We start from the raw sequence: 115343 nt of genomic DNA, 5'->3' as shown, positions 1-115343 counted from the left end.
GGCGCACAGTTGGCGTTGGCCAATAAGGAGTCCCTGATCGCCGGGGGCAATTTGGTTATTTCTAGGGCCTCACATGGTCAGATTGTTCCCGTTGATTCGGAGCATTCGGCAATGGCTCAGTGCTTGGCTGCATCTATGGGCCGCAGGCTTGATCATCTTGTATTGACCGCTAGTGGTGGCCCGTTCCGTGGGTGGTCTGCGACCGAGCTGGAGTCGATCACGGTGGAGCAGGCGCTGAAGCATCCGACGTGGTCGATGGGGCAAATGAATACCTTGAACTCTGCCACCCTGGTTAATAAGGGCTTGGAGTTCATCGAGGCGTGTTATCTGTTTGGTTTGCGCCCCGATCAGATCGAGGTGGTTGTCAATCCTCAGTCGATCGTTCACTCGATGGCGACGTTCGAGGATGGCTGCACCATGGCGCAGGCTAGTGACCCCTCGATGAAGCTCCCCATTGCGTTGGGTCTTAACTGGCCGGCGTCGCTTCCTGGGGCTCAGGCTGGTTTGGATTTCTCCCGTCCGCAGCAGTGGACGTTTGAGCCTGTTGATGACGCCGTGTTCCCTGCGGTTGATTTGGCGCGTGCGGCTGCGCGTGCGGGCGGTATGGTTCCTGCGGTCTACAACGCGTCGAATGAGGAGGCCGTGGCGGCCTTCATCGATGGCCGCATTAGTTTTCCCAGGATTTCGGCAACGATTGAGCAGGTTATGGGGAGGTTGGGTTCCTACACTGAGAGTCCTACTTGTGTGGAAGATGTGCTTGTGGTCGAGGCTGATGCCCGCCGGGTTGCGCATGAAGTCATTGCTGGGTTTGTAGCTTAACTGGGAGCCCGTGTAGTGGGTTGGTCGTGGAGAGGTTGACTGTGCTGTCGTATTTGTTGGGCGTTGTGATTTTCGCGGTGGGTATTGGTGCGACCATCGGGTTGCACGAGTTTGGTCACATGCGCACGGCTGTTGGGTGTGGCATGAAGGTCCGCCGTTTCTACGTTGGTTTTGGCCCAACCCTGGTGAAGTGGAGGGGGAAAACCAGCGGCACCGAGTACGGTTTCAAGCTGTTTCCTTTGGGTGGTTTTTGCGATATTGCGGGGATGGTTCCGGAGGAGGACCTGACTCCTGCGGAGCAGCGCGTGGCTATGTATCGCAAGCCGTGGTGGCAGCAGGTGTGGGTGTTGTTGGGTGGGGTGTTGATGAACCTTGTGCTGGGAACGCTGATTATTTATTTGGTGGCGGTGTTTGCTGGGTTGCCGAATCCTGATGCGGATTATTCCGCTCGAGTGGGGCAGGTTCAGTGCGTCGATGTGGACGCGGGGGAGTCTGCGTGTCCGGCGAAGGATGCTGGCTTGAGGCCCGGCGACGTCATTGTTGCTGTGGATGGTTCTGAGACGCCGACGTTCGCGGATGTTCGTCAGGCGTTGATGCAGCGTCCGGGGCAGGAGGTGGCGCTGCGGGTTGATCGCGTTGGCGACGTGATGGATGTTGACGTCGCGGTGGCTTCCGTCGAGCGTGAAACTACGGATGGTCGCAAGGTTGACGTGGGCGTCATTGGTGTGACATCTGCACCTGTGGTTGATGCTGTTAAACGTTATGGCCCGGTGGAGGCGGTTCCGCGCACGGGTGTGATGGCTTGGGACATGATGGGGGCGACGTTTAAAGGCTTGGCGGCGTTTCCTGCGAAGCTGCCCGGTGTTGCGAAGTCGATTGTTGGTGGCGAACGAGACCAGGAATCCCCGATGAGTGTTGTGGGGGCCAGCCGCATTGGCGGGGAGTTGGCGGAGCGTGCGCAGTGGTCGATTTTCGCGATGATGCTGGCGAGCCTGAACTTCTTCCTCGCGGTGTTTAACCTTGTGCCGCTGCCGCCTTTGGACGGTGGGCGCATCGCCGTGGTGTTGTACCAGGCGGTTCGTGACTGGGCCCGTCGTGTGCGCGGTTTGGCACCGTTGGGGCCTGTGGATTACCGCAAGGTGATGCCGGTGACGATTGCGGCGGCGTCTGTACTGATCGCGGTGGGTGTATTGACGATCGTGGCGGATGTGGTCAACCCGATCCGGCTTTTCGGCTAGTATTACTAGCGGTTTCTTTACCCGTCTCTACTAGGAGCATCTTCTTTGTCTACTCCGATTGGTCTTGGTCTTCCCGAGGCACCTCTTCCTACTCTTGCACCACGCCGTAAGACCCGCCAGCTGAAGGTAGGTTCTGTGGGGGTGGGGTCGGATTCTCCTATTTCGGTGCAGTCCATGACGACGACGAAGACCCACGACGTCAACGCGACGCTGCAGCAGATTGCGCAGTTGACCGCGTCGGGTTGCGACATTGTGCGCGTGGCGTGCCCGAAGACTATTGACGCCGAGGCCTTGCCCCAGATCGCTAAGAAGTCTCCGATTCCGGTGATCGCGGATATTCACTTCCAACCGAAGTACATTTTTGCAGCTATTGATGCTGGTTGTGCTGCGGTGCGCGTCAATCCCGGCAACATTAAGGAATTTGATGGCCGCGTGAAGGAGGTTGCGAAGGCTGCGGGAGACGCTGGTATTCCGATCCGTATCGGTGTCAATGCTGGTTCTTTGGATAAGCGTCTGCTGGAAAAGTACGGCAAGGCCACGCCGGAGGCTTTGGTTGAGTCTGCGTTGTGGGAGGCCAGCTTGTTTGAAGAGCATGGCTTTGGGGACATCAAGATTTCGGTGAAGCACAATGACCCGGTGGTGATGGTTGAGGCTTATCGCCAGTTGGCTGCCCAGTGCGATTATCCACTGCACTTGGGTGTGACGGAGGCTGGCCCTGCCTTCCAGGGCACGATTAAGTCGGCGGTTGCTTTCGGTGCGCTGTTGTCTGAGGGTATTGGTGACACTATTCGTGTGTCTCTCTCGGCGGACCCGAAGGAAGAAGTCAAGGTTGGCGACCAGATTTTGCAGTCGCTGAACTTGCGTCCTCGTAAGTTGGAGATTGTTTCTTGCCCCTCCTGTGGCCGCGCGCAGGTGGACGTGTACACCTTGGCGGAGGAAGTTACCGCAGGGCTGGAGGGTATGGAGGTGCCGTTGCGCGTCGCCGTGATGGGCTGCGTGGTTAATGGGCCGGGTGAGGCCCGCGACGCAGACCTGGGTGTTGCGTCTGGTAATGGCAAGGGCCAGATTTTCGTCAAGGGCGAGGTCATTAAGACCGTTCCGGAGTCTCAGATTGTGGAGACCTTGATCGAAGAGGCCATGAAGATCGCTGAGACCATGGAGCCTGTTGAGGGCTTGGGTGGTCCCCAGGTGAAGATCACGAATTAAGATGCGTAGGCTGCTTGCCGCCGTGATGGCGTGTGTGATGGTGGTGTCGGTGGCGTGTACACCGAAGCCGAAGTCTGCTGATCCGGTGGTGGAGCAGTTTTTTGCGTTGATTGCCGCGCGCGATTTCGATGCGGCGGGAGCGTTAACGGATAAGCCGGAGGAGGCCACGGCGATTATTCGTTCCTCTTTCGAGGATCTGCAGGCTGAGGCTTTTAATTCTTCTATTAATGACGTCGTGGTCACGAATTCCGGTTCGGATGGGACACATGTTGCATCCTCGGAGGCGGATTTTTCGGTTGTGTGGTCTCTGCCGAGGGACAGGGAGTTTTCTTATGACTCTCGCATGGTGTTGACCCGTGGGGACGGCAAGTGGGTGATTCGTTGGCAGCCGAGTGTGTTGTATCCGCGTCTGGGGGCAGGCCAGCATTTGCAGCTGCGGGCTATTAACGCTCCGAAGGCGAGCGTGGTTAGCTCCGATGGGGCGGCGATTATCCAGCCGGGTACACAGTTTCGTGTTCTGGTGGACAAGGACAAGGTCACTAGCGTGGCTGGTACTGCCACCCGGATCTCCCAAGCCTTGGAGACCGCAGATATTCATGTGCCTGCAGCGGAGCTCGCGGCGTCATTATCGGACGCTAAAGGCGTGTACTCAGCGGCGGTTGTTCCATCGGATGCCGCGGCGGCTGTGCGTGATGCGCTCGGTGATATGCCGGGCGTGCGGTTGAACGAAGAAGCCGCGATGGTCAATGTTGATCCGACGTTCGCGCCGGAGATCATGGCGCGTGTCGGCGGACTTGTTGGTGAGGAGCTGGAAGGCGCCAACGGGTGGGAAATTGTCGCGGTTAATGCCAACAATGCTGTGATCGAGACCCTGGATAGTCACGACCCGCAGCCTGCGCCGGCGGTGAAGGTCAGTTTGAACCACGCGATCCAATTGGCGGCTCAGGAGGCAGTGGATCTTCGCCCTGAGATGAAGGCGATGATGGTGGCGATCAGACCGTCGACCGGTGAGATTTTGGCTGTGGCGCAGACAAAGAAGGCCGACGAGGACGGAGACATTGCCTTAAATGGCCAGTTCCCGCCTGGTTCGACGTTTAAGATGATTACTGCTGCGGCCGGCATTGCGGATAAAGGCCTGAGCCCTGACAGCATTGTCCCGTGCCCCGGCACGATGAATATCGGCGGCCGTATCGTGACGAACTACAACGATTTTTCTCGCGGCAATGTTCCGATGGAGCAGGCGTTCGCGGCCTCGTGTAACACGACGTTTGCTGATATTTCTTCCGGCCTGCAGCCTGGCCAGTTGAAAGAGGTTGCCCAGCAATTTGGGTTGGGTTTGGACTATGACATTCCGGGGCTGACCACCATCACCGGTGATGTTCCGGAGGGGGAGGTCCTGTTGGATCGCACCGAGGCCGGTTATGGTCAGGGCCTGGATCTGGCCAGCCCGTTTGGTATGGCGTTGGTGGCGTCGACTGCTGCAGCAGGGCGCACACCGTTGCCGGTTTTAGTGGAGGGCAAGCCCACCGGCGTCAATAAGCAGGTTGATCCACCGAGCCCCGACGCAATTGAGGGTTTGCGCCGGATGATGCGTAGCGTGGTCACCTCCGGTACAGCCCGTGGTATGCGCGCCGGCGGTGAGGTGCACGGTAAGACCGGTGAGGCCGAGATCAACAGCGGGTCGCACGCGTGGTTTGCCGGCTACCGTGGTGACGTCGCGTTCGCTACGTTGATCCCGTTCGGTGGCGGGTCGGAGTCTGCCGTGATGTTAACGGACCACTTCTTGGTCAAGCTTGACGAGCTAGGGTACTAGCGCAGTATGTGGGGGTACTAAAGTGGTGGGCATGACTCGTTTGCTCACTCCTGGAACACCCACTCCGATTCGCACCGTCCCGAACCATATCGAGCGTCCGGAATACGTGTGGAAGGACACCGTGCAGGAGGCTATGGGGGAGCCGTTCGTACAAACCCCTGAGGTTATTGAGAAGATGCGTGAGGCCAGCAAGATTGCGGCCAACGCGTTGGCGGAGGCCGGTAAGGCTGTGGCGCCCGGGGTGACAACCGATGAGATTGACCGGGTTGCCCACGAGTACATGTGTGACCACGGTGCTTACCCCTCCACGCTTGGCTACCGCGATTTTCCCAAGTCGTGTTGTGTGAGCCTCAACGAGATTGTGTGCCATGGAATCCCGGATTCGACGGTGATTGAGGACGGCGACATCGTCAACATCGACGTCACTGCCTACAAAAATGGGGTCCACGGTGACACTAATGCGACCTTCTTGGCGGGCAATGTGTCCGAGGAACATCGCCTGTTGGTGGAGCGTACGAAGGAAGCCACGATGCGTGGTATTCGTGCGGCGAAGCCGGGCCGGGAGATCAACGTGATTGGGCGTGTGATCGAGGTTTATGCGAAGCGTTTTGGCTACAACGTGGTTCGTGATTTCACTGGTCATGGTATTGGCACTACGTTTCACAATGGTTTGGTGGTGATGCACTACGATGCGCCTGAATACACCGATATTCTCGAGCCGGGCATGACGCTGACTGTCGAGCCGATGATCAACCTCGGGGCGCTGCCGTATGACATTTGGGACGATGGTTGGACTGTCGCCAATCGTGACGGCAAGTTCACCGCGCAGTTCGAACACACCATCGTCATTACCGAGGATGGCAACGAGATTCTGACTCTGCCTGACGAGGCTTAACATGTCCGACGGTTCTATGGGAGCTCCTACGCAGGCTCCTCTGGGGGCGGCTGTGCTGATCGCCGGGACTACCTCGGACGCGGGTAAGTCCGTGGTGGTTGCGGGCCTGTGTCGGGCGTTGGCTCGGCGCGGGGTGAGGGTGGCGCCGTTCAAGGCACAGAACATGTCGAATAATTCGGCTGTGTGTCCGGATGGTGGGGAGATCGGGCGCGCGCAGGCTTTGCAAGCCGCTGCATGCGGGTTGGAACCGAGCGTGGATTTCAACCCGATTTTGCTCAAACCCGGATCGGATCGCACCAGCCAGTTGGTGGTGCGGGGTGTCGCGCGCGGCAATGTGAGTGCGAAGAGCTACGTGGAGCACCGGAGCCATTTGCGCGCGGCTGCTGCGGAATGCTTGCAGGACCTGCGGGGGCGTTTTGACGTCGTGGTCTGCGAGGGTGCGGGTTCACCCGCGGAGATCAACCTTCGAGAGACTGACGTGGCCAACATGGGGCTCGCGGAGGCCTGTGATCTGCCGGTGTACGTCGTGGGCGATATCGATCGTGGGGGAGTGTTGGCGCATTTGTTCGGCACGCATCAGATTCTTTCCGCCCAGGACCGCGCGCGCATCAAGGGGTTCGTGATTAATAAGTTCCGCGGTGACCAGTCGATCCTCGAGCCCGGCCTGGAGGAGCTTCAGCGTCTCACCGGAGTACCGACGGTGGCGGTGTTGCCGTTTATTCACGGCTTGTGGGTGGATGCGGAGGATTCGCTGCAGTCGGTAGTGGGCCAGGTTATCGGCCCGGGCTTGCCTGCGCGTGGCGGTAATCGTTTGACAGTTGCTGCGATCCGGCTTCCCCGGGTGTCCAACGCGACGGACATTGAAGCCTTGGCGTGCGAGCCGGGTGTGACTGTCCGATGGATTGATGACGCCGCGAGTGTTGCGGATGCAGATCTGCTTGTGCTACCGGGTTCCAAGGCCACGGTGAGTGATTTGGCATGGTTGAGGGATTCTGGCCTGGCTGATGCTGTAGCTCAGCGTGCTGCGGCGGGTGGACCGATCCTTGGTATTTGCGGTGGTTATCAGATGATGTGCCGCGAGATTGACGATCCTGTGGAAAGCAGCGAGGGCTTGGTTGAGGGCCTGGGTTTGTTCGACACAGATATCGCCTTCCACCCGGACAAGACGTTGATTCGTCACCCTGATGGGGCGTACGAGATCCACCACGGCCGCGTGGTGCGTTCTGGTGATCCAGGCTGGATTAAGACGCACGACAGCTCTGAGCTGCCGGAGGGCGCAACCTTCGAGGGGAATGCGAAGGGCTCGCTGCGCGGTACACACCGGCACGGCCACCTTGAGCATGATGCCAACCGGAAGGAGTTCCTGCGGTGGGTGGCAGATGTGCGGGGCAAGCAGTACGTGATTGATGAGGCGGCGAGTTTTCATGCGGAGCGGGAGCGCCAGCTAGATCTGATTGCCGACGTGATTGAGCAGCATTGGGACCTGGATGCATTGCTTGGAGAGCTGTAGTCTGGCGCTATCGATCAGGCTTGATCCCGGCTTCGAACATCAACTTCGGGCTTTGGTGTGTTTTGTCTGCCCCAGGGTCTATGGTTCTTTTGTTCCTGGTTTCCACAGCACGGCGATGGGGATGGCCGCCAGTAGGATAGTCGCGAACAGGGCTGTGAACTTGTAGTTGGGGAAGTATTGCGCGCCGATGACTTGGATCATGCCGGCGGTGGAGATCATGAGTGTCATGCCGGTGGTGCCTGCTACTTGTAGTGCGGAGCCGATGAAGCCGGTTTCTTCTTTGCTACATAGTTCCATGGGTTTCGCGGCCAGACGTGGATAGACGAACCCCATACCGGCGGCGGAAAGTCCCCAGCCTGCGGCAGCGACAATCCAGTTGAGTTCGATGCCCGCGGCAGCTAGAACGATCAGCCCGCCGGTCGCCATGAGGGCGATGCCGATCCGGATGACAGCAGGCGTGCTAAAGCGGCTACCCATCCGTGATTGAGCTGTGGAACCGAAGAACCACGTGAGCCCGCCGGCCGTGAGCCCCATGCCGGTTAGCGTGGGCCCCAAGTGGTAGGCCTGTGCGAGCATCAGCGGCAGGTAGATTTCGACGGCGAAAAACATGTCTAGCAGCCCACGGCTGAGGATCAGGCGCGGTAGGCCGGCTTGGCCACGCAGGGTATTGGCGGGAACGAGGGGCCGGACGCAGTAGAGCACGGCGGCAATTGCGGCGACGAACAGGATGAGTGACCACCCGACGGGCAGCTGGCTGACGAGGTTGAGGCACACCACTGCTGCAGTTAACAGTGCTGCTGCTGTCAGTGATTTGCCGGTGCTTCGCACCCGCGCGGGGCGGACTTCACTGGTGGCTACGGCGCCTGCTTGCTCAAGCTCGATGCGTTCCTTGAGGGCGGCTTGGTCCGCTTTTGTGTTGGTGTCGACATTGGCTAGGGATTTCGCCAGGAGCGTGACTGCACCGATCAGTACCCCTAGGGCGAGTAAGAACACCGAGTGCCAGCTGAAGGCTTCCGTGAGTATGCCGGCTATACCCGGTCCGACAAGGGAGGGCACTACCCAGGCGGCGGCAAAAGCGGCGAAGACTTTGGGTTTGAGGTGGCTGGGGTAGGCCTGGGCAATCACGGCGTAGACGACCACCATCACCGCGCCTATGCCCAACCCTTGGATGGCTCGAGCCACCACAAACCACCCCATGGAGGGAATCACTACGGCCATGACGAGGCCGAGGCCGAAGATGAACGCACCGAGCAGCATCGAGGTACGCACGCCTCGGGTGTCGGTGACTAAACCTGCGGCCACCATGCCGACGATGCCGAACGCCAGCGGGATAACGAACGTCAGCGAATATGCACTAGTGCCGCCGAGCTCAGCGGTGATTTGCGGCATCACTGCGGTTACGGCTGTTTGCTCGAAGGCACAGGTGAGGATGGCGCTGAGGAGCCCGAAGGTGGTGGGCAGGTATGCGCCTTTAAAAATTGATTCGCGTGGGGAGTTTAGTGGTGTGCTGGCGGTGGCGGTCATTCCTAGGTTTTAAAACTCCAGTCCGAGTAGTGCGTTTTCGATGAGCTCTGGCAGTGCGGGGTGGATCCAGTATTGTTTGGTTGCGACGTCGCGTACGTCCAGGTCGAATGCCATGACGGTGACGAGTTGCTGCACAAGGCTGGATGCTTGCGGGCCGATGATGTGCGCCCCGAGTAGTTTTCCGGTGTCGCGGTCTGCAATGAGCTTACAGAACCCGGTGGTGTCTTCCATAGCCCAGCCATAAGCCACGTCGCCGTAGTTTTGCACTTTGACGGTGATGTTGTGGCCGGCATCGAGGGCTTGCTGCTCGGTAAGTCCCACGGTGCCGATTTGGGGGTTGGAGAATACTGCGGCGGGCACGTTGTCGTGCGGCATTGGCTGTAGATCATCGGGGTGGAGGATGTTGTGTTTCACGGCCCGCATCTCGGCATTGGCGACGTGCTTGAGCTGGAAGGGGGAAGACACATCGCCCAGGGCCCACACGCCGTCGACGGTGGTGCGGCCGTATTCGTCGACTTTGATGCGTTTGCCGTCCATCTCGATTCCGGCGGTGTCGAGCTTCATTTGGTCACCGTTGGGGGTGCGGCCGGTGGCTGCCAGGAGCACTTCGCCTTCTGCGGTTGTTCCATCGGTAAGTTCTAGGGTGATGACGCCGTCAGCTTCGCGCACCGTCTCAATTTCCACACCGGTTTTCAGGTTATAGCGCTGCGCTGCGAGCTCGGTGAAGCGGTCAGAGATGTCTTTATCCATGTGACGCAGGAGGTTGCTGGAGCGGTTAACCACCGTGACGTCAACACCCAGGGAGCTGAAAACGTGGGCGAACTCGGCTGCGATAAAACCGCCACCAACAATGACCATGGTTTGGGGGAGCTCCGGCAGGCGGAGGATGTCTTCGTTGGTGTAATAGCGCACGCCGGAGTCAGCGATTTGCGGCAGAATCTGCGGGCGCGCACCGGTGGCGATCACGATGGTGGGGGCGGTGATGGTGACATCCTTGTCGCCGTCTTTGGTAGCTACGGTGTGTGGACTGGTGAAGCTTGCGTGGCCGTCGTAGACGTCGATGTTGGGGGTTTCGGGGCCGCGGCGGTATTGCTCGCCGCCGGAGGCGATCTGGTCGATGCGGTCATCGAATACTCGGCGGACGATGGAGGGCCAATCGACGCTGTTTAGTTGCGCGTCGAGACCATATTTGGACGCCGTGGTGATTGAGCGCGCGATGTCTGCAGGGTAGACGAACATCTTGGTGGGGATGCAACCGACGTTGAGGCATGTGCCGCCGAAGACCCCTTTTTCGACGATCGCGATCTTCTTGTCATCGAATTCGGGGCCGGGGATGGAGTTGCCGGAGCCGGTGCCGATGATGATGAGGTCGTACTGGATGGGGTTGGTGTCCTTGTCCTGTTCGGTGTTCATATCCATACCTTAACCAACGCGCTCTGAAGCGGCGTTGTTCCATCGCAGTACGGCAGGTTGCTGTGTGGCATCGCTACGGCGTCGTCGCGGGAAGTTGGGTCAGCCACTCGGCGGTGTCTGAGAATGCTTGGGCCCGTGGGGTTGGCTCAGACAAAAAGACGTCGTGTCGCGCACCTTCAATAACCCGCGTGGTGACGCTTCCTTCAGGACCTGCGAGAGCTGGGGCCCAGCGCGCAATATCGCGGACATCAAGCACGGAATCTGCGTGGTTCGTGGCTTCCGAATACGGCTTATTAATATGTGACGCACTTGAATGCAGAACGAGTGTGGGGATGTTCACCTCGCCGAGGCCAGCGCGAATCGCACGGTGGCCATCGAAGATTGCTGACAGCCAGCTCATCGACTTTTCTGGGCTTTTCACTGGTTTGAAACGGCGGTCGAAATCCCACACGCCGTTGAAATCTTTATGGATTGATTCCCCGTAGGCCGTGAGGTTGTCCGGTGGCATGGGCATATCGGGGCGAAGCTTCGCGATAAGGCCAATCGCTGGGTCGAGTGCACGCGCGATCGGTTTCGGAACCATCATGTCTAGCCAGGGAGAGTTGAGGATCATGCCCTCGATACCGGCGAGCCCTTGGCGCTGTGCGCGGCGGTGTAGCCATAGGGGAGTGATGAGTCCACCGGTGGAGTGCGCCATCACTATCACGCGGTCGTAGGCTCCGCCATCGTGTGCAAGCAGGTAGTCGGCGACGGCATCGAGTTCCACATCGTAGAAAGACAGGTCGGTGATGTGGTGCCATCGTTGCCCCGCACGCCACGAACGACCGCACTTCCTCAAATCAACGGCGTAAAAATCGTATCCGTGGTTGCCGAAAAATTCAGCGACATGTGTTTGAAAGAAGTAATCGGTCATCCCGTGGACGTACAACACCGCAGAGCGGGGGGAAGGCTGCGCATCCGGAGAAGTGGAGGTGTCGCTATCGTTTCCCCCCTGATGGAGGTGGCGAACCACCGTCGCCACAATGTCGGTCTCCCCGTCTGGATCGACACCTAGATCAATGGTGCAACGCTCGTAGCCCTCGCCCAACATGTCCGGTTCAAACCCACCTTCAAAAAGGGGTGTGACATGCGGGTGAGACGTGGAACCATAGCTGCGTCGTGCGGCAGGGGCGGCGTCATTAGAAAAAACAATGGGGGAGCGCATGGGGTTGAACATGGCTCTAGCTTAGGCGCAAAAACCCACATCCGGAGGAAGCTACGTGGCCCTAAAGCCCGAAAAACATCCCCCGGGGGCGTAAGCTATTTGTCTACAGCACGAGCATTTCTAGGAAGGAAGCATCAAGGCAGTGGCTACCACGCAAACACAAACAGCAGAGGTCGACGTCGCCCTCATCGGCGCCGGCATTATGAGCGCAACGCTCGGCGCCATGCTGAAGCAACTCGAGCCCACCTGGTCGCAGGTCGTTTTCGAACGTCTCGACGCACCCGCCGAAGAGTCCTCCTCCCCGTGGAACAACGCCGGTACCGGCCACTCCGCGCTCTGTGAGCTCAACTACACCCCGGAGGTTGCGGGCAAGGTTCAAACCGCCAAAGCAATCGCAGTCAACGAAAAGTTCCAGGTTGCACGCCAGTTCCTGGCAAATCAGCTGGAGCAAGGCGTTCTGTCTGACGCCCGGGACTTCATCAACCAGGTTCCCCACGTGTCCTTCGGCCACGGTGCTGACCAGGTCGAATACCTGAAGAAGCGCTATGAGGCGCTCAGCAAGCACCCCTTGTTCCCAGGCATGGAATACACCGAGGATCCCGACAAGTTCAGCGAGTTCCTTCCGCTGATGGGTAAGGGACGTGAGTTCTCTGAAGGCGTCGCTATATCCTGGACAGAGGTCGGTACCGACATCAACTACGGTGCGCTGACCAAGCAATTCCTCGCAGGTGCAGTAAAGTCCGGCACCGAGATCCGCTACGGCCACGAGGTCACCAACGTTAAGCCTCAGGGTTCCAAGTGGAAGATCACCACTAAGAACGTTCACACCGGTGACGTTTCCACCACCGTGGCTAACTTCGTCTTCATTGGCGCCGGCGGCATGGCTCTGCCCCTGCTGCAGAAGTCTGGTATCCCGGAGATTCGCGGCTACGGCGGATTCCCGGTCTCTGGCGAATGGCTGCGCTGCACCAACGAAGAAGTCATCAAGCAGCACCACGCAAAGGTGTACGGCAAGGCTTCTGTGGGTGCTCCTCCGATGTCCGTCCCGCACCTCGATACTCGCGTGATTGACGGCGAGACCGGCCTGCTGTTTGGTCCCTACGCTGGCTGGACTCCGAAGTTCCTCAAGCGCGGTTCCTGGTTCGACCTGCCGAAGTCCCTGCGCCCGACCAACGTGATGTCCATGCTGGCTGTGGGTGTCCAGGAAATGGACCTGACCAAGTACTTGGTTGAGGAGCTGTTGAAGGACCAGACCGCTCGCATGGAAAGCCTGCGTGAGTACTACCCGGAGGCTCGCGACGAGGACTGGGAGCTCGTCACCGCTGGCCAGCGTGTCCAGGTGATTAAGCCCATCGTTGGCCCCCGTTTCGGTTCACTGGAGTTCGGCACCGCGCTGATCAATAACACCGAAGGTACGATCGCTGGCCTGCTGGGTGCTTCCCCCGGAGCCTCCATTGCGCCTTACGCTATGCTCGAGGTGCTCGAACGCTGCTTCGGTCAGAAGATGGTGGAGTGGGGCCCGCGCATTAAGGAAATGGTTCCCTCCTACGGCGTAAAGCTTGCAACTGATCCGAAGTTGTTCAACGAGGTCTGGGAGTACACCCAGAAGACCCTCAAGCTGGAGAAGTAAGTGCAGTACCCTTTCACCGCGGTCGTCGGCCAGGAGCGCTTGCGTTTGGCGCTGATCTTGAACATGATCAACCCTGCTATTGGCGGGGTGGTCGTGCGTGGTGAGAAGGGCACGGCAAAAACAACGACAATCAGGGGCTTTGCCGATATTATTGACGGGCCCCTGGTTAATCTTCCTATCGGAGCCACCGAGGACCGTGTCGTCGGTTCGCTTGATATGGAAACCGTGCTGACCACAGGGCGGGCCGAGTACAAGCCTGGCCTGTTGGCTCAGGCGCACGGGGGGATTTTGTATGTTGACGAGGTCAATCTGCTCGCAGATCACCTAGTTGATGCGCTTCTTGACGCCGCGGCTACCGGCCAGGTCACCGTGGAACGTGACGGATTGTCTCACACTACCCCGGCACGTTTCGTCCTCGTGGGTTCGATGAATCCAGAGGAAGGGGAGTTGCGCCCTCAGCTACTTGATCGCTTCGGGCTGGCCGTGGATGTGGTGGCTTCGCGCGAAGTACCTGTGCGTGCAGAAATTATGCGCAGGCGCCTAGCTTTCGAAGCGGACCCGGCTGCCTTTGTTGCTCAGCATCGAGAAGAAGAAATTGCGTTGGCTGAGCAGCTTCAGGCTGCTCGTTCAACCGTTGGTGACGTGGTGCTCTCGGACGCAGCGCTGGAGCAGATTGCTAGCGTGTGTGCCGCTTTTGATGTCGATGGCATGCGCGCGGATCTTGTGATTGCCCGCGCCGCCACCGCCCATGCAGCATGGCGGGGAGCGACGCAGGTGGGGGAGGAAGACATCAAGGTTGCTGCCGAGTTGGCCCTACCGCACAGGCGTCGGCGTAACCCCTTCGATGAACCTGGCCTCGATCAGCAGCAGCTCGAAGATGCCTTGGAAGAAGCTCACAACAACAGCCCGTTGTCTGAGGATGATCAGCAGCCCGAACATTCTGACGGTGATGCTGAACTCCCCGATACTCCGCCGCAGCCTGATCAGCTCGATGAACCAACCGATTCCGATGATAGCGGGAAGGTAGGTCGCGCCGATTCGGGCGCCCCCTTTCGCCCCTAGGCTGTTGCGTTTTAACCGCTCGTCTTTACAACAAGACACCCCGCCGGGGCGCAGGTCCAAGGCATATTCTTCCAGCGGCGCTGATGTGCGCGCTATCGTCCACGGACGCGGGCTTAACCTGCAAGGCACTGTGATGGCGGCGGCAGAGCGCGGTGCCGGCTTCAAATTCATCCCCGGTGGACAGTTGGTCGACTTCCGCCCTGAAGATCTTCGAGGATCACTTCGTCGAGGTATGGAATCGAACCTCATCGTCTTTGTCGTGGATGCCTCTGGCTCGATGGCTGCACGCGATAGGCTGTCTGCGGTCTCGGGAGCCGTCGTATCGATGCTTCAAGACGCTTATCGCCGCCGTGATAAAGTTGCTGTTGTTTCGGTGCGCGGTGCACAGCCCGAGGTGTTGCTCCCACCCACGGGTTCCGTAGAGGTCGCCGTCAAGAGAATGGAGGGTGCACCTACGGGCGGCCGAACCCCCCTGGCAGAAGGTCTTGTAATGGCGCAGGACCTCATTGAACGTCAAGCACGAAAAGAGCCCTCTCGGAGGGCGATCATGGTGGTTCTCTCGGACGGACGCGCGACGGGGGCGGCGGGTATCAAAGGCGTGTGTCTGGCAGCCGAGGCCATTGCGCGACGGGGCTTGAGCGCGAATGTGGTCATCGATTGCGAACGCGGACGCGTACAGCTAGGACTTGCAAAGGAACTCGCTCAAGGCTTGGGTGCTGCGTGGGTACGGCTAGATGAATTGAACGCCGATACGGTCGCCAGCGTTATTGGCATTTAGCACATTTAAGCTGTGAGAAAAATCTCTACTATCCACATTTAAGGGGTAATAGTTCCCCGGGCGATTTGTTGTCATCCGGCTTACGCTGCTTGGATAACAAGGTACATAAACAGCCTATCTTCAAGGGACGTTCGATGGCCGACGTAGCACATACACCACAAATTCCAGAGCCTAAACGGAAAAAAGACAACACCCACTGGCTGTACATCGGGGTTATCGTCGCGGTTATCGCGGGTATAGCTTTTGGCCTTATCGCGCCAGAGACAGCGGCAGGTTTCAAGGTCGTTGGAACCATGTTCGTCAATCTGATCAAGATGATGATTTCACCGGTTATTTTCTGCACCATCGTGCTGGGAATCGGCTCGGTTCGCGCTGCAGCTTCGGTGGGTAAAGCCGGCGGCATGGCCTTGGGCTACTTCATCACCATGTCGACCTTCGCACTTGCGATCGGCTTGATCGTTGGCAACCTCATCGAGCCTGGCGACGGCCTCAATATTGAAGCGACAAAGACCGTCGGTGCGGATTTTGCAGCTAAGGCAGAACACGGCGGGGGCACCATCGGCTTCATCCAGTCGATCATCCCAGAAACTCTGTTTTCCTCGCTGATTTCCGGTTCTGTTTTGCAGACCTTGTTTGTAGCACTCTTGGTTGGTTTCGCAGTACAGAGCATGGGTAAAGCCGGCGAACCCATCCTAGGAGCGATCGCTCACCTGCAGAAGCTCGTGTTTAAGATTTTGGTGATGGTGCTGTGGCTCGCACCTATTGGCGCTTTCGGCGCGATTGCAGGTGTGGTTGGCGCAACCGGTATTGAAGCTGTTAAACAGCTCGCAATCTTGATGCTGGCCTTCTACATCACGTGTGTGATCTTCGTCTTTGGCGTCCTTGGGCTGGTGCTCAAGGTATTTGGCGGATTCAATATCTTCAAACTCGCGAAGTACCTGGGCCGCGAGTACCTTTTGATCGTTGCTACCAGTTCTTCCGAGTCGGCGTTGCCGAACCTTATGCGCAAAATGGAGCACGCAGGTGTTAGCAAGTCAACGGTCGGCATTGTTGTTCCCACCGGATACTCCTTCAACCTCGACGGCACTGCTATCTACCTCACCATGGCGGCCATCTTCATTTCTGACGCGATGAATCAGCCGATGAACATGAAAGAGCAGATTGGTCTGTTGCTCTTCATGATCATCGCATCCAAGGGAGCTGCAGGTGTCTCTGGTGCAGGCATCGCCACCTTGGCAGCTGGTCTGCAGTCGCACCGCCCAGAGCTTCTTGACGGTGTCGGCGTGATTGTTGGTATTGACCGATTTATGTCTGAGGCGCGTGCATTGACAAACTTCTCCGGCAATGCGGTTGCTACCTTGCTGGTTGGCAAGTGGACCCACACGATTGATACCGATCGCGTGCACAAGGTTCTTAATGGTGAGCTTCCGTACGTTGAGGCTGATGATGACAGCACCGTCGACCTGCACATGCCCACGGTGAACAACCCTGCGCACCGTGATCTGCAACCAACCCCGCAGGTAAATCTGGATAACTACAAGCAGTAACGCTGCGTCTGCACAAGCTAAAGCCCGGAATCCACACAGTGGGCTCCGGGCTTTAAGCTGCGGTGAGAACTTTTAAGGATTAATCCCAACCGGTGTTGACTCCCGTGCACAGATCATCGATTGGTCGCGGATTGGTGTTGTGAACTAACCCACTGACGAACTTCGGGGGCAGTCAATGACAACAACACAAGCAACGTCAAGCCGGTATCTCCGAAAGCTAACAAGCCCGGTGCGGGCGCCGAATACACAGAGACCAACTCGAAAACAGAGCTCAGCCCCACCACAATCAGTAGTAGAAGCCTGGAAAAACGATGAGCTTTAACCGTGTTCCACCACAGCACAAGCATGACGGCGCTAAACGCAGCTTCCGCAGCCAGCGACACAGTGGCCGATAATTCAGGCTCATTGGACAGCAGCAGGGTTATTAAGTCCACGACGGACAACATCACCTTCGCGGCAATGATCACCCCGGCGACGTTGAGGCCCTTAGGCGGTAATTCCTTGTCCATGGTTTGATCCGCTTGTGGTATCGCAAGGATAAGCATGTCGGTGTTTTGGCGTTGTGTGTGGTGGATTTCGCGCTGCGCAGCTCCACTTACATCGAGGATGGGCATATTACCGTCAGTATGGACGGCGTCTCCGCCCCCGTTTTTCGCGTGGAAAGCGGGTGTGAATCGAGGGAGTACTGAGACGCTTGTGTCGGGGTCGGCGTAGCGGATGGTGTTAATGATGTAGTCTCGTTCGGCGTCAATATTGGCATCGATTTTGTGAGTAACCTGCAAGGTCCAACTGGATAATCCCACCCGCACGTCATAGGTTCCGGCGGCCATCCAGTTCACGCTCTGACCTCCGGGTAGTTCCCAACCATCAGGGGTCTTCCAGAAGCGAACGTGATGGCGTTGAGATGCATTGCCGTCGACTTCTTGTTGGTAGGCGAAGTCATGCTTGTTTTCAAACAGGTAAAGGTCGGATACCGGGGCTTCTGGGTACGAGGTCTTCATTAGCGCTGATTTGATGATGCCCAACGACGTCCGAAGGGTGATTGGGTCGGCCTTAATCCATCCTGCGGACTGCATAGCGTGGTGAATGTCGTCTTCCGAACCAATGAGGGCGAGATTGACGGGGTCCCCCAGCAGGCCATCTCCTGTTTTAGTGCGGGCCATGAAGTAGTCCGGGAGGTAGAACGTTGTCAGTAGTTGGTGCAGTCGAGGTAGGGCGAGGTAGGTCAGCACTCCCCAAAATGCAATGAGCAGCACCACACCGTGCCAACTGAAGCTCAGCCCGGAGCTGAGAAGCAACCATGCAAAAGCAAAAGTTAGTGCCAGAGCTAGGACCACGAAGCTGCCATCGATAAGTGCATAGAGGCGGCCAGCTTGAGCTGGCCGCCTCTGGGGTCCTAGCTGATAGGTGGGTTGTACCTCCGGCACAGGGTATGCGCTTTGTGCTGGTGAGGAGTAAAGGCTCATACCTACCAGTATTGCCTATCGGCTGGGATACTCCATCACGGGAGTTTTAGGTGTTTTTGGTAATTGCGTAGTACTCAGGCAGTGACTTCCAGTTGAACTTCACGTTGTCGACATTGTTTGACCACCCACCGACAACGTTGGGGTACCACAACGGGATCGCAGGTAGATCTTGGAGCAGGATTTCCTGGCCTTCGTTGTAGAGCTTGTTGGATTCCTCCAGGGTCGGCTGTCCAGCCGCCTTCGTCATCAGTGCATCGAATTCCGGATTGTTGTAGTCGGAGTCATTAGATGAAGACGTCGATACGAAGTTTGGCACGAGGAAGTTACCTAGGCCGGGGTAGTCAGCGAACCAGCCAGTGCGGAAAGCGCCCTTGATCGTCTTGGACTTGATGTCGTTACGGTAGGATTTGAAATCTGGGTAGGGGCGGCCGACTGCCTCAATGCCAAGGTTGTTGCGAATCTGGTTGGCGACAGCATCAACCCACTCCTGGTGACCACCGTCGACATCATAGGCAATCTCAAGGGTGCCGTCGTACGGGCTGATAGCATCCGCCTGCGCCCACAGCTTCTTGGCTTCCTCCGGGTTGTACGTCAGTACCTCGTTGCCCTTGAGATTCGGGTCGTAACCGTCAATGACCGGGGAGGTGAAGTCCGTGGCCGGGGTACGGGTGCCGTAGAACAGCTTGTCTGTAATCGAATCGCGGTCAATCGACATCGACAGAGCCTTGCGACGCAGGCGGCCTTCCTCACCAGCGAAGTGGGCTTCACGTTCTGGCAAGCTCAGTTCTTGGTAGGTAGCAACTGGCTGGCTAACGCTGCGCCCAGGAAGCTCATCTTGGTAGTTAGCTAGTGAGCCAGTGGGAATAGCGTCGAGGACGTCGAGGTTGTCCGACAACAGGTCGGCATATGCGGCGTCCGGACGCGCATAGAAGCTAAACACCAAACCGTCATTCTTGGGCTTGCGGGGGCCGTCGTAGTTTTCGTTGGGCACCAAGGTGATTGATTGGGAGCCATCCCATGCTTCGAGTTTGTACGGTCCGTTGCCGTTGGGGTTACGGCCGAAAGCTTCCTCGTCGTCGTAGGCATCATCGGGCAGAGGGAAGAATGCGTTGTAGCCCAAGCGCGTGGGGAAGTCAGCCTCCGGTTGCTTAAGTGTGATGGTGAACGTACGGTCGTCAAGCACCTTCAGGCCGCTGAGCTCGGTTGCGTCCTCGGAGTAGCCTTCGATGGGCGCAAAGAAGCTTTCGGTCATCTGGTCGTTCGCGACTACGTGATTCCAGGCATCAACGAAGTTGCTGGCTTTAACTGGTGTGCCGTCGGCGAACTTCTGATCCGGCTTGATGGTGACCTTGTAGGTCTTGTCGCCCTCAAGGTCAATGGATTCGGCAAGCTCGTTGTGCACAATGCCGTCAGCGTCGTAGTACACCAGACCGGAGTACAACATGTCGACGATGCGACCACCGCCGTTTTCACTGGTATCGCCAGGAATTAGCAGGCGCTGTGGCTCGGTACCGTTGACGTAAACAATGGCGCTACCGCTGCTATCGCTACTGCAAGCGGCTAGTCCAAACGCGAGGGCGCCGGCAGCAAGTAGTGCTGCTGTCTTCTTGATGACGCCGCGGTGCGTGCGCGCCCGGCTGGGGGCGGGGTTGTGCATAGAGCGGGAACCTTTCTTCGATTGTTGTCAGAGGAGAGCACTCAGGGTGCGTTGTGACTCAGATTAGCTAATGTTGTGACATGGAGCATAATATCGGGGTAGTGGGGGTAGTGTTACTGCTGCGGCGGGGGTTTATAGCTTTTGCTACTGTCAACCAGGTGAGTGATGAGAGCGAAGTTCAGCAAGAAGAGCAGGAATGGTGGCAGGCCCCGGGCATGCCGTGGAAAGATAAGCCCGGCAAGGTAGATATCTGGTGCCTGTCTCTGTTCGGCATCGTCTTCGTTATCTCGCTGCTGCTACTACCGATCCGTGCGTGGGCGCTGGCAGATCAGGCACGGTACCCCTGGGGTGTTGCGCTGCTCGGCTCGAACACGCTTGTCACTGCCCTTGGCGTGGTCAACGGAGTTGGAGCCGCGTTGCCTTTTGTGTGGCCGATTCTGCTGGGCGGTATCGCGCGTATCAAGTTCCACGCCTTGTATTGGTGGGCGGGTTCGTTGTGGGGGCGCGGCTACTTGGATATGTATGCAGAGCAATCCAAGCGTGCTGCCCGCAACGTGGCGAAGGTGGAGCGTATCGCCAAGAAGATCGGCCCGTGGGGCTTCGCGTTGGCCTACCTTCCGATTCCGCTGCCGATTGGCCTGGTGGTGTTCATCCTCGCCGGCGCCGGGGGGATGAAGCTTCGCACCTTCCTGATTTTGGACTTCATCGCCGCGACCCTGTGGATGGTGCCGTTCTATTACCTTGGCCATAGCCTTGGCGAACCTGCCCAGGAAGTACTTGAGGTGTATGCGAAGTTCGCGAACTATGTGGTAATTGCCCTGATGGTCTTCGTTTTCGTGGGCATCTTCCGCAAGCAGTCGAAGCAGAAGTCCGCCTAGGGCTGTTATCAGCCTCGGCGAGTCACGGCGAGTCTGTGCTGTCGCCGGTGACGTGATCTAGACTCTGTAGACCATGCCCAAAGGAAAACTCGATCCAGCGTCCATCCCCGACGACGGCCTGACCACCCGCCAGCGCCGCATGCTGCCGATCACCGCAGTACATACGGGTCCGGGCAAGGGGAAGTCCACGGCGGCTTTTGGTATGGCCATGCGTGCGTGGAATCAGGGCATGAACGTGGGGGTTTTCCAGTTCGTGAAGTCTGCGAAGTGGAAGGTTGGGGAGGAAGCGGTCTTTAAGCGTCTCGGCCAGTTGCATGAGGACACCGGCGAGGGCGGTGCTGTTGAGTGGCACAAGATGGGGGAGGGTTGGTCGTGGGCCAAGAAGGCTGGTTCGGAGGAGGGCCATGCACGCGATGCTGCTGATGGCTGGGCTGAGATCAAGCGGCGATTGGCGGCCGAAACCCACGACTTTTATGTGCTCGACGAGTTCACCTACCCGATCAAATGGGGATGGATTGATATTGATGACGTCGCGGAGGTCCTGCGCACACGCCCCGGCAGGCAGCACGTGGTGATGACTGGTCGAGACGCCCACCCCAAGCTCATTGAGGTCGCGGACTTGGTCACGGAGATGACCAAGATTAAGCACCCGATGGATGTGGGGCGCAAAGGTCAAAAGGGTATTGAGTGGTAGGAACGTGTTAGCTCCTTCCACCCCTCGAGCAGTCCCGGGTGTCGTGATCGCGGCTCCTGCATCGGGCACTGGCAAAACCACTATTGCTACTGGGTTGATCGCCGCCTTGTCACGCCGCATGGAGGTCGCACCCTTTAAGGTCGGCCCTGATTACATCGACCCTGGTTACCACGGTGTTGCTGCGGGTAGGCCCGGCCGCAATTTGGATTCCGTCATGTGCGGTGAACAGCTCATCGGACCGCTGTATGCTCATGGATCAAAGGGGTGCGATATTTCGGTAGTGGAGGGCGTGATGGGGCTTTTCGACGGCCGCATCGCCCTGGGAGCGGATCCGACGTGCGCGCCTGGTTCCACTGCTCAGGTTGCCCAGTTGCTGGATATGCCAGTGATTTTGGTGGTCGATGTGCGTGGAATGAGCCAGTCCGCCGGCGCCTTGGTGCGTGGTTTTTGCGCCGCCGAAGGCATACGGATCGCCGGTGTCATTCTCAATCGTGCCGGTACTGATAGGCATGACCAAGTGTGTCGGGAAGCAATTGAAGCTGTTGGCGTTCCGGTGGTGGGTTCTGTTTCCCGTATGAATGTGGACGTGCCCAGCCGCCATTTGGGTTTGGTCACAGCCGCGGAAAACAGTGAGACCCTCGACGTCATTACCCGAATGGCCGACCTTGTGGAAGCCCACGTCGACTTGGATGCTGTTGTTGCCTTGGCGCGCTGTGGCTATCAGGGCCAGGCGTGGGATCCTGCAGCTGCCATCTCAGAGAGTGATGACGCCGCGCCTGCTGGATCTGTCGGCCCCAGGCCAGCTGCCAGTGGCAAACGCGTTGCTGTGGCCGGTGGGCCGGCGTTTACCTTCGCTTATGCGGAGCATCGGGAATTGTTGCGCGCTGCCGGTGCCACAGTGGTCGATTTTGATCCGCTGAATGACCCGCTGCCGGAGTGCGATGGGTTGATAATCCCTGGTGGCTTCCCGGAAGAGCACGTGGAGCAACTAGCTGGGCGCGCAGATCTTCGTGAAGATATTCGTGCGTTGGCTGCCTCGGGCGCGCCGATACATGGCGAGTGCGCTGGTTTGCTGTGGCTGCTCGAAACCTTGGACGCCCACCCCATGCTTGGGTTGATCCCCACGCACGCGGCAATGGGGCGCCGGCTTACCCTGGGCTACCGGGAGGCTGTGGCTTTAAGTGACAACCTGTTGTACCGGACAGGGGAGCGGGTAACAGGACACGAGTTCCACCACACAGCCCTCACCAGTGAGCAAGCGGAAGGTTTCGGCCCAGCCTGGGGATGGAAGGGCTGGCATGGGCCCAAGCAAGAGGGTTTTGTTGCCGGCAACATTCACGCCAGTTATCTGCATGTGCACCCGGCGTCGGCGCCGCAGGCGGTGTCAAGGTTCGTGCAAGCGATGTAATACTAGTCGTTGGCCGCCTGCGATCGCCCTATTCTGACCGCTTGAACTGACTGGAGGAGTCTTGTCTGGTACTGACCTTGAAGGTTCACTTATACTCCTTCTTTTTTTATCTGGCGTTAACATTCCCATTGGTTGGGATCTTTTCTGCGGTCGCGAACATCGGGTCGCTCTACAGTCAGGAAGGCGCGAAAAGGGCCCCTTTGCTCGGGTTCGGTTTAGTCGAATTTTGCGTAGCTGGCGCCCACCAAAAGACACACCCGCGAACAACCCCATCGGTCCCATTGGGCACCACTTAGGCTAGGCGCTAGGATTTACACCCATGAGCTCCACCCCAAGCGCACCCACCCCACCCGTCAGCCTCATCGGTGGAGGCCCCGGCGCTTGGGACCTGATCACCGTACGAGGCATGCACCGACTGCAGGCAGCGGACGTTATCATCGCCGACCATCTAGGGCCCACGGCTGAACTCGACAAACTATGCGACGTGGCCACAAAAACCATCATCGACGCATCCAAACTGCCCTACGGAAAACAAGTCGCCCAGGAAAAAATCAACGCCCACATCGTTGATAACGCCCGGGCTGGTCGCACCGTAGCCAGGCTCAAAGGGGGAGACCCCTACGTATTCGGCCGCGGATTCGAGGAACTCCAAGCATGCGCTGCCGAAGGCATCGCCGTCGAGGTCATCCCCGGTGTTACCTCAGCCATCTCAGTTCCCGCACTGTTCGGCATCCCGGTGAGCATGCGCGGCGTCGTCCATAATTTCACCGTTATCTCCGGCCATCTGCCCCCGGGGCACCCACAATCCCTGAACAATTGGGAAGCGCTAGCAACAACCGGGGGCACGCTCGCGATCATCATGGGCGTGAAAAACGGCTCCGCCATCGCCGACGCACTGATCGGCCACGGCATGGATCCGAACACTCCTGCAGCCGTGATCCAAGAAGGCTCCACAGACGGTGAACGCGGAGTGCGGACCACCTTGAGCCAGCTCGGGCGCTCAATTGCCGACAATCACATCGCACCACCGGCGGTCATCATTATTGGTGACGTCGCGGGGCTCGAGGCCTCAGGCGGCGCAGGTGGATAAGCGAACGCCCCGTACCTTCGGCATTCCCAACGCCAGGGGGTCTCTCGGATGGGCACTCGCAGTCTTGAGCGCCCTGCAACTGATGGTTGTGTTGGACGGCACCGTCGTCAACCTCGCACTGGCCCGCATCCAGGTCGAACTCGGCCTAAACGACAACCTGCGATCTTGGGTAGTCACAAGCTACGCCCTGGCATACGGCGGTCTACTGCTACTTGGCGGCAGACTAGGTGACGTCTTCGGTCGGAAGAGGGCCTTCCTCACCGGCGTCGGGCTATTCACCGTGGCCTCGCTGGCTTGTGGTTTGGCCACAATACCAGGTGTGCTGCTCGTTGCCCGAGTTATTCAAGGCATCGGCGCGGCGGTCGCCTCACCGACCGCAATGGCACTCATCGTCGTGACTTTTCCCCCAGGAAAACCCCGAAACAAAGCCTTCTCAGTGTTCGCAATGATGACAGGCCTCGGCTCGGTACTAGGACTGGTCATCGGAGGCGCCTTAACCGAAGCGAGCTGGCGCTGGATCTTCTTGATAAACGTGCCCATCGGCGCGTTCATCCTCTTCGCCGGTGTCGCAGTACTTACAGCAACACCCACACATGAACGCCTGAGCCTTGACGTGCGCGGCGCAATACTCGCGACGTCAGCATCCACACTGCTCGTTTTCGGCCTTGCAACAGCAGGCAGCGGACTCAGCCCCATCATCATCATCGCCCTGTTCGCAGGGGCCCTGGTGCTTGTGTGGTTCTTCCAAACCCAACGCGTGGCAACCAACCCCGTGCTCCCGTTGGGAATGTTCCGGCACCGTTCCCGCGCAGCCGTCTTCGTCTGCCTCATCCTCGCAGGCGCACTACTGATGGCCATGACCGTTCAAGTGGCACTTTTCGTCCAGGAAGTTCTCGGATATGGGCCCCTGCGTGCCGGCCTGGCGTTTATCCCCTTTGCTTTCGCATTGGGCACAGGCTCTGCCATCGCCTCAAAACTGGCTGAAAGCGTCGCCCCACGATGGATTGCCGCAGCCGGTGGACTCATCCTCGTCGGTGGCTTCATCTTCGGATCCGGTCTAGACGAGCACACCCGCTACTGGCCCGACCTACTCATGCCGATCCTCGTCATCGGTATCGGCGTCGGGATCGTGCTCATCCCACTTACCCTGTCCGTGGTGGCGGGCGCACGCCCCCAAACCGTTGGGCCCCTGACCGCCACATCCCTGGTGTCCCAAACCCTCGGCGGCCCACTAGGACTCGCAGCGGTGACAGCCGCCGCCGAAATGAAAACACGCAGCATCCTGGGCCCAGCATTCGACAGCATCAACCGCGAGGCCCTCACCCAGGCACAAAAAGCGGCACTCGGAGCAGGCTATACCAACTCGTTGCTCATCTGCGCCGTGCTCGCAGCAGCCATCGTGCTCATTTCCATCACCCTCGTGCGCTTCACCCCTGCAGACATCGCTGAGGGTAAAAAGGCCGAAAAAGCCGCCCAATCAGCACCCGCTGAAGACTAACGATCAACCACCATCGTCAACAGCTGGCCATCAATGCGCACCTCAAAGCCGGCGGCGGCAGCAACCCCCGCGACGTCATCAAGCGTGTTGACCTCTTGCTCATGTAAGGCCAACGCCCGCGCCAATTCGCCCTTGTAGTGCTTGTTGAAGTGGCTGACAACCTTGCCCTCGGTTGTCTCCACCCGCACCGTCGCGGCCCCCTTGACCGGACCAAGTGACTGGTAGGCGCCAGAACGCATATCCAACAACAGGCCTTGCTCATGCTCAGGTTCGAGCGCCTGCGTGATCGCCTTGCCCCACCAGGCTTTCATCGTCTTGCCACCCAACTTCGTGCCACCAGACAAGCGGTAATGCGGGATAGGATCAGCCGCACCCACTACGCCAAACAGGGCGGAACCAATCGCCAGGCGGCTCAAGCACTGTTCAGGTAATGACGCCGCGTCCAAAGCGTCGTACAACACGCCCGTGTAGCGCGAAATCGCCGGCATCGTGGGGGAATCAAACAGCTCACGGTTGGCTTCGACTTCCGCAGTGTTTTTGACCTTCAGCATCGCCAACGCCTCGTCCATGTCCGTGCAGGCAGAAACCAGCGCCTCAGCCGCCTCACGGCGGGTGGTATTCAAGCTGGGAAAACTCAAACGGTTCATGTCGAGGGGGCCAAGGGACGCGTCCCCGCCGAAAGCTTTGGTCTCCGAAGGAGGTAACACAATCAACATACGGGTAGCATAGCTACACATGATTACTCGCATGTCCACCCTGTTCCTGCGCACCCTGCGTGAAGACCCAGCCGACGCCGAAGTACCCAGCCACAAGCTGCTGGTTCGAGCCGGTTACATCCGTCGTGTCGCCCCCGGCGTCTACAGCTGGCTACCACTAGGCCTCAAGGTGCTCAAGAACATTGAAAACGTTGTGCGGGAAGAAATGAACGCCATCGGTGGACAAGAAATCTCGCTGCCCGCGCTGCTCCCACGCGACGCCTACGAAGTTACCGGGCGCTGGACAGAATACGGCGACGCACTGTTCCGCCTGAAGGACCGCAAGGGTGCCGACTACCTGCTCGGTCCCACCCACGAGGAAATGTTTACCAGCCTGGTCAAAGACATGTACTCCTCCTACAAGGACCTTCCGGCGATTTTGTACCAGATCCAGACGAAATACCGCGACGAGGAGCGCCCGCGCGCCGGCATTCTGCGTGGCCGCGAGTTCGTCATGAAGGATTCTTACTCCTTCGACATGAGCGACGACGGACTGGACGCGGCGTACCAGAAGCACCGCCGCGCCTACCAGAATGTCTTCGACCGCCTCGGCGTGGAATACGCCATCTGTGCGGCAACCTCCGGCGCCATGGGCGGCTCTGCATCAGAAGAGTTTCTCGCGGTATCGCCCAACGGCGAGGACACCTTCGTGCGCGCAACCGACGGTGATTACGCCGCCAACGTCGAAGCCGTTATCACGCAGCCCGGCCAGACACGCCCCATCGAAGGCCAACCCGCGTCCGTCGAGCACGACACCCCCAACGCCGAGACCATCGCAGCACTGGTGGAGTGGGCTCGTGGCGCAGGAATTACCGTTGACGGCCGCGAGGTCACCGCAGCCGACACGCTGAAGTGCGTCGTCGTGAAGGTCACCAAGCCCGGTGAAGAACCGAAGTTGATGGGCATCCTCGTGCCCGGCGACCGCGAGGTCGACTTCAAGCGCCTCGAGGCTTCCCTGGAACCCGCAACCGTCGAGATGGCGGTAGAGGAAGACTTCAAAAACAACCCCTTCCTCGTCAAAGGCTACGTGGGCCCCAAAGCCCTCGCAGCTAATGACGTCGCGGTTTTCGCCGACCCACGTGTTGTTGAAGGCACCGCGTGGATCACCGGCGCCGACGCCCCGCAGCGTCACGCAGTCAACATGGTGTGCGGCCGTGACTTCACCCCAGACGGGTTTATCGAGGCAGCGGAAATCCACGAAGGCGATCCGGCACCCGAAGGGCAAGGCACGCTCACCCTCGCCCGAGGCATCGAAATCGGGCACATCTTCCAGCTCGGGCGCAAATACACCGAAGCCTTCGACGTTCAGTTCCTCGACGAATCCGGTAAGCGTTCCGTTCCCACCATGGGCTCCTATGGCATCGGCGTCTCCCGACTCATCGCCGTGCTAGCCGAACAGCGCCACGACGACAAGGGCCTAAACTGGCCAATGGAGGTAGCCCCCTTCAAGGTGCACGTCGTCTGCGCAAACAAGGACGAGGCAGCCGCAGCCGCCGCCGAAGAACTCGCGAAGGCACTCGATGAGGCAGGGATAGAGGTGCTCCTCGATGATCGTCCCAAGGTCAGCCCCGGCGTGAAGTTCAAAGATGCCGAGCTGCTGGGCATGCCCCTGGTTGCAATCCTCGGACGCGGCTTCGCAGACGGCACCATCGAAATTCGGGAACGCGGCGGCGAGACCCGTGAGGTACCCGCAGCTGAAGCCCTCGACATTCTGCGAAAAGCTGTAGCTCAGGCCTAAAACCCAAGCGTGAAGCGCCTGGCCGACGCTCGGTCAGGGTCTACACGCTGCTGGCAAGCTCCATGTGACGCACAGCAGCTGCCCCAGCAAATTTCATACAGGCGGCCCTCCACCCGGGGGTCGTCGCCAACGACGCCGTATGCAGCCACAACTGCTCGGCGTCTTTTTCAATGCTCGTCGCGACATCCACCGCCGAAGCTGCATCGGACACAGCCGGCACATCGTAAGCCAGGGGGGCGGCAGAGCCATCGCTCAGCAAAGCGCTCAACATAGCCACCATGTCCTGGTGTGCAGCGATAGACTCCGCTACCTCACGCGAGGCATCACCATTAACGACAGGCTGCAAGGATTCCAATGCAAACAGCGCAGAATACTGCCAAGCAAGAGTCGACGCGGCGTCATCACTTTCACTAGACCCCGCACCCGGAACACCATCCGGTCGAATATCCGTGGATAGCTTAATACCCCCGACATCAATTGGTTGCGCAGGTTCTGCTGTAGCTGACAGGTGCACGCGCGGAACCTCCACACCATCTCCAGCGGCAACCAGAACCAGCTCCGTGTAATCCCCGGCAATAAGCCCCATCGACGACTCTGGAAGAGCAGCGACCACCCCCGTAAGCTCACTGGCGCGATCCCGGGCGACTTCGCCCGCAGAGCCCTCCACCTTCACGCCGGGGGCACTTTCGCCCTGTTCACCAACACTATCGACCGTTACATCGCAGCTAGGCGGAACCACCTTCTGCGCATCATCGCCCTCGCCATGCAGCTCATACCCGCACAGGCGACGAACCTCATCAACCAAGTCGGACCCCTGCTGCTGACGCAATGCCGAAAAATCAGGATCGGACGCGGAAAAAGCCACCGCATCCGCCAAGGCAGTGTGAGCCAGCAACATCAACGTAGGGTCCGGAACAGGCTCCGGGGCGAAGGAACACCCAGGTAAAACGATGAGGCCCCCCGCAACCGCAGCCAAGAGACGCGCAGGCTTAAGCCCCCATGCCGGACGATCAAATGACACACGCTGCGCTAAAGATGGGGGAGTAGCTATCACCACGCCATCATAAACCGAACAAGCCCTCAGCCCACTGCGCCCGGGTGTGCAATAATTCACCCCATGGCTTTTCCACAAGCAGATACGCTTGCACCCATCGTTGAAAAAATCGCAGAACAACACCACCTTGACGTCGAAACCCTCGCCGTCAAACCCGCTGGAGCAAAAACCAGGGTCCTCATCGCTGTCGACGGAGACACCCGGCCAGACCTTGATCTGTTGGAGATAGTTTCCAAGCAGATCTCCGAAGCTTTTGACGCCGCGGAAGATCGCGGGGAACTACGCTTCGGCAACCAGGAATACGCCCTCGAAGTCTCCACCCCAGGTGTAGACCTGCCCCTGACCCTTGCCCGCCACTGGCGCCGCAACCAGGGACGCATCGCAGTAGTCGTAGTAGAGGGCAAGAAGCAGCGCTTCCGGATCGGTGCACTCAACGATGCTGAAGACGCCGTGATGGCCATTGAAACCAAAGGCAAAACTCTCACCAGCTCACCTCGCCCACTTGCAGAGGTCAGTGGGGCAACCGTGGATGTGGAGTTTAAACAACCACCTGCCGCAGAACTAGAACTGGCACAAGCGCCTTTTGAAGATTAAAGTGGCTGCCCGAGCCCTCATCGCGATGTGCTCAACCTCCGCAGCTCACGAAACAACCACACTGCGGAACACAACTACACAACCTGCATAAGGAAAAACAAGTGAACATTGACGTCCACGCACTAGAAACAATTGAGAAGGAACGCGGTATCCCGGTTCGCGAGCTTCTCGACACTATCTCCCGAGCACTGCTCCAGGCTTACCTCGAAGACCGCGACGACTCCAAGACTTCGCGCGCTCGCGTGGTCATCGACAAATACACTGGTGACGTCGCCGTCATGGTACAGGAATTCGATGAAGACGGCGTACCAGGCCCGGAAGAAGACGACACCCCCGTCAACTTCGCCCGTGTCGGGGCCCAGGCCGTCCGTGAAGCTATCGTGGGGCGCCTCCGCGAAGCCGAAACCAATCAGCGCCTTGGCGAGTACGCAGGCTACGAAGGCACCGTCGTCAGTGGTGTCGTCCAACGTGACGCCCACGCCAACGAGCGCGGTATCGTCGTAGTCAACCTTGGGACAGAACTCGACGGTCAAGACGGCCTGCTGCTTCCCGCCGAACAAATCCCAGGCGAAAAGCTCGAGCACGGCGATCGTGTCAAGGTATACGTCGTCAGCGTGGGTCGAGCCCACCGCGGACTTGCGATCAACCTATCCCGCACTCACCCGGAGCTTATCCGGAAACTCTTCGAACTCGAAGTTCCCGAGGTTGCGCAGGGTGCAGTCGAGATCGTGTCGATCGCTCGTGAAGCGGGCAACCGCACGAAGATTGCGGTCCGCTCAACCGTCAAGGGACTCAACGCAAAGGGCGCCTGCATTGGTCCCCGTGGGCAGCGCGTCGGCAACATTATGCGTGAGCTCGCCGGCGAAAAACTGGACATTATTGACTTTGACGAAGACGGCGCGCGCTTCGTTGGCAACGCCTTGTCGCCGTCAAAGATTGTCCGAGTCGACGTCATCAGTGAGCAGTCCCAGTTTGCTCGTGTCACCGTGCCGGATTACCAACTGTCATTGGCCATCGGCAAAGAAGGGCAAAATGCACGTCTGGCTGCGCGCCTGACCGGATGGAAGATCGATATCCACCCTGACACCGAAGACTTCAGCGCGGACGACCTTGCAGCTCTGCGAGAAAAATTCCGTCAACAGAACTCTGAGTATGAGGCCGCGCGCGGCGCTTGGGGCATTGAACAAGAGGCAGAAGCCAATCAGGCAGCAGACGCTGTACTCGGCGAGTCACACGCCGAGCCATCTGAGCAAGACGCCGACTAGCTGCCTTCGAACGGTGGACTCAAGAGTTGCATCGTTGTCATATCGGCACTTTTCGCGTAAAGTCCTACAAGACCCTATAGGTGTGGCTTTCTGCCACGTCACCATTTACCTGCTGGTAGCTATAACGGCGACCAGCTAACAATGGGCCCCGATCATTCGATCGTGGGCGTCGAGGGCCTGCACAGGCGCTCATGCGCATGTGTGTGCAAGGATAAAACTGGCATACGTTCAGGACGGTGAAACGGTTGGCGAACAGCGTAGGACACGCCCGACGTCAACCCATCCGTACCTGCATTGCCACACGAACACGGCATCCTGATTCTCAGCTTTTGAGGGTTGTTCTTCGACGAAGATCTGGCGGAGTCACAGTGCCGGGTGAGTTCTTCGTACAGCCCGACCCGCAGCGTAAGCTACCTGGGCGCGGCGCGTGGATCACCCCCACACGGGAGGCCGTGGAGATAGCTATTACACGTAGGCAGTTTGCCCGCGCGTTTAAGGTGTCTGCTCCGGTAGACGCAGAGAGATTGTGCTCCTACATCAAGGAACACACCTCACAGACCAAGAATGTGGAGACCGAACACTGATGAGCACACGATGAAGCATCAGCGATGAACGTCATAAACAACTAGAAGCCGGTAGGCGCCTAGGCCCCGCTTGCACCCCCTCGGATTTATCCAAGGAGACGCGAAGCACCGGGCGGCACCGGCTTCCTAAAAAAGATTAGAGGAGCATAGTGCCCGGAAAGCTTCGCGTACACGAACTCGCAAAGAAGCTGGAAATTACCAGTAAAGAACTACTCGCAACCCTGAAGGAACAGGGTGAATTCGTCAAGACCGCCTCGAGCACAGTTGAGCCGCCGGTCGTGAAGAAGATGGAGAAGTTCTACGCCGACAAGCGCGCCGCCGAAGGTGGCGCCGAGGGCGACGCACAACAATCTGCGTCTAAAGAGCCCAAGGCTCAAGCCGCTGATGCCAAGGCGGATAAAAAGCCTGCTAAGAAGCCCGCTGCATCCGCAGCCCCCAAGCCTGGCGCGAAACCTGCTGCAAAGCCGGCTGCCGCTGAAAAGAAGCAGGCGGACGCCAAGCCGACTAAGCCTGCACCGAAGCCTGCTGCACAAGCAGCAGCAAAAGACAAAGCGGCTCCCGCCAAGCCGGCTGGTTCTGCATCCACTCCTTCAGCTATGCCGCGGCCCATGGCAAAGCCGGGGCCCAAGCCTGGTGCACGTGCTCCCCGTGTTGCAAACAACCCATTCTCGACCGGAACCAGCCCGGCACCTCGCCCCGGTGGCGGACCGCGCCCTGGCGGTGCATCGAAGTCTGGTGGCCAGCGCCCCGGACAGGGTGGCCCCCGCCCAGGCGGTGCTGTCGGTAACAAGCAAGGCGGAGAGCGCCAAGGTGGAGGACGTCGTCCTTCGCCCGCAATGATGCCTTCGCACCCCAACCCCGCACAGATGCCTTCCCGTTCTTCTGCCGGTGGCGGCGGACGTGGCGGCAACAACGGTGGCGGCGGACGCGGCGGAAACTTCGGTGGACGCCCTGGTGGCGGCCCCCGCGGTGGCGGCGGACGTCGTGGCGGCACTGCTGGCGCATTCGGACGTCCGGGTGGCGCTCCGCGTCGTGGTCGTAAGTCGAAGCGGCAGAAACGCAATGAGTACGAAGCAATGCAGGCACCCAATGTCATCGGCGGCGTACATTTGCCCGATGGCGGCGGCTCCACGCTGCGACTGGCTCGCGGTGCATCGCTGTCTGACTTCGCTGACAAGATCGGCGCTGACGCATCGGCACTCGTCCAGGCATTGTTCAACCTCGGCGAAATGGTGACCGCGACTGCGTCGGTCTCCGACGAGACACTGATGCTGCTCGGCGAAGAAATGAACTACAAGGTAGAGGTCGTCTCGCCCGAAGATGAGGACCGTGAGCTTCTCGAAAGCTTCGACCTTCAATTCGGCGAAGATGAGGGCGACGAAGAAGACCTCGCGAAGCGACCCCCGGTTGTTACCGTTATGGGTCACGTTGACCACGGTAAGACCCGCCTGCTCGACACCATCCGCAAATCCAACGTTGGCGGCGGCGAAGCCGGTGGTATTACCCAGGGCATCGGCGCATACCAGGTTCCGGTGGCTTTCGAAGACCGCGAACGCCTCGTTACCTTCCTTGACACCCCCGGTCACGAAGCCTTCACCGCTATGCGTGCCCGTGGTGCCAAGTCCACCGATATCGCGATCCTTGTTGTCGCCGCTGACGACGGCGTCATGCCTCAGACCGTTGAAGCAATCAACCACGCTAAGGCTGCTGACGTTCCGATCGTGGTCGCCGTGAACAAGATCGATAAGGAAGGCGCATCCCCGGAGAAGATCCGTGGTCAGCTCACCGAATACGGTCTTATTCCGGAAGAATATGGTGGCGACTCCATGTTCGTCGACATCTCTGCAAAGCAGGGCATCAACATCGATGGCTTGCTTGAAGCTGTGCTGTTGACTGCAGATGCATCCTTGGACTTGCGCGCTAACCCGGACATGGACGCCCAGGGTGTGGCAATCGAAGCCCACCTTGACCGCGGACGTGGTCCAGTGGCCACCGTTATCGTGCAGCGCGGTACCCTCCGCGTGGGCGATTCCATCGTCGTGGGCGATGCGTATGGTCGTGTCCGTCGCATGGTTGACGAGTACGGCAACGACGTCGACGAGGCCGGCCCGTCCCGCCCCGTTCAGGTTCAAGGTCTCAACTCTGTGCCCGGCGCAGGCGATAACCTCCTGGTTGTTGAAGATGACCGTGTTGCCCGCCAGATCGCTAACCAGCGCAACGCCCGTAAGCGCAATGCACTGCAGGCCAAGGCACGCAAGCGTATCTCCCTCGAGGATCTGGATTCCGTACTCAAGGAAACCTCCACCCTCAATCTCATCCTCAAGGGCGACAACGCAGGCTCGGTGGAAGCCCTGGAAGAGGCCCTGCTCAAGATCGAGGTCGACGACGAAGTTCAGCTCAACATCATCGACCGTGGTGTCGGTGCTGTCACGCAGACCAACGTCTCACTCGCGGCAGCATCCAACGCTGTGATCATTGGTTTCAATGTTCGCTCCGAAGGCAAAGCCACAGAGGAAGCCAACGCCGAAGGCGTCGAAATTCGCTACTACAGCGTTATCTACCGCGCCATCGAAGAAATGGAAGCAGCCCTCAAGGGTATGCTCAAGCCGATTTACGAGGAGAAGGAAATCGGCCGCGCCGAAATCCGCGCTCTGTTCAAGGCATCTTCCGTCGGCCTCATCGCCGGCTGCATGGTGGAATCCGGCAAGGTTCGCCGCAACGCATCGGTTCGCCTCGTCCGTGATGGCAACGTCGTTACGGAGAAGGCAACCATCGACTCCTTGCGCCGTGAAAAAGACGACGCAACCGAGGTTACAGCCGGTTACGAGTGCGGTATGGTGCTGTCCTACCCGGATATCCAGGTCGGTGATATCATCGAGGTATTCGAAATGGTCGAGGTTCCCCGCGACTAGCACTGGGCTGAAGGCCGCGAGCTAACACTTGCCGCCTGAGGACCACCCGAGCCGAGGGTCCGTGCTGCGCACTCATAAAAGAGATAGCGCACCACGGGCCCTCGGTGTTTCCAATCGAGGCTGTATAAAGGCCTTGAGAGCATACAATGAACAACAACTTTCACTGTTCAAGGAGTTGACTTATGGTTGATCATGCCCGCGCAGCTCGTCTCGCCAAACGCATCCAGACGATCGTTGCAAATGCCATCGAATTAGAAGTTAAAGATAGTCGACTGGAACTCGTGACAATCACCGACTGCAAAGTCACCGGAGACCTCCACGACGCCACCGTGTTCTACACGGTTCGCGGCCGCACAGTCGATGAAGAGCCTGATGTCGCGGTCGCGGCTGAAGCACTGAAACGTGCCCGTGGTCAACTGCGAAAGATCATGGGTGAGCAGCTCGGTGTGCGCTACACGCCAACGTTGAGCTTCAGCCACGACACCGTGCCAGAGACTAGTGCGCACATGGAAGCACTACTAGAACGCGCTCGTAAGCGTGACGAAGAGTTGCGCAAGCTTGCAGAGAACGCGCGACCCGCCGGCGACGCTGACCCCTACAAAAAGGCCGATGACGAACACGAGTAAGTCCGGCAACAGCCAGACTCCTCAAGATCTCCCCGACACAGATGGGGACCTAATAGGTCAAACCGAGGAGGTTTCAGTACGCCAGATCCTCGCTTTGGCTTTGCCCGCACTTGGCGTCCTCGCGGCGATGCCGCTGTACATGCTGTGGGATACCGCGGTGGTTGGTCGTCTCGGGGCCACCGAATTAGCTGCCCTAGGCGGAGCGGTTGCCATACAGTCGGTGGTCACCACGCAGCTGACCTTCCTGTCGTATGGAACCACCGCCCGCGCTGCTCGCCTGTTCGGCGCAGGACGCAGGCAGGCAGCGGTCGAAGAAGGTATGCAGGCAACCTGGGTGGCTCTCGCCGTCGGCGCGGTGTTGAGCTTGGGGATGATCGTTGGTGCCCCACAACTATGCCGGTGGCTGCTCGGGGTAGGTCAGCCCGCTGAGCTTGCTTCCCAATGGTTGCGAGCTTGCGCACCCATCATCCCGGCTGCTCTTGTAGTGATGGCTGGAAATGGTTGGTTGCGCGGCGTCCAAAACACCCGTTTGCCCCTGTATTTCACTCTTGCCGGGGTTGTTCCTGCGACGGTTCTCGTGCCGGTGTTCGTCGATCGTTTTTCGCTTGTCGGCTCCGCTTATGCCAACGTGGTAGGGGAGAGTATCACCGCGACTCTGTTTCTAGTGTGTCTCTTCCGCCAACCCGGGCGCCGTTCGCTCAGCCCTGATTTTGGCGTTATCTCCTCTCAGCTGGTGCTTGGGCGGGATTTGATTCTTCGCTCCCTGGCTTTCCAGGTTGCCTTCTTATCAGCTGCTGCGGTGGCCTCCCGTATGGGCGAGGTGGCATTAGCGGGGCACCAGATCCTTTTGCAACTGTGGAACTTTTTAAGTTTGGTGTTGGATTCGCTCGCAATCGCAGCGCAGGCCTTGGTGGGGGCCGCGCTGGGTGCAGGTAGTGCCGTTCGTGCGCGCGGTGTTGGCATGAAGGTCATCGGCTTTTCGCTTGCAGCGGCCGCGATGATGTCGGCTGTCTTGGTCGCCGGCAGCCGGTGGATCCCCGGCTTGTTCACCCGCGACGCCGCTGTGCTGGGCGGACTGGATACCCCTTGGTGGGTGTTGTCGGGCATGGTCATTCTGGGGGGCTGTGCCTATGCACTCGATGGCGTGTTACTCGGGGCGGGTGACGCCACCTACTTAAGAAACGCCACCTTAGCCTCCGTAGCCTGCGGTTTTATCCCCGGTGTTTGGATTGCTTGGGCGGTGGGTGCCGGCCTGACGGGGATTTGGCTTGGCATTGCCGCGTTCATGCTGCTTCGCTGCGTGTTTATTGGCGCCCGATTTATATCGATGAAATGGGCCAAAGTCAGCTAAATTGGCTGTAGGACAAGCCGCACATGGGCTTGTTTCTTTCAACCGTCGAGCGCAAGGAGAGGAGGGCCTCGGGTGAGCCTCAAGCCGACCAACAGTGATGACGCCGCGGGTGTCGCTGGTGCGCGTCGCACCCTGTGGGCTGTCTCCGATCTGCACGCAGCAGTCAAAGCGAACGCCGATGCTATCGATGCGATTCATCCTCGCAACCCAGGCGATTGGCTGATTGTCGCCGGTGATGTCGCAGAGCGCACGGCGGTGGTGGTCGACGTGTTAAAAACGCTCCGGCAGCGTTTTGCCCGGGTGTTGTGGGTGCCAGGAAACCACGAGCTCTTCTGTCGGGCGACTGACGCAGACAAAGGTAGGGCGAAATACGATGCCCTGGTACAGGCATGCCGGGACATAGACGTCCTGACCCCCGAGGACCCTTATCCGGTTTTTGGCGGAGTGACCATCGCCCCGCTTTTTACGCTGTACGATTACTCTTTCCGCCCCCAGGGATATAGCATCGAAAACGCTGTACAGGCCGCTCACGACCGTCAAGTGATGATGACCGATGAATTCGCGATCGCGCCCTTTGTCGACATCCGCGCATGGTGTTGGGACCGGCTCGCCTATTCGATTAAGCGCCTATCCAAAGTTGAAGGCCCGACCATCCTCATCAACCACTGGCCGCTGGTCATAGAACCCGTCCAGAAAATGGCATACCCCGAGCTTGGTCTATGGTGCGGCAGTCGGCACACAAGAGGCTGGGCCACCAGATACAACGCCCAATGCGTCATCTACGGGCACTTGCACATGCCAGGAACCGTAGTCGTCGACGGCATTAAACATCACGAAGTATCACTGGGCTACCCACGAGAGTGGCAATCAAACCTAGAAGGCAGGCAATGGCCATTTCCTGTAATGGAGGTGGGCGATGCTTGATCCAAGCCTGTTCCCGGGGTCTGCTCGCTTCTGCTACCTGACCTCAACCCCAGGGGACATGTCCAACTTCGAAGCCCTTCACCCTGCGGAAAAAGCCCTCGTTGCCCACGCTGCGCCCCGTCGCAAAGCTGAATTCGGCGACGGCAGATGGTGCGCACACCAGGCCCTCGCCGAACTAGGACGAGACTCCGGCGAGCCCATTCTTCGCGGTGACAAGGGAATGCCACTGTGGCCCGCCTCTGTATCCGGATCACTGACGCACACCGAAGGATTCCGCGCAGCCGTGGTAGCCCCACGACTCCTCGTGCGCTCGATGGGACTCGACGCAGAAACAGCGACAGCTCTCCCAGAAGGCGTGCTAGGTTCCATCGCCCGCGACAGCGAACTGAGCCAACTGTCCAGACTGCGCGCCGCTGGAGTGAGCTGTCCGGACACCATCCTGTTCTGTGCGAAAGAAGCCACGTACAAGGCCTGGTTCCCCCTAACCCACCGATGGCTAGGTTTCGAACAAGCAGAAGTGGACATCCGAGAAGACGGCACCTTCATCTCTTATTTGCTAGTACGCCCCACACCCGTGCCGTTCATCAGCGGCCAGTGGGTCATCCGCGACGGACTCGTGCTGGCCTCCACAGCAGTAGTCTAAGCGCGACGCCGACCCAACCGCGGCGTCATCACTGAAAAAACGCCTACAAAGTATTAGGACGCGCCACAAACACCGTAGCCAAACGCTTGCCCTGCTCCTTAACCAAAGCGACAGCCGCCCCATTCGGTGCGACCGCAGCATGCACACCCTTCAAACCCCGAGGCTCCAGCCACTTACCCATCGACAAGTCCAGTGCTTCTTTAGCACTAACCTCAACCACCGGATAACAAACCGTCAGAGCCTCATCCAAAGACAAACTCAACGATGGACTGTGCTCCAACTGCTCCAGAGTCCGAGCCTGAGCCAAAGAAAAAGGCCCCACCTCCGTTCGGCGCAACGCAACCAAATGGCCACCAACACCCAGCAACTCACCAAGATCACGCGCCAGCGCACGAATATAGGTCCCAGAAGAACAATGAACCCGAACATCAACATCAACCTCGGGCGCGCCGTCCGCAACAAGCCGACGGATCCCCGCGACGTCAAAACTAAACACGGTGACCTTCCGAGGGGGAATACTTACCTCTTCACCCTCACGAACACGCTGGTGAGCACGCTTGCCATCAATTTTGATCGCACTCACAGAGCTCGGGCGCTGCATAATGTCACCCCGAAACTTTCCTACAGCAGCGACTAACGCGGCGTCATCAAGCGCATCCACAGCACCCTCAGGAGCTACAAAGACAACCTCGCCCTCGGCATCATCGCTGTGAGTCGCCGAACCCAAACGAATCGTCGCCTCATAGGTCTTCGTCTCAGCAACGACATGTGCCAAAAACTTCGTACCACGCTCCACCCCAAGCACCAGCACACCAGTAGCCATCGGATCCAACGTACCCGCATGACCCACCTTACGGGTGCCAAACAACCGTCGAACACGACTAATCACATCATGAGAGGTCATGCCCTGAGGCTTATCAACAATCAACACACCAGAAGACTGCAACGGATCAATAGGGGAGGGGGAGGTCATGGAACAACAGTGTAGGCGGTAGTGTGTCAGGGGTGAAGACATGGCACGGCGTGAACGACATCCCCGAAGATTTTGCTCAATGCGTCACCGCCATCGGGGTTTTCGACGGGGTCCACCGCGGCCACCAACAGTTGATAACCACAGCGGTACAACGAGCACGTGAACTCGACGTACCCGCAGTGCTGATGACCTTCGCGCCACACCCGCTAGCAGTAATAGCCCCCAATCGCGTCCCGCCACTGCTCTGCGACGTCGACGAACGCGCGCGGCGGGCGCAGGAACTCGGCGTTGACTACTTCCTCGCGGTCGAATTCTCCCGGGACCTCGCCGCACTATCCCCCCAAGACTTCATTGACACCGTCGTCGTAGGGCGACTCCACGCTCGCGCCGTATTCGTCGGAGAGAACTTCACCTTCGGGCACAAGGCATCCGGCACCACAGAAACACTGCGCGAACTCGGCGAATCTAGGGGCTTCGAGGCGCACATCGTGGACCTACTCACAGAGGAAGGCACAGCCTTGTCATCGTCCTACGCACGCTCACTGCTGGCGGAAGGCGACGTGCAACAAACCGCCCACGTTATGGGGCGGAACTACACTGTCTGTGGCATCGTTGAACACGGGGCAGGTCGTGGAGGCCGCGAACTCGGCTATCCCACAGCGAATATGTATTTTCCGGACACCGTCGCCCTGCCAGCAGACGGAGTCTACTGCGGTTGGTTCCGCATACTCGACCCGGCGCCGGGTAAAACAACTATCAGCGGCACCATGGAGCCAGAGGTGGCCTACCCCGCAGCTATCTCCATCGGTACCAACCCCACATTTGGCGACCACCGCCGCAGCGTCGAACCCTACGTACTCGACCAAGACGCCGACCTCTATGGATGCCGGTGCGAAGTAGAATTCGTCGACCACCTGCGCACCATGAAGAAATTCAGTGGAGTAGACGAACTGCTCGACGCAATGGCCAATGACGTGAAACAAGCGCGCACCATACTTGCTCAATCAGAACCCACGCGGCGTCAACACTCCGACAGCTAGAACAACAGTCAGATATCTGCTAACATCTCAATGTTTTGTGACTGCGGTCCACAGCAGTTGCTAGGCACCACGACAAACGGCGAGAACCCGCTTAACCGGGATATAGCGTTGTCTTGGATTCATTCATGTGGACTGAAAAATGTTCGAGGAGAACTCACCATGGCTCTAAGCACTGAGCAGAAGAAAGAAATCCTTGCAGAGTACGGCCTGCACCCCACTGACACCGGTTCCCCGGAGGCTCAGGTTGCACTGCTGACCGTCCGCATCAAGGAGCTCACCGAGCACCTCAAGGAGCACAAGCACGATCACCACTCCCGTCGTGGTCTGCTGCTTCTCGTTGGTCGCCGCAAGGGCCTTCTGAAGTACCTCGCTGCCAACAACGTTGACCGCTACCGCGACCTGATCGCCCGCCTGGGCCTGCGCCGCTAGTAGGCTGCCCTCCCGTCCGCGGATGGGAGGCGTCAACGAAGCAACAAACGCTGACTGCTGTGATGCAGTTGGCGTTTTTGTTTATTCTTTTGGGTGGAATCGTCTGGTAGTGTTAGGCATCAACTGCGAATAAGAGGATTATTTTTCGGCGACACCGATGATCGCCGAGCGCAGACTGATGTAAAGAGGAGACACGCGCCCATGAGCGACGTAACTTTTGCCAATGACCCCGACTTTGGAATTACCGAAGCTATTGCCACCATCGATAACGGCGATTTTGGCACCCGCACCATTCGATTTGAAACCGGGCAGTTAGCCCGCCAGGCAGGCGGCTCCGTCACCGCATATTTGGATGACGACACCATGATGCTTGCCACTACCACCGCGTCCAACAAACCGCGTGAAGGTTTTGATTTCTTCCCGCTCACCGTGGACGTTGAAGAACGCATGTATGCCGCGGGTCGTATCCCCGGTTCTTTCTTCCGCCGTGAAGGTCGCCCGTCGACCGAGGCGATTCTCGCATGTCGTTTGATCGACCGTCCTCTGCGCCCCACGTTCGTTAAGGGTCTGCGCAATGAGGTGCAGGTCGTTGTGACCGTCATGTCCATGGACCCCGAGGACATGTACGACGTCGTCGCAATCAATGCTTCTTCCGCTGCCACGCAGCTCAGTGGCTTGCCGGTGTCTGGTCCGGTCGGTGGTGTCCGCATGGCTTTGATTGCGGACGACAAACATCCCAAGGGCCAGTGGGTGGCTTTCCCAACCTACACCCAGTCCAAGGACGCATTGTTTGAGATTGTTGTCGCTGGCCGAATCGTCACCCGTACCAAGGGGCGCAAGAAGGTTAATGACGTCGCGATCATGATGGTCGAAGCCGGCGCCACCGAGAACGTTGTGGAACGTATTGCTGACGGTGCACCTGCCCCGACCGAGTCTGTGGTTGCCGAGGGCCTAGAGGCTGCAAAGCCCTTCATTGAGGTTCTGTGCCGAGCACAGGCTGGTTTGGCAGAGCGCGCAGCCAAGGAAACCCAAGAGTTCCCCTTGTTCCCGCCTTATGGCGACAAGACCTACGCGATGGTCGACAAGGCTGCTGCTAAGAAGATCGAGAAGCTCATGTCCATCAAGGGCAAGCAGGAGCGCGATGAGGCTGTTGTCGAGCACACCAACGCCATTGTTGATCAGCTTGTAGACAAGGTGGCTGATTTCTACGAGGATCTTGATGACGCCGCGGCGGTCGCTGCTGCCGAAAAGGAGATCCGCGCCGCATACGGTGCTGTCACCAAGGCTGTGGTTCGCCGTCGTATTTTGACCGAGGAATACCGCATTGATGGTCGCGGACTGACTGACATTCGTGATCTTGGCGTAGAGGTTGATCTGATTCCCCGCGCCCACGGTTCTTCCTTGTTCGAGCGCGGTGAGACACAGATCCTCGGCGTCACCACATTGGACATGCTCAAGATGGAGCAGCAGATTGACTCGCTGAGCCCAGTCGATCACAAGCGTTACATCCATCACTACAATTTTCCGCCGTACTCCACCGGCGAAACCGGCCGCGTTGGTTCCCCCAAGCGTCGCGAGATCGGCCACGGTGCACTGGCTGAGCGTGCTTTGGTCCCGGTAATTCCTTCTCGCGAGGAGTTTCCTTACGCGATTCGCCAGGTTTCAGAGGCCCTCGGTTCCAATGGTTCTACTTCGATGGGCTCGGTGTGTGCATCGACCCTGTCGTTGTACAACGCGGGTGTTCCGTTGAAGGCCCCTGTTGCCGGCATCGCCATGGGCTTGGTGTCTGACGAGGTTGACGGCGAGACTCGCTATGTTGCACTGACCGATATTTTGGGTGCCGAGGATGCTTTCGGAGACATGGACTTCAAGGTTGCTGGCACCGCTGAGTTCATCACTGCGTTGCAGCTGGATACCAAACTCGACGGTATCCCTTCGAAGGTACTCGCCGATGCGTTGTCCCAAGCGCGGGATGCACGCCACACCATTTTGGAAACGATGGCAGAGGTCATCGATGGTCCTGATGAGATGAGCTCTTTCGCTCCGCGTATCACCAGCATCAAGGTGCCGGTGTCCAAGATCGGCGAGGTGATCGGGCCAAAGGGTAAGACCATCAACCAGATCACCGAGGAAACCGGTGCGAATATTTCCATCGAGGAAGATGGCACCGTATTCATTTCCGCCACTGCGGGCGAGGCAGCAGATGCCGCTATTGAGAAAATCAATGCCATTGCTAATCCCCAGCTCCCGCAGGTAGGGGAGCGCTTCCTCGGAACGGTTGTGAAGACGACTGCCTTTGGTGCCTTCGTGAGCCTGTTGCCGGGCCGCGACGGCTTGGTGCACATCTCCAAGCTCGGTGGCGGTAAGCGCATCGAGAACGTCGAAGATGTCGTCAACGTTGGGGACAAAATTCAGGTCGAAATCGCTGATATCGATTCCCGTGGCAAGATTTCCTTGGTCCCTGTCGACGATAAGGATTAACGATGAGCTCCCAACAGTCCATTAAAGTCGGTGTCCTCGGTGCATCAGGCCGAGTGGGCTCTGCAGTCTGTGAAGGCGTCGAAGCCTCGAAGGATCTCGAGCTAGTAGCTCGGATCGATCGCGACGATAGCCTGGAACACCTCGTAGAATCCGGTGCGGAAGTCATCGTCGACTTCACCCAACCGGGTGTCGTCATGGACAACCTCAAGTTCTGCATCAGCCACGGTATTCACTGTGTTGTCGGTACCACCGGGTTCGACGATGAGCGTCTAGCCACTGTTCGTAGCTGGTGCGCGGAAGAGGGCAAGGGAAAGGTCGGCGTACTCATTGCACCGAACTTCGCCATCTCTGCTGTGTTGACGATGGTATTAGCAGCGCAGGCTGCTCGGTTCTTTGATTCCGCTGAGGTCATCGAATTGCACCACCCGAACAAGCTCGACGCACCGTCAGGAACAGCTGTGCACACAGCTCGCGGTATCGCCCGCGCGCGTGCCGAAGCAGGCTTGGGCGAGCAGCCCGACGCAACCGAGATGTCGCTCGACGGTGCACGAGGTGCCAATGTTGATGGCGTCCCGGTTCATTCTGTCCGCATGACAGGTATGGTTGCCCACGAAAAGGTTATTTTTGGCGCTGAAGGGCAAACCCTGACAATCTGCCAAGATTCCTACTCTCGGACAAGTTTTGTGCCGGGCGTGCTACTTGGTGTGCGTGACATTGCCTCGCATCCCGGGTTGACAGTGGGGCTTGAGCATTTCATGGATCTTTAAGGCTCCTATGGTGAATCAAGCATCGTTGAGCGTCGAGTTAGTCGGTTGCTCGGTCTTCCTGCCTCCGTCGTCGGTTGATTTCGCGACGGAGGCCCAGGGGGGGGAAGCGCTGATTGAATTTGCGGGGCGTGCTTGTTACGAGAGTTTTGATAAGCCCAATCCTCGCACTAGAGACTACGGCGCGTATATCCGTCATGTGCTCGAGGTCGGTCACATGGCCCTGTTCGAGCATGCCACCGCGACCGTGTACATCCGTGGTATCTCGCGGGTAGCGGCAGCCGAACTGATGCGACACAGGCATTTTTCCTGTTCTCAACTTTCCCAGCGGTATGTACACGATGACATTCCGGTGGTTGTGCCGCCTTTGGTCGCTGAGGACGACGCTTTATTGAGTCTGTTTCAGCGGGCAGCTGATGAGTCCCGATTCGCGTACGAAGAGCTTCTAAGTGCTTTGGAACAGCGCTTGACGGACGAACACGGTGAAAACAATGCGTTGCTGCGAATGAAGCAGGCTCGGCAGGCTGCTCGTATGATCCTGCCTGGGGCTACTGAGTCCCGTTTGGTGGTCACCGGCAACTTCCGGACGTGGCGTCACTTCATTGGCATGCGTGCTAGTGAGCATGCGGATGTAGAGATTCGCACAGTCGCTGTAGAGATTTGCCGGCTGTTGTCAGACCAAGCTCCAACGGCGTTTGGCGACTTCCAAATCGATTCTCTGCCTGATGGCTCCCAGATGGCTACCAGCCCGTATGTAACCGATTTTTAAGCCCACACTCGGCAGTTAATTAAAATTGCGGCGGCTGAAGCAATGCTTCATTATTTGTGCGGTGTGACGTGCGCGTTGCCGGAAACGTCGATAAAACCCTGTACTCTAGTGAGTTATGGACGCTCCGAACGTTACATCCACCTCCACCGCCGCTTCCGTATTCGGCACCGTCTCGGTAGCTATGGTTACCCCCTTCACCGCCGAAGGCGGGGTCGACTTCGATGCTGCCGCCCGTTTGTCGTCGTATCTGGTGGAACAAGGCTGCGATGCTCTTGTCTTGTCCGGAACCACCGGAGAATCTCCCACCACGACACCGGCAGAGAAGCGCGACTTGATCAAGGCGGTGCGCGAAGCTGTCGGCCCCAACATCAAGCTCACCGCAGGTGTCGGGACCTACAACACCACTGAATCCGTTGAGCTAGCCAAGCAGGCAACGGAAGCCGGCGTCGACGGGCTACTTGTCGTTACTCCTTACTACTCGAGGCCCAGTCAAGAAGGCATCTATCGGCACTTCACCACGGTCGCCGATGCGACCGACACGCCGATCTGCCTGTATGACATCCCATCGCGTTCTGTAGTGGGGATTAATTCTGATACCATTAAGCGTCTAGCCGAACACAAGAATATTCAGGCGCTCAAGGACGCGAAAGGCGATCTTGGTGCAGCCGCCCCGCTGATTGCCACCACTGGACTGGCTTGGTATTCCGGCGATGACCCACTCAACCTCCCATGGTTGTCAATTGGTGCCACTGGTTTTATTTCTGTGATCGGACATGTTGCAGCAGCTCAGCTGCGTCAACTGTTGGAAAGCTTCGAGGAAGGCGACCTCGCCCGTGCGCGGGAAATCAACGCCACTTTGACCCCGCTGACCAACGCTCAGGCACGCCTGGGCGGAGTCAGCTTCGCGAAAGCTGCCCTGAACCTGATGGGTATGCAGGTCGGAGAGCCCAGGCTCCCGCAGATTCCTGCGGGTGAAGCCGATTTGGGCCCCCTGACTGAAGATTTAACACAGGCTGGAGTCCTATAACATGACTGAACCCCGTACCCGATCCCGCAAAGTTACTCGCAAGGCCGGACCTCCCGAGACCCCTGCGTTCCAGGCACCCTCGGCACCGGCTGAAGGATCGGACAGCGGTTCCTCTGCTTCATCTTCGGAAGGCTCCGAGCAGTCTTCCGGCGCCAACGAAGGTGAACGAAAAGGCTCTCAGCGTGGTGGCTCGAGCCGGAACGGCGAGCGCTCTTCGAACAGCCGCAACCGTCGCTCCCGCGGCCGGGGTGGCAATTCCAACGGATCCAGTAATCGCGAATCCCGCGGCGGCAACAATAAGGGGTCCTCGAACTCTGCTGGCAACGGTAACGGCAACCGCAATCGCGGTCCCCGCCGCAATGTTGTGAAGTCCATGCAGGGTGCAGACCTCACGCAACGCCTTCCCCAACCGCCGAAGGCGCCTAAGGACGGTCTTCGTATCGTCGCCCTCGGTGGTATTTCCGAAATTGGTCGAAACATGACCGTTTTCGAGTACCGCGGCAGGTTGCTCATCGTCGACTGTGGTGTCTTGTTCCCGTCCTCCGGAGAACCGGGTGTGGATCTCATCCTTCCCGATTTCTCCTACATCGAAGACAAGCTCGACAAGATCGAAGCTCTTGTCGTTACCCATGGCCACGAGGATCACATCGGCGCTATTCCTTGGCTGCTCAAGCTGCGACCGGATCTACCGATCCTGGCATCGCGGTTCACCTGCGCGCTCATCCAGGCTAAATGCCAGGAGCACCGCCAGCGCCCCAAGCTCATCGAGGTCAACGAGCAGTCTGACGTCAACCGAGGTCCGTTTAACCTGCGATTCTTTGCAGTCAATCACTCCATCCCGGATTGCTTGGGTATCGCTATCAAGACCGGCGCTGGGCTCGTCGTCCACACCGGTGACATCAAGCTGGATCAGACGCCGACTGACGGTCGACCGACTGACCTTCCTGCTCTATCTCGCTTTGGTGACGAAGGCGTCGACCTGTTCCTGTGCGACTCCACCAACGCAACAACCCCGGGTGTTTCCGGCTCAGAGGCGGACATTGCTCCCACTCTGAAGCGACTCATCGGCGAGGCAAAGCAGCGCGTGATCCTTGCTTCCTTCGCCTCAAACGTATACCGCGTCCAATCCGCTGTTGACGCCGCGGTCGCCGCAGGTCGCAAGGTGGCTTTCAACGGTCGTTCGATGATCCGCAACATGGAGATCGCGGAAAAGATGGGTTACCTCAAGGCACCTCGCGGAACCATCATCACCATGGATGAAGCCGCCAAAATGGCACCCCATCGCGTTGTTCTGATCACGACAGGCACCCAGGGTGAGCCCATGGCAGCCCTGTCGCGCATGGCACGTCGCGAGCATCGCCAGATCACCGTGCGTGATGGCGACCTGATCATCCTTTCCTCTTCGCTAGTGCCTGGCAATGAGGAAGCCGTCTTTGGCGTCATCAACATGTTGGCCCAAATCGGCGCAACCGTGATCACTGGCCGTGACGCCAAGGTTCACACTTCCGGCCACGGCTATTCCGGTGAGCTTCTCTTCCTGTACAACGCGGTTCGCCCGGCCAATGCTATGCCGGTCCACGGCGAATGGCGCCACCTGCGAGCAAACAAAGAGCTCGCTATTTCCACGGGTGTCAACCGCGATAATGTTGTCCTCGCTCAAAATGGCGTGTTTGTTGACTTGGTCGATGGCAACGCACGCGTCGTCGGTCAACGGGACGTCGGAAACCTGTACGTCGACGGCGTCACCATGGGTGACATCGATGAAGAGGTGCTCGCAGACCGCACCTCCATGGGCGAAGGCGGCCTGATCTCCATTACCGTCGTCATCGACAACCGTACCGGGCGTCCTCTGGAGCGCCCGACGGTTCAGGCCAAGGGCTTCTCAGAGGACCACCTCGCGATGATGCCAGAGGTTACCGACCTCGTTGAAAACACTATGCTCGACCTTGCTGGTGAGGGCGAAAACGAGGTGTACCGAATGGTGCAAAAGCTGCGTCGGACCGTTTCTCGCTACGTCGAGCAAAAGTGGCGTCGCAAGCCTATGATCATCCCTACTGTTGTTCCTACTGCGGGCGAGGTTCACGTCAGCGACGAAGACATCGCTGCTGCACGCCAGAGCCTCTAAAGCGAATTGTCACCCGCGGGGTGCGGGCACGCTGCACAATGTAGCTGCCCGCACCCCGCTATTGTTTATTGTGTGAAGTTTCATCAACACGAACGCGCAGATCTCGCCAAGCTCATGCTGGGATTGGGGCCGGAGGCACCTACGACCCTCGAAGGCTGGTCGGTTCAAGATCTCGCCACCCACCTGTATCTGAGGGAACATCGTCCCGACACGGCTCTCGGCATGTTCCTCGAATCTTTTGCTCGCCACACGGAGAGGATTGCTCAACGAGTTTTAGCTGACCTCGGCTTTGAAGGCGTGGTGGAAGCATGGGCTGCTGGCCCGCCAAAGCTGCTCAAGCCCGTAGACGCACGGATGAACACCGCCGAAAACTTCATTCACCACGAAGACGTCCGCCGCGCACAGCACGGATGGCAGCCACGCGCCCTGCCACAGGATGCCCAGCAAGCATTACTCGCCCCCTTGAAGACGATTGGTGCACTGTTGGTCTCTCCGAGCACAGCGCCCGTCATTGCTTATCCGTCGGACCTACCGCGTGTGGTGTTGCATGATCAGAGGGGCGTAGCCCAAGCCGGTGATCAGGTCGTCAGGATCCGTGGAAATGTCGGCGAGATCCTCCTTCACCTATTCGGCCGTCAAGCCCAAGGGCTTGACCTTGAGGGTAACGTGGATGCTCTCAATCTCCGCCAGCTATGACCCTTTGCTGTGATGTAGAGCTGATTTATTTGCGGTAGTGGTCGATAGCTATCCCGATGCCGGCCAATGTTTAGTATGTGGCCGGTGTGTCTGTTGTGACTGGTGTGGAAAAGAGGGATAAACTTCAGCCCATGCCTGCTTCAACACGCTCGAGGGCGAAGTCTGCCTCGAACAGTCACAACGGACCGCGGAAAAAGTCCGCCCCCGCCAAAGCCTCGGCAAGCAACCGACGCAGCCGCTCCCAGAGCAGTCAAGGTAGGGTAGTGCCCGCAGCTCAGCGTGCATCAGAAACAGCTGAAGAGCGAACTGGTAGTGCCTTTCGTGGCGTGGGTGCGGGACTAGGCGCAGCCTTCCGCGGTACAGCCCACGGGCTCGGTGCGCTGACTCGCTCCCTGGGGGGACTCGGTCGTGGACACCGCGATGACTATGACGACGACGTCCTTGAACCCGACAGTGAGTCGACTGTGGATGACGATGCAACTGTCGTGCTTGATTCTCCTTCTCCTAGCCGCCGCGGACAACGCGCACGTGCCAGCCAAATCAGCGACGTCCCCGCCTCGAAGCAATCCCAGCCAGGTGTTGCTGCCAACGATGGAGGGCACGATGGTATCGGGCTCGCCCTCATTGGTATCGCGGTTATTCTCGGTGCGTGCGTATGGGGCGATGTTGCGGGCCCCGTGGGCCGGGTAATCGCTGACGGCGCCTACTACTCAATTGGTGCAGGGGCTGTAGTCCTGCCCATTATTCTCGCCGCCGCCGCTGTGGCTCTGATGCTGGGCTACCTCCCCGGTGCACAGGCCAAGCAGCGTGGCGCCCTGGGCTTCGTGTTGCTGGCACTCCCAATGCTTGGCCTAATCCACATTTTCGCCGGCTTGCCCTCAGAATGGGCAGGTCGCAAGACAGCCGGAGGTTTCCTAGGGACGATTGTTGGTGGTCCGCTCGCAGCGGGTCTCACCAGCTACATCGCCATCCCGATTCTCATCCTGTTCATTGTCTACGGCGCGCTGAAGCTCACCGACGTGACGGTCCAAGAATTCGTCACCTACATCAGTGACATCGTTCGTGGGGCCGACGGCCGCTTCGAACAGCAGCAGTGGGATGATGATGTCGCAGACGAGGATGACGACGAGCTTCACATCGACGACTACCGCGCAGATGTTCCATCGAGCACGCGGATGCCATCCTCGTCTCGCGCAACCGGCTCGAATACAGGCGCGCGAGGGTTGACCCCGGCAGAAAACTATCCGTTGGACAGCCACAGCGATGAAGCTACTGTCACGCTTCCATCGCCTAGGAAGAAGTCACGCAGGGAGGATAACCTCTACGAGGAAGCCTCCCAACCCACGCTGACATTCGATCAGGAGCCGAGCACCTCCGCGCGGACCCTGCGCCCGGACACCTCTGCTGCCCGTGATGCGGTTGAAGCTGCTGCAAGCACAGTGGACAAGGCCGCCGCAGCAGCAGGCAGCGCTGCCGCCAAGGTCGCGAAATCTGCCGCAGCCCAAGCAGCAACACCCGCCGCCGCAGTGGTTGCGGCAAGCACGGCCTCCAAGGCGGCTGCAGACACAGGTGATTCCGCTCCGCATTCAACAGACTCAAGTGCCGCACCTTCAGAGGATCCCTACGAAGTGCCCTCACCGCACCTGTTGACCCCCGGAGCCCCGGCGATCACCAGGTCTGAGGCCAATGACAGGATGATCGAGCAGATCAACGGTGTGTTCCAAGAATTCAACATCGATGCGATCGTCACCGGCTTCTCTCGAGGACCGACAGTGACCCGCTACGAAGTGGAACTTGGACGCGGCGTCAAAGTCAGCAAAATTACCAACCTGCAGGCGAACTTGGCCTACGCCGTTGCCAATGAAAATGTGCGTATCCTCAGCCCGATTCCCGGTAAACAGGCCGTGGGCATCGAGGTACCGAACACAGACCGCGAAATGGTCCGTCTCGGCGACGTTCTCAATGCACCCGCCGTTGCCAACGATGACAACCCGGTTCTCATCGGCATCGGCAAAGACGTTGAAGGCGAGTACATCGCGCACTCCCTCGCCGCGATGCCGCACTTGCTTGTCGCTGGTGCCACCGGCTCAGGTAAATCAGCGTTCGTGAACGCCATGCTGGTCTCGCTGCTCACCCGAGCAACCCCAGAGGACGTCCGCTTGATCCTCGTCGACCCAAAGATGGTGGAACTAACCCCCTATGAGGGCATTCCCCACCTGATCACCCCGATCATCACCCAGCCCAAGAAGGCCGCTGCGGCGCTCAACTGGCTTGTTGAGGAGATGGAACAGCGCTACATGGACATGCGCCAAGCAGGGGTGCGTCATGTGAAGGACTACAACGCGAAAATCCGCGCAGGCAAAGTCGAACTGCCGCCGGACAGCAAACGGGAACTCAAACCCTATCCGCTGATTATTTGCGTCGTCGACGAGCTCGCTGACCTGATGATGACTGCGCCCAAGGAAATTGAAGACTCCATCGTGCGCATCACCCAGAAAGCACGTGCCGCAGGCATTCACCTTGTGCTCGCGACTCAGCGCCCCTCAGTTAACGTCGTCACCGGTTTGATCAAGACCAACGTTCCCTCTCGACTATCTTTCGCAACATCGAGCCAGACTGACTCCCGAGTCATTCTCGACCAACCCGGTGCCGAAAAGCTCATCGGCATGGGTGACGGGCTGTTCATCCCGCAGGGTGGCAACGCCCTGCGTATCCAAGGCGCTTACGTCTCCGACGAGGAAATCCACGCCGTGGTGGAAAAGGCGAAGGAACAAGGCGTACCGCACTACGAGGAAAACGTCACCGAAGAAAAGGTCGAAAAGAAGCACATCGACTCTGACATCGGCGGCGACCTCGATGACTTGATCGAAGCCGCGACACTGGTAATCACTTCCCAGCTTGGTTCGACATCCATGCTGCAGCGAAAACTGCGCATTGGCTTCGCGAAAGCAGGTCGCCTCATGGACTTGCTTGAGTCCCGCGACGTCGTCGGTCCGTCCGAAGGCTCAAAACCCCGCGAAGTTCTGGTTCGTGAAGACGAGCTGGAAACCACCCTGTGGATGCTCCGAGGTGCCAACCCAGAAGACGCCCCGCGGGATAACGATGACCCAAATACGCATATCGTTGACGCAAACCCGACAGGTGGCGTGTTCTAGTCGCCACAGGCAGGTCGAGTAGGCTACAGTTGGGTGTCGTTGGAGGGGAGTACCCCGACCTACAGCGTTGATCGTCAACACGGCGTGGACACCCACCCCGGTCGCGCTGGCCACCATTAGTGGTGGGGGAGACCTCCGGTTGTTGTTGTTTTTCACCGGAGGTTTTTGTGGAAGTTAATGCTTTGACGTGGACTATTACCGTCGTCGTGGTATTGGGCCTGTTGGCTTTCGATTTTGTCTCGCACGTGCGTAGCGCGCATGTGCCCTCAATGCGGGAGGCCACGGGGTGGATGCTTTTCTATATGGCCCTCGCTGTAGGGTTCGGTATGTTTCTCTGGTTCACTTGGGGTGGGCCAGAGGGGCAGCATGATCACGCGATCGAGTTCTTCGCCGGCTACATCACAGAGCTCAGCTTGAGCATCGACAATCTGTTCATCTTTGCTCTGATCATCGGAAGCTTTAAAGTCCCACGTGCGTATCAGCAAAAGGTGCTTCTTATCGGCATTGCTTTGGCTCTGGTGTTCCGTGGCATTTTTATTGCCTTGGGCGCGGTGGTCATTTCCAAGGCTGCCTTCGTCTTCTACATTTTTGGCGCTTTTCTTCTCTACACCGCTATCAAGCTCGTCGTGGACGAGGTCCGTGGGGCAGAGGAAACCCATGTGGACGACATGGCCGTGGTTAAGCTCGTTCGCCGAGTATTCCCGGTGTCGAGCACTTTCGATGGTGATCGTTTACTGACTCGCTCGAATGGTCGGCTGATGTTGACGCCGCTGTTTATTTGTTTGCTGTCCATCGGCTTTATTGATGTGATGTTCGCATTCGACTCGATCCCGGCTATTTTTGGTTTGACCCAAGAGGCCTACATCGTGTTTACAGCTAACGCTTTTGCTTTGATGGGGCTTCGGCAGATGTACTTCCTATTGGATGCTCTGTTGGAGCGCTTGGTGTTCTTGTCGTACGGGTTGGGCGTTGTCCTTGCATTTATCGGTGTGAAGCTATTGCTGCATGCACTGCATGAAAACCAGGTGCCGTTTATCAACGGCGGGCAGCCGCTGCATGTTTACGAGTTCCCGACGGTGCTGTCTTTGTTGATTATCGTCGCGACATTGGCTGTGACCGCGATACTTAGCCTGTTAAAGACCCGCTCCGATGCTCGCCGTGCGGCGCTGAACTAGGCTGTGTCTTGTGTCTGATCCTGTAAAGCCGAGCAATGTGAACCTGCCAAATGTGCTGACCGGTATCCGGATTGTGTTGATTCCGGTATTCGTGTTCGCGGCCTATGCCGGTGGTGGTGCCGGTGTTATGTTTTCGCGTGGTGACGTCGCGTCGGGTGCTGCCCGTGGCAGCATCACGTGGATGTGGGTTACCGTCGCTTTGTTCATCGCAATGATGATTACAGACAAGCTCGATGGGGACATTGCCCGTGCACGGGGGATCGTGACTGACTTCGGTAAGATTGCCGACCCCATCGCAGACAAAGCTCTGATGATTTCCGCCTTGGTGTGCCTCAATCTGTGGTGCGGGCTTCCGTGGTGGATAACAGTCGTCATCATCGCCCGTGAACTCGGTATTACTCTGTGGCGTATGGTTCAGCTGCGCAGGGGAGTGGTGGTGCCAGCATCCAAGGGAGGCAAGATCAAAACCACTCTCCAGGCTGCCGCCGTCGCTGCTTTTTTCCTTCCCTTGGGCCCGCTCGTTCATAACATTGCTGTTCTCCTGATGCTGGCTGCGGTGGTGGTGACTGTGGTGACCGGTGTGATGTATCTAGTCGACTCCTTTCGTGTCTCCCCGGTGGCTAAGGCGTAGCGATGGATGTCGCAGCGTATCTGGTGGAGTTATTGAACGAGCGTAATCAGACCGTGGCTACCTGCGAGTCTTTGACCGCGGGATTAGCTGCTGCAACGATCGCAAGTGTGCCCGGCGCATCTGCGGTTCTTAGAGGCGGGTTGGTTACCTACGCCACTGATGTCAAGGTGCATCTTGCTGGGGTCGATCCGACCACCATCGAAACCCATGGGGTTATCAGTGGCTACTGCGCACGTGAAATGGCTCGCGGTGCCCAGCGTCGCCTCGATGCCGACTGGGCCGTGGCCTTTACTGGGGTTGCAGGCCCAGATCGCCAGGACAATCACCCAGTTGGTGAGGTCTGGGCAGCAATCGTAGGCCCCAACGATATAGAGCATTATTGGCAAGTGACTGAAGGCGACGTGGATGCAGAGCAAGCACCGCGGGTGCTTACAGGAAACCGCGAGGCAATCCGGCGGCGCACCGTCGAGTTAGTTTTAGCTAGACTGGCGGAACATGTGGCGACACTGCCCGCCACACCTTTCAGGGCGAATCGCCATAACTGACTTGCTTGCATGGGAACAAAAACAAGCATAGAAACGTTGGGATAAGTGATGGTAACTAACACTGCTGTGCTCGAGCGGCCGCACCGGCTTTCCTCCGGTGTAGCCAGCCGCCAACATGCCCACGCGCGTCATACAGCGCACGCGCCCGTAAACCCCAAGTCTCAATCCGCATCGCCGAGGCTGTCCGCGTTGGCAACAACGCACAAGGAGCCGTTGCTCCGGGAGGCTTTGGGCACTGCGCTACGTGCCTTCCGTTTGGATCGCGGCGTCACCCTCCGTGAGCTTGCTGAGCTATCGAGCGTCTCCCCTGGGTACCTCTCGGAATTGGAACGGGGACGAAAAGAAGTATCCTCCGAGGTCTTGGCCTCCGTGTGCCATGCGCTAGAAACTTCTGTCGCCGACGTACTCATTGAAGCAGCCGGTTCCATGGCCGCCACGTCCATAGACGCAGATCTCGCACTGACACGCTAAACCCAACTACACTTGACAGAGCGTTCGTCCGACGTAAAACATACTCGGCGCAGTGGACGGGTGTACCGAGACAACCTGATGTAGAGAAAGGTTCTGCACACACTCATGGCTAACCCTTTTAGCAAAGCATGGAAGTATTTCCTAGCACTGTTCGATTCCAAGATCGAAGAGAACGCTGACCCCAAGATCCAAATCCAACAAGCCATTGAGGCTGAGCAGAAGCAGCATCAAGAGCTCACTCGCCAGGCCGCAGCTGTCATTGGTAACCAGCGGCAGCTTGAGATGCAGCTCAACCGCCAACTTACCGAGATCGAAAAGCTCAAGGGCAACACCCGCCAGGCTATTCAATTGGCAGACAAAGCCCGCGCTGACGGAAACGAAGCCAAAGCAGTCGAATACACCAATGCAGCAGAGGCCTTCGCGGCACAGTTAGTGACCGCAGAACAATCTGTTGAAGATACCAAACAGCTGCACGACCAAGCTCTCCAGCAGGCTCAGTCTGCTAAGAAGGCCGTCGAGCGTAACTCCATGGCACTACAGCAGAAGGTAGCTGAGCGCACCAAGCTGCTCAGCCAGCTGGAGCAAGCCAAGATGCAGGAAAAGGTTGCAGACTCCCTCAAGAGCATGGATGCCTTGACTGCAAGCGGCGATACCCCGAACCTTGACCAAGTTCGCGAAAAGATCGAACGCCGCTACGCTAACGCTCTTGGGCAGGCCGAACTTGCTGAAAGTTCTGTTCAGGGTCGCATGGCGGAAATTGAAGCAGCTGGCGTAGAACTCGCCGGTCACTCCCGTCTGGAGCAGATTCGCGCTGAGATGAACAGTGGCTCTAACACCCCCGCCGTCGGCAAAGCTCCCGAGCAGCAAGCCATTCAGGGTACTCAACAGCCAGTAGAAGACCCGGTCGAGCGCCGCCTTCGCGAGCTACGCGAGCAGGGCTAAAATCGCACCCCACCCCACCCCCTCGGTTGTTGTGACCGCACGGTTGGGTGGGGTGTACCAGTTACAACGCTCGGCTTTCACGCCGTGGCAACGGAGGAACCGTGCGCCTAGCGCAATTTTATGCTTTGATCGAAGGTGAATTCGGACGCTCATATGGCGATTGGATTCTGTCTTCACACGTGTTGCCGTTTCGGGGGATAAGCGCACGCGAAGCCATCGAGCGTGGGGATGACCTACGTGACGTGTGGCTGGACATCTGTAAGGAATTCGACGTACCCGAGCAGCGTTGGCTCGGAGAAGACATTTAGACCCACAACCTGGCGCGTAGCCCAGTGTCCACAAACGGGTACCGCCGCACAGTTTGAAACCCGAACAACTTTAAACATAAACAAGATTGAGATTACAGAAAGGCCCACATCATGGCTGCAAAAAAGAGCGCGAAGGTCGCCCAAGCAGGCGCAGGTGATCGCGATCAGGCACTGGCTGCCGCATTAGCAAAAATCGAGAAGGATTATGGCAAAGGTGCCGTGATGCGCCTTGGGGATGAAACCCGCCCCAAAATCCAGGTTATTTCCTCTGGCAACACTGCAATCGACATTGCTCTAGGTATCGGCGGTTTCCCCCGCGGACGAATCGTGGAAATCTACGGGCCCGAATCTTCCGGTAAAACCACTGTCGCCCTTCATGCCGTCGCGCAGGCACAGCAGGCCGGCGGAATCGCAGCATTCATCGATGCAGAGCATGCACTAGATCCCGAATACGCACGGAAACTGGGCGTCGACACTGATGCGTTGCTTGTGTCTCAGCCCGACACAGGTGAACAAGCGCTCGAAATCGCCGATATGTTGGTCCGTTCTGGCGCGATCGACATCATCGTCATCGACTCTGTTGCCGCACTGACCCCTAAAGCTGAAATTGAAGGCGAAATGGGCGACAGCCACGTCGGTCTGCAAGCCCGCTTGATGAGTCAGGCCCTTCGCAAGATGACCGGTGCCCTCTACAACTCGGGCACTACCGCGATCTTCATCAACCAGCTGCGCGAGAAAATCGGCGTCATGTTTGGTTCTCCCGAAACGACAACCGGTGGTAAAGCGTTGAAATTCTACGCTTCCGTGCGATGCGACGTGCGCCGCATCCAGACGCTCAAGGACGGTACCGACGCCATCGGCAACCGCACCAAGCTTAAAGTTGTTAAGAACAAAGTGTCGCCACCGTTTAAGATTGCCGAATTCGACATCATCTACGGTGAAGGAATTTCTCGCGAATCCTCCCTCATCGACCTGGGTGTAGACAACAACGTTATTAAAAAGTCCGGTTCCTGGTTCACCTACAACGGCGACCAGCTGGGACAGGGTAAGGAAAAGGTTCGCCTCTACCTGAAGGAAAACAAGGAGTTAGCGGACGAAATCGAGCAGAAGATCTTCGAAAAAGTAGGCTTGCTTGAGCCTGCCGAAGGCGGGGACGACCTAAGCGATGAGCCCGTCGACATGGTGCCCAACGTAGATTTCGATGACGACGAGTCCTAAGCGCAACCCCGACAATGGAAAAGTCGCAAAGCTCGCTCGAGCCATAGAGGAATATGAATCCGGCGAGTATTCTCCGACGATTATCGACCCGGTGGCGGAGGAGAAGAAATCCGCCGTCCGTCACCGGGCACTGCTCCTACTGAACTCCAGGCGGCGTTCACGTAAAGAATTATTCGACCGGCTGAGCACACCAACGCAAAGCCAACGCAAACGCCAGCAGACCACCGAGTCCGGCGATGATGACGTCGCTACAGACGCGGCGTCATCACTTGTTGACTCCACAGTTATCAACGAGGTGCTCGACGACCTCGAACGCGTAGGGCTTATCGACGATGATGCATTCGCCGAACAATGGGTGCGGGAGAGGCACGAACGGCGCGGTAAGACCCGGCGAGTGCTTGACCAGGAACTCATCCACAAGGGAGTTGCGGAAGAGGTTCGCTTACGCGCGCTGTCTCAACTCAGTGATGAAGACGAACTGCACGTCGCACGCGCACTCGTCGAAAAAGAAGTCGCGAAGGTGGGGGAGTTGGCAGACCGCCGGCACTATGACAAAGCCTTACGAAGCTTGGTGGGAAAGCTCGCCCGCCGAGGGTTTGGCACCTCGATGGCGCTTAACCTGTGTCGGGAAGCTCTGGAGCCGCTCCGGAGATTCTAAGGCAGCCAACTTACCCGGCTGCTTGTAATGCCAAGGTCTTTCTAAGTTTCACCACGCTGTCGTAGTGGTTAGAATGACCCTCCGTGATTCAAAATGCTCCCGCACGCAGCTACGAGGTGCGCACCTTTGGCTGCCAGATGAACGTCCACGATTCCGAGCGCCTGTCTGGCTTGCTGGAAGAAGCCGGCTACGTGCCCGTTGCCGAAGGACACACCCCAGATCTAGTGGTGTTTAACACCTGTGCAGTGCGCGAAAACGCAGATATGCGACTGTACGGCACACTCGGTAATTTGCGGGCAACCAAGCGGGAACACCCGGGGATGCAGATCGCGGTCGGGGGGTGCCTCGCACAGAAAGATAAAGACACCGTCGTCCGCAAAGCCCCATGGGTGGACGTGGTATTCGGTACGCACAACATTGGCTCACTTCCTGCGCTACTCGATCGGGCGCGCCACAACAAACGCGCAGAGGTCGAAATCGTCGACTCTTTGGAGCAATTCCCCTCGGTGTTGCCTGCTAAGCGTGAGTCTGCCTACGCAGGCTGGGTGAGTGTCTCTGTCGGCTGCAATAACACGTGCACGTTTTGTATTGTTCCCAGCTTGCGTGGCAAGGAGCTTGACCGTCGACCCGGCGACATTCTCGCTGAGGTTAAAGCCCTGGTGGATCAAGGTGTCAGTGAGGTGACCTTGTTGGGGCAAAACGTCAACGCGTACGGGGTCAACTTTGCGGATCCTGACGTACCACGGGACCGGAGCGCGTTCTCGAAGTTGCTCCGCGCCTGTGGGGAGATTGAGGGCCTCGAGCGTGTCCGTTTTACCTCGCCGCACCCGGCAGAGTTTACCGAAGACGTCATCGATGCAATGGCTGAGACCCCCAATATTTGTCCGCAGTTGCACATGCCTTTGCAGTCCGGTTCAGACCGCGTTTTGAAGGAGATGCGCCGTTCTTATCGCTCTCGGAAGTTCCTGTCCATTCTGGATTCGGTTCGTGAGAAGCTGCCCCATGCGGCCATCACTACCGATATCATCGTGGGTTTTCCGGGAGAAACCGAGGAGGACTTCCAACAGACTCTGGATGTGGTGGAGCGTGCGCGTTTTAGCAGTGCGTACACCTTCCAATACAGTCCTCGCCCGGGTACTCCCGCTGCGGAGTACGACAACCAGATCCCGAAAGAGATTGTCCAGGAGCGCTTCGAGCGTCTGATGGAGCTTCAAGAGCGCATCAGTAAGGAAGAAAATGTGGCGCTCATCGGCTCCACTGTGGAGCTTCTGGTCCAGGCTGATGGCGGCCGTAAGAACAGCGAGACGCATCGTTTGACAGGCCGTGCCCGCGATGGGCGCTTGGTGCACTTCACTCCGAAGCCTAGTGATGTTGCTGAGGATTCGGTGGCGGTCTTGGGTGATGACGTCGCGGGAAACATCCGTCCCGGAGATATCGTGACGGTTGTTGTTACCGACGCTGCCGCGCATTATTTGGTTGCCGATGATGGTGTGGTGACCTATCGTGCGACCAAGGCCGGCGACATGTCCGCTGCTGGTAAAGTGCCCACAACCGCCCCGATCGGCGTGGGGCTTGGGTTGCCTTCCATCGGCAAGCCCAGGCAGGTTGAGACGACTGGGTGCTCTGGCTGCTAGCCTAAAGTGTTGTGAGTCAAGCACCGAAAGAGTCCAAGTTTGGAGAGGCCGACGACAGTCGGTCCGATGCGTCTTCGGCCGGGACGCGTGCACGTTCCCGGATGACAGTGGAGGAACACATCGCTGCCCACGGTGGCGATGTTGCTGCAGCCGAGAAATCTGCCGCGAGGGAACTGACGTTTAAAGGCGAGCAGGTTCCTTTGGGCATCGCGATGATCGGTTTCGTATTGTCGCTGTTTTTCCCGCACTCAGGTGAAGTGCTGGGTATTGACGTGTTGTTCGACTCTGAGACTGCCCGTTTTTATCTGACGACTCTTCCGGAGCGGATTTATGTGTGGGCGGGTGTCGTCGGGGTGGTTGCTCTGACGGTCGCCGCGATCGTGACGCGTTTGGCCCTCGTCGGATATCTCGCGTGGTTTTTTAGTGGTGTATCGCTGTTTTATTCCATTTTCGCGATGTGGATGCGCCAGTCCCGCCCGCCGACGGATCCTGGTGTGGGCCCGTCGTTTGGCTTGATTATGGGCGCGGTGTGCGTTCTGGTGGCTGCTGTGTCGTGGAGTTTTGTCATCGTCCGTAAGTCTTCTTTACAGAAGGCTTTGGACGCTGTGAGGCGCCGAGGGAATCCTCGGGTGGAGGACAAGGTTGCTCAAACGCAGATGAGCATTCTTGATCAGGAAGCCCGCCGGATTAATGAAGGCCAGGACAATCCTTTGCTAGTTGATGATCGACGACGCCGCGCCGCCCAGCGCCGTAAGAGGGAGCAAGGTTAGTTTTTAGCGCTGCTCGAGTGCTTCGGCTGCGGCCTGTGCCCACTGTGACCATTGTTCGGCCTGGGCACGAAGGTCGTTGGCCTGTGCAGTTTTCCCTGAGGCTTCGGCAGCTTCGGCTTGTGCCTGCAGTTCTTCGACTTTGTCCTGGAATTGCTTGACGCGTGCCTGCGCCTCCGGGTCAGTGCGTCGCCATTGAGCGTCAGCGTAGTCAGAAACGGTGCGCTCTAGAGCGGAAATTTTGTCTTCATATTCGCTGACTCGGCCGCGGGGCACATATCCGATGGCTTCCCACTTGTCCTGCAGTTCACGGAGCTTCAGGCGTGCACCTTCGAGGTCTGTCGCGGGGTCGATGAGCGGAGTGTATTCGGTGATGAGGGCATCTTTGGCTGCGGCGTTCGCTTCAAACTGCTCATCTTTAGCATGGGCGTCTGCGTCCCTCGCACCGAAGAAGTGATCTTGTGCGGCTTTGAATTGTGCCCATAGGCGGTCGTCTGCTTCGCGGTGAGCACGTCCGGCTTTCTTCCATTCGCCCATCAGGTCGCGGTACGCGCGTGCGGTCTCGGCCCAGTTAGTGGAATCCTTCAGCGCCTCAGCACGTTCGACGAGCTCTTCTTTTGCACGTTTTGCTGCAGCCCGGGTCTTGTCTAGTTCAGAGAAGTGGGCGCCCCGGCGGTGGTTAAAACTGTCGCGTGCTTTGGAGTAGCGCTTCCAGAGAGCATCGTCGGTGTTTCTATCGACGCCTTTGATGGTGCGCCATTCTTCGAGGATGTCTCGGAGACGGTCGCCGGCTTTCTTCCATTCGGTGGAGTGTGCCGCGAGATCTTCGGCTTCCGCGACCAGTTGCTCCTTGCGGGCGATGGCTTGTGCGCGTTGCTGTGCCTTGGTCTCTTTGGCTTGTTCTTCGGCGGTAAAAGAGTCGGTGATGATCCCGGCTAGTTGGCGTTCGAGCAGCGCGATGTCTCCGATGACTGCGGCGCTGCTGAGGGTTTCCGCGATTGTTTCGGCTTGCGCCCGCAGGGTTGCGGCTTCAGCAGGGTGGGACGCCAGACGCACGCTGAGGAGCTCAATTTCGGTAGCTAGATCGTCGTAGCGGTGCCCGTAGTGCAGCAAACCTTCCTCTGCGCTGCCTGCTTGCCACGAGCCGATGAGTCGCTCGTCGGTGGCGGTGCGAACGTAGACGTCACCGTTGTCGTCAATGCGTCCGAATTTTTTAATTTCTGCCAGGGTGCTGGCCGGGCGTGTCGTTGCGGGCGCGGCGGTTGCAGCGGGGGTCTTTTTGGGGACGGCTGATGGCAGGATATGTGCTCCAGGTCGGGGCCCGGGCTTGGGCGCCGGGGTGGTGGAAGAGGAGTTGGTGCTCATGAGTCGTCCTTCGTGCGCATAGCCGCGCAAAGCCAGTGGTGCTGGCTGCCGTGTGGCGCCCAGCACGCGTGTACGTTACTTCCATCATCATAGCGGGCATTGGTGGCGCAGGGTGCATAGTGTGGCTGTTGTGCGAGGGCAGGAATAGACTGGCTATCCATGAGTGTGCCCGATAGTTTTTTCCGTGCTTTGCCGGTGGATGTGCCGCGGGATCCCTCTGTTCCGCTTGCCATCGTTGGGCCGACGGCCTCGGGGAAGTCGTCTCTGGGCGTGTGGCTGGCCACGAAGCTAGATGGTGAGGTTGTTAATACGGATTCCATGCAGCTCTACCGGGGGATGGATATCGGCACGGCCAAGCTCAGTGAGCAGGAGCGACAGGGGATACCGCACCATATGTTGGATGTTTTGGATGTGACGGACGCTGCGTCGGTGGCGGAGTATCAGCGTCAGGCGGTCGCGGTTGTTGAGGATATTCGCTCTAGAGGTAAGCGGCCGATTTTGGTCGGGGGGTCGATGTTGTACGTGCAGTCTTTGGTTGATGATTGGCAGTTTCCTCCTACTGACGCCGCGGTGCGTGCGCGTTGGCAGGAGGAGTTGGAGCGTGTGGGGGTTGAGCGTTTGCATGATCGATTGGCCGCTATCGATCCGCAGGCTGCGGCGATTATTGAGCGCAAGGATCCTCGGCGTACGGTGCGGGCGTTGGAGGTTATTGAGTTGACGGGGCGTTCTTTCGCGGCCAGTCAGCCTCCCATTAATGCGCCTGCCCGGTGGGGGACAGCGATCATTGGTTTGCGCACGACGGCCGAGTGGTTGAATCCGCGGATTGAGTTGCGTACTGAGTTGATGTTTGACGCTGGTTTTGTTGATGAGGTGCAGCAGTTGGTGCATGAGCAGGGTTTGGTTGCGGAGTCTACGGCGGGGCGTGCGATTGGTTATGCACAGGTGTTGCAGATGCTAGCGGGGGATATCAGCGCTGATGAGGCTCGGGAGCAGACGGTGTTGGGTACGCGGCGCTATGTGCGTCGTCAGCGCAGTTGGTTTAAGCGGGATCCGCGTACGCAGTGGGTGGATGCCTGGTTAGACTGGTCGGCATGACCAGGATTGCTTTTGCTAAGGCCCATGGCACGGAGAATGATTTTGTGTTGCTTCCGGATGCTGCCGTCGATGTTGATCTCACCGCTGATGTCGTGCGGTTTTTGTGCGATCGTCGGGCGGGCCTGGGTGCGGATGGTGTGATCCGTGTGGCTCGCGCTGCGGAGTTGTTGGGCAAGGGAGTGCTTGATTGTTTGCCCGATGGCGTTGAACCCGAGCATTGGTTTATGGATTATCGCAATGCTGATGGTTCTCTCGCGGAGATGTGTGGCAACGGTGTCCGTGTTTTTGCCCACTGGGTGTATTCGCGTGGTTTGGTTGATGACGCCGCGTTTGTGGTGGGTACTCGCGCGGGTGCGCGTGAGGTGCGGGTCCACGAGGCGGATTCTTTGCGCGCTGATGTTGAGGTTCAGATGGGGTGCGCTGAGGTTTTTGGGGTGTCGACCTGCCGTCTAGGTGACATGAGCTTTGCGGGGTTGGCGGTTGATATGGGTAATCCGCATATTGCGTGCGTGGTGCCTGGTTTGGACGCCCAAGGGCTGGCAGGTCTTCCTGTCGATGCCGATGCTCGGTGGGATGAAGAGTTTTTCCCTCAGGGAACCAACATTGAAGTGTTGACGGAGCTGCAAGACGTCGCCGATGGTGCTGAGGCGTTGGATGGCCGTGTGCATATGCGTGTCCACGAGCGTGGCGCAGGGGAGACCCGTTCCTGTGGTACCGGGACTGTCGCTGCTGCTCGGGCGGCGCTTGCTGATCGCGGTCGTGTTGATGGCCGTGTGGAGGTGGTGGTTCCGGGGGGAACGGTGATGGTGGTCATCGATGGCGAGACTTCGACTCTTCGGGGGCCGTCGGTGATCATTGCTACCGGCGCGGTAGAGGTCGACTGTTCCTAGGGTCTTAGCCCTCGGCGCTGAGTCTCCGGGGTGCAGCCCGGGCACTGAGGCAGCTTTCACGTAGTTGGGCTGCCCGTGTATCAGCCACGCTCAGGAGCTTTTCCAGGCTGGCGACGCTACTATGCGTGCGAATCCGCGAAGGCAGCCTGTGAAGGAAGCGTTCTGCTGTGGCCAACTCGTAATAGAACTCAGATATTTCTCCCACGTCGGAGTCTGGGTTGGCTAATTCCGGCCTGTACAGTGTGCGGTCGGCTAGAGCTTCCGCGTCCGTTCCGTGCAAGAACACTTGGTGTTCCTCGATGACGTCGCGAATGTCTTGCGCAGACAAAATCTAACGAGGTGATCAGCGCGTCTGTTTCCGCAGTGTTGGGGCGCGACAGCATAATGAAGACACTGAGCCCGACCAGAAGAATCGACAAGATTACGCCGGGCGTTTTCAGCAGAACCACCAGGGTGATGGCGCACAGGACAATCACCGCAGGCGCAATTTTGTCTGCTGAGAACAATGTGCTCGGTGAATCCTCCGGTGGTTCTTCAGGATGCACCGGAGGATGATCAACCATGGCTACCGCATCCCCCAGAGCCACAGGCGCACCCGCCAGAACCGCAGCTGTCCCCGCATCCGGCAGGGGCGATGATGGAGCCGCTGAGAGTAAACGTGCCCGCGATGATTGATCCTGGTGTGGGGAGTTCGGCCACATCTGCGACAACGACGTCTAAAGGAAAAGGCGCCACGACATCCAGGTGTACGAAGCGCTGGTTAGTCATGGTGTTGAAACGATAGTGGGCGTCTTTTACTTCCAACACCAGATTGGCTGCGGCAGTAGGGCTTTGGGAACCGTCACCGCGGGCGACCACCCCTGCACCCACACTGGCGAATACTCCTACCGCGCCACCGGTTGCCGACGTGTAGGTATCTGCATCGTCGAAAAACGCGACGTCAACACCCAAAGCAGAAAGGTTGATGCGCTCAAAATTGAATACGGGCTCGTCGACGATCAGCGGCCCTTGCGCCAAGTTGCACGTCACCGTTGCGATGGGATCGCCGTCATCGGTAACCACATCACACAGCGCCACCACGTCATTGAGCATCTGGACATGGGCAGTTGCCTCCGTCGCACCATCAAAGCCAGCGAACGTCGCGAAAGGTTCCACAGCGAGCACAGTGAGCCTGGCGCCAGAACTATCGACTGCTGCGACCAGTTGGCCCCCCCGTACTTCGCCGACGACGCCGAGTCGGTTGCTGCTGACGGCCTGTTCTACGGCGTCCTGCCAACGTGGAAAAGTCATGCCAATACTGCTGAGATCTTGCGTCATAACCCCATATTAGGTTGCCGCCCAATCAGATGGAGAAACCGGCAAGCACGACATGCAACAAAACTGTGCGACAATGGCAGCTAATGCTAGAAGAAGATAAAACATTGCACACGGCAGCTCCCACGGACGATACCCCCACCGTGGGTGAGCTCGACCTTGAAGCACGCTCAAGCTTACGGCGCCTCACCCGCGGCTCCCACATTCACGACACAGAGCAGCAAGACGGCTACGACGTCGAATATCGCAAGCTCAGGCTGGAAAAAGTCATCCTCGTCGGTGTGTGGACCACGGGAACCATCAGTGAGATCGAAGCCAACATGGCCGAACTTGCCGCGCTGGCCGAAACCGCCGGGGCGGATGTTCAGGACATGCTCTACCAAAAACGTGACAAACCCGACGCAGGCACCTACATCGGCTCCGGCAAGGTGCAGGAGCTTAAAGAGATCGTGCAGGCGACCGGGGTGGATACGGTGGTGTGTGATGGTGAACTCACCCCATCCCAGATGATTGCGCTGGAAAAAGCTCTCGACGTCAAGGTCATTGATCGCACCATGTTGATCCTGGACATCTTCGCCCAACACGCGAAGTCCAAGGAGGGCAAAGCACAGGTATCGCTCGCACAGATGGAGTACCTCATTACCCGTGTGCGTGGTTGGGGTGGTGCACTATCCCGCCAGGCAGGTGGACGTGCGGGATCCAACGGTGGCGTCGGTCTTCGCGGTCCGGGTGAAACCAAGATCGAAGCTGACCGCCGCAGGCTCCGCCAGGACATGGCGAGGTTGCGTAAAGAACTCGCGGGTATGAAGACTGCGCGCGATATTAAGCGTTCCAAGAGGCGTTCGTCGACCATTCCCCAAATCGCGATCGCTGGCTACACCAACGCGGGTAAGTCGTCGCTGATTAACGCTATGACCGGTGCTGGTGTTTTGGTTGAGGACGCACTGTTTGCGACCCTTGACCCTACGACCCGTCGGGCTGAGTTAGCTGATGGCCGCGCTGTCGTTTTTACCGATACTGTCGGTTTCGTCCGTCACTTGCCCACTCAACTGGTCGAGTCGTTTAGGTCGACGCTGGAAGAAGTTATTGAAGCTGATTTGGTTTTGCACGTGGTCGATGGTTCAGATCCGTTCCCTCTGAAGCAGATCGCCGCCGTCAACGACGTCATCGCTGATATTGTTCGCGAGCAAGGGGCCCAAGCACCCCCAGAAATTGTTGTGGTCAACAAGATTGACGCCGCGGATCCACTGACGCTGGCGGAGCTGCGGCATGCAGTTGATGACTGTGTGTTCGTTTCTGCCCACACCGGTGAGGGGATTGATGAGTTAGAGGCACGGGTGGAGCTATTCCTTAATTCACTCGATTCCCACGTGCGCCTGTCTATTCCTTTTACGCGGGGCGATATTGTTGCCCGAATTCACGAGCAAGGGACCGTGTTGGCGGAGACCTACGACGGTTCCGGAACTGTCCTCGATGTGCGACTGCCTCCCTCTCTGGCGGCCGAGTTAGAGGACTTTCGTGTAGAACAGACTCATGGCAACGATTAATTTCAAAAACAGTCCAATTTCCACAGTCGGTGAGCTTCCCGCTGTTGGTGACAAAGCTCCCGCTTTTGACGTCGTGGGCGCGGATCTTTCAAGCATTGATGACGCCTCATTGCGTGGCAAGCGGGTAGTTCTGAATATCTTCCCCTCGGTTGATACCGCGGTGTGCGCACAGAGCGTCCGTCGATTCAATGAGGAAGCCAGCGCTTTGCCCAACACAGTGGTCTTGTGCGTGTCCGCAGACCTTCCTTTCGCGGGTGCTCGTTTTTGCGCAGCTGAAGGGTTGGATAATGTCTTGATGGGTTCGACCTTCCGGTCGTCCTTCGGCAAGGACTACGGTCTCACTATGATCGACGGGCCTTTAGCAGGGCTCTTGGCTCGCGCTATCGTTGTGCTGGACGAGGCCGGCACCGTGACATACACAGAGTTGGTTGGAGAGGTCACTAGCGAGCCCAACTATGCCGCAGCAACGGAGGCAGTGCGGGCTTCCTAGTCCCACCAGCCCCGACTACACTAAAAGGACGTGTCTACATTTCTAGGATGGACCGTCCACGGCGACGGCAAGACTATTGAGCCAGGTGCGGTTGTTGCACCTGAACAACGCCTCAGCTGGCCCCGAACAATAGGCATCGGCATGCAGCATGTCGTAGCGATGTTCGGGGCTACATTGCTAGTACCCACACTTACCGGATTCCCGGTCAACACGACCCTCCTGTTTTCCGGTCTCGGTACGATCATCTTCCTGCTGATCACCCGCAATCGCCTGCCTTCCTACCTGGGAAGCTCATTTGCCTTCATCGCACCCCTTACTGCCACTCAGGCATCCGGTATCGCCGTGCAGATGGGCGGAGTGGTCGCAGCCGGCATTGCGTTGATCCTCGTCGGCGTGGTTGTTAAGGTGCTGGGACGCGGCGTCATTGATGCAGTCATGCCGCCGGCTGTCACAGGTGCGATCGTTGCGCTCATCGGGCTTAACCTCGCCCCCGCAGCAACCTCGAGCTACCAGAGCCAACCACTGATCGCCACCGTCACCCTGGCAGCCATCCTGATCCTGAACGTAGCCGGTAGGTCAATGGTGTCACGGTTGAGCATCCTCTTCGGCGTAATCATCGGTTGGGTGTTCGCTTGGTTATCCGGTGGCATCGACACAGCGGCGCGGCAAACCATCAGCGACGCCCGGTGGTTCGGGGCGCCTACCTTTCATACCCCAGAATTCACTGTTAGCGCGGTACTGATTTCCCTTCCGGTCGTCATTGTCCTCATTGCCGAAAACGTCGGGCACGTCAAGGCTGTCGCTTCCATGACTGGTCGACCAATGGATGATCTCGCGGGTGACGCGCTGTTGGCTGACGGCATTGCCACAACACTCGCCGGTGGGTTGGGCGGCTCGGGTACCACAACCTACGCGGAAAACATTGGCGTGATGGCTGCGACCAAGGTCTATTCGACCGCAGCCTACTGGGTTGCTGCTTTCACCGCGATTATCCTTGCGTTCATCCCAAAGTTCGGAGCCTTAATCTTCAGTATTCCCAGTGGTGTTTTGGGCGGAGCGACCCTTGTGCTGTACGGGCTCATCGGCATGCTGGGTGTTCAAATTTGGCAGGAGCACAAAGTGGACTTCAGCAACCCCGTCAATCTGTGCGCGGCGGCGACCGCGCTCATTGCCGGAATCGGCAACCTCACATTGACCGTCGGCGGGATTGAGTTGCAGGGGATCGCGTGGGGCAGTGCCGGTATCATTATCGCCTACCCCGTGCTCAAAGTGCTGTACGAAAAAATCGGTGAAGGGCAATTTAGCGGCAAAGCGTGACCAGGTAAACGTCGGCGATAATAGCAAAAAAATCGGGGCCCTGCGCAAGATTGCAGGGCCCCGATTTTGATGTCGCTGGAGAGACTTCTACTCTTCGTCGAGGTTCTTTTCGATGAGAGCTGCGATAGCCTCAACAGCTTCGGCGTTCTCGGAGGTGACAACAACCTGATCACCGTGTTCCGCGCCCAGCGCCATGATCATGAGGGAGGATGCGGCTTCGGTGGGATCTTCTTCGTCTTCTTCACCGAGAATTGCGAGGTAAATGTCCTCGTCGTACTCGCCGGCAGCCTCCGCGATGATGGTGGCGGGGCGAGCGTGGAGGCCAACAGTTGAGCCGACGGTAACAGTCTTGGAAACCATTGAACATGGTCCTTTCTCGAAATTGTCTAACGAACATCTCCCACCCTACCCGTTTGCTGTGGGGTCGGGTTGTAGCTAAACCACATATCCCAACAAATTCCCGGCAACTACGAGAGAATCGGGCATTGAAAAACCACAGACTTCCACAAATACCCTGGTGAGTGTTGACGCTGTGTTTTAGGGCGTGTTCTATGGGCAGCTAGGTGAGATTTCTCGCATCTCACGAGCGCGCCACTGCTTGGTTGATGTGTGCGGCCGCGACGGCGGGCGTAGGAGCTCTGCGGATCGAATCCACGAATGTCTGGTCGACGAGGCGTCGTGACAGGCGTGACAAGATCTTCAGATGTTCCCGTCCGCTGGTGGCCGGGCAGGCTATACAGAAAATTAGATCGGAGGGACCGTCCGGGCCGCTGAAGTCAACGCCCCGGGCTAGGCGAAGCATGGCTACGGTGGGTTCCGTGATCGCCGTAGAGCGGCAGTGGGGGATAGCGATGCCAAGGGGAATCCCGGTATCCATTTTTAGCTCCCTGTCCCACAGGTCGCTCAATAGTTGTTGCGCGTCGGTACAGCGCTGTTGCTCGTGTAGAAGTTCACTGAGGAAGGCAAGCACGGCGTAAGGGTGGTCGTCGACCTCAACATCGAATACCACTAGGTTGTCGGTTGTATAGGGTTCAGGGGTTTCAGGCGAACCGTCCGGAGCAGGCTGAGTGCTCTCGGTGCTCCTACGACGGGCAAGGTACTTTTTTACAGCCCTAGTGCTGAAAAAATCACGTACGTTCAACTCTTAGACTCCTCGTTCGCTTGCCGCGGGCCATCTAGTTGATCTTCTACGCATCAGGTGATGTCGGCGCTTATAACCTTGGAGCGTACCTCAGCTACCAGTTGTGGCGAGGGCATTTGGGTACCCTGGAGGGTTGTTGCAGCGGTTCCGTAGGCAACGGCTTGCGTGAGGCAGTCTTCGAGGCTCTGGTGGGCTAGGCGCCCCAGTAGGAAACCTGCGAGTGTTGCATCGCCGGCGCCGACTGTGGAGATGACGTTGGTGTGAGGGGGTTGCGCGATCCAGGCACCGTCGGCGGTGGCCAGTACTGCGCCGGATGGCCCCAGTGTGACCAGGACGTGGGGTATTCCTTTGTTCACTACCGTCCGGGCTGCCGTAACAACGCCACTGAAGTCGCCGCGTTCTGCCTGCTGCTCGAATCGTTTGGCCCATGACGCCGCGTCGCGTTGTCCTTCCACTAACTGCGCGAGCTCAAATGCGTTGGGTTTCAGCAGATCAGGGAGACGGTATTTGGCTTCGCCACTTAGGGTTGTCGACGGCCTGTCTGGTGCGATGGGGGCGGTTAAGGACCTCAGTGGTGCATCGGAGGTGTCGACGGCGATCTTGGTGGTGGGTACGGCTTGGCGAATGAGCGGGATGATTTCCGAATACCACCATTCGGGCAGGCCAGGTGGTAATGAACCGGCGAGTACGATCCAACTGTCGTCGGGAAGTCGTTGTGCTTCTTCCAAGACGGTGTCTGCCAGCGCGGCTGCCACTTCTAAAGTTATAAGGGGGCCGGCTCCGTTGAGTTTGGATGTTTCCCCACCGGGCTCGATGATCGTGATGTTGGTGCGAACCTGACCTTCGGTGGGTACAAAGCGGGTGTCTAGGCCTGCGTTGGCCACCAGGTGAACGAACGGGTCGGTGGTGGGAGAGATGAATAAAGCCCTGGTGGGTTGTCCGGCTAGAGCGCAGGCCCCACTGACGTTAACTCCTTTTCCGCCGGCGACAGCGTGAAAGGATTGAAGACGCTGGACAGTACCCCGCGTGATGCGCTCGCCGAGCACCAATGTCTGATCAATACTCGGGTTGGGGGTCACCGTCAGGATCATGTGAAGTGGGTACCTTCGTGTCAATTGTTTCTGTGAGTGTCCATGACTGAAGCAAGAACAGAGATACGTCCATCATATGCCCGTTTGTGTGGATTTTGCGCAGGTTTGTGGAGTAATCCTGTGTTGTTTTAGGCACATATTCGAACAAACTATTGCTGTTTGTGCCCGAAAAGGTGGTATCTTGTAGGCAGTACCCAACTAGTGAAGACAGGTGGTCTTTCGTGAATAATGTGACACGAGACACGACTATTAAGGGGACGGCAGTCGTCCCCGGCATCAGCTACGCAGAAGCTGTGTGGATCCACCCGCGCCCCGAACTTCCTCAAGCAGGAGCGGTTATTGCAGAGGAAGGTCGCGCTGAAGAATTTGAACGCTTCGAACAGGCCGCTAATACCGTTGCGGAGCGTCTCGATGGCCGCGCTGCTGCAGCAGAGGGGGCAGCTAAAGAAGTCCTCTCCGCAACTGCAGGAATGGTGCGTGACCGTGGCTGGCGAAAGGCCGTCAAGAAGAACATCAACTCTGGCCATCCCGCCGACTATGCTGTGGTCGCCGCAACCACAAAATTCATTTCGATGTTTGAAGCTGCGGGCGGTGTAATGGCCGAGCGCGTCACTGACCTTCGCGACATTCGAGATCGTGTGATTGCTCAACTTCGTGGTGAACAAGAACCGGGGCTCCCCTCGGTCAGTGGTCCTGTGGTGCTGTGCGCCGATGATCTCTCGCCAGCAGATACCGCTGCCTTGGATACCTCGCTCTTTACTGCTCTGGTCACAGAACTTGGTGGACCTACTTCCCATACTGCGATCATTGCGCGCCAGCTCAACGTTCCGTGCATCGTGGCAGTGGGGGATAAACTCCACCAGATCGAGCCCGGAACTAAGGTCCTGGTTGACGGTTCACTTGGTACCTTGACTCTGGACGCGGATCCAGAAACGGCCACTGCAGCGGTTCAGGAATACAAGCTCTTTGCCGAACGCGTTGCCTCGTGGCGTGGCCCTGCACAAACCAAAGACGGCCACCGCGTTCAGCTTCTTGCCAACGTTCAGGACGGCAATGCCGCCCGCGTGGCTGCCTCCACTCAGGCTGAGGGCATCGGTCTATTCCGCACCGAGATGTGCTTCCTGTCGGCTGTTGAAGAGCCTTCCGTAGAGCAGCAAGCTGCTGTGTACGCCAAGGTTCTCGAACAGTTCCCAACATCTAAGGTTGTTGTACGTTCGCTCGACGCAGGCTCCGACAAGCCAGTCGCTTTTGCTTCGATGGCTGACGAGATGAACCCCGCATTGGGTGTTCGTGGTTTGCGCGTCGCTCGCGCGAATGAGCCACTGCTGACTCGACAACTTGACGCCATCGCAAAGGCCACCAAGGACCTGGGTCGAGGCGACGATGCGCCGACGTGGGTCATGGCCCCGATGGTTGCCACCGCTCGCGAGGCACGGTGGTTTGCAGACTTGTGTAATGAGCGCGGTCTGATCCCCGGTGCAATGATTGAGGTCCCGGCGGCAGCCCTGATGGCAGATAAAATCATGCCTCACTTGCGCTTTGTCTCGATCGGCACGAACGATCTTACCCAGTACACGATGGCCGCCGACCGTATGTCGCCCCAGCTGGCTTACCTCACAGACCCATGGCAGCCAGCGGTGCTTCGACTGATTGAACTGACCTGTAAGCAAGGCAAGAAGTTCGACACTGCCGTTGGTGTCTGTGGCGAAGCCGCTGCCGATCCGCTGCTAGCCTGTGTGCTTACTGGTCTTGGCGTGACTTCTTTGTCCGCAGCGTCTACGGCTATCGCAGGTGTCGGTGCCCAGCTGGCTTCCCTGACCCTGGAAGATTGCCAGAAGGCAGCACAAATCGCGCTAGATTCTGAGGGTGCTTCTGAGGCTCGCAGCGCGGTTCGCGAATTCATTCAAGGTTTGTAGAGCATTTAGGCCTGTCCTATACCGACGTTCACAACGCGTGGGGCTCCACCTCTTTTAGAGAGGTGGAGCCCCACGCGTTAATGATGAGTGGCGCGCAACTTTGCTTATTCAGCGATGATGACTTCCACACCGTGGTCACGAAGAGCTTCGACGAAGCTCTCTGGAGCTTGGGCATCGGTGATGACGACATCGATGTCGCTGATTGTTGCGAAACTGACGAGGAAGTCGCAACCCATCTTCGATGCATCACACAAGACGACCACCTTGCGGGCATTAATAATCATGGAGCGCTTCACAGCGGCTTCTTGGGAATCTGCTGTCGACAACCCGTGGTCTAGGGTCAAAGCGTTGGTTCCGATGAAAGCTACATCGGCGCGCATGAGGGCGAGTGAGCGTAGAGCAGTATCTCCTACTACCGCCTGGGTGATTGCTCGTACGTTTCCTCCGAGGAGCTGCACTTGATCAAGGCCAGCGTTAGCAAGGTTCAGGGCTGTCGGCAGGCAATTGGTGACGATGGACCAATGTTTAGACGCGGCGTGTTCCGCGATCAAATCACCCAGCGCAGAAATCGTGGTGCCGGCGTCGAGAAAAATGCCTCCTTGGGCACTGGGGAGGAATTCTAGAGCTGCTTTTGCAATAGCGTGCTTGGCGTGAGATGCAGAGCGGGAACGCGCATCGACGGTGAGCTCGTTGGTTTGAAAGTTTTGGCTAGCTACTGCACCGCCGTGGACTCGATGCACAACACCCTCGGCATCTAGCACTGCGAGGTCGCGGCGGATTGTTTCTGCAGTGACGTCAAAACGGGCTGCTAGTGAAGTGACGTTGACGCGACCTTCGACGGCCGTCAGTGAGGCGATTTGGCGCCGCCGTTCTTCGGCATACATCGTTCGGTCCCTCTTTCCTTCTCATCACCTGCCGCTCGGACATCGCATCCCAGCAGTATGTGACTTTTATGTACGTTTTGTAGCTCCCAGTGTCTCACTATTTCGGGCATGATGTCGGGTAAACGTGCCCGAGTATGTTTATTTTTGCGGTTTTGTGTGGAGTGTGTGTGGGCCCTGTGTGGCTTTGCACCAGCCTGGGGCAAGTGGATGTTTTCTTAAAGGGATGCCTAAATTGGACGTTTAACTGCTCAAATGCCGTGACGTACTGCCAGCTTTGCGCGAGAATAGCTGGACTAATTAGAGAACTAAACCATAAAGGAATAGGGGATTGTGGCCCATATGTAAAAAAGAGTCACACCCCCACATCTGGGGGTGTGACTCTCCGGGGTTGTGTGCTACATCTTCCTGAAAACGGAAACGACCTTTCCTAGGATTCGTGAATTCATAGCTGGGATTGGCTCAAAAGCAGGGTTGTGCGGGATAAGCCAAATGCCGGTGTCATCACGGTGGAACTCCTTGACCGTGGCCTCGCCATCGATGAGCGCGATGACATAATCGCCGGGCTCTGCAGTAACTTGTGCGCGAACAACAACCCAGTCGTCCGGCAAAATTCCAGCATCGCGCATTGATTCGCCGACGATCCGAAGCATGTAGAACTCCCCACCGCCCAGCACAGTTGCCGGCATGGGGAAAAACTCCTCAATATCTTGATGCGCCAGGATTGGGTCGCCTGCAGCAACCTGCCCAATAACCGGAATGTAGTGCGGAGGAACGTGGTGGCTGAGGTCTGCGCCCTCCTGGTAGCCATAAGCGGGGACTGCGCCACCTGTCATTCCAGAAGTGCGTGGGCGGGTTTCCTTAGGAACGGGGCGTACCGAGTGGACATCCAGCGCCCGGGGCTTTTGCGGGTCTCGTCGCAGGTATCCCTTTTTTTCCAACTCGCGAAGTTGATATGCGACCGATGACGTCGACTGTAGTCCGGTTGCGTTGCCGATCTCGCGGATGCTCGGCGGATAACCAGTGATGGCGATCGAGTCGTTAATAACCTCCAGCACCCGGCGCTGCCGCGGGGTGAGGGGGGCGTCTGCAGATTTTGGTCGTCGTCCCATTGCGCTCAAGTCCTTAAGTAAAAGCGGTTGTCAGAAAGTTATTCGTGTCGTCCCCCGCGGGTGTGACCTCGTGGGGTGTTTCCCAGGAAAGTCTACAACATGAGTGGGGGACAGTGGCTGCCTTTAGCTCTATTATGTTCGATATATACGGTTTTGTCGAAAGATCCGGATGTGCAGGGGTTTGTCTGCTCAAATCGAAGGCTTTTAGAACGAGTGATCGGCGAAAAGGCCGTCCACTGTCCGATCGACTTTCTAACGTTGCTGCCATGATGAACAAACAGACACTACTAACGAACTCTATGACAGTACTTCCTGCAGAACGATGGGAGAAAAGTCCTAAGGCAACCTGCGAAGTACGAACCCTCTATCACTCCACGGGGCGCTCCATCACTGCAGAGACCTCTCACGGTTTCCTGCCCGAACCCACCGCTCGTGGTAGCTTCGTGCGACGACTTGTGGACCAATCAAGCTTGTTGTTGAGCGCGGTTGGATTTGGTGGAGCCGTTTGTTACATGCTTGCTGGTGTGATCGTTTAGCGGCCAGTCGACTAGGCTGAGGGGCGTCCGCCGGTCCTTTCATTAAAGTGAGAGCCTATGCACTGCCCCTTTTGCCATAACTCCCATTCCCAGGTGATCGATTCACGCGTGGTAGACGGGGGATCCGCAATTCGACGGCGGCGCGTGTGCACCGAGTGCGACCGACGCTTCACAACAATGGAGAAATCTGTCCTGTTAGTGATGAAGCGAAACGGAATTACGGAGCCTTTCTCTCGAGAAAAAGTGATTCAAGGCGTGCGGCGTGCCTGCCAAGGCCGGGATGTGTCGGACGATGCACTCAAAAGACTTGCGCAAGAGGTGGAAGAAGCCATCCGCAGCCAAGGTCGCTCGCAGGTCAACGCCAACGACATCGGCTTAGCGATCTTGGACCCTTTGCGTCAGCTAGATGAGGTAGCCTACCTGCGCTTCGCATCGGTGTATCGAGGTTTTGATAGTGCCGATGACTTCCTCGCGGAAATCCGCCGCATGAAGCGCCTGAACCGCAATGAACTTGAGGCCCTCTAGAGTTTTGCGATGGCCTTCGAAATGCGCTGCGCGCTAACGCTGTGAGCGGTACCCAGTTGCTGCGCAAAAATACTCACCCGGAATTCTTCGATCATCCATCGGATTGCTCGAACATCTTTTGAAGAGCGACGCGAGGCTGGCATAGCGGCAATTGCTGCATCCAACTGTTCTTCCACCGCGTAGATCGGTTGGCACAAATCTAGGTCGCGGTCGGGATCCCGGCGCGCAGCTTCTAACCTCATCTGCATGGCCTTCACGTAGCGGGGCACATGCTTGAGCTGCTTGATGCCGTGAACTGTAAGCGCGTGTTTAGGGAACATAAAGTCAAGTTGTTCCCTTATCTCTGCTGCCACGTCTCCTGTATCAGCGGCCAGGCTGTCCCGTAGGGACACCGCAGCTGTGACAGACGGAACAACCTCAACAAGCATTCTTCTCACCGCACCCGGAACCTCGGCTCGCACTGCAGACGATAGAGAACAGAAACCCTCGTAGGTGTACACCGGCCCACCGTGAGCACTGATCGCATCGCGCGTGGCAGCCGCAGTTGCATCAGCGCAAAGACCGTCCGGCCCTCCGTGAGGATAGTTGTCGACAGCTACTCGCTGCTGTAGCGGCAAACCCTTAAACATTTGCTTGCTGTTGACTTTCACCTCACTCAGAATCAGTTGCAGGATGGTCGAAAACATAACGGTCTTGGCCTGCTGCTCGAGGGGGTAGGTTCTTAGCTCCAGCAGTGGGGCAGTCACGAAAGTGGCTTTGTCTCCGTCATTACGCGGGACAATAGTCGCAGCCTGGTACATCTGGACCTCACGGCCATCGATGTGACGCTGTACAACGGGGGTAATATCCCCAAGACCTTCCCGCGTCCACCCCGCAAAGACCGCAGAGGAATCGCTAGCAGGACGTTGCTTGTTTGGCTTGTTAGGGGCTGGTTTTTTCTTCGTGCGTTTGCTTGCTGAATGGGTGCGGGCAGCGGCCCCATCACGAGCGTCACGAGCCGAGGTTGTGCGTAGCGCAGCGCTGATCTTTTCCGAACAGCGTGACTGTAGGCGAGATAGCTCCTTGTCGCTGTCGATAATCTCGCCACGCTTATCTACCGCGGCGAATGTCACCCGCAGATGAGGAGGTAACTTGCTGGGGCGAAAATCACGCGCATCGATACCTGAACCACCTAGTGCACGCAGGCGCTCCGCCAGAACCTCCACTACCGGACGATGATAAGGCTCGCCAGGTTCAACCGCGCCAAGTGCCTTTTGCGCGAAATTCGGTGCCGGCACCACGCTGCGTCGAAGGGGCTTGGGGAGTGTCTTGATTAGCTCTTGGAATAATTCAGCACGCAGACCAGGAACCAGCCAATCGAAACCTTCACTGCGAACACCTGCAAGCAGTGGAATAGGAATACGCACGCTCACGCCATCATCAACAGCACCAGGCTCGAAACGATAGCTCAATTCGAAATCAAAGCTACCCTGCCTCCACACATCAGGAAACGCATCCTCCGACACATCCTGAGCATCCTCAGCGAGAAGGCGCTCCGGATCAAAATCAAGAAAATGCGGATCCTCAGAACGCTGCTTCTTCCACCACCCGTCAAAATGCTTTGCCGACACCACGCCTTCTGGAAGACGACGGTCGTAGAAATCAAACAGCACCTGTTCATCAATGACGATGCCACGACGCCGCGCCTTATCCTCGAGCGCTGCGGCCTGTTCCAACTTGTCGACATTGTCATGGAAAAACCTATGCTTGGTCGACCACTCGCCACCAATAAGAGCGTGCTCGATAAACATTCGGCGAGCAGCGTGGGGGTCGACAGACGCGTAAGCCACCGTTCGGTCTGCCACGAGCGTCACACCAAACAACGTCGACTTTTGCGTACACACAGCAGCCCCGCGACGTCGTGACCAGACAGGATCGGAATACTGGTGCTTGAGAAGCCGTGCCCCCAGACGTTCCGCCCAGCGAGGATCTATCTTCGCTACCTCGCGTGCCCACAACCGGCTGGTATCGACCAACTCCGCAGCCATGATGAACTCCGGAGGCCGCTTAGCAACAGAAGAACCCGGGAAAATCATCACAGTCGTTCCGCGCGCCCCACGAAACTCCTTGGACTCCAATACTCTGGCTGCGATGTGCGAGAGCAAACCGCTCAGCACGCTCTGATGAATACGATCGCTTTGATCGCCCGTCACACCAGCCGTAATGACGCCAGCACGAGGGCTAGACCCGGGCGCGGAGGCTTGCTCAAGCTCAGCAAGCGCTGAACCCACACCAGGGTCACGGTTAACTTCCCAACCCAAATCAGAAGCAATACCTACGAGCTGCCGATAAAGATCACGCCACTCCCGGAAGCGAACATAGTGCAGAAACTCGGACTTCATCCGCTTACGCAAAGCATTACCGCTCAGAGCCTGCTGCAACTCATGGAGATAGCGCCACAACGCTAAATAACTCAAAAAATCACTCGTGGGTTGAGCAAAACGAGCGTGCAACTGCTTTGCTTGGGCCTCGTTATCCTGTGGCCGCTCACGGATATCCTGGACCGTAATCGCCGCGACAATCACCAAAACCTCATGCAGCACCCCCTGATCAGAAGCTGCAACCATCATCCGAGCCAAACGCGGATCCAAAGGGATGCGGGACAACAACTTGCCGACCCTACTCAACCGAGGTGAAGAATGATCCGCGCGCTCATCCAGAGCGCCAAGCTCGTGCAACAGCAGCAGACCATCGCGCACAGCCTTAAACTCAGGTGGTGCAATAAACGGGAAATCCTCCACCGCGCCCAAACGCAAAGAAGCCATCTGAAGGATGACGCTCGCCAAATTGGTACGCAAAATCTCCGGATCGCTAAACTCTGGCCTTGATAGGAAATCCTGCTCCGAATACAACCTGATAGCCACGCCATCAGCTAAGCGCCCGCAGCGGCCACTGCGCTGATTAGCACTCGCCTGTGAAATCGGTTCGATAGGCAAACGCTGAACCTTCGTGCGCGTCGAATAGCGGGATATACGCGCAGTGCCCGTATCAATAACGTAGTGAATGCGCGGAACCGTCAGCGACGTTTCCGCAATATTGGTGGCCAACACAACGCGGCGTCGTGAACCAGGGGAGAACACTCGGTGCTGCTCCTCATTCGACAAACGGCCAAATAGAGGGACAAACTCCATTGCCCTCAAAGGGCCGCCAGAAGACGCGCGCTGCTGCAAAGCTTCCTGAGCATCCCGAATCTCACGCTCGGTTGCGAAAAAGCACAAGATATCGCCATCGCCCATGCGAGCCAACTCTTCCGCCGCATCACCGAGGGCTTCAAGGGGATCACGCTGGATTGAGCACTCAGAATTCGAAGGATCCGGCACCTCCAAAGGACGATAAAGAATATCCACCGGATATGTACGTCCCGAAACCTCAATAATCGGCGCAGGAACACCGTCCGCTGACGCGAAATGTTCTGCGAAGCGCTCAGGGTTGATAGTCGCCGAAGTAATGATGACCTTGAGGTCGGGACGGCGGGGGAGCAGACGCTTGAGATACCCGAGCAAAAAATCGATGTTGAGGCTACGCTCGTGGGCTTCATCAATGATGATGGTGTCATAAGCCTCAAGCAGACGGTCGCGCTGGAGCTCAGCGAGCAAAATACCGTCCGTCATCAACTTGATCGATGTATGCGCCGCAACCCTATCGTCGAAACGAATGGCATAACCCACCGCTTCGCCAACAGGTTGGCCAAGTTCTTCCGCAATACGCTCAGCAACTGACCGTGCAGCAAGGCGCCGCGGCTGTGTATGCCCGATCATCCCGTCCACACCGCGGCCCAATTCCAAACAAATCTTCGGGATCTGCGTTGTTTTACCAGACCCGGTTTCGCCGGCGATGATCACCACTTGGTTGTCGCGGATGGCATCGGCTATGTCCTTACGGCGCGAGGTAACAGGCAAGGCCTCGGGAAAAGTAAGAGGCGGACAGCCAGGTGCCATGCGTGCAGTACGCCGGCGATCGAGTTCCTTCCGGAAAGAAGCGGCGTGGTTTGTCCTATTACGAGAACTACTGGAGGACTTCTTGGTAGATGAAGAGCGTCTGTTTCGGCGATGGGGCTGTGTCGACATGATTCCACCCAGTGTAGTGCTCAGCCGACATTCGATCCCAAGCAACCGGCCAGTGCGCATGGGGGTACGGTGTGCACAGAAACATAGGTTTAGCTAATGTGTTCTACATGACTAATCTTCAAGGTCCACAGCAGCCACAGCAGCCACAACAGCCACAGGGGCCTCAGGAGGGGCAGGTTCCGCAGCCCTCGGAACCAGCTGGTGGTTTCGATAGCACACCCAGCTACCCGGCTTATCCCGGCGACGCTGCGCAGCAGCCAGCATCCAATAACTCAGCACCGTATCCTCAGCCGGGCCAACCTGTCTCGGCGACGCCTCCGACCGCGCCGCAGCAGTCGGGAGCAGGAGCATACGGCGAAATTCCCGCCTATGGTGTCCCTGTTTACCCGAACTACAACACCGCGCCCGCAGGTGCTCGGGTTTTTGATTCCGTTGGCTATGGCTTTAACAGCTTCTTTGCGAACTTTGGCCCCTGGATTCTGTTCAGCCTGATCATGTTCGCCGTCCAGATACCTAATGGTGTGTATGGCTTCGTGGAGAGCTTCACCCGGTCCTACCCGGAGCCTGGCGCTGAGGTGACCGTCGCTGACTCTATGAGCGTTGGTGGGACCATTGTTCAGGTCATCACGGTGCTCGTGACCTTCGTCATTACCGCCATTGCGGCGTTGGGCGCCATCAAGCAGGTCAATGGCCGGAAGATCACCATCGGCGAGATGTTCAGTGGCGTACCTTATGGCCGAGTCATCGGACTCCAGCTGCTTGTAGCCGTGGTTCAGGGGCTCGCGATGATTCCGCTGGCCTTCGGCCTCATCCCCCTTGCCTCCATCGCCGATGACGACCCTAACGGCGCGATGGTCGGCATCGCCGCTTTCTTCGGCGCTGCCGCAGTGTCGGCTATCTTGTACTTGCTCATCTCGCCACTGTTTAGCCTCATGGTCTACGCCTTGGTCGACGAAAATCTTAGTATCGGTCAGGCGTTCAAGCGGGGTTTCAACGTCGCCAAGAACAACTACCTCAAGACCCTCGGTTTCACGGTCATCATCGGCCTGCTCAACAGCGCGGGCGCTCTGCTCTGCGGTTTTGGTTTGCTTCTCACCGCGCCAGCCGCAGTCTTGGCGTCGGCTCACTTCTGGCGCAGCCTCATCGGTGGTACCACAGTAGTGCCCGAACAAATCCAGTAGCATCCTGCGGCCCATTCATTTATCGGGCTGAAAGGTGAAAAGGACGCTCACAGACAGCGTGGGCGTCCTTTTCTTTGCCGTTCGCGCAGCGCACGGAGCGAAAAATGGTTGTAGTTAAAGAGACTCGTGGTAGGCGCGCGTCAGGATATCTCCGAGACTGGCGAAATGTTTGCCGCGTGCCGAAGAATTTCTGTACACCAGCCCAATGGTTCGGTGGGCACTAACCTCTGGCGCAAACTGGGCCACTGCCAGACCCGGGCGCGAGGCCTCTGATTGTCGGGCGGACAAGGGGATCATGGAAATACCTAGGCCACCGGCGACGCATTGCATGATTGTCGGCAAGCTGGCGGCCCTCGTGGCGGATGCTGTAATCGACGCGGTCGAGGGGCCGGTGTCGTCTGCTGCTTGCTCGCTCAAACCCTGCGATGGGAGCTGCGTGCTGCTGTGCTGGTTATCAGAGGCTTGGGTCAGGGACGCGTGGGTGCTGCACAGCGATACCACCTGATCGCGCAGACAGTGGCCGTCATCTAGCAAAAGCAGCTCACTGCCGTCGAGATCCTCCATGGTTACTGACGATGCGCCAGCAAGGGGGTGTGTGTCAGGAGTGACCACCAAAAAGGGTTCTTCATAGAGCTCAAGGGCTGACAATCCGGCGTAAGGGCCAGGTAGAGCGACCACCGCGACGTCAAGCTGACCATCCCGCAAAGCTGCTATCAAAGCATCGGTCTTATCCTCGATAATCCGCGGCTCCAGTGCAGGCAGATCCTGACGGGCGATAGTTAAGAACTGGGGTAGAAGATAGGGGGCGATAGTAGGGATAACCCCGATGCGCAAAGGACCGCCGAGGTCGTCGTCAACTACCAGTGCTTGGGTAAGGAAATCCTCTGCAGCCTCCAAGGTTGCCTGAGCAAAGGGGAGCAACTCCTCCCCTGCGGGGGTGACGATAACCCGCCGTGTTGAGCGCTCAATGAGCTGAACGCCGAGACCTTTTTCAAGGGAGGCTAGAGCCTGCGAAAGAGAAGGCTGCGAGATACCTAGAGCTTGTGCGGCTGTTCCGAAGTGTTTTTTCTCAGCGATGGTGACGAAAGCGCGCAGCTGGGCGAGCGTCGGCCGGTAGTCTTTATTAGTCATTCTTATCACTATATAACACACCCGAAAGAAAGAGCTCTTGACGATTTGGCTATTGCAAGGCATAGTGGAAGGCGTCCCAAAAAAACAATCGACTCGAAACATCGAGTGAGGAGATTTTCCATGGCATTGCTAACCATCGGCGACAAGTTCCCAGAGTTCACTCTCACCGCACTCAAGGGCGGCGACCTCCACAACATTGAGGCTTCCCAGCCCGAAGACTACTTCGAGACCGTCACCAACACCTCTTACCCCGGTAAGTGGCTCGTCGTGTTCTTCTACCCGAAGGACTTCACCTTCGTCTGCCCCACTGAGATTGCTGCATTCGGCAAGCTCAACGAGGACTTCGAAGACCGCGACACCCAGGTTCTCGGTGGCTCCATCGATAACGAGTTCTGCCACTTCAACTGGCGTGCAACCCACCCCGAGCTCAAGGAAGTTCCCTTCCCGATGTTCGCGGATGTTAAGCACGACCTGATCAAGGCTCTCGGTGTCGAAAACGCAGACGGCGTTGCTGACCGTGCGACCTTCATCATCGATCCCGACGGCATCATCCAGTTCGTTTCCGTTACCCCCGACGCTGTCGGCCGCAACGTTGACGAAGTTCTCCGCGTTCTTGACGCTCTTCAGTCCGAAGAGGTCTGCGCTTGCAACTGGCAGAAGAACGATCCCACCAAGAACATCAACAAGATGGAGCAGCTGCAGGAGGGCCTGAAGTAAATGTCGATCGATAACCTCAAGAGCGGTCTGCCCGAGTACGCTAAGGACCTCAAGCTCAACCTGGGCACCCTCGCACGCAGCACTGAGCTGAGCGAACAGCAGCTGTGGGGCACCTTCGTCGCCACCGCCGCGGCTACCCGCAACGACGCTGTCTTCTCCGAGATCGCTGACGAAGCCAAGGAGCACCTCTCCGACGAAGCTTTCAACGCAGCCCTCGGTGCAGCCACCATCATGGCTATGAACAACGTGGCTTACCGCGCCAAGGATTTCCTCGGTAGCGACTACACGCCCGTCAAGATGGGTCTGCGCATGAACATCATCGCTAACCCGGGTGTGGAAAAGGCTGACTTCGAGCTGTGGGCTCTGGCAGTATCCACCATCAACGGTTGCGAAACCTGCACCGCTGCCCACGACAAGACAGTTCGTAGCGAAGGCCTCACTAAGGAACAGGTATTCGAGGCAGTCAAGATTGCCGCCACCATGCAGGGTGTTGCTCAGGCAGTGCAGATCGAAGAAGCACGCTAAGACACAGACGCCCCAGAGCTGTAGCGGCCCGTTCCGTCGCAGCTAGGCGAAAGCCCCTGGTTACCGTCCCTCAAGGACATAGCCCGGGGCTTTAACTATTGCTACTCACCCTTTACTGCACAACACTGCACCACACCCGGCCACACCGCCGGGACCTGCGTCAGTAGTCAATTCGTAGCGCACGCAGTCGAACTTCTCCGGCGCTATCGCTGGCATCAAGATCGACTAGGCCAACAAAAGAGAACGCGCAGTCGTCTTCGGGATCCTTCACAACCTGGCGGACCAACCACAAGCGCGCACCTTCGGGCGCGGGGGCGTTCAGCAGCTCCCTGAGCTCCGCGTCGTCAGGATGTTTATTGAGCATGAAGTATTGGGGGCCACGAGCCTCTGGCCCAACGTCGAGGTCAGCGTAATCATCAAAGTATGCGTCTAAGGCGGCGCCGAAATCGGGAATCGTAGCGCCGATATCTCGCAGGTAGTCTACGCTATCGGCGAGCTCGTCTTCTTTCTCGAAGGCGAAAAGTTGAACAATTCGGAACATAAAGTTGCGGATCATAATCCCGAAAGCCCGCGGGTTAGCAGATAGGGCGTTGGGATCCTTCACTCCAAAAGCAAGCTCCTGCTGCAGCGCTTCTTCGCTAATTGGGGCGTCGGGATCAGCCATGAGTGCCCACTCGTCCACGAGGGAAGAATCGACTTGGCGGATGAGCTCCCCAAGCCACTCAATAACGTCATCCAATTCCTCCGTGTAGGCCTCCGTGGGAACAGAGTGCTTCAGCGTTCGCCACGCATCGGTGAGATAACGCAGGACAACGCCTTCCGACCGTGCCAAGCCATAGGTGGCGACAAGGTCGGAAAACGTCATCGACTTTTCAATCATGTCACGCACGACTGACTTGGGGGAGATACTAAACTCCCTAGCCCACGGATGCCCCTCGCAATAGGTGGTGTAAGCCTGTTCCAGCAATTCCTCGAGCGGTTTCGGCCAGGTGATCTCTTCCAAGATAGCCATCCGCTCGTTGTAATCAACGCCCTCTGCTTTCAGCGCGGCTAGCTCTTCTGACCGTTCGGCTTTCTGCTGGGCGATGAGAACCTGCCGTGGATCGTCCAAAATAGACTCAAACACACTAATGACGTCGCGGGTGTAGCTGTCTGCTTCTTTGTCTAACAGCTCCAATGCTGCCAGGGCGAAGGGGGCGAGTGGCTGGTTTAAGGCAAAATCTGGTTGCAGGTCTTCGGTTAGTTCGTAGCGTCGGCCGGTGGGGTCCGGGGTGTCAAGCCGCGTTGCTACTCCGGCGGCAACGAGTCCACGCAAAAGCTCGATGGTGGTTTGAATGTCCCTGTTTTGTTGGGTGCGCGTGTTGTGGTTGCCGCGCAGCAGGCGCTTCATATGCTCGTAACCGTCACCGGGTCGGGTCAAAACGTTGATGAGCATCGAGGTGGATACCTTGAATTGGCTCGTCAGTTGTTCTGGTTCCGCAGTGGTGAGACGCTCGTAGGTCTTTTCGGTCCAAGCGACCTCACCGGGACGGGCAGATTTCTTACGGAGCTTTTTTAGCTTCTTGGGGTCTTGCCCTGCCCTCGCACGCAAGCGATAGTTTTCTATTTCATGTTCGGGGGCTTCAATGATGACAGTCCCGGCGGTGTCGTAACCGGCGCGGCCAGCGCGGCCCGCTATCTGGTGAAACTCTCGAGACTTCAGGAGGCGCTGTTTGGTTCCATCGAACTTCGCTAAACCGGTTAACAGCACGGTCCGGATGGGCACGTTGATTCCAACGCCTAGGGTGTCGGTGCCGCAGATAACCTTTAGGAGGCCCTGCTGTGAAAGCTTCTCAACTAGACGGCGATACTTGGGCAGCATCCCCGCGTGGTGGACTCCGATGCCTTTCCGCAGAAGTTTGGACAGAGTTTTGCCAAAGGTACTGCTGAAACTGAAGGCCCCTATTGCTTCTACAATTGCTTCTTTTTCTTCTGATGCAACGATCGTCAATGACGTCAGCGATTGGGCACGCTCGATAGCATCACGTTGGGAAAAATGGACGACGTAAATGGGAGCCTTGCCGTCTTTAAGGAGGTTGTCGATGGTTTCGTGGACAGGGGTGTACACGTAGTGGAAATCAAGAGGCACAGGCCGGGTGGTACCACTGATCATGCTTGTGGTGCGACCAGTGCGGCGCTGTAGGTCTTCTTCCAGCCACGAGGTGTCGCCGAGAGTTGCCGACATCAGCACGAACTGAGCTTTGTCTAGCTCCAAAAGGGGAACCTGCCAGGCCCAACCACGGTCTGGTTCTGAGTAGTAGTGGAATTCGTCCATCACAACCTGATCGATACGCGCCCGGTTGCCTTCTCGGAGGGCGATGTTGGCCACGATTTCAGCAGTCGCGCAGATGATCGGTGCGCCGGCGTTTACGCTTGCATCTCCTGTCATCATGCCAACATTTTCAGGGCCGAAATATTCACAGAGGCTGAAGAATTTTTCGCTAACGAGCGCTTTGATGGGTGCGGTGTAGAAAGAGCGCTGGCCCCGGGCTAGTGCGAAAAAGTGAGCGGCGATAGCCACCATTGATTTGCCGGATCCTGTGGGGGTGGCAACGATGACGTTGTCGCCTGCGAGCGCAGCCAGCGCGGCCTCTTCCTGGGCAGGGTAGAGGGTGATGTTCTTCGACCGCGTCCAGGCGGTGAAACTATCCCAAATTGCTTCGTCGATGAGGGACTCAGGCACATCATCGAGGTCGGGGAGCAGGGAGGTCAGGCTGCGGATCTCGCGCGGGTTAGTCATCAGATTCTGTGTCTTCCTGTGGTGGAAGGTCGGTGCTGTCTTCAGGAAGATAATCCTCCAGGTAGTTTTCGAAGGCAGCTGCTATGTCGTCGCCACTGGGGAGATCCTCGGGGTTCGCTGGCAGACCTCCCTCAATTTGAGCAGCTTGTTTCCGTTCGTTGTAGCGACTCATCTCTTCGTCATATTGCTGCTCTAACGCGGCCACCACGTGCTGTACTTCGGGTGTCGTGTCAGTGTGCTCGGCAAGCTGAATGCTGGCTTTTTCGACGTCTTGTTCAATCGTTCCAAGCGGTAGCGTCAACTGGGCGCTGCGCTCGAGAGCTTGCAGAAGGCTCAGGGTTGCTTGCGGGTAGTCGGCGTTGGCGACGTAATGGGGTACATGTGCTGTCAGCCCAGTGACAGTGTGATTATTGGTGCTGAGGGTGTGCTCGATGTGCAACTGGGCGGCGCCGGGGAGGGAAATTTTGGCGTCCAGCGTGTAGTAATCCTTCAGTAATGCTGGTTCGTTTCCGTGGGCGGTGATGACCAGTGGGCGCGTGTGGGGCACAGCCATCGGCGCGGAGTAGAGGCAGATCGTTTGCTTGATGTCGAAGTCTTTGACGAGTTTGAGCACTGAGTCGCTGAAGGCTTCCCATCGCATGTCCGGCTCGGGGCCGCTGAGTAGGAGGAAGGGGCGATTGTTGATGTCGCGGAGGAGGTCGACGCCAATGTCCATGGGGTCGATGTCGACAACCTGGTTGGCATCGATGAATGCGGTGGGGCGACGGGACCGGTAGTCGATGAGTTCGTCGTTGTGAAAAGTCGCGAGTTTGGTGTGTTCGAGGGCGTCGAGTAGGTGCGTCGAGGATGCGTAGATGGCGTTACCTGCGTCCGCATACCCGTGCAGTGCGACGATGAGCGTGGGATCGCCTGGCCCGTCGTGGACATCTGGTGCTGGGTATTCGAGCTCGTACATAGTGCCTTTACTCTACCTGGTTGTGCTGGGTTTCCTTGGTGGCGCCTCCTGGGGGGAAGCCCTTGCTGCGGTGTGCGGGCGTAGCCGAACCATTGTAGACGGCCCCGGTAGAAGATAAAAGCGCGTTGCGATTGTTCTGTGGATAATTCTCCGCGATGCGCTGTTTTATCCACAGGATGTTGTTGCTGCTGGTGCATGCAGGCTGCACTTTTAATAATGGCGCTATGGAAAATGCACAGTTTTATAAAAGTTCAGCGCAGGGTGATCCTTCAGCTGCGACAATGCCGCTGATCAGCGACAGCTTTGACCCCTACGAGTTCATCTCGAGTGTCCCTTCCTTGCTTGGTTTCTACCCGGCTGAGTCGGTGGTGCTTGCAGGTTTTGTTGAATCATCGCCTACCGGGCACTCGGATGGGTCCGGTGGAACCGCCTCTACCGCAGTGCTTGGGCCCGTGGGTCGTGTAGACATTGATGACGCCGCGGGTTTGCGGGAGATTGCCGAAGCTTTTAGCAGCCAGCCGTGCATCCTCGTCCTAGCCGTGGTGGTAAGCGAGTTCGGGGACAGTGAGGGTGCCAGAGCCGTTGAGGCCTTGGAGGGACTGTATGGTGTGCCGATCGCGCTGGCGTGGATGATTGAGCGCATCGAGCCCGGGCAGACGTATCGCTTGTTACATATGAATCGCAACCTGGCTGTGCGACAAACACCTGCGCAATGGCGGGGCGGGTGTTTGGGCGGCACCCTGCACACCAAGGCGTTGCATCGTTATGCTGCGGCTGGGGTGGTGCCGGAGCTCAGTCGGGAAGATCTTTATGCTTCCTTCGAACCGGAAGCTGCCGCCATTGTGCCGCCGGTGTTGGAACATGAGCAGCGGTTGGACAGACTTGAGGCAGATATTGCTACGGGTAGGGATCTTGATGCGGTGTTGTCTGCGTCGAGCCCGAGGGAGCTTGTGCCTGATGTGGCGCGGGAGTTTCACGAAGCAGTCAATGGCCTCGATGGGCTAGCGCAAACCGAAGCTCGCCTAAGCGGAATGCACTGCCAGGCGTACTGGAATTCATGGGAACGCCTGTGGAAACTGTGCGCGTCGGATCATTCGCGTGATTTGGTGTTCTACGAGCTGTTTTGCGAATGGGGTGATGACGTTGCGGACCCTGTGTCGGATGCACCCTACCGCGACGCGCTACTGGCACTGAGCCGCATAGCGCGAGGCTCGGCGCGCAGCAACGCGTTGTGCGTGTTCGCTGTGGTGTGTATTCATGACGGCTTGGTTCCGCTGGCGACAGCTGCGCTGCGGGTGGCCTACGACAATGACCCTGAACATACGCTCAGTAGGCTGATGCTGATGGCTATGAACCAGGGCAAGAGTAGTGAGCTGATGGACACGCTACGTAGGGGAGTGGCGTCCTATGTCGAAGCCCCAGAGTAGTCGCGCCAGAAGGCCCAGGCGTCTTCCACAATTGTGCGCAGTGACGTCCTAGAGGGGGACCAGCCAAGTTCCTTAATGGCGCGTTCGGAGGATGCCACGAGGACTGCGGGGTCTCCCGGACGCCGATCTGCGATACGTGCGGGGATGGGAAGGCCGGTGACTTCTCGGCACATATCAACGACTTCTTTGACGGAGTAGCCACGCCCGGAGCCAAGATTAAAAATGCGGTGAACCCCCGGAGTATTACTTAGACATGCGAGGAGGTGCGCATCTGCGAGGTCCCGAATGTGAATGTAGTCGCGTACTGCAGTGCCATCCTCGGTAGGCCAATCGTCGCCGAAAATGGCGATTTCTTCGCGGTCGCCCGACGCAACCTGAAGCACGAGCGGAATTAGGTGGGTTTCTATTTCGCGGTGTTCACCGATGGTGCCATAGTGTGAATCAACGTAGGCGCCGGCGACGTTGAAGTAGCGCAGGCTGGTGGCGCCCAGGCCGTAGGCCGATGCATAGCTGGTGATGATGTAGTCAATCGCGAGCTTAGTTGCACCGTAGGTGTTGGTGGGCTGGGTGGGTAGATCCTCTGTGATCGGAACAATCTCGGGTTCGCCATAGGTGGCGGCGGTTGAAGAAAATACAAGGTTGCCGACGCCGTGTGCGCGCATGGAATCAAGCAGCTTGAGGGTGACGACGACATTGTCGTTCCAATATCTAGCGGGTTCGACTATGGACTCGCCAACCAGTGAGCGGGCCGCGAAATGCATGACAGCATCAAAGTCGGAAGAACTCAAAACATCGTCAATGACGTCTTCTAATCGCCCTTCGACGAGTGTCGCATCCGGGCACACAGCGTCGCGATTGCCGGTACTGAAGTCATCGATAATGGTGACGTCATGATCATGTTCACATAGAACAGCGGCGCAGGTGCTACCAACGTAGCCTGCGCCGCCTGTAACCAAAATCCTCATGACATCACTATGCCACGAAAGTGTTCGTGCTTAGTCAACGAAGTCCACACGAATAGCGTGGGAAAGATCCTCGTCGAGGTCGATGGTGGCTACGTCGGTCGTGACACGGACCAGACCGCGTGCGTACAGCACGTCAACCTCGGCGCCAACAGTAATACCAGCGTTGGTGAGCTCGCGGTACTGCTCATCGTCAACCTGGAGGATTTCGTTGAGCTGGACAATACGGACGCGGAAGTCCTGACCATCGGGGAGGTCGTTGAGGCGGGTGCCTGGGGATGCTTCTTCCACATCATCGTGGGTGAGCTCCGACAATCCCGGAATCGGGTTGCCGAAGGGAGAGCGGTCGTAGGAGGGAAGAACCTCAACGAGGCGACGCTCCACCTCGTCGCTCATGACGTGCTCCCAGCGGCAGGCTTCGCCGTGAACCTTTGCGATGTCAAGCCCAATGATGTCGGTGAGCAGACGCTCAGCTAGACGGTGCTTGCGCATAACAGCGGTAGCGAGGCGACGGCCATCGGTGGTCATTTTGAGGCTGCGGTCGCCGGCGACGATAACCAAGCCGTCGCGCTCCATGCGCGCAACAGTCTGGCTCACCGTGGGGCCGGACTGCTCGAGACGCTCGGCAATACGAGCACGAAGCGGAGTAATGCCTTCCTCTTCGAGTTCGTAAATAGTGCGCAAGTACATCTCTGTTGTATCGACGAGATCCTTCACGGTGACCTAAACCTTCCTTAACTGTAGAGCTGGGGCTTCGCTAGAGTGGCGCAGCGCTATTAAATAGTAAGACTACCTACAATAGCCGGGTGCTGCTCGGAATACTACACCGCTAGCGTGGCACATCCGGGCATTGCCTAGCCTTAACATACCCTAACCTGTGGTATTTTTAAAGAGCGTAGGCCCGTAGGCGGTCAGCGCGCTCGCCGTCGCGGAGCTTCGCCATCACTTCACGCTCAATTTGTCGGACGCGTTCCCTGGACAGTCCGTAGCGCCTACCAATTTGGTCGAGGGTGCGTGGGACACCATCGTCGAGCCCGTAGCGCATGATGATGACGTCTTGTTCACGCTGTTCAAGAGAATCAATGACCGTCCGAATGTCCGAGTGTCGGAGGGAAGCCACTACGGCGGACTCTGCGTCTGCCGCATCGGAATCCTCGATAAAATCACCAAGAGGCGCTTCTTCATCAGCTCCAACGGGCATGTCCAAGCTGACGGGGTCTCGCGACTGACGGAGTAGAAGTTCAATCTTTGACTCGTCAATGCCGGACTCTTCGGCAAGTTCCTCGTTGGTCGCTTCACGCCCAAGGTGCTGATACATCTCACGACGGATCCGCGACAGCTTGTTTACTTGCTCAACTAGGTGGACAGGCAGGCGAATGGTTCGCGACTGGTCAGCCATCCCTCGTGTAATAGCCTGACGGATCCACCAGGTGGCATAGGTAGAGAACTTAAAGCCCTTGGTGTAATCAAATTTTTCCATGGCCCTGATCAAACCCAGGTTGCCTTCCTGGATGAGGTCCAGCAGGGGCATACCGCGTCCGGTGTAACGCTTGGCCAGCGACACGACCAAACGGAGATTAGCTTCGAGCAGGTGGGTGCGGGCCGCACGTCCTTGCTTAGCGATGATGTTGAGATCACGACGCTTCGCGCGCGTGAGTGGCTTGTCACCAGGATTATTCAAAAGATGTTCAGCGTAGAGCCCGACCTCGATTGTTCGTGCGAGCTCGACTTCGTCCTCTGCGCTCAGCAGGGCAGTTTTGCCGATGCCATTGAGATAGACGCGAACGAGATCAGCAGAGGGATTGTCATTGGTATGGCCTCGCCGACTGCCTCGGTCAACCTCTTCGGCCCCATCCACAGCGGACAGGGACTCGGTATCGCTGGCGGTCTGCGTTGCTACGGCTGACATAGTGCCTCCAATGCGTCAGTAGTGCGGGATGCGTGATGCTCCTACACCCTCCAACGCGACGCGGGTGAAAAAAGTTCCCGGAGTGTCCGTTTGAAGGAAAAGCGTTGCCCCCGCCGCACACTAATCAGCCTCGACGATGACAGTAAAGGGGCCCTCATTGACACTGGATACGCGCATCATCGCTCCGAAGCGTCCTTGTTCGACATGGATTCCCCGGGCGCGTAATGCCTGAGCAATCTTGTCGATAACAGGCTCGGCAACGTCGCCTGGAGCGGCATCCGACCACGAAGGACGACGCCCTTTAGCCGTCCGCCCGTGAAGAGTGAACTGGCTAACCAGCAACACCGGTGCCTCAGCATCTTCAACGCTTCGTTCCCCGTCAAGAATGCGGAGTTCAGCGATTTTACGAACCATTGTTTCCCAGGCCTGGTCGGAATCCTCCCGCCCAACACCAACAAGGGCGAGTAGTCCGCCAGTGTCCGGGCATGAGATAGAGCCGACAACCTCACCGTCGACCGTCACCGAAGCCGCACTGACTCGGGTAAGAACAGCTTTCACAACAAACCACCTTAAAGACTTTTTCTAAAACCACGCGTCAACGACAGTCGTCCGGTCTATCCGCCACGAGGGATTCAGGAATGACTAGACCGTGACGAACCAGCTCCACGATCGACCCAGCAACAAAACGACGGAACTGTTGCTCATCATCGACCAACGCGGGCTGTTCTCTAGACTGCAAGGCCGTCGACAAGACATACAAGTCAATAACTTCACCCAAGCACAATCCGTCCGGTCGCAACCCGGCAATAATCGTGGCTAAAGCGGGGTCGATGTCGTGGCTAAACAGCACACCATCCAAGCGCGACAAACGAGTGACCGTATGCTCGAAACCACCCTGCGCATCCGGGGCAACCTGGGAAACAACATCAATCGCAGCCGCAGGGGAAACTGCAAAACGCGAAGCCAACACCTCCTCCTCGGAAACGCTTAATGCCCAGTCATTCAGCGCAAAGAAGCCCTCGACCTCAACACCAATAGGGTCGGTATGAGGCTGAGAAATACGCTCAGCGACAACATAATCCTGCTGGTCTGGCCCATTGCGACGCACAGCGATATAGCCAAACCCGATCGACGCGACGTCATGATCCTTAAAGTGCTTCAACCAACGGCGCGTACGCTCAATGGCCTCGGGACTACGGGGATCGACACCCTCGTCAGCAGTCCACGTAGCCACATACTCCGCCGCGCTCACATGATCACGTTCAATCACCCACGCACTGCAGCCTTCGGGAACCCAGGCAGACACACGCGCAGCATCACCAACCCATGCCCCCATCAACACAGCAATCCCACCTGATTCCAAAAACTCAGGCACAGTGCGCACCAACATCTCTGTCGCCTGATCGAGGTTCATACCAGAATCCCGATACACGTGTCCGACTTCCGGAAGCCCCACCACAAACGGCGGATTAGCAATAATGCGCTCAAAACGCTCGCCCGCAGCCACAGGCTCAAGCCAACTGCCCTGACGCAAATCCACATCCTCATCCAACCCAGCCGCAGCCAAGGTAGCTCGAGCAAAATCCAAAGCCCGCGGATGAATATCAGTGCCCACCAGACGCGGCGAACCCCCATCCGAAGCCACTGCATGCCGCATCGCCTGCACCAACAACTGAATACCCCCACCCGTACCAACATCCAGAATCGAAGAAACAGAAGAATCAGGCACAGCCTGCGCTAAAGACAATGACGCCGCGCCAATCCCCAACACATGATCAGAACCAGGCACATGCGCAACAAAAGAGGCATCGACATCAGAAAACACCAACGGCCCCTGCGCTAAAGGCCGAGCATCAAAAGCGAAATAAGCAGGCACAGCATCCTGCCCCGAAGCAGACTCCACACCGTCCCACGACCACGTCCCCTGCGAAGGCTCAATAATCAAACCCCCGCGAAGAAAATCCTCATACACCCGCGGCCCACACTGCGCATCCATCCACCCACGCAGACGCGGATCCGGCACGTGAAGAAACAACGAACGAACTAGAACATCCAACGCAGAATCGCCATCACACGCAGCAATCGCAACGCCGGGATTACCAGACATTACCGCGGCATAAGCGCCAGGAATACGACCATCCAGGAAGTTCGCCAACCCCACAGTCGAATACCCTTCAGCAAGCAAAGCCTCACTCAACACCCGAGCATGCGTAACAAGAGCCCCCACATCATGAGGAGGCTGATAACCCGGCCCCGGGCACGGAAAAGAAGCCGCAGAAACATGAGTGTGCTCGCTGGGGGAAACCATATGAGACACCTTAAAGCATCAACGACTAGGAGCCAGCCCCGAGCCCACCACCATCTTCATGATCAATAATAATTGCGGCGTCGTCCCCCGCGACGTCATCACCATCAGATTCGCTGCCCGATGTCTCCTGCGGATCACCAGCCTGAACAGACATACCCAGCACACCCATGGCACTAGCACCCGCATCTACAGCAAGGCCTCCATGACGGGCTTCACGCGCCACCTGTGGCTTATACACCTTCGGTGCGCGAGAATCCTGCGGTTCGCCCGCCCCATTAGCAATCACCACCGCAATCCACGGCAAAGGAACAGACACTACAAACAACACCGCAGACAACCACACGCTATGAAGCACAAGATAGGTCAACGCGGACAACAACAGGAAAGGAATGCGCAAACCCTGCAAAATGTTGTACACGCGCTTGCGGTGCAACCAATTGTCATAAGGGGAGCGGCGGGCATCAGTAATGAGCTCGACATCCTTCGAATGAAACAGTCGACTCCACACAGACATAGCAACAACCTCCCAGGGACATTCACCATTGGGTGCAACACGCGGGAAGCGCCCTGGCGCCACGCGCACAACTCCACCATAAACCACCCACAGATCTCGTATTGTTGAGGACCCCGGCCAAGTGCGGCATTATGGTCACGTGAGCACAGGAACCCAGACCATCGAACGTCCGGACGTCCGCGAAGAACTAGAACAGGACAGCGACACCCCAAAGTTCTTCCACTACGTCAAACGCAACCAGATCGTTGACTCCGCAATCAGCGGAAACATGGTTCAAGCGCTATGCGGCGAAACCTTCCCCGTCACCAAACAGGCCCGCCCAGGTTCGCCCGTGTGCCCCGAATGTGAAGAAATCTACAAGAGTCTGCGCAAATAGTGGGTAGTCAACTCCGTGCTTGGCAGCGCGCGGCGCTCACCAAGTACCTGATCAACAAGCCCAAGGACTTTCTCGCGGTCGCTACCCCAGGGGCGGGTAAAACGACCTTTGCGTTGCGCGTCGCAACAGAATTGACCGGCAACCGCACCGTTGATCGGGTCATCGTGGTCGTGCCGACCGAGCACTTAAAAGTGCAATGGGCGGAATCCGCGCAACGTGCCGGGCTAGCCCTGGATCCCCATTTTTCTAACTCGGGCGGTGTCATCAACCCCCAATACGACGGCATTGTGGTCACGTACGCGCAGGTAGCGATGCACCCGTTCAAGCACTACCAGCTTGCAACGGCCAAGCGCACACTGGTGATTCTGGACGAGATTCACCACGGTGGTGACGCAAAGAGCTGGGGCGATGGAATCCGCCAAGCCTACTGTGATGCGGAGCGCCGCCTTGCCCTCACAGGTACCCCTTTCCGTTCTGACGACTCTGCTATACCCTTTGTGCGCTATGAGGAAGATGGCGATGGTCACTTAAAGTCATCTGCCGACCACACCTATGGCTACGCTGACGCCCTGGCGGACGGTGTAGTGCGCCCAGTGGTCTTTCTTGCCTACTCGGGAGAAGCCCGGTGGCGCGACAGTGCGGGTGAGGAATACAGCGCACGCCTCGGCGAACCCCTCAACGCAGAGCAGACTGCTAGGGCGTGGAAAACCGCACTCGATCCTAAGGGCGACTGGATCCCGGCCGTCCTGGGGGCCGCACATACTCGGCTCAAACAATTGCGCACCAACATGCCCGATGCGGGCGGTCTGGTTATCGCTACGGACAAAACGACGGCCCGTGCCTACGCCAAAATCCTCCAGGGTTTGAGCTCGACTCCGGTCTCAGTCATTTTGTCCGATGATCCCACAGCATCAGCACGAATCGAAGAGTTTTCCAACAACACTGACGAGTGGATGGTCGCCGTCCGCATGGTGAGTGAAGGTGTTGACGTCCCTCGGCTGGCTGTCGGTGTATACGCAACCTCAGCCAGCACGCCGCTGTTTTTCGCCCAGGCGATCGGCCGTTTCGTCCGATCGCGCATGCCGGGAGAAACAGCCTCGGTCTTCCTTCCTAGCGTTCCAGTTTTGCTTGACCTAGCAGCAAAAATGGAGACTTCACGCGACCATGTGTTGGGTAAACCCGATCGAGTGAAGGAAGGGTGGGATGACGAGCTACTACAGAAGGCTAACCAGAAGAAGGACGAGCCGGATGCACTCATCAAACCCTATGAAGCACTCGGCGCCGAAGCGGAACTCGATTCGCTTATATACGACGGTTCAACATATGGCACCGCGACCATAGCGGGCTCCGATGAGGAAGCAGATTACCTCGGACTTCCGGGCCTGTTGGATGCTGAGCAGATGCGCCAGTTGCTTCGACAAAGGCAAGCTGAGCAATTGGATGCACGTGACCGCGAGGCAGCTGCAGCCCCAAATGCGGCCGCGCCCTCTGACGGGGCTGGCGGGGCTACACGAGCTGGGGGCGTTGACGCACAGGCCGCGGAAGAGCGCGTCGCCAGTCAAGAGATTCCGCAGCTTCGCAAAGAACTCAATGCGCTGGTCGCTATCACATCGAAACGAACGGGCAGGCCCCATGGAGCCATCCATACCGAAGCGCGCCAGGCTTGCGGAGGTCCGCCGACAGCGCTGGCAACAGCTGAGCAGCTGAGAGACCGCATCGCGTATCTGCGGCGCTGGTAGCCCTCAAACCCGACTACGGGCATACGAGACAAGGCGTTGCGGTCGGCACCTAACTACGTGCACAAAACCGCAACGCCTTGCGAAGATAAAACCAGGCGGCTCTACGCGGAGGATTACTCCAAGTAATCGCGAAGGACCTGGCTGCGGGAGGGGTGGCGCAGCTTCGACATGGTCTTCGATTCGATCTGACGGATGCGCTCGCGGGTGACACCGTACACCTGGCCGATTTCGTCTAAAGTACGCGGCATTCCGTCGGTTAGGCCGAAACGCAGCCGCACAACGCCGGCTTCGCGCTCAGACAATGTCTTGAGAACATCCTGGAGCTGATCTTGCAAGAGGGTGAAGGAGACAGCATCCACTGCAACAACTGCCTCAGAGTCTTCAATGAAGTCCCCAAGCTGGCTATCACCCTCATCACCAATGGTCTGATCGAGGGAGATAGGCTCGCGCGCATACTGCTGGATTTCAAGGACTTTGTCCTCGGTGATGTCCATTTCTTTGGCGAGCTCCAGAGGGGTGGGCTCGCGGCCAAGATCTTGCAGAAGTTCGCGCTGGATACGGCCAAGCTTGTTGATGACCTCCACCATGTGCACAGGGATGCGAATAGTGCGGGCCTGATCGGCCATGGCTCGGGTGATGGCCTGACGGATCCACCAAGTGGCGTAGGTAGAGAACTTGTAGCCCTTGGTGTAGTCGAACTTCTCAACCGCGCGGATCAGGCCGAGGTTGCCCTCCTGAATCAAATCGAGGAAGGCCATACCGCGACCCGTGTAGCGCTTTGCGAGGCTCACCACGAGGCGCAAGTTTGCCTCCAAGAGGTGATTTTTCGCCTTGCGGCCGTCACGGGCGATTGCCCGGAGGTCGCGCTTCATGGCGGGGGAGAGGCGTTCCTTGGTCGGCGCCTCTGGATCCTCCATGAGCTCCATGCGGTAGGTCGCATACAGACCGGCCTCGATGCGCTTAGCAAGCGATACCTCCTGTTCAGCATTCAGCAGCGCAACCTTGCCGATCTGCTTGAGGTACGCCCTGACACTGTCTGCGCTAGCAGTCAGCTCGGCGTCTTTACGTGCCTGCCGTAGCGCAGCGGATTCGTCCTCATCCCAGACAGAAGAACCGTCGTCCTCTTCGTCGTTGGAATCATCGGTATCTTCGTTGTCTTCGTCGGCGGGTAGATCCGTGTACTCGTCATCGGAATCATCGTCAATGGGGGCATCGAGATCATCGTCGAGAGTGTCGTCCTGAAGATCCGGGTCGAGAATGTCATTGTCAACATCATCTCCGTCCGCTCCATCGAGCAGACCCTTGGCTTTTCGGACGTCGGCAGTGGCGTTGGCGCTATCACTGGAAGAGGACTTCGCGGTGCTCTTTTTCGCGCTCTTCTTGGCAGTCTTTTTTGCTGCCGTGGTGGCTGTGCCAGAGGTTGCCTTTTTGGCGGTCTTTTTAGCTGTCTTCTTGGTCACCTTCTTGGCGGTTTTCTTAGTGGCCTTCTTAGCTGTCTTCTTCGCTGGAGCGTCAGTGGTGGCACTGTCCTTAGAAGTTGCGGCGGCGGTGACCTCTGCCGTTTCGGCAGCGGTGTCGGCTGCCTTGCTGGCCTGCGTTGCGGCTTTCTTGGCGGTCTTTTTAGCTGCCTTCTTAGCGACCGTCTTCTTTGCAGCTTTCTTAACAGCCTTTTTGGCTGTCTTCTTGGCTACGGTCCGAGATGCGGAAGCGGACCCGGCGGCGGCGTCCGCATCGTCGGTTGTGTGTTGAGCAGTTGCTTTCTTGGAAGCTTCAGTGGCTGCCACTTAAGCCCTTTCACGTGGAACGGTCAGTAAAGCGTGTCACCCGGGTGGGAACACACCATCGGAAAACCTGCGGGAGGCGTTCGGGGCGCGGAGTGCGAGCGATCGGGTCTCCGTGAGGAGAGCGCCCGAGGCCGTCTAGCTACACGCACCGGAGATACCGGAAAGGTAAAACCAGTGGATGGCAGCTATTTTTGGCAACGCTGCGGCCCTCGAAAGTCAACCGGGGTTTACAATCGGCCACCTAGTATACAGGAAAGCCCAGCGACGGGCAGGATTTAGGGCCGAATTCCGCGAGTTACCGCCAGAGCAGCGCCCACAATCCCTGCTCTATTTCGCAACTGTGCCGGCACAACCTGGGTGTCTACTTCCAGCAGCGGACCCCACTTGTCAAACTTCCGGGAAACGCCGCCACCCAGGATAAATAGGTCCGGCCAGAACAAACGCTCGTATTCGCTCAGCACGTGGCTCAGGCGCTTAGCCCACTTTTTGTAGCTCAGTTCTTCCCTTTGTCTTACTGATGACGCCGCGTAGGCTTCCGCTTCCACTAGCGTGACCTTGCCGGAACGGCGGGGGCGTTGAATTATCAAGTGGCCGAGTTCCGTATTGGGCACTAGCGTGCCATCGGTCAACAATGCACTGCCGATGCCGGTGCCGAGGGTGGCGAGGATGACGACGCCTTGTTGCGCGCGGGGATCGCCGTACGTTACTTCCGCAAGCCCCGCGGCGTCAGCGTCATTGAGAACGGCACACTCGCGGCCGCCGACGGCTGTGGAAAAGACCTCAGAGAGGTCGCAGTCTATCCATGCCGGGTCGATGTTTGCTGCCGTGAGGGCTTTTTGTCCGCGCACCACGCTGGGCACTGTGATGCCGACCGGCCCTGCCCAGTGAGCTTGATTGATGATCGTGGCTACGGTGTTGGCGACGGCAGTGGGAGTTGCCGGTTGTGGGGTGGTGATCTTTATTCGTTCCCCGATAAATTCGCCCGTGCGCAGGTCGACCCTGGCCCCTTTGATTCCCGAGCCCCCGATGTCGATGCCGAAACCTACGTGGGCTTCGTCTGCGTGCTCCAAATTGTTGCTGTGCATATGTCGAGTATAGTGTCGCGTTGGCGTCTCTGTATCCTGCGCAGATGATCTGTCGTGGTCCTTGTTAGCGACACGCGCAACGCCCTCAATATGACATTTGAATCGTGCATCACTTAATATGCCCCCGATACAGCAATTTGACCCCCGTTTCTGAAGGAACCGAAACACACATGGCTACCGATTATGACGCGCCCCGCCGTCGCGCCGAAGATGACCTCGAGACAGACTCTCTCGAAGGGCTGAAGGCTGCAGAGTCCTCCAAGTTCAATATGGATGACGACGGTGAGATCGTCGAGTCTTTTGATCTTCCCCATGTCGACCTCAGTGGTGAAGAGCTCAACGTTACCGTCGTGCCGCGCCGAGATGACGAGTTCACCTGCAGCAGCTGCTTTATCGTGCAGCGTCGTAATCGGATCAGCCACACTGAGGACGACGGTTCGATCATCTGCTTGGACTGCGCCTAAACACCCTCATATTGATGACGCCGCAACGCTGTTCCAGGTTTCACGCTGGAACAGCGTTGCGGCGTCAGGTCGCGGCTGGTAGGGCGGCAATTTTTAGTGGTTGTCGAACGCCGCGATGAGCGCTTGGGGATCGACGGTGCTTAGCAACCAGTATGGGGTGGGGTCATCGGGGTCATCAAGGACGAACATGGCCATCTCGGGTACCCAGCCGTGGGAGACGACGTAGGCTGCGGGGTCGAGTTGGCGCCCCATTGCGTTGCGTCGCGCGGTGGAGGGCACCGCGAGTGTGGATGAGACGGCAGTGTGGGGTAGCTGGGCATTGCCAGCTATCAACCATCGAGTTCCATCCGGGTCTTGTTCTACTCGGACTTTGGTGGACGAAAGGGAGAGCAGTACCCAGATCGCCACGCCGCTGAGAATCACGGCTGGTGCATAGAGCCATATGATGCTGCGGTTGTGCGCTAGTTGGGCAGTGGTCAGCGCCACGATCAGCGCAGCGAGGATCCACCAGTACCAGGGGACCCACTGCCGTTCTTCATACAAAACGGTAGCGTTGGCTGGGTTGCCGTCTGGGGTATTGTGCCCTGTGCTTTCGAAGCTCACAAAGCACCACTTTAACCCGCTTCGGCGTCGGTTGGGTATTCTCGGTGTGGTGAGCGATTTTGGTCCCATTAACGTAGTCCGCCTGCATCCTGACGCGACGTTACCGCAGCGCGCCCATCATGACGATGCGGGGGTTGATCTGACAACTGTCGAATCCGTCACCATCGAACCAGGTCAGCGTGTCCTGGTTGGTACTGGATTGGCGTTTGAGTTGCCGCTTGGCACCGTGGGGTTGATTCACCCACGTTCTGGGCTGGCCCTTCGGCATGGCTTGAGTATCGTCAATACTCCGGGGACCGTTGATGCTGGTTTCAGGGGTGAGGTGAAGGTGTGCTTGATTAACCTGGATCGTGATACCCCCATTAGCATCAACAAAGGTGAGCGTATTGCGCAGTTGTTGGTGCAAAAGGTTGAACTGTGTGACTTCCGTTTTGTCGATTCTTTCGACGGCAGCACGACGCGTGGCACTTCTGGTTACGGTTCTACGGGGGTCTAGTTAAATCCCTGCCCACTGTGCTTATTTGGTGGGAAGGTCGATTGCGTGTTGGCGCCGCCGGCAGGCAACGCAAATTTTTAAGAGGAGAATTTTGATGGGTTTGTGGCCTTTTTCTAAAAAGGATGACGCCGCGCGCAATGACGATTGCGGTGTAGCTGCGCCGTCCGACGCGGTTGATGCAGCAGGGCAGGAGGATGCTCAGACTGCTGAGCGTAGCGCTGCTGACAACGTGATCGCCGGCCCCGACCCTGTGCACGATGCGATCAATGGCCAGCGTGGCCCCTTCGATGGGGATACGGTCACCCCTGAAGAGTTTGATTTCACCGACTTTGCCGACGGCATTCTGGACCTTGGTTCGGTGCAGCTGGCAATGCCTCGGGGCTGTGAGGTGCAGGTGGAGATGGGGGAGAACGGCCCGGTCGCGTTGCACGTCACCACCCCGTATGGGCGCCTGACCCCGGTGGCATTCTCCGCTCCAAAATCCCCTGGCCAATGGCGTGAGGCTGCAGAAGATATCGTCGCTGACATGGCGAACAATGGCTTGGATGCTCGGATGGAAGCAGGCCCTTGGGGTCGCGAGCCCCGCGGCATCGTCAATGACACGACTTTCAGGATGATCGGCGTCGATGGGCCGCGCTGGATGCTTCGCGTTTCTTGCGTTGGCCCTTCTGGCTTGGCCGAGCAGCTGCGTGAGTTGGCGTATAACGTTGTGGCGCGAAGCTTCGTCGTGCGCGGCGAAGAGCCTATGGCTCCTGGCATTTCGCTTCCCGTGGTCCTTCCGGACAACCTGGCCAAGCAGGTGCGCTACGCGATGGAAAATCGGGAAGAAATCGCGGCGAACATCCGCCGTGAGCAAGCTGAACGTCTGGCCCAAAAGAGCGAACAGGCAGCCCAGGCGCTCAGCGAGGATTCCGCACTCGATCAGATGCGCGCTCCGGAAAATAACGAGTCTTAACGTGGGCCACAAGCCGAAAGAGCAGGTGGGTGACACTTTCCGCCTCTCAATTCAGCGCCCCGCCCACCAGGGCAAAGCAGTGGGTTTTGCCCCCTCCGGTGTAGTCGTGCTCGTGGCGGGTGGCGTGGTCGGCGACACCCTCGAGGTAGAAGTCGCCCGCGTCGCCAAGCGCCACCTGGAGGCGCGGATCGTTAGGGTGCTTTCTCCCAGTCCTCATCGCATACCTCCCCGGTGTGCAGCTGCGGCACACGGCGCGGGCTGCTGCGACTTTTCCCATCTCGACCCCGACTATGAGCTCGAGGTAAAAGCAACGATTCTTCGTTCGCACCTCGAGCGGATGGGGAAGCTAGAGACCATCGCCCCCATAGACATCGTTGAGCTCGCTCGTGAGCACTGGCGGTGCCGGTTCCGCCTTGGGATTGACAGCAGTGGTCGCCTGGGCCAGCGTGCGCCACGGTCGCATAAGATCATCACAGAGCAATGCCTCCAATACCCAGAAGTTCTCAGCGTGGAGGTTGCACGTTGGCAGCGTGAACCCCAGCCACAGCACGTCGGAAAAGAACTGCTGTGCGCCATCGACGACCAAGGCAACCTGCACACCGAACTTCATCTAGCCGCACAGCGCGCCTCGCGGCGTCATCAAGCACAACACGCTCGGCGCAGCACACCTGCACCCGCTCCCAGTCGCCGGCCAGACAGTACCCAGCACTACGTCGTGGGCGGCCACACCTTCGACGTCACCATTGATGGTTTCTGGCAAGCCCACCGCGACGCCGCTGCGACCTATCACGACATCATCCGGCAGTGGCTTGAAAACATCAACAATAATGACGCCGCGGAAAACTCCCAGCTATGCGCGTGGGACCTCTACGGTGGGGTAGGGCTGTTCATTCCCGTGCTGCAACAATGCGGATATGGGCGGATCTACTCTGTCGAGTCGGCGCCGGTAGTTGATAGCTTTAACCAGCCGAATGTTGAGTTCGTCACCAGCGCAGTGGAGCGTTGGGTGTCCAGCGAACGGGCTGTCCAGGCACCCCCGCACGTTGTCATCGTCGACCCGCCACGTTCCGGTGCAGGAGCAGCCGTTATCGAGGGCATAGCCAAGCAGCAGCCGCAACTGGTCGTACACATCGGCTGCGACCCGGTGGCTTTTGCCAGGGACATTGGCCTGTGGTCCAGCCACGGCTACGTGCCGACGAAGATCACCATCGTCAACGCCTTCCCAGGAACCCACCACTTTGAGACACTGGCTTTGCTGCAGCCGCGTCAAAACACCCATAATTAAACAGGTGAGGCTTAATAGAGGCCAGCATTAGCAAGCGCTAGGATTAATGCCCTAGTGCACAAACCACACGCGCCTACCGGGTGGCACCACCCAGCGGGCACAGCAGAAGTATGCATGTCCGCCGGATTCGAGGAAAGGTCGAGTGTTTGAATAAGCCCACGGAGACCCCGAACGACGGCCAGCAGCGCCAGCAAACACCCCTGCTCAACTCTATTTCTGGGCCGCAAGACCTTAAGGAGCTCTCGACCCAGCAACTAGAGCAATTGGCCGCTGAGATCCGCAATTTCCTCGTGGACAAGGTGTCCGCCACCGGTGGCCACTTGGGGCCCAACCTGGGAGTGGTCGAGCTAAGCATCGCTCTCCACTCCGTGTTTGACTCACCCCGCGACCCGATCATCTTCGACACCAGCCATCAGTCGTATGTGCATAAGATCCTTACCGGCCGAGCCGATCAATTCGACACCTTGCGGCAGAAGGGTGGCCTGTCAGGCTACACCAGCAGGAGCGAAAGCGAGCACGACTGGACGGAATCTTCACATGCTTCCGCGTCGTTGTCCTACGCCGAAGGACTGTCGAAGGCCTTCGCTGTCCGGGGGGAAGAGGAACGCTGTGTGGTTGCGGTGGTGGGCGACGGCGCGTTAACCGGCGGTATGTGCTGGGAGGCGCTGAACAACATTGCGGCGGATAGACAGCGCAACGTTGTCATCGTTGTCAACGACAATGGTAGAAGCTATTCACCGACCATTGGTGGCTTCGCGGAGAACCTCGCTGATCTGCGCATGCAGCCCTTCTATGACAAAGTCATGGAGCAGGGTAAGTCCACCTTGAACTCCATGGGCTGGGTGGGACGCCGCACATTCGACCTCATGCATGCGTTCAAGGAAGGCGTGAAGCACACGGTGCTGCCCGGGTCGATGTTTCCCGAATTGGGGATGAAATACGTCGGCCCTGTGGACGGTCATAATCTTAAACAGCTGGAGCACGCGTTCCGTTACGCGAAGGACTACAACGGCCCGCTGATTGTGCATGTGGTGACAGAAAAAGGTCGCGGCTATGCCCCGGCCGAAAATAACGCCGCTGACCTTATGCATTCCACCGGCGTTATCGATCCCGTGACTGGTGCGCCCGTGAAGGCGTCGCAGCCCGGTTGGACCAGTGTTTTCTCCCAGCATCTGCTTGAGCTTGGTGAACAGCGCCAGGATATCGTCGCTATCACTGCGGCTATGGCTGGGCCTACTGGTCTTGCGGCCTTTGCCGAGCGCTTCCCGGATCGCTTCGTTGATGTTGGTATCGCCGAGCAGCATGCCCTGACGTCTGCTGCGGGTATGGCCCTGGGCGGCCTGCACCCGGTGGTCGCCTTGTATTCGACCTTCCTTAACCGAGCCTTTGACCAGTTGTTGATGGACGTGGCGCTGCTCGGTTTGCCCGTGACTGTGGTGCTTGACCGATCAGGCATCACTGGGTCTGATGGTGCCAGCCACAACGGCGTGTGGGATCTTTCGATGGCTGCGATTATCCCGGGTATTCGTGTTGCAGCCCCGCGCGATGCCGTCGAGTTGGTCGCACAATTGGATGAAGCCGTTGCCGTTGAGGACGGCCCCACCATCGTCCGTTTCCCCAAGGGATCCCTGCCGCAGGAACTGCCGGCTGTTGATAGTTTGTTCGACGGCGTCGACATCCTTTATTACAGCGCCGATTCCGATGGGGATGGCAGTACCACTGCAGACGATGCCAATGAGCGCGCGCTGGAAGTCCTGATTGTTAGCGTCGGCCCCATGGCTGGGGAAGCGCTAGAGGCAGCCCGGCGGCTTGAGGCTGAAGGCTTCGTGGTGACGGTAGTTGATCCACGCTGGGTGCTGCCCGTGCAGCCTTCCCTAGTGGCTCTAGCTGCGGAGCATGACGTCGTGGTGGTCATTGAAGACGGCGTGGTGCGCGGGGGAGTGGGCTCTGCGATTGAAACCGCTCTGTCGGGCAGTGATGTTGATGTCTCAGTGCGTCATGTTGCGGTGCCCCAGCAATTCCTGGAGCATGCCTCTCGTGCCGAAATCCTAGAAGAGTTTTCCATCAACGCGGACGGCATTGTTCAGGCCGTTTACGACTGGGCTGAGCAAGAGTAATAGCCCGAGCAGTTTGCCCCTAGGCGTGGGCCGAACCAGTGCCTAGGGTAGCGACACCTTCGGGCGGAAGCCCTGCAACATTTGCCAGTACAGCGGCAAACGCCTCGACATGGGGCCCAAGATTTTCATCGGAGGCGGTCCACGAAGCACGCAGCTCAATCTGGTAGGCCTTCGGCGGGCCGCCAATGTCACCGAAACGTGAAGACGCAGTAGCAGTAACCGTGCCGCCGAGATTGCTATACCCGGCGTCATGAGTATCGAGGCCTTCGCTGAGCCACTCCCAAGCCACCTCGGGCAACAATGGATCGCCGGCAACCGAAGCATCCATATCAGCCTGGATATATGCCACCAGTCGCAGATCCCCATCCCACGTTTCCTCGCCCTGCGGGTCGTGGAGCAAAATGAGTCGGCCAAACGCATCCCCATCGGTGTGGGTAGGGATCATGGATGAAGAAGCATCGAGCTCGGGGTGTTCGATTTCCAAACCGATGGCGTGGCTGAACGGAGCCAAGCGTTGGGGCGGACGGATAGTACCCAAGGTGATTTCCGGGCGCAATGACACACTATGCATGGACTCGACAGCGTCAGCGAAGAGCTTGGGCAGCCCGTCAGCGGAACCGGAGCCGGAAGCGCTAGCGGCGGCGGAAGATGCGCGAAGTTCACTCACAAGGAATTAAGCTAGCGCCTGGGCCCCCTCGTGGCAGTCAGGCGCGCCGACACCACCTGCCTCCGCAGGCTGTACGGCGTTTAGGGTACCCGTCGATGCACGCCGCGGCAATCAAACTTAAGATTGATGGCAGTTGCCAACCTTTTATTTTTGGTTGAGAGGTCGAGGCAGCCGTCGAGTTTCAACACCATATCCTTCGAGAGGAACACACACCATGACGTCTAGTAGCCACAAACGCATCGACTACGCTGCACTCAACCAGGTGCAGCGCTACACCCAATGGGCAGTTTTCCGCGTCCGCCCCGGCGAACTAGGAGACAACCGCCAGGAAGCCATCGACGGAGCACGAGCATTCTTCCAGCAACTTGAGGACCAAGGCGTCGTTGTTACCCGCGGCATCTACGATGTCTCCGGCATACGTGAAGGCGCCGACTACATGATTTGGTGGCACGCAGAAGAAATCCGGGACCTCCAGCAAGCTTTCAACGACTTCCGCCGAAGCACCACCCTGGGGCGTTGCTCCGACAACGTCTGGCTAGCCAGCGCACTGCACCGCCCAGCGGAATTTAACAAATCCCACCTGCCGAGCTTCATCATGGGGGAGGAGCCAGGCGACTGGATTACCGTATACCCCTTCGTCCGCTCTTACGATTGGTACCTGCTCGACGACACTGACCGACGCCGGATCCTCGCTGAGCACGGTCGCTCTGGCCGTGATTTCCCGGACGTGCGGACAAACACCCTTCCGTCCTTCGCACTCGGAGACTACGAATGGATTCTCGCCTTCGAAGGGCCAGAGCTACACCGAATGGTAGACCTCATGCACCGCATGCGCTACACCGAGGCGCGGCTTCACGTACGAGAAGAAACCCCCTTCTACAGCGGCCGCAGAGTGCACGACATTGAAGAAATTATCAACGTCCTCCCCTGAGAACAACTAAGCAACAAAACAGTTAGCCGACCCGGATTCTTCCCCAAGGTCGGCTAGCTGAAGGTTATCTAGTTTTCTGAAAACGCAGAGCGACAGAGTTGATACAAAACCTCTGATCGGTAGGGGTATCAAACCCCTCGCCCTCAAACACGTGGCCCAAATGGCCCCCGCACCCAGCACACAAAACCTCCGTGCGACGCCGCCCCAAAGAATCATCTGGGCGCATCATCACCGCATCACCATCCTGAGGTGCATAGAACGCGGGCCAACCACACCCCGAATGGAACTTAGCCTCCGAGCGGAACAATTCCAGCCCGCACCCAGCGCAGTGATAGACCCCCACGGCGTCATCACCCAAAAACTCATTCGTTCCAGGCGGCTCAGTCGCAGCCTGACGCAACACAGCAAACTCAGCGGCGCCCAAAAACTCCCGCCACTGATCCTCCGTCAAGTCCCGAAAATTAGGCCGCTGCGCATGCTGATCGTCGTTCGTCATTCCACCACGATAGCGCGATCACCGCGCAGGCAAGCAAAAACGCAGCCCAACCAAACGTCGGCAATAAGGACGTCAACCACTCGCCTTGGTTTGCGAAACGCGAAGGGACAAATTCATCAGTCGTGTAGAAACAGTAAGCTGCCACCCACACCACAGGATTACGCATCACCGACACCGCCCGCAAAGAAGTGAAAAACACCGGAAATAAAAGCATCGAATAATACATCTGCCCCAACGAAGACAAGAAGAACACCCCGCACAGCAAGACAGCGCTAGTAGTGGTAGCCCACGTGAACGCATCCACATAACGAATGCGGGCCAGAAAAACAATCGCCACCACAACAACGGCGGCGAACACAACAAACCACAGGCGCTGCTGCCACACAGGCATACCGAAATACACAGCCATTCCGGGCAAAGAACTATTGGCATAATCGCGAACCAACGACAGGTAAGGCATGGTCCGAGACACATAATCAGAAGCCCCAGGAACGAAAGGCCACGCCACTACGTTAAGCAACGCAGGTACAGCAACCGCTCCAGCCACAGCACGCCACTGAAGCTTCAACAACGGAAGGAAAAACAACGGCAAAAACAGGGGCTTAACCACAATCGCTAAACCCAAAACGATGCCGGCTAGCATCACGCGTTCATGAAGCAAGAGGTACAAAAACATGCTCAAGGCCAAAAGCAGAAGTCCGTTAATGTTAGAAAAAATCAGCGTGTTTCGGACAGACTCAGTTAAAAAAGCTGCAGCAATCGCGCCAGGGAAGACGGGGCCTCGGAGGCTAGCGCCAGCCAGTCGCGTCAGCAAGGCCAACGCCAAAACAATTGCCACCGCGTTCACGACGATGAACGCTATGCGAGCAAGTCCTATATGTGTTGTCAGTGCGAGAGGTGACAGTAAAAGTGTGGCGCCAGGATTGTAAAGATAATGAGGGTCGACGAAAGAATAATTCTCGTTATAAATCTCGACGCCTTCGTGGAAACGTCGCAGGGCGTAGTAGACCGTGGAGAAATCGTCGGTGAGGTCGCCGTTAACACCGAGGATAAACAAGCGGTGAACAAACAAGGCTAAAGCGACAGGCCACAGTGCAGCCAAGGCGAGGGTGCGCAGCTTCTGAGTATCCGGAGCGTGCACGGACTTTTCGGCCCCATCGGTATGGTTGCTGCTGCGGGAACGGCACGCGGGATGCGTGGGTCCGGCAACCCACGTGGTCGATAGGAGCCGTTGGAGCTTAGTGCCGGGTGCGAGGCGGCTGTGGTCCGTCGTGGAAGTTTTCACGAGGGCTAACTGTAGTAACCGGGAGTAGCACGGTGGCGCAGGCGCACGGGAGGGTGGGGGAGGCGTTGGGCAGGAATTTAAAAACCGGCCCCTTCAGGGGCCGGTTTGATTGGAGCGGATGACGAGACTCGAACTCGCGACCCTCACCTTGGCAAGGTGATGCGCTACCAACTGCGCTACATCCGCATGAACTTTTATTGGACGAGTCTGTTCGTGACTCTTGTGCGCGATACTGGGATTGAACCAGTGACCTCTTCCGTGTCAGGGAAGCGCTCTCCCGCTGAGCTAAACGCGCGAGAAAACCAGTATACCGGTTTTGCGAGGTGGAAACGGGAATCGAACCCGTGTGCACGGTTTTGCAGACCGTTGCCTCACCACTCGGCCATTCCACCGTGGCGTTGCCGCCTCGGGTAAGTCGTGGCTTGAGCCACTGGACTACCAGAGCGGATGACGAGACTCGAACTCGCGACCCTCACCTTGGCAAGGTGATGCGCTACCAACTGCGCTACATCCGCATGAACTTTTATTGGACGAGTCTGTTCGTGACTCTTGTGCGCGATACTGGGATTGAACCAGTGACCTCTTCCGTGTCAGGGAAGCGCTCTCCCGCTGAGCTAAACGCGCCCATCGGATACGCTTTGCATATCCAGAGCGGATGACGAGACTCGAACTCGCGACCCTCACCTTGGCAAGGTGATGCGCTACCAACTGCGCTACATCCGCATGCACTATGAAATGAGTCAACGAATGCAGCCGGGCTGCGACTCCGTGGTTGCTCACTTTGTGCGCTAAGAAACATTAACCGTAGCGGGGACAAAAAGCAAAATTCGTTGCAGGCTTGTGATGCTACCGGGCAAAACGTTCCCAGGGTAACGCTGTAGGACCCTATGTATAGGGTGGATTAAGTAGTTGCGGATTGAGGCTGTTAATGGGTGGAAAAGGTTGGCCCGCCATGTGCGCATGCGGTTGGCAGTAGCAGTGGTGAGGTAATTGCTGTCTCAGTTTAGGAAGTGCTTAGCTGTTGCCGAACCGTGGTCGTAAGGGTGTTTTTTAAATTTGTGTGTTTGCGTGTTAGATTTTCTAACGGCTAAGGGCGCCACATTGTGAATGTGGTGTTGGAAGCTTTGGTCCTATGGCTCAGTGGAAGAGCGTTCCGTTCACACCGGAAAGGTCGCTGGTTCGATCCCAGCTAGGACCACCATTAAAAGGGCGCCGGTCGGCGCCCTTTTTCATCATCAGGCTCCTAAAACCCGTTGCGCGTACGTGGTCCTCTGGTGCTTAGTGGACGTGGATTAACTTGATTACGGGAACTAAAACCGCGTTCAGTCCGACTACTATTGGGGTGTGCATGTAAGGCACACCACCGCACTGTCACAGAGAGGGCCTCAGATGTTAATGCGCAGTACCTCGCCGCTGCTTAAGCATCGGCAGGTGTTCCAGGGCTCGTGTAGATCCGCCGGCACCACGCGTCGTAGATCGCTTCAGCTTCTCTGGAGCGCTATCACCTTCGTCGCGATTGTCTTCGGCGCAGCCCCGCAGGCTCAGGCGCACGACGCCGTTGTGGCATCCACACCGGCGGACGGGGCCACTGTTTCGAGTTTCCCTCGAGCGTTTGAATTAGAGTTCTCTGGAATTCCCCAGCAGAGCTTCAACACCGTCGCTGTGAGTGACGCTCAGTCAGGAGAGGTCCTTTTCACCGTTGAACCGAACCTGGATCAGCAGTTTGTTCGCTTCGAAACCCCGGCTGAGGTGCATCCTGACGCAGGGGACTACATCATTGGCTTCCAAATAACCTCCTCTGACGGCCACGCTACGCGCGGTAAGTTGCGCTTTACTGTCTCTGGTGCTGACGCAACGTCCGCTGGTGAGCAGCCTCAATCTGCCTCCACCTCCGATCAGACCGCTGAAAGCAACGATGGCGGCAAAAACCTCGTATTGATCCTGATCGGTGCAGCAGTGCTGTGCGCTATCGCTGTGGCAGCGATTGCCTTCCGCGCGAAAAACGATAATTCACCAACGTCCAACCAAGGAGAAAATCTATGAAGACCACCCGTACAATTGTTGCGCTCGCAACCGTCGCGCTTCTCGGCCTAAGCGCGTGCTCCAACAGTGAAACCGCCAGCGACACGAAGGTCGACACTGCAACCACCGTTGAAAGCGCCTCGCCCAGCGCGGAGGTTTCCAGTGAAGCTAAGGATGGCCATATGCACTCCCATGCTCCCGTTTCAATGACCGATGGCTACGTCAAAGCAAAGGGCGCAGACAAGAAGATGACTGCCATCTTCGGCACCCTCGTCAACGAAAGCGACACGCCCCAGCATCTAACCGGCTTCAGCACCAACCTTGGGGACTACTCTTACGAGATTCACGAAGTAGTTGACGGCAAAATGCAGCAAAAGGCTGATGGCATCGTGATCCCCGCCAATGGTACCTATGTGCTCGAACCCGGTCATGATCACCTAATGATTATGGGCATTTCCGAGGAGATTCCTGCCGGTTCCACCGTAGACCTCACCCTCAACTTTGAGGACGGCTCCCACGCTCACATCGACAACCTTCCGGTACGTACACTCGGTGCAGGTGAAGAAAGCTACGGCGACCAAGCCGGTCACGAGGGTCATGAGGGCCACGGCGACCACGCGGACCACGCGGGTCACAACCACTAATCGTCGCGCTATGCTTGGCAGATGATCGGCACGAGCCAGCCGCATACCCTCAATGGGTCGGTTGGCATCTGCCAAAGGAGATAAGACTACAGCCATGGGCGTATCACGCAGGGCTTTTCTAAAGGGCGGTTTCGCCCTAGGCGCAGCGAGCGCAGCTAATGCTGCATTAGCTGCTTGCGATAATCATCCTGGGGACGCGGCAGGGGTTGCACAAGAGGAATCCACCGCAATTATCGGCTTCGATGGGCCCCACCAGGCAGGCATTGCGACCGCCCCTCAGACGACGCTCAACCTCGTCGGTTTTAACATCGTCGCACAAGCCGATCCGACATCGATCCGCAACCTTTTGCGCCTGTGGACCGAAGATGCCCGCGCACTATGTAGCGGGCGTAACCCGGTGGGCTCCCTAGAGTCTGAGCTCAGTGAAAACCCAGCGAACCTCACCATTACCTGTGGTTTTGGCCCGAGACTGTTTGAACTTGTCGGTCGCGAAACCCCGGATATTCTTAGCCCGATTCCCACGTTCGCTAAGGACCAGCTGGATCCCGCATGGGGCCAGACCGATCTAGCGCTCCAGATTTGTGGAGATGACTCAGTGACGGTCGCTCACGCGACCCGGCATATGATTCGCTCAGCTGTCGACTATGCAGAGGTCGAGTGGATTCAACAAGGTTTTAATGAGCCTGCTGACCGCGGCACCCCCCGCAATCTTTTCGGCCTTAAAGACGGCACGGTGAACCCACGTGATGAGCATGAATACGACGACGTCGTTTGGATTGATCAAGGGCCACAATGGCAGCGAGGCGGAACCGTCATGGTCGTTAGACGCATTGCGATGAACCTGGACACATGGGAGCAACTCGATCGAACTAGTCGCGAAACAGCTTTCGGCCGCGCCCTCGACACGGGGGCGCCCCTGTCCGGAACTGATGAATTTGATGCTCCGGATTTCCGCGCCACCGATGGAACGGGCCTGCCCGTCATCGACCCCATGAGCCACATGGCGAGAGCGACTATTCCTCGCGGACATCCCGAGCAACAGATTCGTAGGCGCGCCTACAACTACGATGTGCCGCCCACGAGCCAGACGATCGCGGATGGGCAAACTTCAAACTCCGGGCTTGTGTTTATCTGCTTCCAAAAAGATCATCGGAAGCAATTCAGCGCTATCCAGCAGCGTTTAGATGAAGGCGATCGGATCAATCAGTGGATCACCCACATTGGTTCCGCGCTGTACTTCTGCCCACCCGGCACACAGCAGGGTAAATACTGGGGTCAAGAATTGCTCGGCTAGCCCATGCCGGTGCCAAAGGAGCGGTTGGATATAGCTCGCGGTGCCTGACGCGCTAGGATATGGGGGACTATCGTCGCGTGTTCCGGCCAGGTATGCCGGGCACGCCTGAATTTATAGAAGGAGCACACCCAACGTGTGTATCACTGACAGCTCGAGTGCCCATCTGACCCCCTTTAATGTTCCGGCCGGTACCGCCATCGGCGCGGCAATGCGTGAGTTGGAACTGCCCAACAAGGGGCCGGAGGCCATCGTGTGCGCGCAAACGCAAGACGGCACCCTCAAGGACCTCTCATTCGTGCCCGACACTGACACCGCGTTCTACCCGGTGCCTGCGAACACCGACGCCGGCAGGGCTGTCATCCGGCACTCATGTACACACGTATTGGCACAGGCTGTTCAAGCTGAGTTCCCGGGAACGACCCTAGGCATTGGCCCAGCCATTGAGAACGGCTTTTACTACGATTTTGACGCCGCGGAACCCTTCACCCCGGAAGACCTCAAGCGCATCGAAAAGCGCATGAAGAAGATCATCAAGCAAGGGCAGAAGTTCGAACGCCGCGTCTATTCCTCCCAAGAAGAAGCGCGGGAAGCCCTCAAGCACGAGCCCTACAAGCTTGAGCTCATTGAAGACAAAGGTAACGTCGACCCCAATTCTGACGAGGCGACGGAGGTCGGCGCCGGAGAACTGACCGGATACTACAACCTGAATCCGCGCACAGGCGAGGTCGAATGGTACGACCTGTGCCGTGGACCCCACGTTCCGACCACCAAATACATTCCGGCTTTCGCATTGACGCGCTCTTCTGCCGCCTACTGGCGCGGTGACCAGTCCAATGCCGGGTTGCAGCGAATCTACGGAACGGCCTGGGAGTCCAAGGAGGCTTTGGAGGCTTACCAGCTGATGCTGGAAGAAGCCGAGCGCCGCGACCACCGGCGTCTTGGTACGGAACTCGATCTCTTCAGCTTCCCCGATGAGATCGGCTCTGGTTTTCCGGTGTTCCACCCGAATGGCGCCATCGTGCGCCTCGAGATGGAAGAGCACTCCCGTCGACGCCACATCGCATCAGGGTACAGTTTTGTCAACACTCCTCACTTGACCAAGGGGGATTTGTTTAAGAAGTCGGGGCACCTGGACTTCTATGCGGACGGCATGTTCCCGCCCATGCAGCTTGACGGCGAGTACGACGCGGAAGGCCACTGCACCAAACAGCCGCAAGATTATTACGCGAAGCCGATGAACTGCCCGATGCACAATCTGATTTTCGCATCTCGTGGCCGCTCCTACCGTGAACTACCTTTGCGCCTGTTCGAGTTCGGCACGGTCTACCGCTACGAAAAGTCCGGCGTCATCCACGGGCTCACCCGAGCCCGTGGATTCACGCAGGATGACGCTCATATTTACTGCACAGAGGATCAGCTGGAGCAGGAGCTCACGCAGGTTCTCGACTTCATCATCTCCCTCCTCCGTGACTACGGTCTGGACGATTTCTACCTTGAGCTATCGACCAAGGATGAGGGGAAGTTTGTTGGCTCCGACGAGATTTGGGAAAAGTCCACTGAGATCCTTCAACGCGTAGCGGATGCCTCCGGCCTAGACCTCGTGCCGGATCCGGGTGGAGCAGCCTTCTATGGGCCGAAGATTTCCGTTCAGGCTCGCGATGCCATCGGCCGTACCTGGCAGATGTCCACCGTCCAGTTGGACTTCAACCTCCCCGAGCGGTTTGACCTTGAGTACACTGCCAGCGACGGAACTAAAAAGCGTCCGATCATGATTCACCGTGCGCTGTTCGGCTCAATCGAGCGCTTCTTCGGTGTTCTCCTTGAGCACTACGCCGGAGCTTTCCCCGCATGGCTGGCACCTCACCAGGTGGTTGGCATTCCGGTCGCTGAAGCGTTCGTTCCCCACCTTGAGGACGTGGCGCAGCAGCTCCGAGATCGCGGTATTCGTGCAGAGGTTGATACTTCTGACGATCGCATGCAAAAGAAGATTCGCAATCACACCACTTCTCGCGTGCCGTTCATGCTTCTCGCTGGCCAGCGGGACGTCGAGGCGCAAGCGGTGAGCTTCCGTTTCCTCGACGGGACACAGGTCAACGGTGTGCCGGTGCAGCAAGCTGTCGAGATCATTGCCGAGTGGATCAGCAAGCGTAATAACACCCAACCAAGCGAAGAGGCCATCTCGCCTCTGGTGACTGCGGTAACCACCGTTGACAAGTAAAGGAGGGGGCGGTTATGAGCACGCAGCACAGGCACTCTGAGCCACAGGACCCGCAACGCACAGTTGTGGACTGTGGGTTGGGGACACCGGACAGGCTAGAGCGCCTGTGGGCTCCCTACCGCATGGACTACATTGCCCAGGGTGCGCAAGACCGGGACAAAGAATCCTCGGCGTCCCGCGATCCTTTCATCGAAGTGCCCAAGCTATCGGACGAAGACGGTTTGATTGTGGCCCGCGGGCAACACGTTTACTGCGTCCTTAACCTCTATCCCTACAACCCCGGACACATGCTGATCGTTCCTTATCGCAAAGTCAGCGACCTGGAAGACCTTAGCCCCGAAGAATCAGCCGAGCTGATGGCCTACGCCCAAAAAGCAGTTCGGGTGATCAAACAGGTATCGAACCCTAACGCGATCAACGTTGGTCTCAACCTTGGCAAGGCGGCGGGCGGATCTGTTGCCGACCACCTTCATATGCACATCGTCCCTCGCTGGGTCGGCGACGCCAACTTCATGACTGTTATAGACAGCACCAAGGTGTTGCCTCAACGCCTCCGCGACACGCGATCTTTATTTGCCGAGGCGTGGAAGGATCTTTCGTGCTAAGCAGTAGCGGTCGCGGGCCAGCTGCCGTAGTCGTTGAGCCCATAGCCCGAGGACTTCTCAAAGTTGGGCTCACCCCGAACGCAGTGACAGTCATAGGGACCCTCATTACGGTAGCTGCCGCAGTCTTGACAATTCCGCAGGGCAAATTTCTTTTAGGGGTCGTACTGATCGCTATCTTCGCGGCGTTCGACATGCTCGATGGAACTATGGCTCGGATGCGCGGCGGGGGAACGGCTTTCGGTGCAACGCTTGATGCCACCTGTGATCGGCTCACCGACGGTGTACTCTTCGCTGTTATCGCATGGTGGCTGTTCTACACCGATGGCGCCCCACGCATAGTGCTAGCCTCAACCCTTGGCGTGATCATTTTTTCCGAAATGATCTCTTACGTGAAAGCCCGCGCTGAAGCGGGTGGAATGAAAGTTAACGGCGGGCTGATTGAACGGCCCGAACGCATCATCATCGCGTTTATCGGCCTGATCGCTGCCTCAGTTGGTTTCGTAGTCGTACTTCACGGGGCGATGGTTATCCTCGCCGTGGCCTCGGCTTTTACAGTGATTCAGCGACTAATCCTAGCCTCGCGAGACCCACATGCCGCAGCGGGTGTAGCGGCCCCGCTCGGCGCGAAGTCTGCTGAGGAGCTCCGCGGCCCATCGGAGCGATAAATGGGCAAATTTTCCCCCACCGAGGCACTGTCGGCCGCAGGCTATCTTTTAGCCTGGAAAGTCGTTGGCTGGCTACCCCACAAACTAGCCCGTGCACTGTTCGACATTGGCGCTACCCTCGCATGGCGGCGGGCCCGGCGCGTCGGCGGCCTCAGCGGATTATCAAGCAACCTAGAAGCCATCGTAGGTAAACAAAAGGTCAACGACGCACTCCTGATGGCTTCCCTTCGGTCCTACGCCCGATACTGGTGCGAGGCCTTCAGGCTTCCCAAACTAGTCGCACGCCCCAGCCGC

At 58.0% G+C, this 115343-nt stretch carries 100 protein-coding genes, 7 tRNA genes and 3 pseudogenes (2 of these 110 running past the window's edge); 72 read left to right on the top strand and 38 right to left on the bottom strand.

All coding sequences use genetic code 11. The features are described from left to right. The 6 genes in view from dxr to L1C91_RS01555 are tightly spaced (at most 45 nt apart) and all read left to right on the top strand, a layout consistent with a single transcriptional unit that may run on beyond the window. Positions 1–819: the 3' portion of a 1-deoxy-D-xylulose-5-phosphate reductoisomerase gene (gene dxr, locus L1C91_RS01580; RefSeq protein WP_234857682.1), read on the top strand. It extends 429 nt beyond the left edge of the window; only the last 819 of its 1248 coding nucleotides appear in the window; the start codon falls outside the window, past its left edge; its stop codon occupies positions 817–819. A gap of 41 nt (positions 820–860) precedes the next feature. After that, entirely contained in the window at positions 861–2057 is a 1197-nt protein-coding gene (locus L1C91_RS01575) for a M50 family metallopeptidase (RefSeq protein WP_234857854.1), read from the top strand. 45 nt (positions 2058–2102) lie between these two features. Beyond that, positions 2103–3263, top strand: coding sequence for a flavodoxin-dependent (E)-4-hydroxy-3-methylbut-2-enyl-diphosphate synthase (gene ispG / locus L1C91_RS01570; protein WP_041747036.1), 1161 nt, complete (start codon positions 2103–2105; stop codon positions 3261–3263). Position 3264: 1 nt separating this feature from the next. Then, entirely contained in the window at positions 3265–5076 is a 1812-nt protein-coding gene (locus tag L1C91_RS01565) for a penicillin-binding transpeptidase domain-containing protein (RefSeq protein WP_234857681.1), read from the top strand. 31 nt (positions 5077–5107) lie between these two features. Continuing rightward, positions 5108–5971: a type I methionyl aminopeptidase gene (map, locus tag L1C91_RS01560; RefSeq protein WP_234857680.1), complete on the top strand. Its 864-nt coding sequence runs from the start codon at positions 5108–5110 to the stop codon at positions 5969–5971. A 1-nt stretch (position 5972) separates the two neighbouring features. Beyond that, positions 5973–7481: a cobyric acid synthase gene (locus tag L1C91_RS01555; RefSeq protein ID WP_234857679.1), complete on the top strand. Its 1509-nt coding sequence runs from the start codon at positions 5973–5975 to the stop codon at positions 7479–7481. 78 nt (positions 7482–7559) lie between these two features. Here L1C91_RS01555 and L1C91_RS01550 read toward each other — a convergent pair whose 3' ends face one another. The 3 genes from L1C91_RS01550 to L1C91_RS01540 form a co-directional block, all read right to left on the bottom strand. After that, a complete protein-coding gene (locus tag L1C91_RS01550; protein WP_234857678.1) occupies positions 7560–9005 on the bottom strand; it encodes an MFS transporter in 1446 nt (481 codons plus the stop codon). Positions 9006–9014: 9 nt separating this feature from the next. Then, positions 9015–10418, bottom strand: a complete 1404-nt coding sequence (mtr, locus tag L1C91_RS01545; RefSeq protein WP_234857677.1) for a mycothione reductase — start codon at positions 10416–10418, stop codon at positions 9015–9017. Positions 10419–10491: 73 nt separating this feature from the next. Then, positions 10492–11634 carry an alpha/beta hydrolase gene (locus L1C91_RS01540; RefSeq protein WP_234857676.1) on the bottom strand — a complete coding sequence of 381 codons (1143 nt, stop codon included), beginning with the start codon at positions 11632–11634 and terminating at the stop codon, positions 10492–10494. A 130-nt stretch (positions 11635–11764) separates the two neighbouring features. On the opposite strand from L1C91_RS01540, the gene mqo reads away from it, so the two are divergent. The 4 genes from mqo (at position 11765) to L1C91_RS01520 (ending at position 16639) form a co-directional block, all read left to right on the top strand. After that, positions 11765–13252: a malate dehydrogenase (quinone) gene (gene mqo / locus L1C91_RS01535; protein WP_328219564.1), complete on the top strand. Its 1488-nt coding sequence runs from the start codon at positions 11765–11767 to the stop codon at positions 13250–13252. Then, positions 13253–14314 (top strand): ATP-binding protein, encoded by a 1062-nt coding sequence (locus L1C91_RS01530; RefSeq protein WP_234857675.1) that lies wholly within the window; start codon positions 13253–13255, stop codon positions 14312–14314. It abuts the gene before it with no gap. Between the two features lie 85 nt (positions 14315–14399). Beyond that, entirely contained in the window at positions 14400–15092 is a 693-nt protein-coding gene (locus L1C91_RS01525; protein WP_234857852.1) for a vWA domain-containing protein, read from the top strand. Positions 15093–15226: 134 nt separating this feature from the next. Further along, positions 15227–16639 carry a cation:dicarboxylate symporter family transporter gene (locus tag L1C91_RS01520; RefSeq protein WP_234857674.1) on the top strand — a complete coding sequence of 471 codons (1413 nt, stop codon included), beginning with the start codon at positions 15227–15229 and terminating at the stop codon, positions 16637–16639. A 113-nt stretch (positions 16640–16752) separates the two neighbouring features. Here the strand turns inward: L1C91_RS01520 and L1C91_RS01515 are convergent, their stop codons facing one another. Beyond that, on the bottom strand, positions 16753–18105 hold the full coding sequence (locus L1C91_RS01515) for an LssY C-terminal domain-containing protein (protein ID WP_234857673.1): 1353 nt from the start codon (positions 18103–18105) through the stop codon (positions 16753–16755). Between the two features lie 46 nt (positions 18106–18151). Further along, positions 18152–19762, bottom strand: coding sequence for a peptide ABC transporter substrate-binding protein (locus tag L1C91_RS01510; protein ID WP_234857672.1), 1611 nt, complete (start codon positions 19760–19762; stop codon positions 18152–18154). A 158-nt stretch (positions 19763–19920) separates the two neighbouring features. Here L1C91_RS01510 and L1C91_RS01505 point away from each other — a divergent pair, with 158 nt between their 5' ends. The 5 genes from L1C91_RS01505 to L1C91_RS01485 all read left to right on the top strand — a co-directional run bounded on the left by L1C91_RS01505 (position 19921) and on the right by L1C91_RS01485 (position 25330). Next, entirely contained in the window at positions 19921–20640 is a 720-nt protein-coding gene (locus L1C91_RS01505) for a DedA family protein (RefSeq protein WP_234857671.1), read from the top strand. A gap of 73 nt (positions 20641–20713) precedes the next feature. After that, the gene (cobO, locus tag L1C91_RS01500) at positions 20714–21334 is read left to right on the top strand and encodes a cob(I)yrinic acid a,c-diamide adenosyltransferase (protein WP_234857670.1); all 621 of its coding nucleotides are present in this window, start codon (positions 20714–20716) and stop codon (positions 21332–21334) included. A gap of 4 nt (positions 21335–21338) precedes the next feature. Continuing rightward, complete coding sequence (locus L1C91_RS01495) at positions 21339–22742, top strand: cobyrinate a,c-diamide synthase (RefSeq protein WP_234857669.1); 1404 nt, start codon at positions 21339–21341, stop codon at positions 22740–22742. A gap of 319 nt (positions 22743–23061) precedes the next feature. Next, entirely contained in the window at positions 23062–23832 is a 771-nt protein-coding gene (cobA, locus tag L1C91_RS01490; RefSeq protein WP_234857668.1) for a uroporphyrinogen-III C-methyltransferase, read from the top strand. Then, entirely contained in the window at positions 23825–25330 is a 1506-nt protein-coding gene (locus tag L1C91_RS01485; protein WP_234857667.1) for an MFS transporter, read from the top strand. Before cobA ends, L1C91_RS01485 begins: the two co-directional genes overlap by 8 nt. Here L1C91_RS01485 and L1C91_RS01480 read toward each other — a convergent pair. Beyond that, positions 25327–26046 carry a YaaA family protein gene (locus L1C91_RS01480; protein WP_234857666.1) on the bottom strand — a complete coding sequence of 240 codons (720 nt, stop codon included), beginning with the start codon at positions 26044–26046 and terminating at the stop codon, positions 25327–25329. The two genes, L1C91_RS01485 and L1C91_RS01480, sit on opposite strands and share 4 nt — an antisense overlap. A 19-nt stretch (positions 26047–26065) precedes the next feature. On the opposite strand from L1C91_RS01480, the gene L1C91_RS01475 reads away from it, so the two are divergent. Beyond that, positions 26066–27823, top strand: coding sequence for a proline--tRNA ligase (locus tag L1C91_RS01475; RefSeq protein ID WP_234857665.1), 1758 nt, complete (start codon positions 26066–26068; stop codon positions 27821–27823). Positions 27824–27863: 40 nt separating this feature from the next. On the opposite strand, the gene L1C91_RS01470 is transcribed toward L1C91_RS01475, so the two are convergent. Then, complete coding sequence (locus L1C91_RS01470) at positions 27864–28844, bottom strand: hypothetical protein (protein WP_234857664.1); 981 nt, start codon at positions 28842–28844, stop codon at positions 27864–27866. A gap of 96 nt (positions 28845–28940) precedes the next feature. Here L1C91_RS01470 and rimP point away from each other — a divergent pair, with 96 nt between their 5' ends. From rimP to L1C91_RS01430, 8 genes and pseudogenes are all read left to right on the top strand, one after another. Continuing rightward, positions 28941–29471 carry a ribosome maturation factor RimP gene (gene rimP / locus L1C91_RS01465; RefSeq protein ID WP_234857663.1) on the top strand — a complete coding sequence of 177 codons (531 nt, stop codon included), beginning with the start codon at positions 28941–28943 and terminating at the stop codon, positions 29469–29471. A gap of 101 nt (positions 29472–29572) precedes the next feature. After that, positions 29573–30556, top strand: a pseudogene (nusA, locus tag L1C91_RS01460) (transcription termination factor NusA); the annotation flags it as partial. Positions 30557–30972: 416 nt separating this feature from the next. Continuing rightward, a complete protein-coding gene (locus L1C91_RS01455; RefSeq protein ID WP_234857662.1) occupies positions 30973–31320 on the top strand; it encodes a YlxR family protein in 348 nt (115 codons plus the stop codon). Between the two features lie 149 nt (positions 31321–31469). Continuing rightward, a complete protein-coding gene (gene infB / locus L1C91_RS01450; protein WP_234857661.1) occupies positions 31470–34232 on the top strand; it encodes a translation initiation factor IF-2 in 2763 nt (920 codons plus the stop codon). Positions 34233–34414: 182 nt separating this feature from the next. After that, a complete protein-coding gene (gene rbfA, locus L1C91_RS01445; protein WP_234857660.1) occupies positions 34415–34858 on the top strand; it encodes a 30S ribosome-binding factor RbfA in 444 nt (147 codons plus the stop codon). Further along, the gene (locus tag L1C91_RS01440; RefSeq protein WP_234857659.1) at positions 34842–36209 is read left to right on the top strand and encodes an MATE family efflux transporter; all 1368 of its coding nucleotides are present in this window, start codon (positions 34842–34844) and stop codon (positions 36207–36209) included. Before rbfA ends, L1C91_RS01440 begins: the two co-directional genes overlap by 17 nt. A gap of 72 nt (positions 36210–36281) precedes the next feature. After that, positions 36282–37133 carry a metallophosphoesterase family protein gene (locus L1C91_RS01435; protein ID WP_234857658.1) on the top strand — a complete coding sequence of 284 codons (852 nt, stop codon included), beginning with the start codon at positions 36282–36284 and terminating at the stop codon, positions 37131–37133. Then, positions 37126–37776: a 4'-phosphopantetheinyl transferase family protein gene (locus tag L1C91_RS01430; RefSeq protein ID WP_234857657.1), complete on the top strand. Its 651-nt coding sequence runs from the start codon at positions 37126–37128 to the stop codon at positions 37774–37776. The genes L1C91_RS01435 and L1C91_RS01430 overlap by 8 nt, the downstream gene beginning before the upstream one ends. A 43-nt stretch (positions 37777–37819) precedes the next feature. Here L1C91_RS01430 and truB read toward each other — a convergent pair whose 3' ends face one another. Next, entirely contained in the window at positions 37820–38749 is a 930-nt protein-coding gene (truB, locus tag L1C91_RS01425; RefSeq protein ID WP_234857656.1) for a tRNA pseudouridine(55) synthase TruB, read from the bottom strand. A gap of 23 nt (positions 38750–38772) precedes the next feature. On the opposite strand from truB, the gene L1C91_RS01420 reads away from it, so the two are divergent. The 19 genes from L1C91_RS01420 to L1C91_RS01330 all read left to right on the top strand — a co-directional run bounded on the left by L1C91_RS01420 (position 38773) and on the right by L1C91_RS01330 (position 59587). After that, complete coding sequence (locus L1C91_RS01420; RefSeq protein ID WP_419178687.1) at positions 38773–39789, top strand: bifunctional riboflavin kinase/FAD synthetase; 1017 nt, start codon at positions 38773–38775, stop codon at positions 39787–39789. Positions 39790–39948: 159 nt separating this feature from the next. Further along, positions 39949–40218, top strand: a complete 270-nt coding sequence (gene rpsO, locus L1C91_RS01415; protein WP_020976446.1) for a 30S ribosomal protein S15 — start codon at positions 39949–39951, stop codon at positions 40216–40218. A 201-nt stretch (positions 40219–40419) separates the two neighbouring features. After that, positions 40420–42699: a polyribonucleotide nucleotidyltransferase gene (locus L1C91_RS01410; RefSeq protein ID WP_234857654.1), complete on the top strand. Its 2280-nt coding sequence runs from the start codon at positions 40420–40422 to the stop codon at positions 42697–42699. 2 nt (positions 42700–42701) lie between these two features. After that, positions 42702–43466, top strand: a complete 765-nt coding sequence (gene dapB, locus L1C91_RS01405; protein WP_234857653.1) for a 4-hydroxy-tetrahydrodipicolinate reductase — start codon at positions 42702–42704, stop codon at positions 43464–43466. Positions 43467–43473: 7 nt separating this feature from the next. Further along, complete coding sequence (thyX, locus tag L1C91_RS01400) at positions 43474–44232, top strand: FAD-dependent thymidylate synthase (protein ID WP_234857652.1); 759 nt, start codon at positions 43474–43476, stop codon at positions 44230–44232. Between the two features lie 115 nt (positions 44233–44347). Further along, complete coding sequence (gene dapA, locus L1C91_RS01395) at positions 44348–45259, top strand: 4-hydroxy-tetrahydrodipicolinate synthase (RefSeq protein WP_234857651.1); 912 nt, start codon at positions 44348–44350, stop codon at positions 45257–45259. A 1-nt stretch (position 45260) separates the two neighbouring features. Next, the gene (locus tag L1C91_RS01390; RefSeq protein WP_234857650.1) at positions 45261–47384 is read left to right on the top strand and encodes a ribonuclease J; all 2124 of its coding nucleotides are present in this window, start codon (positions 45261–45263) and stop codon (positions 47382–47384) included. Positions 47385–47456: 72 nt separating this feature from the next. Then, on the top strand, positions 47457–48080 hold the full coding sequence (locus tag L1C91_RS01385) for a TIGR03085 family metal-binding protein (protein ID WP_234857649.1): 624 nt from the start codon (positions 47457–47459) through the stop codon (positions 48078–48080). A gap of 131 nt (positions 48081–48211) precedes the next feature. Continuing rightward, complete coding sequence (locus L1C91_RS01380) at positions 48212–51235, top strand: FtsK/SpoIIIE family DNA translocase (protein WP_234857648.1); 3024 nt, start codon at positions 48212–48214, stop codon at positions 51233–51235. Positions 51236–51402: 167 nt separating this feature from the next. Then, on the top strand, positions 51403–52410 hold the full coding sequence (locus tag L1C91_RS01375; RefSeq protein WP_234857647.1) for a TerC family protein: 1008 nt from the start codon (positions 51403–51405) through the stop codon (positions 52408–52410). A 10-nt stretch (positions 52411–52420) separates the two neighbouring features. Continuing rightward, positions 52421–53041 (top strand): CDP-diacylglycerol--glycerol-3-phosphate 3-phosphatidyltransferase, encoded by a 621-nt coding sequence (gene pgsA / locus L1C91_RS01370; RefSeq protein WP_234857646.1) that lies wholly within the window; start codon positions 52421–52423, stop codon positions 53039–53041. A 2-nt stretch (positions 53042–53043) separates the two neighbouring features. Further along, a complete protein-coding gene (locus L1C91_RS01365; protein WP_234857645.1) occupies positions 53044–53586 on the top strand; it encodes a CinA family protein in 543 nt (180 codons plus the stop codon). A gap of 48 nt (positions 53587–53634) precedes the next feature. After that, complete coding sequence (locus L1C91_RS01360) at positions 53635–54057, top strand: helix-turn-helix domain-containing protein (protein ID WP_234857644.1); 423 nt, start codon at positions 53635–53637, stop codon at positions 54055–54057. A gap of 105 nt (positions 54058–54162) precedes the next feature. Further along, a complete protein-coding gene (locus L1C91_RS01355; protein WP_234857643.1) occupies positions 54163–54999 on the top strand; it encodes a PspA/IM30 family protein in 837 nt (278 codons plus the stop codon). 101 nt (positions 55000–55100) lie between these two features. Further along, on the top strand, positions 55101–55307 hold the full coding sequence (locus L1C91_RS01350; protein WP_020976433.1) for a DUF3046 domain-containing protein: 207 nt from the start codon (positions 55101–55103) through the stop codon (positions 55305–55307). Positions 55308–55418: 111 nt separating this feature from the next. After that, a complete protein-coding gene (gene recA / locus L1C91_RS01345; protein ID WP_046203888.1) occupies positions 55419–56525 on the top strand; it encodes a recombinase RecA in 1107 nt (368 codons plus the stop codon). Continuing rightward, positions 56509–57183 (top strand): regulatory protein RecX, encoded by a 675-nt coding sequence (locus tag L1C91_RS01340; RefSeq protein ID WP_234857642.1) that lies wholly within the window; start codon positions 56509–56511, stop codon positions 57181–57183. The genes recA and L1C91_RS01340 overlap by 17 nt, the downstream gene beginning before the upstream one ends. An 83-nt stretch (positions 57184–57266) precedes the next feature. Then, entirely contained in the window at positions 57267–58817 is a 1551-nt protein-coding gene (miaB, locus tag L1C91_RS01335) for a tRNA (N6-isopentenyl adenosine(37)-C2)-methylthiotransferase MiaB (protein ID WP_328219563.1), read from the top strand. An 11-nt stretch (positions 58818–58828) separates the two neighbouring features. Continuing rightward, on the top strand, positions 58829–59587 hold the full coding sequence (locus L1C91_RS01330) for an Rv2732c family membrane protein (protein WP_234857641.1): 759 nt from the start codon (positions 58829–58831) through the stop codon (positions 59585–59587). 3 nt (positions 59588–59590) lie between these two features. Here L1C91_RS01330 and L1C91_RS01325 read toward each other — a convergent pair whose 3' ends face one another. Further along, a complete protein-coding gene (locus L1C91_RS01325; protein ID WP_234857640.1) occupies positions 59591–60949 on the bottom strand; it encodes a DUF349 domain-containing protein in 1359 nt (452 codons plus the stop codon). Positions 60950–61108: 159 nt separating this feature from the next. On the opposite strand from L1C91_RS01325, the gene miaA reads away from it, so the two are divergent. After that, complete coding sequence (gene miaA, locus L1C91_RS01320) at positions 61109–62044, top strand: tRNA (adenosine(37)-N6)-dimethylallyltransferase MiaA (protein ID WP_234857639.1); 936 nt, start codon at positions 61109–61111, stop codon at positions 62042–62044. After that, positions 62041–62934, top strand: coding sequence for a diaminopimelate epimerase (gene dapF, locus L1C91_RS01315; RefSeq protein ID WP_234857638.1), 894 nt, complete (start codon positions 62041–62043; stop codon positions 62932–62934). The genes miaA and dapF overlap by 4 nt, the downstream gene beginning before the upstream one ends. A 4-nt stretch (positions 62935–62938) precedes the next feature. Here dapF and L1C91_RS01310 read toward each other — a convergent pair whose 3' ends face one another. Then, complete coding sequence (locus L1C91_RS01310) at positions 62939–63262, bottom strand: hypothetical protein (RefSeq protein WP_234857637.1); 324 nt, start codon at positions 63260–63262, stop codon at positions 62939–62941. A 56-nt stretch (positions 63263–63318) separates the two neighbouring features. Between L1C91_RS01310 and L1C91_RS01305 the strand changes: the two genes are divergently transcribed. Beyond that, the gene (locus tag L1C91_RS01305) at positions 63319–63489 is read left to right on the top strand and encodes a hypothetical protein (RefSeq protein ID WP_234857636.1); all 171 of its coding nucleotides are present in this window, start codon (positions 63319–63321) and stop codon (positions 63487–63489) included. Here L1C91_RS01305 and L1C91_RS01300 read toward each other — a convergent pair whose 3' ends face one another. Continuing rightward, positions 63490–64251 carry a hypothetical protein gene (locus L1C91_RS01300; RefSeq protein WP_234857635.1) on the bottom strand — a complete coding sequence of 254 codons (762 nt, stop codon included), beginning with the start codon at positions 64249–64251 and terminating at the stop codon, positions 63490–63492. Positions 64252–64334: 83 nt separating this feature from the next. Between L1C91_RS01300 and hflX the strand changes: the two genes are divergently transcribed. The 3 genes from hflX to L1C91_RS01285 are packed head-to-tail and all read left to right on the top strand — an operon-like array spanning position 64335 to position 67602. Further along, complete coding sequence (hflX, locus tag L1C91_RS01295) at positions 64335–65795, top strand: GTPase HflX (protein WP_234857634.1); 1461 nt, start codon at positions 64335–64337, stop codon at positions 65793–65795. Then, positions 65782–66285, top strand: a complete 504-nt coding sequence (gene tpx / locus L1C91_RS01290) for a thiol peroxidase (RefSeq protein WP_234857633.1) — start codon at positions 65782–65784, stop codon at positions 66283–66285. Before hflX ends, tpx begins: the two co-directional genes overlap by 14 nt. Positions 66286–66315: 30 nt before the next feature. Then, positions 66316–67602 (top strand): uracil-xanthine permease family protein, encoded by a 1287-nt coding sequence (locus L1C91_RS01285; RefSeq protein ID WP_234857632.1) that lies wholly within the window; start codon positions 66316–66318, stop codon positions 67600–67602. A gap of 87 nt (positions 67603–67689) precedes the next feature. Here the strand turns inward: L1C91_RS01285 and L1C91_RS01280 are convergent, their stop codons facing one another. The 3 genes from L1C91_RS01280 to L1C91_RS01270 all read right to left on the bottom strand — a co-directional run bounded on the left by L1C91_RS01280 (position 67690) and on the right by L1C91_RS01270 (position 69834). Further along, a complete protein-coding gene (locus L1C91_RS01280) occupies positions 67690–67962 on the bottom strand; it encodes an HPr family phosphocarrier protein (protein ID WP_020976420.1) in 273 nt (90 codons plus the stop codon). Between the two features lie 220 nt (positions 67963–68182). Further along, on the bottom strand, positions 68183–68611 hold the full coding sequence (locus L1C91_RS01275; protein WP_234857631.1) for a fructose PTS transporter subunit IIA: 429 nt from the start codon (positions 68609–68611) through the stop codon (positions 68183–68185). 185 nt (positions 68612–68796) lie between these two features. Beyond that, the gene (locus tag L1C91_RS01270; protein WP_234857630.1) at positions 68797–69834 is read right to left on the bottom strand and encodes a 1-phosphofructokinase family hexose kinase; all 1038 of its coding nucleotides are present in this window, start codon (positions 69832–69834) and stop codon (positions 68797–68799) included. Positions 69835–70055: 221 nt separating this feature from the next. Between L1C91_RS01270 and ptsP the strand changes: the two genes are divergently transcribed. Next, positions 70056–71750 carry a phosphoenolpyruvate--protein phosphotransferase gene (gene ptsP / locus L1C91_RS01265; protein WP_234857629.1) on the top strand — a complete coding sequence of 565 codons (1695 nt, stop codon included), beginning with the start codon at positions 70056–70058 and terminating at the stop codon, positions 71748–71750. A 104-nt stretch (positions 71751–71854) separates the two neighbouring features. On the opposite strand, the gene L1C91_RS01260 is transcribed toward ptsP, so the two are convergent. Both L1C91_RS01260 and lexA read right to left on the bottom strand, forming a co-directional pair. Further along, positions 71855–72634, bottom strand: a complete 780-nt coding sequence (locus tag L1C91_RS01260) for a DeoR/GlpR family DNA-binding transcription regulator (protein ID WP_234857628.1) — start codon at positions 72632–72634, stop codon at positions 71855–71857. 395 nt (positions 72635–73029) lie between these two features. Then, complete coding sequence (gene lexA, locus L1C91_RS01255) at positions 73030–73743, bottom strand: transcriptional repressor LexA (protein ID WP_234857627.1); 714 nt, start codon at positions 73741–73743, stop codon at positions 73030–73032. A gap of 593 nt (positions 73744–74336) precedes the next feature. On the opposite strand from lexA, the gene nrdR reads away from it, so the two are divergent. Beyond that, positions 74337–74804 carry a transcriptional regulator NrdR gene (gene nrdR / locus L1C91_RS01250; RefSeq protein WP_234857626.1) on the top strand — a complete coding sequence of 156 codons (468 nt, stop codon included), beginning with the start codon at positions 74337–74339 and terminating at the stop codon, positions 74802–74804. Here nrdR and hrpA read toward each other — a convergent pair. Beyond that, positions 74801–78970, bottom strand: coding sequence for an ATP-dependent RNA helicase HrpA (gene hrpA, locus L1C91_RS01245; RefSeq protein WP_268836178.1), 4170 nt, complete (start codon positions 78968–78970; stop codon positions 74801–74803). The genes nrdR and hrpA overlap by 4 nt on opposite strands. A gap of 47 nt (positions 78971–79017) precedes the next feature. Between hrpA and L1C91_RS01240 the strand changes: the two genes are divergently transcribed. After that, positions 79018–80091 (top strand): hypothetical protein, encoded by a 1074-nt coding sequence (locus L1C91_RS01240; protein WP_234857624.1) that lies wholly within the window; start codon positions 79018–79020, stop codon positions 80089–80091. 114 nt (positions 80092–80205) lie between these two features. Here L1C91_RS01240 and L1C91_RS01235 read toward each other — a convergent pair whose 3' ends face one another. Beyond that, positions 80206–81222, bottom strand: coding sequence for a hydrogen peroxide-inducible genes activator (locus L1C91_RS01235; RefSeq protein ID WP_234857623.1), 1017 nt, complete (start codon positions 81220–81222; stop codon positions 80206–80208). 120 nt (positions 81223–81342) lie between these two features. Between L1C91_RS01235 and L1C91_RS01230 the strand changes: the two genes are divergently transcribed. Next, positions 81343–81939, top strand: a complete 597-nt coding sequence (locus L1C91_RS01230) for a peroxiredoxin (RefSeq protein WP_020976410.1) — start codon at positions 81343–81345, stop codon at positions 81937–81939. After that, complete coding sequence (locus L1C91_RS01225; protein WP_234857622.1) at positions 81940–82464, top strand: carboxymuconolactone decarboxylase family protein; 525 nt, start codon at positions 81940–81942, stop codon at positions 82462–82464. A gap of 160 nt (positions 82465–82624) precedes the next feature. On the opposite strand, the gene L1C91_RS01220 is transcribed toward L1C91_RS01225, so the two are convergent. Further along, a complete protein-coding gene (locus tag L1C91_RS01220; RefSeq protein WP_234857621.1) occupies positions 82625–85243 on the bottom strand; it encodes a DEAD/DEAH box helicase in 2619 nt (872 codons plus the stop codon). Continuing rightward, positions 85236–86198 carry a PAC2 family protein gene (locus L1C91_RS01215; protein ID WP_234857620.1) on the bottom strand — a complete coding sequence of 321 codons (963 nt, stop codon included), beginning with the start codon at positions 86196–86198 and terminating at the stop codon, positions 85236–85238. The genes L1C91_RS01220 and L1C91_RS01215 overlap by 8 nt, the downstream gene beginning before the upstream one ends. Before the next feature lie 155 nt (positions 86199–86353). On the opposite strand from L1C91_RS01215, the gene L1C91_RS01210 reads away from it, so the two are divergent. After that, positions 86354–87625, top strand: coding sequence for a DUF4192 domain-containing protein (locus L1C91_RS01210; RefSeq protein ID WP_234857619.1), 1272 nt, complete (start codon positions 86354–86356; stop codon positions 87623–87625). On the opposite strand, the gene galE is transcribed toward L1C91_RS01210, so the two are convergent. The 6 genes from galE to L1C91_RS01180 all read right to left on the bottom strand — a co-directional run bounded on the left by galE (position 87604) and on the right by L1C91_RS01180 (position 93318). Beyond that, positions 87604–88590: a UDP-glucose 4-epimerase GalE gene (gene galE / locus L1C91_RS01205; RefSeq protein ID WP_234857618.1), complete on the bottom strand. Its 987-nt coding sequence runs from the start codon at positions 88588–88590 to the stop codon at positions 87604–87606. The two genes, L1C91_RS01210 and galE, sit on opposite strands and share 22 nt — an antisense overlap. Positions 88591–88620: 30 nt before the next feature. Next, a complete protein-coding gene (locus tag L1C91_RS01200) occupies positions 88621–89304 on the bottom strand; it encodes a metal-dependent transcriptional regulator (protein ID WP_234857617.1) in 684 nt (227 codons plus the stop codon). Positions 89305–89473: 169 nt separating this feature from the next. Next, a complete protein-coding gene (locus L1C91_RS01195) occupies positions 89474–90496 on the bottom strand; it encodes a sigma-70 family RNA polymerase sigma factor (RefSeq protein ID WP_234857616.1) in 1023 nt (340 codons plus the stop codon). Between the two features lie 120 nt (positions 90497–90616). Then, positions 90617–91054, bottom strand: coding sequence for a D-aminoacyl-tRNA deacylase (gene dtd / locus L1C91_RS01190; RefSeq protein ID WP_234857615.1), 438 nt, complete (start codon positions 91052–91054; stop codon positions 90617–90619). Between the two features lie 37 nt (positions 91055–91091). Next, on the bottom strand, positions 91092–92804 hold the full coding sequence (locus L1C91_RS01185; RefSeq protein ID WP_234857614.1) for a DUF7782 domain-containing protein: 1713 nt from the start codon (positions 92802–92804) through the stop codon (positions 91092–91094). Between the two features lie 25 nt (positions 92805–92829). Further along, positions 92830–93318, bottom strand: coding sequence for a DUF3099 domain-containing protein (locus tag L1C91_RS01180; RefSeq protein ID WP_234857613.1), 489 nt, complete (start codon positions 93316–93318; stop codon positions 92830–92832). A 139-nt stretch (positions 93319–93457) separates the two neighbouring features. Between L1C91_RS01180 and L1C91_RS01175 the strand changes: the two genes are divergently transcribed. The 3 genes and pseudogenes from L1C91_RS01175 to L1C91_RS09535 form a co-directional block, all read left to right on the top strand. Beyond that, positions 93458–93694 carry a DUF3039 domain-containing protein gene (locus L1C91_RS01175; protein WP_020976399.1) on the top strand — a complete coding sequence of 79 codons (237 nt, stop codon included), beginning with the start codon at positions 93458–93460 and terminating at the stop codon, positions 93692–93694. After that, positions 93694–95152: pseudogene (locus L1C91_RS01170) on the top strand (DEAD/DEAH box helicase); the annotation flags it as partial. The gene L1C91_RS01175 and the pseudogene L1C91_RS01170, both read left to right, overlap by 1 nt. Positions 95153–95241: 89 nt before the next feature. After that, positions 95242–95433: pseudogene (locus tag L1C91_RS09535) on the top strand (ATP-dependent helicase); the annotation flags it as partial. 113 nt (positions 95434–95546) lie between these two features. On the opposite strand, the gene L1C91_RS01165 reads toward L1C91_RS09535, so the two are convergent. Continuing rightward, complete coding sequence (locus tag L1C91_RS01165) at positions 95547–97217, bottom strand: RNA polymerase sigma factor (protein ID WP_234857611.1); 1671 nt, start codon at positions 97215–97217, stop codon at positions 95547–95549. A gap of 275 nt (positions 97218–97492) precedes the next feature. Then, the gene (gene ppgK, locus L1C91_RS01160; RefSeq protein ID WP_234857610.1) at positions 97493–98302 is read right to left on the bottom strand and encodes a polyphosphate--glucose phosphotransferase; all 810 of its coding nucleotides are present in this window, start codon (positions 98300–98302) and stop codon (positions 97493–97495) included. 170 nt (positions 98303–98472) lie between these two features. On the opposite strand from ppgK, the gene L1C91_RS01155 reads away from it, so the two are divergent. After that, positions 98473–98766, top strand: coding sequence for a DUF4193 domain-containing protein (locus L1C91_RS01155; RefSeq protein WP_234857609.1), 294 nt, complete (start codon positions 98473–98475; stop codon positions 98764–98766). Between the two features lie 93 nt (positions 98767–98859). On the opposite strand, the gene L1C91_RS01150 is transcribed toward L1C91_RS01155, so the two are convergent. After that, positions 98860–99369, bottom strand: coding sequence for a DUF3093 domain-containing protein (locus L1C91_RS01150; protein WP_234857608.1), 510 nt, complete (start codon positions 99367–99369; stop codon positions 98860–98862). Positions 99370–99418: 49 nt separating this feature from the next. Between L1C91_RS01150 and dut the strand changes: the two genes are divergently transcribed. From dut to dxs, 4 genes are all read left to right on the top strand, one after another. Beyond that, entirely contained in the window at positions 99419–99865 is a 447-nt protein-coding gene (gene dut / locus L1C91_RS01145; protein ID WP_419178686.1) for a dUTP diphosphatase, read from the top strand. A 94-nt stretch (positions 99866–99959) separates the two neighbouring features. Next, complete coding sequence (locus L1C91_RS01140) at positions 99960–100820, top strand: DUF3710 domain-containing protein (RefSeq protein WP_234857606.1); 861 nt, start codon at positions 99960–99962, stop codon at positions 100818–100820. Between the two features lie 25 nt (positions 100821–100845). Next, complete coding sequence (locus tag L1C91_RS01135) at positions 100846–102105, top strand: class I SAM-dependent RNA methyltransferase (RefSeq protein WP_234857605.1); 1260 nt, start codon at positions 100846–100848, stop codon at positions 102103–102105. A 200-nt stretch (positions 102106–102305) separates the two neighbouring features. Next, on the top strand, positions 102306–104222 hold the full coding sequence (gene dxs / locus L1C91_RS01130; protein ID WP_234857850.1) for a 1-deoxy-D-xylulose-5-phosphate synthase: 1917 nt from the start codon (positions 102306–102308) through the stop codon (positions 104220–104222). A gap of 19 nt (positions 104223–104241) precedes the next feature. On the opposite strand, the gene L1C91_RS01125 is transcribed toward dxs, so the two are convergent. Continuing rightward, positions 104242–104889, bottom strand: coding sequence for a DUF3000 domain-containing protein (locus L1C91_RS01125; protein ID WP_234857604.1), 648 nt, complete (start codon positions 104887–104889; stop codon positions 104242–104244). Positions 104890–105103: 214 nt separating this feature from the next. Between L1C91_RS01125 and hemQ the strand changes: the two genes are divergently transcribed. Then, positions 105104–105820 (top strand): hydrogen peroxide-dependent heme synthase, encoded by a 717-nt coding sequence (gene hemQ, locus L1C91_RS01120; RefSeq protein ID WP_234857603.1) that lies wholly within the window; start codon positions 105104–105106, stop codon positions 105818–105820. Between the two features lie 64 nt (positions 105821–105884). Here the strand turns inward: hemQ and msrB are convergent, their stop codons facing one another. The 8 genes from msrB to L1C91_RS01080 all read right to left on the bottom strand — a co-directional run bounded on the left by msrB (position 105885) and on the right by L1C91_RS01080 (position 108324). Beyond that, a complete protein-coding gene (msrB, locus tag L1C91_RS01115) occupies positions 105885–106316 on the bottom strand; it encodes a peptide-methionine (R)-S-oxide reductase MsrB (RefSeq protein WP_234857602.1) in 432 nt (143 codons plus the stop codon). Beyond that, positions 106282–107601, bottom strand: coding sequence for a glycosyltransferase family 87 protein (locus L1C91_RS01110; protein ID WP_234857601.1), 1320 nt, complete (start codon positions 107599–107601; stop codon positions 106282–106284). The genes msrB and L1C91_RS01110 overlap by 35 nt, the downstream gene beginning before the upstream one ends. Positions 107602–107711: 110 nt before the next feature. Continuing rightward, positions 107712–107787 (bottom strand) — tRNA-Gly (locus tag L1C91_RS01105). 37 nt (positions 107788–107824) lie between these two features. Then, positions 107825–107896, bottom strand: a tRNA-Val gene (locus tag L1C91_RS01100). Positions 107897–107922: 26 nt separating this feature from the next. Next, positions 107923–107993 (bottom strand) — tRNA-Cys (locus tag L1C91_RS01095). 50 nt (positions 107994–108043) lie between these two features. Continuing rightward, positions 108044–108116: transfer RNA gene (locus tag L1C91_RS01090), tRNA-Gly, on the bottom strand. A 37-nt stretch (positions 108117–108153) separates the two neighbouring features. Beyond that, positions 108154–108225: transfer RNA gene (locus tag L1C91_RS01085), tRNA-Val, on the bottom strand. A 26-nt stretch (positions 108226–108251) separates the two neighbouring features. Beyond that, positions 108252–108324, bottom strand: a tRNA-Gly gene (locus tag L1C91_RS01080). A gap of 403 nt (positions 108325–108727) precedes the next feature. Between L1C91_RS01080 and L1C91_RS01075 the strand changes: the two genes are divergently transcribed. The 8 genes from L1C91_RS01075 to L1C91_RS01040 form a co-directional block, all read left to right on the top strand. Next, a tRNA-Val gene (locus tag L1C91_RS01075) sits at positions 108728–108802 on the top strand. 188 nt (positions 108803–108990) lie between these two features. Next, the gene (locus L1C91_RS01070) at positions 108991–109644 is read left to right on the top strand and encodes a copper resistance CopC family protein (protein WP_234857600.1); all 654 of its coding nucleotides are present in this window, start codon (positions 108991–108993) and stop codon (positions 109642–109644) included. Beyond that, a complete protein-coding gene (locus L1C91_RS01065) occupies positions 109641–110267 on the top strand; it encodes a copper chaperone PCu(A)C (protein WP_234857599.1) in 627 nt (208 codons plus the stop codon). The genes L1C91_RS01070 and L1C91_RS01065 overlap by 4 nt, the downstream gene beginning before the upstream one ends. A 94-nt stretch (positions 110268–110361) precedes the next feature. Next, entirely contained in the window at positions 110362–111561 is a 1200-nt protein-coding gene (locus L1C91_RS01060; protein ID WP_234857598.1) for a Dyp-type peroxidase, read from the top strand. Between the two features lie 208 nt (positions 111562–111769). Next, complete coding sequence (gene thrS / locus L1C91_RS01055; protein ID WP_234857849.1) at positions 111770–113779, top strand: threonine--tRNA ligase; 2010 nt, start codon at positions 111770–111772, stop codon at positions 113777–113779. 14 nt (positions 113780–113793) lie between these two features. Continuing rightward, complete coding sequence (locus L1C91_RS01050) at positions 113794–114384, top strand: HIT family protein (protein WP_234857597.1); 591 nt, start codon at positions 113794–113796, stop codon at positions 114382–114384. Further along, positions 114378–115049, top strand: a complete 672-nt coding sequence (pgsA, locus tag L1C91_RS01045) for a phosphatidylinositol phosphate synthase (protein ID WP_234857596.1) — start codon at positions 114378–114380, stop codon at positions 115047–115049. The genes L1C91_RS01050 and pgsA (L1C91_RS01045) overlap by 7 nt, the downstream gene beginning before the upstream one ends. Beyond that, positions 115050–115343, top strand: partial view of a phosphatidylinositol mannoside acyltransferase gene (locus tag L1C91_RS01040; RefSeq protein WP_234857595.1) — the 5' end (the start) only. It continues 639 nt past the right edge of the window; 294 of the gene's 933 nt are visible here — the first part of the coding sequence; its start codon is at positions 115050–115052; its stop codon lies beyond the right edge, outside the window.

The organism is Corynebacterium argentoratense (genome assembly GCF_021491455.1).
Taxonomy (GTDB): Bacteria; Actinomycetota; Actinomycetes; order Mycobacteriales; family Mycobacteriaceae; genus Corynebacterium; species Corynebacterium argentoratense_A.
The sequence above is the reverse complement of the archived record's forward strand: the minus strand, read 5'-3'. Positions and strand labels throughout refer to the sequence as shown.

Bases quoted from the DNA above. Each gene is read 5' to 3' on its own strand.
- L1C91_RS01565 (WP_234857681.1), top strand. From the start codon at position 3,265: ATGCGTAGGCTGCTTGCCGCCGTGATGGCGTGTGTGATGGTGGTGTCG.
- map (WP_234857680.1), top strand. From the start codon at position 5,108: ATGACTCGTTTGCTCACTCCTGGAACACCCACTCCGATTCGCACCGTC.
- L1C91_RS01555 (WP_234857679.1), top strand. From the start codon at position 5,973: ATGTCCGACGGTTCTATGGGAGCTCCTACGCAGGCTCCTCTGGGGGCG.
- L1C91_RS01550 (WP_234857678.1), bottom strand. From the start codon at position 9,005: ATGACCGCCACCGCCAGCACACCACTAAACTCCCCACGCGAATCAATT.
- mtr (WP_234857677.1), bottom strand. From the start codon at position 10,418: ATGAACACCGAACAGGACAAGGACACCAACCCCATCCAGTACGACCTC.
- L1C91_RS01540 (WP_234857676.1), bottom strand. From the start codon at position 11,634: ATGTTCAACCCCATGCGCTCCCCCATTGTTTTTTCTAATGACGCCGCC.
- L1C91_RS01520 (WP_234857674.1), top strand. From the start codon at position 15,227: ATGGCCGACGTAGCACATACACCACAAATTCCAGAGCCTAAACGGAAA.
- L1C91_RS01515 (WP_234857673.1), bottom strand. From the start codon at position 18,105: ATGAGCCTTTACTCCTCACCAGCACAAAGCGCATACCCTGTGCCGGAG.
- L1C91_RS01510 (WP_234857672.1), bottom strand. From the start codon at position 19,762: ATGCACAACCCCGCCCCCAGCCGGGCGCGCACGCACCGCGGCGTCATC.
- cobO (WP_234857670.1), top strand. From the start codon at position 20,714: ATGCCCAAAGGAAAACTCGATCCAGCGTCCATCCCCGACGACGGCCTG.
- cobA (WP_234857668.1), top strand. From the start codon at position 23,062: ATGAGCTCCACCCCAAGCGCACCCACCCCACCCGTCAGCCTCATCGGT.
- L1C91_RS01480 (WP_234857666.1), bottom strand. From the start codon at position 26,046: ATGTTGATTGTGTTACCTCCTTCGGAGACCAAAGCTTTCGGCGGGGAC.
- L1C91_RS01475 (WP_234857665.1), top strand. From the start codon at position 26,066: ATGATTACTCGCATGTCCACCCTGTTCCTGCGCACCCTGCGTGAAGAC.
- rimP (WP_234857663.1), top strand. From the start codon at position 28,941: ATGGCTTTTCCACAAGCAGATACGCTTGCACCCATCGTTGAAAAAATC.
- rbfA (WP_234857660.1), top strand. From the start codon at position 34,415: ATGGTTGATCATGCCCGCGCAGCTCGTCTCGCCAAACGCATCCAGACG.
- L1C91_RS01440 (WP_234857659.1), top strand. From the start codon at position 34,842: ATGACGAACACGAGTAAGTCCGGCAACAGCCAGACTCCTCAAGATCTC.
- L1C91_RS01430 (WP_234857657.1), top strand. From the start codon at position 37,126: ATGCTTGATCCAAGCCTGTTCCCGGGGTCTGCTCGCTTCTGCTACCTG.
- truB (WP_234857656.1), bottom strand. From the start codon at position 38,749: ATGACCTCCCCCTCCCCTATTGATCCGTTGCAGTCTTCTGGTGTGTTG.
- rpsO (WP_020976446.1), top strand. From the start codon at position 39,949: ATGGCTCTAAGCACTGAGCAGAAGAAAGAAATCCTTGCAGAGTACGGC.
- L1C91_RS01410 (WP_234857654.1), top strand. From the start codon at position 40,420: ATGAGCGACGTAACTTTTGCCAATGACCCCGACTTTGGAATTACCGAA.
- dapB (WP_234857653.1), top strand. From the start codon at position 42,702: ATGAGCTCCCAACAGTCCATTAAAGTCGGTGTCCTCGGTGCATCAGGC.
- thyX (WP_234857652.1), top strand. From the start codon at position 43,474: ATGGTGAATCAAGCATCGTTGAGCGTCGAGTTAGTCGGTTGCTCGGTC.
- dapA (WP_234857651.1), top strand. From the start codon at position 44,348: ATGGACGCTCCGAACGTTACATCCACCTCCACCGCCGCTTCCGTATTC.
- L1C91_RS01390 (WP_234857650.1), top strand. From the start codon at position 45,261: ATGACTGAACCCCGTACCCGATCCCGCAAAGTTACTCGCAAGGCCGGA.
- L1C91_RS01380 (WP_234857648.1), top strand. From the start codon at position 48,212: ATGCCTGCTTCAACACGCTCGAGGGCGAAGTCTGCCTCGAACAGTCAC.
- L1C91_RS01365 (WP_234857645.1), top strand. From the start codon at position 53,044: ATGGATGTCGCAGCGTATCTGGTGGAGTTATTGAACGAGCGTAATCAG.
- L1C91_RS01360 (WP_234857644.1), top strand. From the start codon at position 53,635: ATGGTAACTAACACTGCTGTGCTCGAGCGGCCGCACCGGCTTTCCTCC.
- L1C91_RS01355 (WP_234857643.1), top strand. From the start codon at position 54,163: ATGGCTAACCCTTTTAGCAAAGCATGGAAGTATTTCCTAGCACTGTTC.
- recA (WP_046203888.1), top strand. From the start codon at position 55,419: ATGGCTGCAAAAAAGAGCGCGAAGGTCGCCCAAGCAGGCGCAGGTGAT.
- L1C91_RS01340 (WP_234857642.1), top strand. From the start codon at position 56,509: ATGACGACGAGTCCTAAGCGCAACCCCGACAATGGAAAAGTCGCAAAG.
- L1C91_RS01325 (WP_234857640.1), bottom strand. From the start codon at position 60,949: ATGAGCACCAACTCCTCTTCCACCACCCCGGCGCCCAAGCCCGGGCCC.
- miaA (WP_234857639.1), top strand. From the start codon at position 61,109: ATGAGTGTGCCCGATAGTTTTTTCCGTGCTTTGCCGGTGGATGTGCCG.
- dapF (WP_234857638.1), top strand. From the start codon at position 62,041: ATGACCAGGATTGCTTTTGCTAAGGCCCATGGCACGGAGAATGATTTT.
- L1C91_RS01305 (WP_234857636.1), top strand. From the start codon at position 63,319: ATGAAGACACTGAGCCCGACCAGAAGAATCGACAAGATTACGCCGGGC.
- L1C91_RS01300 (WP_234857635.1), bottom strand. From the start codon at position 64,251: ATGACGCAAGATCTCAGCAGTATTGGCATGACTTTTCCACGTTGGCAG.
- hflX (WP_234857634.1), top strand. From the start codon at position 64,335: ATGCTAGAAGAAGATAAAACATTGCACACGGCAGCTCCCACGGACGAT.
- tpx (WP_234857633.1), top strand. From the start codon at position 65,782: ATGGCAACGATTAATTTCAAAAACAGTCCAATTTCCACAGTCGGTGAG.
- L1C91_RS01280 (WP_020976420.1), bottom strand. From the start codon at position 67,962: ATGGTTTCCAAGACTGTTACCGTCGGCTCAACTGTTGGCCTCCACGCT.
- L1C91_RS01270 (WP_234857630.1), bottom strand. From the start codon at position 69,834: ATGATCCTGACGGTGACCCCCAACCCGAGTATTGATCAGACATTGGTG.
- L1C91_RS01260 (WP_234857628.1), bottom strand. From the start codon at position 72,634: ATGTATGCCGAAGAACGGCGGCGCCAAATCGCCTCACTGACGGCCGTC.
- lexA (WP_234857627.1), bottom strand. From the start codon at position 73,743: ATGGGACGACGACCAAAATCTGCAGACGCCCCCCTCACCCCGCGGCAG.
- nrdR (WP_234857626.1), top strand. From the start codon at position 74,337: ATGCACTGCCCCTTTTGCCATAACTCCCATTCCCAGGTGATCGATTCA.
- hrpA (WP_268836178.1), bottom strand. From the start codon at position 78,970: ATGCGCACTGGCCGGTTGCTTGGGATCGAATGTCGGCTGAGCACTACA.
- L1C91_RS01240 (WP_234857624.1), top strand. From the start codon at position 79,018: ATGACTAATCTTCAAGGTCCACAGCAGCCACAGCAGCCACAACAGCCA.
- L1C91_RS01235 (WP_234857623.1), bottom strand. From the start codon at position 81,222: ATGACTAATAAAGACTACCGGCCGACGCTCGCCCAGCTGCGCGCTTTC.
- L1C91_RS01230 (WP_020976410.1), top strand. From the start codon at position 81,343: ATGGCATTGCTAACCATCGGCGACAAGTTCCCAGAGTTCACTCTCACC.
- L1C91_RS01225 (WP_234857622.1), top strand. From the start codon at position 81,940: ATGTCGATCGATAACCTCAAGAGCGGTCTGCCCGAGTACGCTAAGGAC.
- L1C91_RS01220 (WP_234857621.1), bottom strand. From the start codon at position 85,243: ATGACTAACCCGCGCGAGATCCGCAGCCTGACCTCCCTGCTCCCCGAC.
- L1C91_RS01215 (WP_234857620.1), bottom strand. From the start codon at position 86,198: ATGTACGAGCTCGAATACCCAGCACCAGATGTCCACGACGGGCCAGGC.
- L1C91_RS01210 (WP_234857619.1), top strand. From the start codon at position 86,354: ATGCGCTGTTTTATCCACAGGATGTTGTTGCTGCTGGTGCATGCAGGC.
- galE (WP_234857618.1), bottom strand. From the start codon at position 88,590: ATGAGGATTTTGGTTACAGGCGGCGCAGGCTACGTTGGTAGCACCTGC.
- L1C91_RS01195 (WP_234857616.1), bottom strand. From the start codon at position 90,496: ATGTCAGCCGTAGCAACGCAGACCGCCAGCGATACCGAGTCCCTGTCC.
- L1C91_RS01185 (WP_234857614.1), bottom strand. From the start codon at position 92,804: ATGGTTTCCCCCAGCGAGCACACTCATGTTTCTGCGGCTTCTTTTCCG.
- L1C91_RS01180 (WP_234857613.1), bottom strand. From the start codon at position 93,318: ATGTCTGTGTGGAGTCGACTGTTTCATTCGAAGGATGTCGAGCTCATT.
- ppgK (WP_234857610.1), bottom strand. From the start codon at position 98,302: ATGCACAGCAACAATTTGGAGCACGCAGACGAAGCCCACGTAGGTTTC.
- L1C91_RS01155 (WP_234857609.1), top strand. From the start codon at position 98,473: ATGGCTACCGATTATGACGCGCCCCGCCGTCGCGCCGAAGATGACCTC.
- L1C91_RS01140 (WP_234857606.1), top strand. From the start codon at position 99,960: ATGGGTTTGTGGCCTTTTTCTAAAAAGGATGACGCCGCGCGCAATGAC.
- hemQ (WP_234857603.1), top strand. From the start codon at position 105,104: ATGACGTCTAGTAGCCACAAACGCATCGACTACGCTGCACTCAACCAG.
- msrB (WP_234857602.1), bottom strand. From the start codon at position 106,316: ATGACGAACGACGATCAGCATGCGCAGCGGCCTAATTTTCGGGACTTG.
- L1C91_RS01070 (WP_234857600.1), top strand. From the start codon at position 108,991: ATGTTAATGCGCAGTACCTCGCCGCTGCTTAAGCATCGGCAGGTGTTC.
- L1C91_RS01065 (WP_234857599.1), top strand. From the start codon at position 109,641: ATGAAGACCACCCGTACAATTGTTGCGCTCGCAACCGTCGCGCTTCTC.
- L1C91_RS01060 (WP_234857598.1), top strand. From the start codon at position 110,362: ATGGGCGTATCACGCAGGGCTTTTCTAAAGGGCGGTTTCGCCCTAGGC.
- thrS (WP_234857849.1), top strand. From the start codon at position 111,770: ATGCGTGAGTTGGAACTGCCCAACAAGGGGCCGGAGGCCATCGTGTGC.
- L1C91_RS01050 (WP_234857597.1), top strand. From the start codon at position 113,794: ATGAGCACGCAGCACAGGCACTCTGAGCCACAGGACCCGCAACGCACA.